This window comes from Trinickia terrae (assembly GCF_005144415.1).
GTDB lineage: Bacteria > Pseudomonadota > Gammaproteobacteria > Burkholderiales > Burkholderiaceae > Trinickia_A > Trinickia_A terrae.
The window spans coordinates 1-102210 of sequence record NZ_SWJE01000024.1 but is presented as its reverse complement, the minus strand read 5'-3'; the positions used below and the strand labels follow the sequence as shown (position 1 = coordinate 102210).

Annotated in this window: 94 protein-coding genes and 7 pseudogenes; 38 read left to right on the top strand and 63 right to left on the bottom strand. The window is 65.3% G+C overall.

What is annotated here, in order from left to right:
* Positions 1-281: 281 nt before the first annotated feature.
* From FAZ69_RS30960 to FAZ69_RS30940, 5 genes are all read right to left on the bottom strand, one after another.
* Positions 282-2174, bottom strand: coding sequence for an ABC transporter ATP-binding protein (locus FAZ69_RS30960; RefSeq protein ID WP_136898908.1), 1893 nt, complete (start codon positions 2172-2174; stop codon positions 282-284).
* A gap of 1 nt (position 2175) precedes the next feature.
* Positions 2176-3111, bottom strand: coding sequence for an ABC transporter permease (locus tag FAZ69_RS30955; RefSeq protein ID WP_136898906.1), 936 nt, complete (start codon positions 3109-3111; stop codon positions 2176-2178).
* A gap of 44 nt (positions 3112-3155) precedes the next feature.
* Complete coding sequence (locus FAZ69_RS30950) at positions 3156-4109, bottom strand: ABC transporter permease (protein ID WP_136898904.1); 954 nt, start codon at positions 4107-4109, stop codon at positions 3156-3158.
* 157 nt (positions 4110-4266) lie between these two features.
* Entirely contained in the window at positions 4267-5841 is a 1575-nt protein-coding gene (locus FAZ69_RS30945; RefSeq protein ID WP_136898902.1) for an ABC transporter substrate-binding protein, read from the bottom strand.
* Between the two features lie 905 nt (positions 5842-6746).
* The gene (locus tag FAZ69_RS30940; RefSeq protein WP_206171248.1) at positions 6747-7661 is read right to left on the bottom strand and encodes a LysR family transcriptional regulator; all 915 of its coding nucleotides are present in this window, start codon (positions 7659-7661) and stop codon (positions 6747-6749) included.
* Positions 7662-7786: 125 nt separating this feature from the next.
* On the opposite strand from FAZ69_RS30940, the gene FAZ69_RS30935 reads away from it, so the two are divergent.
* The gene (locus tag FAZ69_RS30935; RefSeq protein WP_136898898.1) at positions 7787-8881 is read left to right on the top strand and encodes a tartrate dehydrogenase; all 1095 of its coding nucleotides are present in this window, start codon (positions 7787-7789) and stop codon (positions 8879-8881) included.
* Between the two features lie 46 nt (positions 8882-8927).
* Here FAZ69_RS30935 and FAZ69_RS30930 read toward each other — a convergent pair whose 3' ends face one another.
* The 20 genes from FAZ69_RS30930 to glnT form a co-directional block, all read right to left on the bottom strand.
* A complete protein-coding gene (locus FAZ69_RS30930; protein WP_240702537.1) occupies positions 8928-10601 on the bottom strand; it encodes a methyl-accepting chemotaxis protein in 1674 nt (557 codons plus the stop codon).
* 88 nt (positions 10602-10689) lie between these two features.
* Positions 10690-11823, bottom strand: coding sequence for a porin (locus tag FAZ69_RS30925; RefSeq protein ID WP_136898894.1), 1134 nt, complete (start codon positions 11821-11823; stop codon positions 10690-10692).
* Positions 11824-11933: 110 nt separating this feature from the next.
* Positions 11934-12608, bottom strand: a complete 675-nt coding sequence (locus FAZ69_RS30920; RefSeq protein WP_136898893.1) for a GntR family transcriptional regulator — start codon at positions 12606-12608, stop codon at positions 11934-11936.
* An 18-nt stretch (positions 12609-12626) separates the two neighbouring features.
* Entirely contained in the window at positions 12627-13712 is a 1086-nt protein-coding gene (locus FAZ69_RS30915; protein ID WP_136898892.1) for an ABC transporter ATP-binding protein, read from the bottom strand.
* A 29-nt stretch (positions 13713-13741) separates the two neighbouring features.
* Positions 13742-14536: an ABC transporter permease gene (locus FAZ69_RS30910; protein WP_136898891.1), complete on the bottom strand. Its 795-nt coding sequence runs from the start codon at positions 14534-14536 to the stop codon at positions 13742-13744.
* 1 nt (position 14537) lies between these two features.
* A complete protein-coding gene (locus tag FAZ69_RS30905; RefSeq protein WP_136898890.1) occupies positions 14538-15422 on the bottom strand; it encodes an ABC transporter permease in 885 nt (294 codons plus the stop codon).
* A gap of 67 nt (positions 15423-15489) precedes the next feature.
* Positions 15490-16533, bottom strand: coding sequence for an ABC transporter substrate-binding protein (locus FAZ69_RS30900; RefSeq protein ID WP_240702536.1), 1044 nt, complete (start codon positions 16531-16533; stop codon positions 15490-15492).
* 56 nt (positions 16534-16589) lie between these two features.
* Positions 16590-16904: an NIPSNAP family protein gene (locus FAZ69_RS30895; RefSeq protein ID WP_136898922.1), complete on the bottom strand. Its 315-nt coding sequence runs from the start codon at positions 16902-16904 to the stop codon at positions 16590-16592.
* Between the two features lie 21 nt (positions 16905-16925).
* A complete protein-coding gene (locus tag FAZ69_RS30890; protein WP_136898889.1) occupies positions 16926-18413 on the bottom strand; it encodes an aldehyde dehydrogenase in 1488 nt (495 codons plus the stop codon).
* Positions 18414-18475: 62 nt separating this feature from the next.
* Positions 18476-19519 (bottom strand): LLM class flavin-dependent oxidoreductase, encoded by a 1044-nt coding sequence (locus FAZ69_RS30885; protein ID WP_136898888.1) that lies wholly within the window; start codon positions 19517-19519, stop codon positions 18476-18478.
* Between the two features lie 50 nt (positions 19520-19569).
* Positions 19570-20529: a flavin reductase gene (locus tag FAZ69_RS30880; protein WP_136898887.1), complete on the bottom strand. Its 960-nt coding sequence runs from the start codon at positions 20527-20529 to the stop codon at positions 19570-19572.
* Positions 20522-21442: an alpha/beta fold hydrolase gene (locus FAZ69_RS30875; protein ID WP_136898886.1), complete on the bottom strand. Its 921-nt coding sequence runs from the start codon at positions 21440-21442 to the stop codon at positions 20522-20524. The genes FAZ69_RS30880 and FAZ69_RS30875 overlap by 8 nt, the downstream gene beginning before the upstream one ends.
* Before the next feature lies 1 nt (position 21443).
* Positions 21444-22031 (bottom strand): amino acid synthesis family protein, encoded by a 588-nt coding sequence (locus tag FAZ69_RS30870; protein WP_136898885.1) that lies wholly within the window; start codon positions 22029-22031, stop codon positions 21444-21446.
* Between the two features lie 268 nt (positions 22032-22299).
* Complete coding sequence (locus tag FAZ69_RS30865; protein ID WP_169708821.1) at positions 22300-22986, bottom strand: GntR family transcriptional regulator; 687 nt, start codon at positions 22984-22986, stop codon at positions 22300-22302.
* A gap of 128 nt (positions 22987-23114) precedes the next feature.
* Positions 23115-24857 (bottom strand): bifunctional protein-serine/threonine kinase/phosphatase, encoded by a 1743-nt coding sequence (locus FAZ69_RS30860; protein WP_136898883.1) that lies wholly within the window; start codon positions 24855-24857, stop codon positions 23115-23117.
* A complete protein-coding gene (locus FAZ69_RS30855; protein ID WP_136898882.1) occupies positions 24854-26287 on the bottom strand; it encodes an APC family permease in 1434 nt (477 codons plus the stop codon). The genes FAZ69_RS30860 and FAZ69_RS30855 overlap by 4 nt, the downstream gene beginning before the upstream one ends.
* 749 nt (positions 26288-27036) lie before the next feature.
* A complete protein-coding gene (locus FAZ69_RS30850; RefSeq protein ID WP_136898881.1) occupies positions 27037-28398 on the bottom strand; it encodes an FMN-binding glutamate synthase family protein in 1362 nt (453 codons plus the stop codon).
* Between the two features lie 38 nt (positions 28399-28436).
* The gene (locus FAZ69_RS30845; RefSeq protein ID WP_136898880.1) at positions 28437-29126 is read right to left on the bottom strand and encodes a GltB/FmdC/FwdC-like GXGXG domain-containing protein; all 690 of its coding nucleotides are present in this window, start codon (positions 29124-29126) and stop codon (positions 28437-28439) included.
* Positions 29114-30022 (bottom strand): class II glutamine amidotransferase, encoded by a 909-nt coding sequence (locus tag FAZ69_RS30840; protein WP_136898879.1) that lies wholly within the window; start codon positions 30020-30022, stop codon positions 29114-29116. Before FAZ69_RS30840 ends, FAZ69_RS30845 begins: the two co-directional genes overlap by 13 nt.
* Positions 30023-30033: 11 nt before the next feature.
* Positions 30034-31428, bottom strand: a complete 1395-nt coding sequence (glnT, locus tag FAZ69_RS30835; protein ID WP_169708820.1) for a type III glutamate--ammonia ligase — start codon at positions 31426-31428, stop codon at positions 30034-30036.
* 137 nt (positions 31429-31565) lie between these two features.
* Here glnT and FAZ69_RS30830 point away from each other — a divergent pair, with 137 nt between their 5' ends.
* Positions 31566-32168, top strand: a complete 603-nt coding sequence (locus tag FAZ69_RS30830) for a helix-turn-helix domain-containing protein (protein ID WP_136898878.1) — start codon at positions 31566-31568, stop codon at positions 32166-32168.
* A gap of 216 nt (positions 32169-32384) precedes the next feature.
* Here FAZ69_RS30830 and hutG read toward each other — a convergent pair whose 3' ends face one another.
* Both hutG and FAZ69_RS30820 read right to left on the bottom strand, forming a co-directional pair.
* Entirely contained in the window at positions 32385-33179 is a 795-nt protein-coding gene (gene hutG / locus FAZ69_RS30825; protein ID WP_136898877.1) for an N-formylglutamate deformylase, read from the bottom strand.
* 27 nt (positions 33180-33206) lie between these two features.
* Entirely contained in the window at positions 33207-34172 is a 966-nt protein-coding gene (locus FAZ69_RS30820; protein WP_136898876.1) for a LysR family transcriptional regulator, read from the bottom strand.
* Positions 34173-34327: 155 nt separating this feature from the next.
* Between FAZ69_RS30820 and FAZ69_RS30815 the strand changes: the two genes are divergently transcribed.
* From FAZ69_RS30815 to FAZ69_RS30775, 9 genes and pseudogenes are all read left to right on the top strand, one after another.
* A complete protein-coding gene (locus tag FAZ69_RS30815; RefSeq protein ID WP_136898875.1) occupies positions 34328-35515 on the top strand; it encodes an NAD(P)/FAD-dependent oxidoreductase in 1188 nt (395 codons plus the stop codon).
* Positions 35516-35613: 98 nt separating this feature from the next.
* Positions 35614-36396: an electron transfer flavoprotein subunit beta/FixA family protein gene (locus tag FAZ69_RS30810; RefSeq protein WP_136898874.1), complete on the top strand. Its 783-nt coding sequence runs from the start codon at positions 35614-35616 to the stop codon at positions 36394-36396.
* A complete protein-coding gene (locus FAZ69_RS30805) occupies positions 36393-37331 on the top strand; it encodes an electron transfer flavoprotein subunit alpha/FixB family protein (RefSeq protein ID WP_136898873.1) in 939 nt (312 codons plus the stop codon). Before FAZ69_RS30810 ends, FAZ69_RS30805 begins: the two co-directional genes overlap by 4 nt.
* Positions 37328-37969: a HutD/Ves family protein gene (locus tag FAZ69_RS30800; RefSeq protein WP_136898872.1), complete on the top strand. Its 642-nt coding sequence runs from the start codon at positions 37328-37330 to the stop codon at positions 37967-37969. Before FAZ69_RS30805 ends, FAZ69_RS30800 begins: the two co-directional genes overlap by 4 nt.
* Before the next feature lie 3 nt (positions 37970-37972).
* A pseudogene (locus FAZ69_RS30795) lies at positions 37973-38917 on the top strand (NAD(P)/FAD-dependent oxidoreductase); the annotation flags it as partial.
* Between the two features lie 44 nt (positions 38918-38961).
* Positions 38962-39429, top strand: a pseudogene (locus tag FAZ69_RS30790) (NAD(P)/FAD-dependent oxidoreductase); the annotation flags it as partial.
* 11 nt (positions 39430-39440) lie between these two features.
* Positions 39441-40232 (top strand): annotated as a pseudogene (locus FAZ69_RS30785) (electron transfer flavoprotein-ubiquinone oxidoreductase); the annotation flags it as partial.
* Positions 40233-40408: 176 nt separating this feature from the next.
* Positions 40409-41383 (top strand): cysteine synthase A, encoded by a 975-nt coding sequence (locus tag FAZ69_RS30780; protein ID WP_136898871.1) that lies wholly within the window; start codon positions 40409-40411, stop codon positions 41381-41383.
* Positions 41384-41589: 206 nt separating this feature from the next.
* Positions 41590-42078, top strand: coding sequence for an aminoacyl-tRNA deacylase (locus FAZ69_RS30775; protein WP_136898870.1), 489 nt, complete (start codon positions 41590-41592; stop codon positions 42076-42078).
* A 68-nt stretch (positions 42079-42146) separates the two neighbouring features.
* Here FAZ69_RS30775 and FAZ69_RS30770 read toward each other — a convergent pair whose 3' ends face one another.
* The 5 genes from FAZ69_RS30770 to FAZ69_RS30750 form a co-directional block, all read right to left on the bottom strand.
* Complete coding sequence (locus FAZ69_RS30770) at positions 42147-43517, bottom strand: MFS transporter (protein ID WP_136898869.1); 1371 nt, start codon at positions 43515-43517, stop codon at positions 42147-42149.
* A gap of 223 nt (positions 43518-43740) precedes the next feature.
* Positions 43741-44334, bottom strand: a complete 594-nt coding sequence (locus FAZ69_RS30765; RefSeq protein ID WP_136898868.1) for a malonic semialdehyde reductase — start codon at positions 44332-44334, stop codon at positions 43741-43743.
* A 50-nt stretch (positions 44335-44384) separates the two neighbouring features.
* Entirely contained in the window at positions 44385-44933 is a 549-nt protein-coding gene (locus FAZ69_RS30760) for a cupin domain-containing protein (protein ID WP_136898867.1), read from the bottom strand.
* 92 nt (positions 44934-45025) lie between these two features.
* Entirely contained in the window at positions 45026-46135 is a 1110-nt protein-coding gene (locus FAZ69_RS30755; protein ID WP_136898866.1) for an alcohol dehydrogenase catalytic domain-containing protein, read from the bottom strand.
* 97 nt (positions 46136-46232) lie between these two features.
* Positions 46233-46814 carry an amino acid synthesis family protein gene (locus tag FAZ69_RS30750; RefSeq protein ID WP_136898865.1) on the bottom strand — a complete coding sequence of 194 codons (582 nt, stop codon included), beginning with the start codon at positions 46812-46814 and terminating at the stop codon, positions 46233-46235.
* Between the two features lie 128 nt (positions 46815-46942).
* Here FAZ69_RS30750 and FAZ69_RS30745 point away from each other — a divergent pair, with 128 nt between their 5' ends.
* From FAZ69_RS30745 to FAZ69_RS30725, 5 genes and pseudogenes are all read left to right on the top strand, one after another.
* A complete protein-coding gene (locus FAZ69_RS30745; protein ID WP_136898864.1) occupies positions 46943-47797 on the top strand; it encodes a fumarylacetoacetate hydrolase family protein in 855 nt (284 codons plus the stop codon).
* 88 nt (positions 47798-47885) lie between these two features.
* Positions 47886-48449 (top strand): VOC family protein, encoded by a 564-nt coding sequence (locus tag FAZ69_RS30740; RefSeq protein WP_136898863.1) that lies wholly within the window; start codon positions 47886-47888, stop codon positions 48447-48449.
* 92 nt (positions 48450-48541) lie between these two features.
* Positions 48542-48855, top strand: a pseudogene (locus tag FAZ69_RS30735) (aldehyde dehydrogenase family protein); the annotation flags it as partial.
* 39 nt (positions 48856-48894) lie between these two features.
* Positions 48895-50514, top strand: a complete 1620-nt coding sequence (locus FAZ69_RS30730; RefSeq protein WP_136898862.1) for a bifunctional 3-(3-hydroxy-phenyl)propionate/3-hydroxycinnamic acid hydroxylase — start codon at positions 48895-48897, stop codon at positions 50512-50514.
* Between the two features lie 152 nt (positions 50515-50666).
* Complete coding sequence (locus FAZ69_RS30725) at positions 50667-51368, top strand: GntR family transcriptional regulator (protein WP_136898918.1); 702 nt, start codon at positions 50667-50669, stop codon at positions 51366-51368.
* Between the two features lie 96 nt (positions 51369-51464).
* Here FAZ69_RS30725 and FAZ69_RS30720 read toward each other — a convergent pair whose 3' ends face one another.
* The 3 genes from FAZ69_RS30720 to FAZ69_RS30710 all read right to left on the bottom strand — a co-directional run bounded on the left by FAZ69_RS30720 (position 51465) and on the right by FAZ69_RS30710 (position 54031).
* The gene (locus FAZ69_RS30720; RefSeq protein WP_136898861.1) at positions 51465-52595 is read right to left on the bottom strand and encodes a porin; all 1131 of its coding nucleotides are present in this window, start codon (positions 52593-52595) and stop codon (positions 51465-51467) included.
* A 363-nt stretch (positions 52596-52958) separates the two neighbouring features.
* Entirely contained in the window at positions 52959-53189 is a 231-nt protein-coding gene (locus FAZ69_RS30715) for a hypothetical protein (RefSeq protein WP_136898860.1), read from the bottom strand.
* 209 nt (positions 53190-53398) lie between these two features.
* Positions 53399-54031 (bottom strand): LysE/ArgO family amino acid transporter, encoded by a 633-nt coding sequence (locus tag FAZ69_RS30710; protein WP_136898859.1) that lies wholly within the window; start codon positions 54029-54031, stop codon positions 53399-53401.
* A gap of 100 nt (positions 54032-54131) precedes the next feature.
* Between FAZ69_RS30710 and FAZ69_RS30705 the strand changes: the two genes are divergently transcribed.
* Positions 54132-55025, top strand: coding sequence for a LysR family transcriptional regulator ArgP (locus tag FAZ69_RS30705; protein ID WP_136898858.1), 894 nt, complete (start codon positions 54132-54134; stop codon positions 55023-55025).
* A 15-nt stretch (positions 55026-55040) separates the two neighbouring features.
* Here FAZ69_RS30705 and FAZ69_RS30700 read toward each other — a convergent pair whose 3' ends face one another.
* The 4 genes and pseudogenes from FAZ69_RS30700 to FAZ69_RS30685 form a co-directional block, all read right to left on the bottom strand.
* On the bottom strand, positions 55041-55856 hold the full coding sequence (locus tag FAZ69_RS30700) for a DUF72 domain-containing protein (RefSeq protein WP_136898857.1): 816 nt from the start codon (positions 55854-55856) through the stop codon (positions 55041-55043).
* Positions 55857-55922: 66 nt separating this feature from the next.
* Positions 55923-56720, bottom strand: coding sequence for a fumarate/nitrate reduction transcriptional regulator Fnr (gene fnr / locus FAZ69_RS30695; RefSeq protein WP_136898856.1), 798 nt, complete (start codon positions 56718-56720; stop codon positions 55923-55925).
* Positions 56721-56869: 149 nt separating this feature from the next.
* Positions 56870-57341, bottom strand: a pseudogene (locus tag FAZ69_RS30690) (universal stress protein).
* Positions 57342-57455: 114 nt separating this feature from the next.
* Positions 57456-58805, bottom strand: a complete 1350-nt coding sequence (locus FAZ69_RS30685; RefSeq protein WP_136898855.1) for an MFS transporter — start codon at positions 58803-58805, stop codon at positions 57456-57458.
* A 261-nt stretch (positions 58806-59066) separates the two neighbouring features.
* On the opposite strand from FAZ69_RS30685, the gene FAZ69_RS30680 reads away from it, so the two are divergent.
* The 4 genes and pseudogenes from FAZ69_RS30680 to FAZ69_RS30665 form a co-directional block, all read left to right on the top strand.
* Positions 59067-60005: an SMP-30/gluconolactonase/LRE family protein gene (locus FAZ69_RS30680; RefSeq protein WP_136898854.1), complete on the top strand. Its 939-nt coding sequence runs from the start codon at positions 59067-59069 to the stop codon at positions 60003-60005.
* A 5-nt stretch (positions 60006-60010) separates the two neighbouring features.
* Positions 60011-60289, top strand: a complete 279-nt coding sequence (locus FAZ69_RS30675; protein ID WP_136898916.1) for a helix-turn-helix domain-containing protein — start codon at positions 60011-60013, stop codon at positions 60287-60289.
* A 67-nt stretch (positions 60290-60356) separates the two neighbouring features.
* Positions 60357-60653: pseudogene (locus tag FAZ69_RS30670) on the top strand (AraC family ligand binding domain-containing protein); the annotation flags it as partial.
* 220 nt (positions 60654-60873) lie between these two features.
* Positions 60874-61026 (top strand): annotated as a pseudogene (locus tag FAZ69_RS30665) (DUF1427 family protein); the annotation flags it as partial.
* Between the two features lie 87 nt (positions 61027-61113).
* Here the strand turns inward: FAZ69_RS30665 and FAZ69_RS30660 are convergent.
* The gene (locus FAZ69_RS30660) at positions 61114-61716 is read right to left on the bottom strand and encodes a short chain dehydrogenase (RefSeq protein WP_136898853.1); all 603 of its coding nucleotides are present in this window, start codon (positions 61714-61716) and stop codon (positions 61114-61116) included.
* Between the two features lie 113 nt (positions 61717-61829).
* Positions 61830-62276: a DUF3005 domain-containing protein gene (locus tag FAZ69_RS30655; protein ID WP_136898852.1), complete on the bottom strand. Its 447-nt coding sequence runs from the start codon at positions 62274-62276 to the stop codon at positions 61830-61832.
* Between the two features lie 269 nt (positions 62277-62545).
* On the opposite strand from FAZ69_RS30655, the gene FAZ69_RS30650 reads away from it, so the two are divergent.
* Both FAZ69_RS30650 and epsC read left to right on the top strand, forming a co-directional pair.
* A complete protein-coding gene (locus FAZ69_RS30650) occupies positions 62546-62779 on the top strand; it encodes a hypothetical protein (RefSeq protein WP_136898851.1) in 234 nt (77 codons plus the stop codon).
* Positions 62780-62928: 149 nt separating this feature from the next.
* Positions 62929-63855 (top strand): serine O-acetyltransferase EpsC, encoded by a 927-nt coding sequence (gene epsC / locus FAZ69_RS30645; RefSeq protein ID WP_136898850.1) that lies wholly within the window; start codon positions 62929-62931, stop codon positions 63853-63855.
* A gap of 121 nt (positions 63856-63976) precedes the next feature.
* Here the strand turns inward: epsC and FAZ69_RS30640 are convergent, their stop codons facing one another.
* From FAZ69_RS30640 to FAZ69_RS30630, 3 genes are all read right to left on the bottom strand, one after another.
* Positions 63977-64465, bottom strand: coding sequence for a hypothetical protein (locus FAZ69_RS30640; protein WP_136898849.1), 489 nt, complete (start codon positions 64463-64465; stop codon positions 63977-63979).
* 182 nt (positions 64466-64647) lie between these two features.
* Positions 64648-65286, bottom strand: a complete 639-nt coding sequence (folE, locus tag FAZ69_RS30635; RefSeq protein WP_136898848.1) for a GTP cyclohydrolase I FolE — start codon at positions 65284-65286, stop codon at positions 64648-64650.
* A gap of 125 nt (positions 65287-65411) precedes the next feature.
* Positions 65412-66335 (bottom strand): LysR family transcriptional regulator, encoded by a 924-nt coding sequence (locus FAZ69_RS30630; protein ID WP_136898847.1) that lies wholly within the window; start codon positions 66333-66335, stop codon positions 65412-65414.
* Positions 66336-66457: 122 nt separating this feature from the next.
* On the opposite strand from FAZ69_RS30630, the gene pobA reads away from it, so the two are divergent.
* From pobA to pcaC, 6 genes are all read left to right on the top strand, one after another.
* A complete protein-coding gene (gene pobA / locus FAZ69_RS30625; RefSeq protein ID WP_136898846.1) occupies positions 66458-67636 on the top strand; it encodes a 4-hydroxybenzoate 3-monooxygenase in 1179 nt (392 codons plus the stop codon).
* Positions 67637-67991: 355 nt separating this feature from the next.
* Positions 67992-68693 (top strand): 3-oxoacid CoA-transferase subunit A, encoded by a 702-nt coding sequence (locus FAZ69_RS30620; RefSeq protein ID WP_136898845.1) that lies wholly within the window; start codon positions 67992-67994, stop codon positions 68691-68693.
* A gap of 19 nt (positions 68694-68712) precedes the next feature.
* Positions 68713-69372: a 3-oxoacid CoA-transferase subunit B gene (locus tag FAZ69_RS30615; RefSeq protein ID WP_136898844.1), complete on the top strand. Its 660-nt coding sequence runs from the start codon at positions 68713-68715 to the stop codon at positions 69370-69372.
* Between the two features lie 122 nt (positions 69373-69494).
* The gene (locus FAZ69_RS30610) at positions 69495-70862 is read left to right on the top strand and encodes a 3-carboxy-cis,cis-muconate cycloisomerase (protein ID WP_136898843.1); all 1368 of its coding nucleotides are present in this window, start codon (positions 69495-69497) and stop codon (positions 70860-70862) included.
* A gap of 5 nt (positions 70863-70867) precedes the next feature.
* Entirely contained in the window at positions 70868-71662 is a 795-nt protein-coding gene (pcaD, locus tag FAZ69_RS30605) for a 3-oxoadipate enol-lactonase (protein ID WP_136898842.1), read from the top strand.
* A complete protein-coding gene (gene pcaC / locus FAZ69_RS30600; RefSeq protein ID WP_136898841.1) occupies positions 71659-72060 on the top strand; it encodes a 4-carboxymuconolactone decarboxylase in 402 nt (133 codons plus the stop codon). Before pcaD ends, pcaC begins: the two co-directional genes overlap by 4 nt.
* Before the next feature lie 35 nt (positions 72061-72095).
* Here the strand turns inward: pcaC and FAZ69_RS30595 are convergent, their stop codons facing one another.
* The 3 genes from FAZ69_RS30595 to FAZ69_RS30585 form a co-directional block, all read right to left on the bottom strand.
* Positions 72096-72344 carry a hypothetical protein gene (locus FAZ69_RS30595; protein ID WP_136898840.1) on the bottom strand — a complete coding sequence of 83 codons (249 nt, stop codon included), beginning with the start codon at positions 72342-72344 and terminating at the stop codon, positions 72096-72098.
* A 159-nt stretch (positions 72345-72503) separates the two neighbouring features.
* On the bottom strand, positions 72504-73829 hold the full coding sequence (locus FAZ69_RS30590) for an MFS transporter (protein WP_206171249.1): 1326 nt from the start codon (positions 73827-73829) through the stop codon (positions 72504-72506).
* 231 nt (positions 73830-74060) lie between these two features.
* Positions 74061-74876 carry a helix-turn-helix transcriptional regulator gene (locus FAZ69_RS30585; RefSeq protein ID WP_136898838.1) on the bottom strand — a complete coding sequence of 272 codons (816 nt, stop codon included), beginning with the start codon at positions 74874-74876 and terminating at the stop codon, positions 74061-74063.
* 145 nt (positions 74877-75021) lie between these two features.
* Here FAZ69_RS30585 and FAZ69_RS30580 point away from each other — a divergent pair, with 145 nt between their 5' ends.
* Positions 75022-75846 (top strand): carbon-nitrogen hydrolase family protein, encoded by an 825-nt coding sequence (locus FAZ69_RS30580; RefSeq protein ID WP_136898837.1) that lies wholly within the window; start codon positions 75022-75024, stop codon positions 75844-75846.
* A gap of 47 nt (positions 75847-75893) precedes the next feature.
* Positions 75894-77258: an APC family permease gene (locus FAZ69_RS30575; protein ID WP_136898836.1), complete on the top strand. Its 1365-nt coding sequence runs from the start codon at positions 75894-75896 to the stop codon at positions 77256-77258.
* 148 nt (positions 77259-77406) lie between these two features.
* On the opposite strand, the gene aptA is transcribed toward FAZ69_RS30575, so the two are convergent.
* Positions 77407-78735, bottom strand: coding sequence for an omega-aminotransferase AptA (gene aptA, locus FAZ69_RS30570; RefSeq protein ID WP_136898835.1), 1329 nt, complete (start codon positions 78733-78735; stop codon positions 77407-77409).
* Positions 78736-78879: 144 nt separating this feature from the next.
* Between aptA and FAZ69_RS30565 the strand changes: the two genes are divergently transcribed.
* The gene (locus FAZ69_RS30565) at positions 78880-80283 is read left to right on the top strand and encodes an aminotransferase-like domain-containing protein (protein ID WP_136898834.1); all 1404 of its coding nucleotides are present in this window, start codon (positions 78880-78882) and stop codon (positions 80281-80283) included.
* 15 nt (positions 80284-80298) lie between these two features.
* Here the strand turns inward: FAZ69_RS30565 and FAZ69_RS30560 are convergent, their stop codons facing one another.
* Positions 80299-80913 (bottom strand): LysE family translocator, encoded by a 615-nt coding sequence (locus FAZ69_RS30560; RefSeq protein ID WP_136898833.1) that lies wholly within the window; start codon positions 80911-80913, stop codon positions 80299-80301.
* Positions 80914-81184: 271 nt separating this feature from the next.
* Here FAZ69_RS30560 and FAZ69_RS30555 point away from each other — a divergent pair, with 271 nt between their 5' ends.
* From FAZ69_RS30555 to FAZ69_RS30545, 3 genes are all read left to right on the top strand, one after another.
* The gene (locus FAZ69_RS30555; RefSeq protein ID WP_136898832.1) at positions 81185-83290 is read left to right on the top strand and encodes a putative bifunctional diguanylate cyclase/phosphodiesterase; all 2106 of its coding nucleotides are present in this window, start codon (positions 81185-81187) and stop codon (positions 83288-83290) included.
* Between the two features lie 771 nt (positions 83291-84061).
* Positions 84062-84754, top strand: a complete 693-nt coding sequence (locus tag FAZ69_RS30550; RefSeq protein WP_136898831.1) for a hypothetical protein — start codon at positions 84062-84064, stop codon at positions 84752-84754.
* Between the two features lie 4 nt (positions 84755-84758).
* Entirely contained in the window at positions 84759-85082 is a 324-nt protein-coding gene (locus FAZ69_RS30545) for a hypothetical protein (RefSeq protein WP_136898830.1), read from the top strand.
* A gap of 56 nt (positions 85083-85138) precedes the next feature.
* Here the strand turns inward: FAZ69_RS30545 and FAZ69_RS30540 are convergent, their stop codons facing one another.
* The 11 genes from FAZ69_RS30540 to FAZ69_RS30490 all read right to left on the bottom strand — a co-directional run bounded on the left by FAZ69_RS30540 (position 85139) and on the right by FAZ69_RS30490 (position 95749).
* Positions 85139-85891 (bottom strand): maleate cis-trans isomerase family protein, encoded by a 753-nt coding sequence (locus tag FAZ69_RS30540; RefSeq protein WP_136898829.1) that lies wholly within the window; start codon positions 85889-85891, stop codon positions 85139-85141.
* Between the two features lie 35 nt (positions 85892-85926).
* Positions 85927-87246, bottom strand: coding sequence for an MFS transporter (locus FAZ69_RS30535; protein WP_169708819.1), 1320 nt, complete (start codon positions 87244-87246; stop codon positions 85927-85929).
* 146 nt (positions 87247-87392) lie between these two features.
* Positions 87393-88277, bottom strand: coding sequence for a LysR family transcriptional regulator (locus tag FAZ69_RS30530; RefSeq protein ID WP_136898828.1), 885 nt, complete (start codon positions 88275-88277; stop codon positions 87393-87395).
* A 39-nt stretch (positions 88278-88316) separates the two neighbouring features.
* Positions 88317-89282: a D-2-hydroxyacid dehydrogenase family protein gene (locus tag FAZ69_RS30525; RefSeq protein ID WP_136898827.1), complete on the bottom strand. Its 966-nt coding sequence runs from the start codon at positions 89280-89282 to the stop codon at positions 88317-88319.
* Between the two features lie 41 nt (positions 89283-89323).
* Positions 89324-90445: an alkene reductase gene (locus tag FAZ69_RS30520; protein ID WP_136898826.1), complete on the bottom strand. Its 1122-nt coding sequence runs from the start codon at positions 90443-90445 to the stop codon at positions 89324-89326.
* A 28-nt stretch (positions 90446-90473) separates the two neighbouring features.
* Positions 90474-91196: a hypothetical protein gene (locus FAZ69_RS30515; protein WP_136898825.1), complete on the bottom strand. Its 723-nt coding sequence runs from the start codon at positions 91194-91196 to the stop codon at positions 90474-90476.
* 36 nt (positions 91197-91232) lie between these two features.
* On the bottom strand, positions 91233-91640 hold the full coding sequence (locus FAZ69_RS30510; protein ID WP_136898824.1) for a nuclear transport factor 2 family protein: 408 nt from the start codon (positions 91638-91640) through the stop codon (positions 91233-91235).
* A gap of 98 nt (positions 91641-91738) precedes the next feature.
* Positions 91739-92500, bottom strand: a complete 762-nt coding sequence (locus tag FAZ69_RS30505; RefSeq protein WP_136898823.1) for an SDR family oxidoreductase — start codon at positions 92498-92500, stop codon at positions 91739-91741.
* Between the two features lie 60 nt (positions 92501-92560).
* Positions 92561-93358: an alpha/beta hydrolase gene (locus FAZ69_RS30500; protein WP_136898822.1), complete on the bottom strand. Its 798-nt coding sequence runs from the start codon at positions 93356-93358 to the stop codon at positions 92561-92563.
* 143 nt (positions 93359-93501) lie between these two features.
* The gene (locus tag FAZ69_RS30495) at positions 93502-94506 is read right to left on the bottom strand and encodes a LysR family transcriptional regulator (protein ID WP_136898821.1); all 1005 of its coding nucleotides are present in this window, start codon (positions 94504-94506) and stop codon (positions 93502-93504) included.
* Between the two features lie 133 nt (positions 94507-94639).
* The gene (locus FAZ69_RS30490) at positions 94640-95749 is read right to left on the bottom strand and encodes an alkene reductase (RefSeq protein WP_136898820.1); all 1110 of its coding nucleotides are present in this window, start codon (positions 95747-95749) and stop codon (positions 94640-94642) included.
* 268 nt (positions 95750-96017) lie between these two features.
* On the opposite strand from FAZ69_RS30490, the gene FAZ69_RS30485 reads away from it, so the two are divergent.
* Together FAZ69_RS30485 and FAZ69_RS30480 are read left to right on the top strand one after the other, a co-directional pair.
* Positions 96018-96674 carry a glutathione S-transferase family protein gene (locus FAZ69_RS30485; protein ID WP_136898819.1) on the top strand — a complete coding sequence of 219 codons (657 nt, stop codon included), beginning with the start codon at positions 96018-96020 and terminating at the stop codon, positions 96672-96674.
* A gap of 200 nt (positions 96675-96874) precedes the next feature.
* Entirely contained in the window at positions 96875-97897 is a 1023-nt protein-coding gene (locus tag FAZ69_RS30480; protein ID WP_369407770.1) for a LysR family transcriptional regulator, read from the top strand.
* 870 nt (positions 97898-98767) lie between these two features.
* Here the strand turns inward: FAZ69_RS30480 and FAZ69_RS30475 are convergent.
* Positions 98768-98977, bottom strand: coding sequence for a hypothetical protein (locus FAZ69_RS30475; RefSeq protein ID WP_169708818.1), 210 nt, complete (start codon positions 98975-98977; stop codon positions 98768-98770).
* A gap of 81 nt (positions 98978-99058) precedes the next feature.
* On the bottom strand, positions 99059-99355 hold the full coding sequence (locus FAZ69_RS30470; protein ID WP_136898817.1) for a hypothetical protein: 297 nt from the start codon (positions 99353-99355) through the stop codon (positions 99059-99061).
* Between FAZ69_RS30470 and FAZ69_RS30465 the strand changes: the two genes are divergently transcribed.
* Positions 99330-101006: a hypothetical protein gene (locus tag FAZ69_RS30465; RefSeq protein ID WP_136898816.1), complete on the top strand. Its 1677-nt coding sequence runs from the start codon at positions 99330-99332 to the stop codon at positions 101004-101006. The two genes, FAZ69_RS30470 and FAZ69_RS30465, sit on opposite strands and share 26 nt — an antisense overlap.
* Before the next feature lie 113 nt (positions 101007-101119).
* Here FAZ69_RS30465 and bamA read toward each other — a convergent pair.
* Positions 101120-102210: outer membrane protein assembly factor BamA (bamA, locus tag FAZ69_RS30460; RefSeq protein WP_136898815.1), on the bottom strand; the 1091-nt coding region annotated here is incomplete at its 5' end.

Here is a 102210-nt window from a genome sequence, read left to right as displayed (position 1 = left end):
GCCGCGTGCGAACGGGACGTTCGGCGGGCGATAGCAGTAGCCCCCAGAACGCTATCGCCAACAGCACTGCGTGCCTCCGGGACAGGCCGTCCGCCCAGGACGCGCTTTTGGTTACTTTTGGCAAGGACAAAAGTGACCCCGGTCCCGGGAAGGGACGGACTATACGGAACGACGCGAAATCAAAGTTGCACGACAACCGCAAACTTGCGCCCCCTCGAATGACAGGTATTGTTAGCGAGCCTTAGCCGCTTGCCGACACGGGGCGCACACCCCGCCCACGCTCAAACCACCGTCCGCTCCCTTGCCACCGACACCTGCTGCAGCGTCACGAGATCGGCCTCCGAGCGATGGCACAGCACCTCGGCGCCGTTCGACAACTGCCGCTTCGCCGGGGCCGTGGTGTTGCACAGCCCATCGACGCGCAGCGGACAGCGCCCGAGGAACGTGCAAAGCTCCGCGTGATCGGCCTTGCCGCCGATCGGCGGCAGCTCGCCGTGGCAACGCTCGGCGGCCTCGTCGAGCCAGCCCGTGCGCAGCTCCGGCGCGGACGAGATCAAGAGGTCCGCGTACGGATGGAACGGCGGCGCGCAAAGCGCGCTGCGGTCGCCCGCCTCGACGCGATGGCCCGAATACAGCACGACGATGTCGTCGCTGATCGCGCGCATCTTGCCGATGTCGTGCGTGATGAAGAGGTAGGAGACGCCAAGCTTCTTCTGCAGGTCGGCGAGCAGGTCGAGAATCGCCGCGCCGACCACGGTATCGAGCGCCGACGTCACCTCGTCGCAGAGGATCAGGTCGGGCTCGGCGGCGAGCGCACGCGCGAGATTGATCCGCTGCTTCTGCCCGCCCGACAGCTCGCCCGAACGGCGCGAGGCGAGCGCAGCCGGCAAGCGCACGAGATCGAGCAGCTCGGCGACGCGCCGGCGCGCCTTCTCGCCCTTCATGCCGTGATAGAACGCGAGCGGCCGCGTGAGGATCTGCTCGACCGTATGGACCGGGTTCAGCGCGGTATCGGCGTTCTGGAACACGATCTGGATGCGGCGGAACTGCTCCTTGGTGCGCCGTTCGAGCCGCGCCGGCATCGGCTCGCCGTCGAGCAGCAGCTGGCCGCCCGCAACCGGCACGAGCCCCGCGATCACCTTCGCGAGCGTCGTCTTGCCCGAGCCCGATTCGCCGATCACGCCGACGGTCTTGCCGCGCTCGATCACGAGGTCGACATCGTCGAGGATGCGCGCGGCGGGCAGGCCCTTCGCGTCGATCTTGCCGTAGCCGGCGACGAGGCGCCGGACTTCGAGCAGCGGACACGCCTTGCCCGCCGCGCCGGCGGACCGCGTCGCTTCCGATTCCTCCGCTTGCCCTCGCGCGCCGCGCCGCTTCGGCGCGACCGCGGCAATCAGGCTCTGCGTATAGGGATGCTCGGGCGCGGTGAGGATCTGCCCCGTGCTGCCGATTTCGCGAATCGCGCCGTCGCTCAAGACCACGATGCGATCCGCCATCTGCGCCACCACGGCCAGATCGTGCGACACGTAGACGGCCGTCGTCCCCAGCTCCTTCACGACGCGCTTGAACGCCTGCAGCACGTCGATCTGCGTGGTGACGTCGAGCGCGGTGGTCGGCTCGTCGAGGATCACGAGCTCGGGATCGGTGATGAGCGCCATCGCCGCCAGGAGGCGCTGCAGCTGCCCGCCCGACACCTGGTGCGGATAGCGCTTGCCGATCCGCTCGGGGTCGGGCAGCGCGAGCGCGCGGAACAGCTCGACGGCCTTCGCCTGCGCGGCGGCCTTGGTCATCGTCCCGTGGATCAGCGCGCTTTCGATCACCTGGTCCATGATCGAGCGCGCGGGATTGAACGCCGCCGCCGCGCTCTGCGCGATGTAGGCGACCTTGCGCCCGCGCAGCGACGCGAGCGCGGCGGGAGACAGCGAGCGCACGTCGAGCTCGCCGACGCGGATCGAGCCGCCCGCGATGCGGCAGCCGCGCCGCGCATGGCCCATCAGCGAGAGCGCGATCGTGGTCTTGCCGGAGCCGGATTCGCCGATCAGCGCGAGGACTTCGCCGCGCGCGACGTGGAAGTCGATATCGCGGACGATGGTCGTCTCGGGGCCGCCGTCGCTGCTGCCGACCACGCGCAGGCCACGGACTTCGACTAGGTTGGCGTTGAGGTTGGTACTCATCTCAACCCTCCGTCATGCGCTTGACGCGGGCGCGCATGCCCTTGTCGCGCAGGCCGTCGATCAGCAGGTTCACGCCGACCGTCAGGATCGCGATGGCGATGGCCGGCATCAGCACGACGGACGCGCCGTCGCCGAGCCCGGCGATGTTCTCGCGCACGAGCGAGCCGAGGTCCGCATAGGGCGGCTGCACGCCGAGGCCGAGGAAGCTCAGGCTCGATAGCAGCAGCACGACGAACACGAAGCGCAGGCCGAGGTCGGCGAGCATCGGATGCAGCATGTTCGGCAGGATCTCGACGACGCAGATATAGATCGCGTTCTCGCCGCGCACCTTCGCGACCTGCACGTACTCGAGCTGGCTGATGTTGACCGCGAGCGAGCGCGCGATGCGGTAGGCGCCCGGCGTGTAGCTGATGCCCGCGGTAAGCACGAGCAGCGTCAGCGACGAGCCGAACGCCGCCACGATCATCAGCGCGAACATCTTGGTCGGAATCGAGCTGACGGCGTCGAGCACGCGGCTCATGGTTTCGTCGACGGCGCGTCCGGCCACCGCGGCGAGCAAGCCGAGGCCCGTGCCGACCAGCGCGGCGAACAAGGCCGCCGCCAGCGCGAGCAGCACCGTCAGGCGCGTGCCGTACATGATGCGGCTCAGCATGTCGCGGCCGAGGTAGTCGGAGCCGAGCGGCAGCTTCGCGGAGAACGGCGCGAACACGTCGGGCGTGACGATCTCGCCGACCGCGTGCGGCGCGAGCCAGGGGCCGAACGCCGCGACGAACAGGGCGGCGGCAACCATCGCAAGGCCGAGCCAGCCGCTTGCGGAAAGCGTCGGCCGGCGGCGGCGCGCGCGCTTGGCGAGCGGCGCCGGCTCGTTGCCGCCGGCGGGCAGCGGGGAGCCCCCCTGCGGGGCGCCGGACGGCATCGGCGAATCGGGATATGGCATGGCGGAACTCCTGTGCAATGCCGCGTCGGGGCGGTGGGTGAACTTCATGTCCGCAGCCTCGGATTGGAGAGGATCGCGCACAGGTCGGCGAGCAGCACGAGGGTCAGGTAGCCGAGGCAGAACAGCAGCGTGCAGGCCTGCACGAGCGGCAGGTCGCGGTTGCTGACCGCATCGACCATCAACCGCGCGAGCCCGGGATAGTTGTAGATCGTCTCGACGATGATCACGCCGCCGAGCAGGTACGACAGGCTCAGCGCGACGGCATTCGCGATCGGGCCGATCGCGTTCGGCAGCGCGTGCAGCAGCACGACGCGCGCCGGGCTCGCGCCCTTCAGCACCGCCATCTCGACATAAGACGAGCCCAGCTGCTCGATCACGGCGGCGCGCGTCATGCGCGCCATCTGCGCGATGATCACGCAGCACAGCGTGACGACGGGCATCGCATAGGCGCGCATGAAGTGATCGAAGCTGTCGATCTCGCCGCCGTACGAAAGCGCCGAAAGCCAGTGCAGCTTCACCGCGAAGATCAGCACGGCAAACGTCGCGATCAGGAACTCGGGCGTCGCGACGAGCGCGAGCGTGCCGAGGCTGACGATGCGGTCGAGCAGCGAGCCGCGCTTGACCGCCGCGAGGATGCCGAGCGAAATCGCGATCGGCACCGAGACGAGCGTGGTGATCGCCGCGAGCGAGAGCGAATTCGGCAGGCGGTCCTTGATCAGCTCGGAAACCGGCAGGTCGTTCGACAGCGAGTGCCCGAAGTTGCCGTGCACGAGGCCCGCGAGCCAATGCAGGTAGCGCAGGTACACGGGCTGGTCGAGGCCGAACTGCAGGCGCAGCGCGGCGAGCGTCTCGGGCGTCGCGGCCTGGCCGAGCGCCTGTTGCGCGGCGTCGCCCGGCAGCAGGTTGGTGATCGTGAAGATGATCATCGACACGATCAGCAACGTCAGCAGCGTGAGCAGAAAACGCCTCGCAATCAGGGCGACAATCGTGGAGTTCATCGCACGGGCCTCCTGGAAATATGGCGGGGGAGCAGCGGCGGACTGCGTGGTCCGCCTGCCTCGATGATGGACGGCCAAAAAACACGCGGCGCCGGCACCGGCCAAGGAGGCCGGCCGCCGCGTCAACGGCCGGCTCATCACCGGCCACCGCGTCGAATCAGGCTTCCAGCCAGACGTGCTCGGCGAACGAGAAGCCCATCATGCCGCCGGTCGGGATCGAGCCGAGGCCCTTCAGGCGCTTGTCGTAGCCGTCGAGCAGGCTGATGAAGGTCGGGATGCCGATGCCGCCCTCGTTGCTGACGAGCACCTGCATGTCGGCATACATCTGCTTGCGCTTGGCGTCGTCGGGTTCGCCGCGCGCCGCGAGCAGCAGCTGGTCGAACTTCGGGTTCTTCCAGCCCGACTCGTTCCACGGCGCATCCGACTTGAAGAACTGCGTGAACAGCACGTCGGCGCTCGGACGCGGGTTGATGCTGCCGAACCCGAGCGGATGCTTCATCCAGTGGTTCGACCAGTAGCCGTCGGGCGGCACGCGGTTCACCTGGATGTTCAGGCCGATCTTCTGGCCCGCGAGCTGCATCATCTCGGCCATCTCGATCGAGCCGTTGGCGTCGGTCGTCGCGTAGATCGGCGGCAGCGCCGTGCCGATCGCGCCCGCTTTCTGCATGTAGAACTTCGCCTTGTCGAGGTCGTACGGACGCTGCGGCAGGCCCGCGAAGTAATAGCGATGGCTCGGCGGAATCGGCTGGTCGTTGCCGACCACCGCGAAGCCGCGGAACACGGCCGTGCGGATCTGCTCGCGGTCGAACAGGTACTTCATCCCCGTCACGAAGTCGGGGTTGCCGGTGAGCGGGTTGTCGCGCCGCATGATGAGGTCGGTGTAGAGGCCCGACTTGGTTTCCTGGACCGCGTAGCCCGGCGTCGAGTTGACGCGCTGGGTCGCACGCGGGTCGACCGCGCTGATCAATTGCACGTCGCCCGAGAGCAGCGCGTTGACGCGCGCCGCGTCGTCGCCGATGCCGATCAGCTCGATCTGGTCGAGATACGGCTTGCCGGGGCGCCAGTAGCTGTCGTTGCGCACGCCGATCGTCGTCACGCCGGGCTTGAACGTCTTCACCTTGTAGGGACCGGTGCCGACGGCCGTCGTGAAGTCGGTCGTGCCGTCCTTGACGATGACGAGCTGCGGCGTCGCGAGGATCGCGGGCAGGTCGGCGTTCGGCGCGGTGAGCGTGATCGTCACTTCGTCCGGGCCGGTCGCCTTGATGTCGGCGAACTGGTCCGCCACCGACTTCAGCTTCGACGCCGTCGCCGGGTTCTTGTGGCGCAGGAGCGAGTAGGCGACGTCGGCCGGCGTCAGCGATTTGCCGTCATGGAACGTGACGCCTTTCTTCAGCTTGATGACCCACACCTTGGCGTCGGTCGAGGTGAACGAGTCGGCGAGCGCCGGCTGCGGCGTGAGGCTGCCGTCGAACTGCGCGAGGCCGCTGTAGAACATGAAGAAGCGGATGTAGTCAGCGCCGGTCGAGCCCTTGGCCGGATCGAGCGTGTCGGAGGTCGAGCTCGACTCGTAGGCGACGCGGATCTTGCCGCCCTTCTTCGGCGCATCGGCGGCGAAGGCGCTCTGCGCCGCCGTCATCAGGCCGCCACCGGAAGCCAGCATGCCTCCCGCGGCCAGGATTCGCATCATGTCGCGGCGGCTGAAACCACCTTGTTTGTTTTCGTCGTCGTTCATGGAACTGCTCCTCGTACCAGGGGAAGGAATGTGGGTCGTGTGCGTGTGGCGACCCTTCTTGGCACGCGGTCTCGCATGCAGTCCCGCCGCGGTTCGGCGACAGACGGCGCATGAAGCACGTGTGTTGATGGAAATTTAAGCACCGCAAAAATTGCGGAATGTCCCGATTCGGGGTCTCGCGCGATCGAAACGCATCGTTTTGATGGCGCTTCACAGCATGAATTGCTGTGGTGGTCCCTGGCTCGGGGGGGCTTAGGGGAATGCCCTTAGTCGTTCGGTTCGCAATGGGCCGCCTGTTCTTGCTGCTTTTGCTTGCGTACGCTGTCTCAAGCTCATATCGTGTCGGTCCGTATAGTCCGTCCCTCCCCGGGACCGGGGTCACTTTTGTCCTTGCCAAAAGTAACCAAAAGCGCGTCCTCGGCGGACTGCCTCGGCCGAAGCGCACTCAGTCCTGTTGGCGGTAGCGTTCTGGGGGCTACCGTTACCGCTCGCCGTACGTCCCGTTCGCACGCGGCACGGAATGGCTCCGCGACGAAGCAAATGGAGGACATCGGTTTGGCCACGCCCCACGTGCCTGCGATTAGAAGTAAACGCGAGCGCATGCGCCGCATCCAAGACAAGCGCCTTCGGGCTTGGCCTGACCATCAGTATTGGTTTGATTCGACTCTGCGTAATTCAGTGCCGCGTGCTAACGGGACGTACGGCGAGCGATAGCAGTAGCCCCCAGAACGCTATCGCCAACAGCACTGCGTGCCTCCGGGACAGGCCGTCCGCCCAGGACGCGCTTTTGGTTACTTTTGGCAAGGACAAAAGTGACCCCGGTCCCGGGGAGGGACAGACTATACGCACCGCCGCGAATTCAAAGTTTTCGCGAAAACCTTGGCAAAAGAAGGAACACGGCCGCGTCAGCGGTTCTGAGCAAACCCCAGCCTCGCCAACTCCACGCCGACAAAATCAACACACGCCCGCACCTTCGCCGACGACGCCAGCCGCGACGGATACACGGCCCAGACGTCGGCGGGCTGCGTCACGTCCGGCAGCACCTGCTTGAGCGCGCCGGTTTCCAGATGCTCGCGCACGTCCCAGATCGAGCGCAGCACGATGCCGCGCCCGGCGAGCGCCCAGTCGACGGCCACCTCGCCATGATTGGTCGACAAAGGCCCGGTCACCTTGATCGTCGCCGGCTCGCCGCGCACCGAGAGCCGCCAAACGCCGAGCGACTGGTCGCGCTCCTTGATGGCGATGCAGTGATGCGACGAGAGGTCGGCCAGCTGCTTCGGCGCGCCATGCCGCTCCAGGTAGGCAGGCGCCGCGCACAGCACGCGATGGTTCGGCGCGAGGTGCTTCGCGATCAGGTGCGGGGCGATCTCGTCGCCGATGCGGATGTCGAGGTCGAAGCCTTCGCCCGCTACATCGACGAGCCGGTCGAACAGATCGAGCCGCACGCGCAGTTGCGGATGAGACTGCGACAACCGCTCGAGCATCGGCGCCACCACCTTGCGGCCGAAGCCGAGGCTGCTCGAAACGCGCAACGTGCCGCGCGGCACCTGGCGCGTCGCGGAAACATCTTCGACGAGCTGGTCGACGTCGTCGAGGATCTTCTCGGCCCATGCATAGACGCGCTCGCCCGCCTCGGTGATCGCCACGCGGCGCGTCGAGCGGTGCAACAGGCGCGTGCCGAGCTGCGCCTCCAGCATGCCGACGCGCTTGCTGACATAGGCGGGCGACACGGCCAGCGCCTCGGACGCCGCGCTGAAGCTCGCGTGGCGCACCACGACGCAGAACACGCGGACGTCGTCGAGGTTCAGCGATTTATTCACGATTCGTGGACAGTGGCTTAACCGAAAGCACGATTCTAGGTGAAACAAAACGGAATAGAATCGCTCGCATTCCCTACGGCGAAGGGCTGTTGCCCGCGCTCGACGACTCTGGAGGAGGACTGGACATGCCCAGCAAGACATATCGGATCGCCGTGATTCCCGGCGACGGGATCGGCGTCGAAGTGATGCCCGAGGCGCTGCGCACGCTCGACGTGGTGAGCAAGCGCTTCGACATCGACTTCGAGTACCAGCACATCGAATGGGCGAGCTGCGACTACTACCTGAAGCACGGCAAGATGATGCCGGACGACTGGAAGCAGCAGCTCTCGAGCGTCGACGCGATCCTGTTCGGCGCGGTCGGCTGGCCCGCCACGGTGCCCGACCACATTTCGCTGTGGGGCTCGCTCCTGAAGTTCCGCCGCGAGTTCGACCAGTACATCAACCTGCGCCCCGCGCGCCTGTTCGAAGGCGTGCCCTGCCCGCTCGCGAACCGCAAGGCCGGCGACATCGATTTCATGATCGTGCGCGAGAACACCGAGGGCGAGTACTCGTCGGTGGGCGGCGTGATGTACGAAGGCACCGAGCGCGAGGTCGTGATGCAGCAGTCGATCTTTTCGCGCTTCGGCACGGAGCGCGTGCTGAAGTTCGCGTTCGACCTCGCGCAGCGCCGCGAGAAGAAGATCACCGTGGCGACCAAGAGCAACGGCATCGCGATCAGCATGCCGTGGTGGGACGCGCGCGCGGCCGAAGTCGCGGCGCTTTACCCCGAGGTCGCCGTCGACAAGCAGCACATCGACATCCTCTGCGCGCGCTTCGTGATGAGCCCGGACCGCTTCGACGTGGTGGTCGCCTCGAACCTGTTCGGCGACATCCTTTCCGATCTCGGGCCGGCCTGCACCGGCACGATCGGTCTGGCGCCGTCGGGCAATCTGAACCCCGAGCGCAAGTTCCCGTCGCTGTTCGAGCCCGTTCACGGCTCCGCGCCCGACATCGCGGGCAAGAACATCGCGAACCCGGTGGCGATGATCTGGTCGGCGGCGATGATGGTCGATTTTCTGGGTGGCAACGTGGCCGGGCCGGAGCGCGATGCGCACGACGCGATCGTCGCGGCGATCGAGGACGTGCTCAAGCACGGGCCGCATACCGGGGACCTCGGCGGGAAGGCGAGCACGACGGAAGTCGGCCGTGCGATCAGCGAGCGGCTGGCGGGCGCGTCCTAAGCGAATCGGCGACGGCGCCCTGCGGCCCGGCGTGGTCCGGGCTCGGTCAGGCGCCGCCGGTCGTCAGAACAGGCGAGCCCGGCTCCTGACCTGGAACCGACGGCATCGACAAGGAAAAGCGCGACGGGCTTTGCGGTCCAGCGGCTCGCGGCATGGCGGCATCGATGTCCGCGAGCTTGAACACGGCCACGGCGTCCTTCAGGTCGATCGCCTGTTCTTCGAGCGACCGCGCCGCCGCGGCCGCCTGCTCGACGAGCGCCGCGTTCTGCTGCGTGACCTCGTCCATCTGATTGACGGCCAGGTTGACCTGCTCGATGCCTCGGCCCTGTTCCTCCGACGCCGACGCGATCTCGGCGACGATGTCGGAGACCTGCTTGATCGCCTGCTTGACCTGCCCCATCGTCTCGCCGACGTCGCCCGCCTGCCTCGCACCTGCCTGGATCACCGCGACCGACGAGCCGATCAGCTCCTTGATCTCCTTTGCCGCCGTGGCCGACCGTTGCGCGAGGCCGCGCACCTCGCTCGCGACCACGGCGAAGCCGCGCCCCTGCTCGCCGGCTCGCGCGGCCTCGACGGCGGCGTTCAGGGCGAGGATGTTGGTCTGGAACGCAATGCCTTCGATCACGCCGGTGATCTCGGAGATCTTGTTCGAGCTGTCGTCGATCTTCCCGATCGTCTGGACCATGCCCAGCACCGCGTCGTTCCCGGCGTTGGCCAAGCCGGAGGCGCGCGCGGCGAGCGCGCTGGCCTGCCTCGCGTTGTCGGCGTTCTGCCTGACGGTCTCCGTCAGTTGCGTCATGCTGGCCGCCGTCTCTTCGAGCGACGCGGCCTGTTGTTCCGTGCGCGAGGAAAGATCGAAGTTCCCGGCCGCGATCTCGCTCGAAGCGGTGGCGATGCTGTCGGTGCCCGTCCTCACGCGCCCTACGATGCTCGAAAGGCTCTGGTTCATGGTCTTCAGGCTCTGCATCAACTGCCCGGTTTCATCCGTCGACAACGCTTCGATGCGAGCGCTCAGATCCCCCTCGGCGACGCATGTCGCCACCGTCACGGCCTGCTTCAGCGGACGGGATACGACGCGGGCAAGCCAATTGCCGGCAAGAATGGCTGCCAGCACCGCGATCAGCGACGTGGCCAGGATGGTCGCGTACATCCTCGCGCGCAGCGAATCGAGCGCCTTCCGGCTTTCCGACATCCGGCTTCTCTCGTAACCGTCCAGTTTGTCGACGGACGCGATCAGCTTCTCGGTCCCGAGGTAAGAGCCGAATCCTTCCGTCATTGCGGACAGGTCGCTCATGTTGACCGAGTACTCGTCCACTTTCTTGCGCGTTGCCACGAGAGGATCGACGACAGTCCGAAGCCACGCGTCGTACTGTTCCTGGCACTCGTCGGCGAGCCGCGCGCCCTCGGCGGTGCCGTCTATCGAGCGCAGCGCGGCCAGTCGCGTCCCGAAGTCGCCGCCGTGCTTGACGATCCACTCCTTGTGCCCGGGCTTGCCGTTCAAGTTGTTCGCGAGAACCGCCCAGACGATGTTGAGATAGTCCGCCGCCCCGTCCTTCAGCAAGAGGAGCATCTCTTCCGATGCCGCCACCTCCTTCTGCTTCTGGTCGATGGCCCGGATGCTGGAGAGGCAGATACCCGCACTGATCGCAAAGGCAATGATCACGCCGGCAAATGCAACGCCGATCTTTCCTGCGATGGATAAATTCTGGACACTCTTCACGGTGACACTCGTAGGGAAGTAAAGCTCTGTTTCGTCACAAGTGCCCGCGGCCATGACCAGCACGGACGCGGGCACCCGATCACTCCGTTTAGAACTTGTGCACGATGCCGGCCCGGAACATCAATTGGCGGTCGGTGGTGGACGCGTCGGCGATCGAAAAATCGAAGATGTCGGCATTCTTCGCCGACCCGGCGGCCAGTTGGAACGCGCCCATCGCATAGAGCGTCGTGCTCTTCGAGAGCGTGTAGCTGGTCATCAGCGAGACCTGGTGGTACTTCGGGCTGCTGTCGTTGTAGTCGACCTTGCCGTCGGTGTAGGAATAGGCCGCGCCCAGCGTCACGCTTTTCGTCACGTCGTAGGTTCCCCACACCTCGTAGTTGGCGAAGCTGACCGAGCTCGTCGTGCCATTGGCGTTGTCGAACTTCGTGTTCGTGTAGTCGATGCCGGCCAATGCCGCGCCCGCCCTGTAGCTGACGCCCACGCCGACGATCCGCTCGTTGCTCGGATTGCCGACATAGCTGAACGGCCCGCTCGCCCCGATCGCGGACCCCGTGGTGTTGCCGATGAAATCGCCGTCGGTGAACAGGCTCGCGGGATTCTTCGCGTAGAAGTACGCCGCGCCCGCATTGAACCCGCCCAGCGCGTAGCTCGCCCCGATGCTCCACATCCCCGTCGTGCCGACGCCGGAGGCATTGGAGTTCGTGAATGCGTACACGCCGCCGAAAGTCACGCCGGCCAGGGTCGGGCTCGTGTACTTGACCGCGTTGTTCACCCGGAACGAGTTGTCGGTGTTGTCGATATCGCCGCCATGGACGAACGGCCCGCCGATCTGACCGGCAGCCGTGACGGGCTGGACGTAGTCGACGACGGAATCGTACTGGCGCCCGAGCGTCACCGTGCCGAGATTGTCCTTCGAGAGTCCGACGTAGGCCTGCCTGCCGAACTCCCGTCCGCCTTGGCGCGACTGGCCGTTCTCGAGGCTGAACCCGGCTTCGAGCTTGAACAGCGCTTTCAGGCCGCCGCCGAGGTCCTCTTCGCCCTTCAATCCCCAGCGGCTGCCGTAAATGCCGTCGTAGGTGCCGTCGCGCATGCGCCAGAGCGCATGCCCGCCGCTGTTGTTGACGTAGTCGATCCCCTCGTCGATCACCCCGTACAAGGTGACCGACGACTGCGCAGCCGCCAGGTTCGGCATGATCGCCACGATCGCCACCCCCGATATCATTCGGATTACTGATTTAACTTCATAAGCCTTTCTCATTGAAATCTCCCGTTGTTGCGATTGCCGTTGTGAGTGTTGCTCCGTCCTGGAACTAATCCATTTCTTCTTTGCTTTTATTTCATCAACTGCGCCGCCGCGATCTCCGCCACGCGCCGCACGTGCGCCAGCGCGGCTGCCTGCGCGCGCTGCGGATCACGCGCCGCTATCGCTTCGAGGATGCGCGTCATTTCGGCGACGGCCTGGCGGCCTCGGTCGTCCGAGGCGATCGTCAGCGCACGCAAGCGGTTGATCCGCGCATTCAGCGTCTGCACGATCTCCCACGCCACCGTCTTGCCGCCGCCCTCGAACATCGCTTCGTAGAAACGGCCGGTCTGTTCGAGCACCGTCTGATGGTCGCGCGCGGCGAAAGCCCGCTCGATCTGCGCCACGCACTCGGCGAGCCGAGCCGTCACGGCCGCGCTTGCATGCGACGCGCACGCCATCGCCGCGTCGCCCTCGAGCAGCCCGCGAATCTCGTAGATCTGCGCGGCCGTGTCCGCATCGAGCGTCGCGACGATCGGCCCCTGGTTCGGAAGCGACGCGACGAGCCCTTCGGTCTCCAGATGCCGCAAGACCTCGCGCACCACCGTGCGGCTCACGCCGAGCTCCCCGCACAACGAGCGCTCGACGAGCCGCTCGCCCGGATGAAAATGCGCATCGACGATCGCCGCGCGCATCTTCTCCAGCGCGAGCTCGCGCAGCGTCGTGGTGGGCCGTTCGACGCGCAGCGAAGACACGAGACCGCTCATGGCCTGCTTCCTTCGTGCTCAGGCAAACAGGCGCGCGTCGCGCGCATCCCATTCGACGAGCGCCTCCATGCCGATTGCGAGGCCGCTGTCGTGGCGCGCGCCCCCCGGCATCCGGATCGAGATCTCCTGCTGCCACGGCGTCGCGACCGCGTAGTGCAGCGAGTCGCCGAGATAGGTGATGTCGCGCACCGTCACCGGCAAGCCGCCATCGCCCGTCGCGCCCTGCTGCGCGCGGATGCGCATCTGCTCGGGCCGCACCATCAGCGTGCCGTCGTCGCCGGCCGCGAGCGCCGCGTTGACGCCACCGCCGGCGACTGCCCGGCCGTTCGGGAACACGCCGTCCGCGCGGCCATCGCGGTTCGACGTGACGCGCACCGGCAGGAAGTTCGAGTTGCCGATGAAGCTCGCGACGAAGCGCGAAGCCGGGTTCGCATACAGATCCTCGCCGCTGCCGACCTGCTCGATACGCCCCTTGTCGAACACGGCGATGCGATCCGACAGGCGCAGCGCCTCCTCCTGGTCGTGCGTCACGTAGAGAATCGTCACGCCGGTCTCCTGGTGAATGCGCCGCAGCTCTAGCTGGATCTCCTCGCGCAGCTTCTTGTCGAGTGCGGACAGCGGCTCGTCCATCAGCAGCACGGGCGGATCGTAGGCGAGCGCGCGCGCGATCGCGACGCGCTGCTGCTGGCCGCCCGACAGCTGCGCGGGCATCCGGTCGCGGCACTCCGAGAGATGCACGAGCTTGAGCATCTGTTCGACCTTCGCCTTCACTTCGGCTTCCGGACGCCGCCGCACGCGCAGCGGAAACGCGACGTTCTCGCCGACGCTCAGATGCGGAAACAGCGTGTAGCGCTGGAACACCATGCCGATGTTGCGCTTGTTCGGCGGCACTTCGAGGAGCGGCTTGCCGTCGAGCAGCACGCGCCCTTCGGTCGGCGCCTGGAAGCCGGCAACGATGTAAAGCGTCGTGCTCTTGCCCGAGCCCGACGGCCCGAGGAAGGTCATGAACTCGCCCTTCTTGATGTCGAGCGAAACATGGTCGATCGCGACGACCTGGTCGTAAGTCTTGCGCAGGCGCTGGATTTGCAGGAATGCAGCAGTCATGGCTCGTCTACCTCCTCATTTACCCTGCTTTATCGGGCGCGCTTGACGAGCGCGCCCAGCAACATCAACACGACGGTCAGGCCGACCAGCAGCGACGACGCGGCCGCGATCACGGGCGTCAGGTCCTGGCGCAGCGTCGACCAGATCCGCACCGGCAGCGTCTGCAGCGTGGGGCTCGCCATGAAGATCGAGACCACCACCTCGTCCCACGAAGCGAGGAACGAGAAGATCGCCGCCGCGAACAGGCCGAGCCGGATCGCCGGCAGCGTGACGCGCAGCTTCACTTCGAGCGGCCCCGCGCCGCAGATCGACGCGGCCTCTTCGAGCGACACGTCGAAGCTTTCGAGCGAGTTGCTGATCGCGATGATCGAGAACGGCAGCGCGATGATCAGGTGGCCGATCACGAAGCCGACGAGCGTGCCGTTCAGGCCGATGCGCAGGAAGAACGCGTAGAGCGCGACGGCCAGCACGACGACGGGCAGCACCATCGGCGTCAGGAAGAACGCTTGCACCGTGCGGCGTCCGCGAAACTTGCCGCGTACCAGCGCGAGCGAGGCGAGCAAGCCAAGCCCGACCGACAGCGCCGTCACGATCACGGCGATCTTCGCGCTCGTCAGCAGCGAGTCGATCCAGCCGGAGTCGGTCAAGAGCTGCCGATACCACTCGAGCGTCCAGCCCGGCGGCGGAAAGATCAGCCACTGCGAGTCGCCGAACGAGAGCGCGACGATGAACACGATCGGCAGCAGCAGGAACAGCGCGACCGCGCCGCCGACGAAGAGCAGCATCCAGCGCAGCGCGCCGAGACGATCGAAATCGAGCAGCATGTCAGTCTCCGTAGGCGGTGCGCGCGCCGCCGCCCGTGAAGCGCAGCTGCAGCGCGTAGAGCGCGAGCGTCACCGCGAGCAGCACGAACGCCGCCGCCCCCGCGAGCCCCCAGTTCAGGAGCGACTGCACGAGTTGCGCGATCAGCTCCGCGAGCATCATGTACGACGGCCCCCCGAGCAGTGCCGGCGTGACGAAGTAGCCGAGCGCCATCACGAACACCATCAGCGCGCCCGACGCGATGCCCGGCATCGCGAGCGGCACCAGCACGCGCCAGAACGCCTGCCAGCGGCTCGCGCCGCACACGGCCGCGGCGCGCAGCGTCGACGGGTCGATGCTGCGCAGCGTCGCGTGCAGCGGCATGACGAGGAACGGCAGCATGATGTAGGTCATCCCGACCGTCACGCCGACGAGGTTGTTCACGAGCGCGAGCGGCTCGCTGATGAGACCGAGCGCCATCAGCATCCGGTTGATCGGGCCGGTCGCCTGCAACAGCACCATCCAGGCGAAGGTGCGTGCGAGCAGGTTGGTCCACATCGACAAGAGCATGATTGCGAACAGCACGCTTGAGAGCTTGCGCGGCGCGATCGCGAGCAGCCACGCGGTCGGGAAGCCGACCGCGAGCGTCACGGCCGTCACCACCGTCGCGACCAGGAACGTGTTGCCGAACACGCGCAGGTAGGTGGTCGAGCCGACGAGCTGCGCGTAGTTCTGCAGCCCGAACGCCGGTTCGATCAAGCTGCGCAGCAGCAGCGACAGCACGGGCAGCAGGAAGAAGATCGCGAGCAGCAGCAGCGCCGGCGCGAGCAGCCGGGCGCTGCGCCAGTCGCGGCGGCGGCGCACGGGCGCAGCGGTCGGCGGCACGGCGGTACGCATTACGTGGGGCATGGTCACTCCTCAATCCGGCGCGGCCGGGACATCCGGCCCGGCCGCATCAAACGGCCGGTCCGCTCCATCACTTCGACTGCCACGCGTACCAGCGCTTGCCGATCGCATCGCGGTTCTGCGCCCAGTACTTCATGTCGAGGTTGATCTGCGAGGTCTTGTACTGGTCCGGCAGCGTCTTCGCGACAGCCGGCGCCATCAGCGCGGCGGACTTCACGTTGATCGGCGCGTAGCCGGTATCCGCGGCGAACTTCGCCTGGGCCTGCGCGCTCGTCGCGGCGGCCAGGTACTTCATCGCCTCGTCGCGGTGCTTGGAGCCCTTCGGCACCACCAGCATGTCGGCGGCCGTGAGGTTCTGGTTCCACGAGATGCCGACCGGCACGCCCGTCTCCTCGAGCGCGTGCAGCCGCCCGTTCCAGAACATGCCGATCGGCGCCTCGCCCGACGCGAGCAGCTGCTGCGATTGCGCGCCGCCGCTCCACCAGACGATGTCGCTCTTGATCGTGTCGAGCTTCTTGAACGCGCGATCGAGATCGAGCGGATAGAGCTTGTCGGCCGGCACGCCGTCGGCGAGCAGCGCGATCTCCAGCACGCCCGGCGCCGACCACTTGTAGAAGGTGCGCTTGCCGGGAAATTTCTTCGTGTCGAACAGGTCGGCCCAGGTCTGCGGCTGCGCGCCCTTGAAGCTCGCCTTGTTGTAGCCGAGCACGAACGAGTAGTAGAAGCTGCCGACGGCGCCGGCCGACGCGAAGCGCGGGTCGAGCTCGTCCTTCTTCACGACCGAGTAGTCGATCGGCTCGATCAGGCCGTCCTTCTGCGCGGCGTACGCGAAGTCGCCTTCGACGTCGACCACGTCCCAGTTGACGTTGCCGCTCTCGACCATCGCCTTGAGCTTGCCGTAGTCGGTCGGCCCGTCCATCAGCACGTTGATGCCGGTGGCCTGCGTGAACGGCTGCGCCCAGTCCTTCTGCTGCGACGATTGCGTGGTGCCGCCCCAGCTCGTGAACACGATCGAGTCCGCGGCGGCGGCCGGCGCGGACGCCGCCAGCAGCAATGCACAGACGGCGAACGGAACGGCGAGCGGTGCGGCGGACTTGCTCCAATTGCGCTTCATGTAGATCTCCATGCTGACTAAGTTGACGAGCCGGCCGGCTCTTTCGTTGACGTGTGTCACTGCAGCGGCGAAAAGCGCGCCGGTCTCATGATCTTGTTATTCATCTCTTCCATCAGTGCCTGGATCTTCGGCGCGAACGCCTGCCAGGCGGGGTCTTCGGCGAGCGCGGCGCGGCGGCGCTCGCGCTCGTCGAGACTCGGGTAGGCCCAGATATGGACGATCTCGTTCAGTGGGCCGATCTCCGAATGGAAATAGCCGATCAGGTCGCCGAGGTAGCGCTTCTGCAACGCGATGCCCTCTTCCTCGACGAGCTTCAGATAGGCGGGTACGGCGCCGGTCTTGATCCGGTAGGTGCGGATTTCGTAGTACATGGGCGTGTCTCTCATCAACGCTCAGCGCATCACGAACGGGTCGGCGATCGGCTCGTCCGACGTGCGGATCCAGACCGACTTCGTGCGCGTGTAGTCGAGCACGGCATCGAGCCCGCCTTCGCGGCCGAGGCCGCTCAGGCCATAGCCGCCGAACGGCACGATCGGCGACACCGCGCGGTACGTGTTGACCCAGACGATGCCCGCGCGCAGCGAGCGCGTGAGGCGGTGCGCGCGCGTCAGGTCGCGCGTGAAGACACCGGAGGCGAGGCCGTAGCGCGTGTCGTTGGCAAGCGCGACGGCATCGGCTTCGGTATCGAATGTCACGACGCTCAGCACGGGGCCGAACAATTCCTGCTCGACGCTCGGCACGCGCGGATGCGGGCAATCGACGATCGTCGGGCGGAAGTAGAACCCTCGCGCGAACGCCTGCGGCGCCTGCCCGCCGGTGACGATGCGCCCGCCCGCCTCGACGCTCGCGCGCAGCACGCGCTCGATATGCTCGTGCTGCCGGAGCGTGGCGAGCGGCCCCATCTCGGTGGCCGGATCCTGCGGATCGCCGATGCGGATCGCCTCGGCCTTGGCGACGAGACGCGCGACGAGCGCATCGTGAATTCCGCGCTGCACGACGAGGCGCGAGCCCGCGACGCAGCTCTGGCCCGTCGCCGCGAAGATGCCGGCGACGACCGCGTTGGCCGCGCTGTCGAGATCGGCGTCGTCGAACACGAGCACGGGCGACTTGCCGCCGAGTTCGAGCGAAGTCGCCGCGAGGTTCTCCGCCGAGTTGCGCACGACGTGGCGCGCGGTCTCGGGGCCGCCGGTGAACGCGATCTTCGACACGAGCGGATGACTCGTCAGCGTGCGGCCGCAGTCGCCGCCGAAGCCGGTCACGATGTTGACGACGCCCGCCGGGAAACCGGCCTCATGCACGAGCCGCGCGAATTCGAGCAGCGGCGCGGGACCGTCTTCCGACGCCTTCAGCACGATCGTGCAGCCTGCCGCGAGCGCGGGCCCCACTTTCACCGCCGACAGGAACAGCTGCGAATTCCACGGCACGACCCCGGCGACGACGCCGACCGGCTCGCGCCGCAGCGTCACTTCCATGTCGGGCTTGTCGACGGGCAGCCACGCACCCTGGATCTTGTCGGCGACGCCCGCGTAGTAGCGGTAGTACTCGGCGACATAGCCGATCTGCGCGCGCGTCTCGCGGATGATCTTGCCGGTGTCCTGCGTTTCGAGCTCGGCGAGCCGCAGCGCGTGTTGCGCGACGAGATCCGCGAGCCGGTACAGCAGCTTGCCGCGCGCGCTCGCGGTGAGGCTCGCCCACGCAGGATCGTTCAGCGCGCGATGCGCGGCTCGCACCGCGCGGTCGACGTCGGCCGCGCCGGCCGCCGGCATCCGCGCCCAGACTTCGCCGGTGGCGGGGTTGACGCTGTCGAAGTGCTCGCTGCCGTCTTCGAATTCGCCGTCGATGTATTGCTGGAAACGCTGGACCGTATTGGTCTGGACCATGTCGGCTGCTCCAATCCGATTGCGGGGAATGCCCGGTGACGCGCTCGTCCGGTGACTTGCCGCTAGCGCTGACTGAACGCCGGCATCACTTCGGCGATGAACAGTTCGAGCGACTTGCGCTTGCGCTCGTAGCTCATGTGGCTGTCGAGCCAGAAGCTGTACTGGTCGTAGCCGAGCTCCTCGTAGCCCTTCAGGCGCGCGATCACGTCCTTCGGCTCGCCGATCACGAGGTTCTTGCGGATCGCGTCGGGCGAATACTGCGGGAACATCGCGACGTCGGCATCGGTCAGCGGCTCGATGAAGCCCTGCTCGATCGGGCGCTCGTTCTTGAACCACTTGCTGAAGTAGCGATAGAAGCGCGCGAGGTCTTCGACCGCCGCATCCACTTCGGCGGCATTCGCGCCGACGAACGTGTGCATCAGCATCATCACCTGCGGGCGCGGCACCTCGGGATGCGCAGCGCAGGCGGCGTTGAAGCGCTCCATCAGGCTCACGACTTCCGCATCGCCGGCCGCCAGCGACGTCACCTGAACGTTGCAGCCGTTCGCCACGGCGAACGCATGCGAGTTCGGATCGCGTGCGGCCAGCCAGAGCGGTGGATGCGGCTGCTGAACGGGACGCGGCACCGGCGTCGATGCAGGCCACGACCAGAACTCGCCCTGATGCGCGTAGTCGCCCGCGAACAGCTTGCGCAGCGCCGGCACCAGCTCGCGCATGCGCGCACCGGCGCTCATCGCGTCGAGGCCGGGCAGCAAACGCTCGTACTCGAACGAATAAGCCCCGCGTGCGATGCCCAGATCGAGGCGGCCGTTGCTCGCCACGTCGACCATCCCGGCTTCGCCGGCGAGCGCGATCGGATGCCAGAACGGCGCGATCACCGTGCCGGTGCCAAGGCGGATGCGCTCGGTCTTCGCGGCCAGATACGCGAGATTCACGAACGGGTTCGGCGCGATCGTGAACTCCATCGCGTGGTGCTCGCCGATCCAGGCTGTCTCGAAGCCGCCGCGCTCGGCGAGCTGCACGAGCTCGGTCATCTGGTCGAACAGCTCGCGATGCGTCGTGCTCGCGTCGTACCGCTCCATATGCAGGAACAACGAAAACTTCATGATGTTTCAGCTCCTTGTGTCCTTACGTCTCGCCAAGCCGGCCGGCGGCATCAATGCGCGAACGCCAGCGGCTGCACCGTGCCCGCTTCGCTGTCTCCGACGTAGATGCCGAACGCGTCCTCGCTGCGCTCCCGCACATAGCGTTCGAGCATCGAGCGCACAGCGTCGTCATGCAGCCCGTCCCAAGGGATCGCGTTGAGCGGCACGATGCGCACCGGGCTCGATGCATCCGCAGCGGCCTCGTCGTCGAGCACGCGACCGCGGTAATAGATCTGCACACCCGGCGTCGGCCCGCCGCTCGCTTCGAACACCGCGAACAGGAAGTCGAGATGGGCGTCGAGCTTGAGCTTCGCCAGTACGCCGCGCAGGCTGCCCGTGTCGGTTGCGGGCTCGAGGCGCGTGCCGGTCGGCAGTTGAAGCCCTTGCGGCGTATCGATCAGCACGAGGCCGCGCGGATGCTCGAGAATCGCGCCGACGCGCGCGCGCTGCCCCGCCGCCGCCAGCGCGTCCTGCGACAGGCTGAAGTTCACGTACGCGCCGCGGCAGTAGCCGAGCGGCGTCGAGCTCGTGTGCGCGAAATCGACCACGCGCCCAAGCAGGATGATGTGGTCGCCCGCGTCGAGCACCTCGTGCGTCGCGCAGTCGAAGCTCGCCGCCGCGCCGTCCATCACCGGCGCGCCCGTGACGCGCGCGCTCCAGGCGACTTGCGCGAACTTGTCGGCGGCCTTCGAGGCGAACACGCCGGACACGCTCTTCTGATCCTCCGCGAGCACGCTGACCGCAAAGTGCCGGGTCGCGGAGAACACCGCGTAGCTCGAGGCCGTCTTCGCGATGCAGACGAGGATCAAAGGCGGATCGAGCGACACCGACGTGAACGAGTTCGCCGTGAAGCCGCGCGGCGAGCCGTCGGGCTGGAGTGTCGCGACGACGGTGACGCCCGTCACGAACGCGCCGAGCGCGCGGCGGAATTCGACGGGGTCGAAAACAGGTGCGTAAGCAGGCTCATCCATGATGGGCTCCTTTCAGGAACGCCAGCAGCCGTTCGTTGACGAGGGCCGGCTCGGTCACGTTCATCATGTGGCGCTCGTTCGCGATGATCTCGGCGCGGCCGCCGGGCGCCGCCGCCGCCATCGCCCGCGACATCGCCGGGCTCGAGTTCGGGTCGTGCTCGCCGGTCAGAAAAAGCGCGGGCACGGCAAGCCGCTCCAGGCGCCCGACGTGCGCGCCGTCGGCGCTCGCGAAGAGGCGATAGGTGCGCTGGTAGCCGATCGGGTCGACCGACAGCAGCAGCGTGCGCACGGCCTGCGCCGCGCCGGTCAAGTGGCCGGGCACGGGGTCGCCGAACCAGCGCGAGAGCGTCGCGTCGATGCCGGGGATGAACGTCGCGTCGTCGAGGGTCTCCGCGCGGCTCATCACCGCTTGCCGCTGCTGAGGCGTGCGGTCGTAGACGGCGTTGAGCGCCGCGACCGAAAGCGTGCGGTTCGGGTGCGTGAGCGCAAATTCGAGCGCGACGAGCGCTCCCATCGAATGCCCGACGACATGGGCGGCCTCGACGTCGAGCGTATCGAGCAGCTGCGCCAATTGCGCCGCGTACTCGTCGAGCCGTGCGGCCGGCGACGGCAGCGCGCTGCGGCCGTGGCCGAGCATGTCGTAGACGACGACCTGGAATTCGGCGCAGAGCGCTTCGACCTGTGGCGCCCACACGCTCTGGTTCATGCCCACGCCGTGGATCAGCACGACCGTCGCGCGCTTCCCGGCATCGGCGGCACGCGCCGCGTAGACGCTGTAGCTCGTGCCCGCGGCGACGCCGCTGCGCACGGGCGGGGCGAGTGCGGCGATCTCAGTGCGCGCCGGGCCGCCCCAAGCGCCCTGAGACGCCCCCTCGGGGGGCAGCGAGCAAAGCGAGCGTGGGGGGCGTTTCATTTCAGGCTTCATTTCCCGCAAGCTCCTTCAGGTCCTGATAGCGGTCGCCGATCCGGTGATGCGGACGCCCGCCGACCGACGCGCCCAGCGCGATCACGATCTCGTCGGGCGCGGGCGCATCGGTAATCGAAAACTGCACGGTCAGGTAGTGCGAGCGCATGCCTTCGTCGTGCTTGTGCATGAGCGGGATCGAGATCGGGCAGTTCGGGCCGCCGCGCAGGTTCGTGAAGGCGAGGTAGCTCTTCGCGCCGACCGCTTCGCGGTACTTGTTGCCGAAGCGCAGCGTGTGGATCAGCGCCGACGCATGCTCGACCTCGCCCGAGGTGCCGACGATCGCCGCCTTGCCGTAGCCCTCGACGGCCTCGCCGCCGCCTGCGAGGCGCAGCACTTCGGCGGTGAGGATCTCGCCGAGCTGCGGCGCGAGCGCATGGATTTCGGGCTTCAGGTCTTCGACGAAGCCCCGGCCTGCCCAGGGATTGCGGATCACGGCGGCCGCGCCGAACAGCTTCAACGGCTGCGCCGCGTCCTTGCCGCCTTCGATGAACGTCGTCTCGGCGTACGTGACCAGCTTGCGCATCTCCAATTTCATACCCGCTCTCCTTGCGATGGGCTCGTGCCCGTTGGTGTCGCTTGTTGAGATTATGGTATGCCATCTTATTGGCCGGTCCAAGCTTTTCAATATTATGGAATACCATAATTTGACTGATGCTTTTTCAGGCACTAGGACCGGGCCAGGACGTGCAGGTTGCAGTGCAGCAACGCACGCCGGAGATGACCGCGAACGGCGATGCGGAAGCGCCAAAACAAAAGCCGCCGGATCCCGGCGGCCTTCGGTCAGAACCGGTTTCGAGAATCGCTCAGGCGCTGCCGGCTGCCTGCTCCTGCTGTTCGAGCGCATGCAGCGCGAGCTCGGACGTGCGCCGGATATGCGCCGCCGACGCCGCCGACGCAGCCTCTCCGTCGCGCCGCTCGATCGCATCGAGCAGCGCGTTCATCTCGCGGTTCGACTCGTCGCGGCGGCCGGGCACCGCGATGGTCAGGGCGCGCAGCCGGTTGATCCGCGCGTTCAGCGATTTGACGACGGCCAGCGAGACCTGCTTGCCCGCGCCGTCGAACAGCGCTTCGTAGAAACGCTCGGTGCATTCGAGCACGCGCGGCCAATCGTCCTGCTTGAACGCGTCCTCGACCGTCTTGCGGATTCCGCGCAGTTGCTTGACGAGCGCAGGCGTCGACCGCTCTGCGCACGCGCGCGCGGCGTTCGCCTCCAGCAAGCTGCGCAGCTCGTAGATTTCGCCGACCTGCGCGGGATCGAGCCGCGCGACGATCGGCCCTTGCCGCGCCACGGTCTCGACGAGCCCTTCCGTCTCAAGATGCCGCAGCACTTCGCGCACCACCGTGCGGCTCACCCCGAGCTCGTCGCACAAGGTCCGCTCGACGAGCCGGTCGCCCGGACGGAAATACCCTTGCACGATCGCGCTGCGCAGCTTGTCCAGCGTGAGTTCGCGAAGTGTCTTGGCGTTGCGGTCGATTCTGAGGTTTGACATGGGCGGCAAAAGGGGGAAGGACGATGGTCCGCACGCGGCTTCGATGCTCCAAAGCGCACGCTGGAATGCCATATTATCGTCCAACTCGCCAATCGGCCCTCAGGCCCGCGGCCCTGCCCGCTCCGCGCTCAAGTCCCGCCCACACCGCGCGCGAGCGACATCAGCAGCAGGATCAGCAGAATCAAGGCCACCGTTTTCCAGAACGTCACGGGACTGCGCTCGATCAACGGCCGCGCCGTGGCCGGCGCCGTCTCGCTGCCTCCCGCCGCGAAACGGTCGAGGTCGGCGCAGACCTCCAGCGCATCCTGGTAGCGGCGCTCCGGATCGGTCTGCATCGCCTTTTCGAGCACGAGGTCCAGCCATGCGGGAAGGTCGGGCCGGTGGTGATGCAGCGGCACGCGACCGTTGAAGCCGTACGGCGAGCGCCCGCCGCTGAAGGTGCGGTACAAGGTGACGCCGAACGCGAAGACCTCGGAGCGCGCATCGCCCTGGGCGCCCTTGATGAGCTCGGGCGCCATGTAGGCCGGCGTGCCGGGCGCGGTCAGCGGCCCCGGCGCGAGCAGGCCCGGCATGTAGGCAAAGCCCAGGTCCAGGAGCCTCACGCTGTCGTCGGGCAGCACCAGGATGTTCTCGGGCTTGATGTCGCGATGGAAGATGCCCTGGCGATTGAGCGCGTGGATCGCGCGGCCGAGTTGCCGGGCGATCGACAGCCCGCGCGTCAGGGACATCGGCGCCGGCGTCATCAGCGTTTCGAGCGGCAGGCCGTCGAGGAACGGCATCGCGACATAGAGGCGGCTCTGCCGCGCGGGATCGATCGCGCTCGGCGCGAGCACATTCTCGTCGCCGATCTTCCCGGCGAGCCACCGCTCGCGGACGAGGGACTGGCGCACATTGGCGTCCTCTTCGACGCGCGGCTTCGGGAACTTGAGCGCGAGCCGCGTTTCCGGCTCGGCGAGATCGTGGCCGATGAAGATCCGGGAGTAGCGGCCGTCACTCAGGATCGTGGTCAGCGCATAGCCGTCGATCACCTCTCCGCAGGCGGGAACGGCGAGAATCGGCAGGTCGCCGAGCACGCCTTCGAGATAGTGATAGTCAAGGACCGGAACGTTGCGCACGTCGATCACGGCCGCCGAGACGTCGTCGGTCGATCCGCGCGTGCGCGCCATCTGCACGAGGCGCTGCGCCACCGCGGCGGCCGGCGCCTGCGCCGACAGCAAGGCCCGCAGCTCGCGCGCCGGCACGCGCCGATGAAGCCCGTCGGAGCACAGCAGCAAGCGGTCGCCCGCCTGGAGCTCCCAGCTTTCGATGCGCGTCACCAGCGCGCTCTGGAGCCCGATCGCGTGAGCGACGAAAGCGCCGAACGGCACGTCCGTGACGTCGTCGCCGCCGAGCTGCGAGAGTTCGCCGCCACGCATCTGATAGAGCCGGACGTCGCCCGCGCTGATCAGCCAGGCCGCGCCGCCCCTGACCACGAGCGCCGCAAAGCACGCCGCCATCAGGCTCAGCTCCGCATCGCTGCGGCCGATCTGATGCAGCCAGCGGTGGATCGCGTTCAGCGCGCGCGATGCGGCGGCTTCGGGCGAGAGCGTGTCGGGCGGCGCGTAGTAGCCGTCGATGAAGCTGCGCACGGCGAGCTCGGCGGCCACGCGTCCGCCCCGGCCGCCGCTCATGCCGTCGGCCAGCGCGACCACGCTGCCGCGCGCCGAGCGCTGCATGAGATCGCCGAGCATGACGCCGACGTAGTCCTCGTTGCGCCCGCCGCGGCCTGCCTCCGAAACAAAAGCAATGTCGAGCTCGGGACATTCGCCGCGCTCGGGAAGCAGCGCCATGCGGGCCTGCTCGACGGCATTCGCGTGGAGAGTCTCGGTCATTTCCTGTCGAAAATCGCAGCCTCGCTCGATTCGAGGTCGTGCTCGATCTTATCGAGAACCTGCGGCGCCCGCTTCTTCAGCATCGCGAGCCAGATCAGGCCAAACGCCATGTAGGCGACGAACAGGTAGGGCAGGAGGTTGTACGGCCAATCCGGAACCGGATAGACGCTGCCGAAGAAGCCGCCGATCATCGCGACCGCGCCCAGGACGCCCACCACGACATTGGCGAGCTTGAGCTGCCCTTGCTTCTTCAGGTAGATCGGCGCGGACACCGAGATCAGGAAGTAGGCCACGATGAAGCCGAAGGTCGCGAACGTGCTCGTATAGCCGAACGTGTTCAGCGCGCCCGTGCCCAGCAGCGCGAGATTCACGACCAGCGAGAGGATCGCGGCAAAGGCCACCGCATAGTGCGGCGTCTGATGCTTCGTGTGGACCATGCCCATCGAGCGGTGCACGAACTGATAGCGGCCCATCGAGAACAGCAGGCGGCTTGCGGCGTTGATCGAGGCCAGCACGCAGGCGAACGCGCTCACCGATGCGATCAGGTAGAACAGCGGCGCCAGCGCCGGCGCGCCGAGGCCTTTGAGCAGCGTCTGAAGCGGGGCGGTATCGTTGCCGAGCTTGGCCACGTCGCCGCCGTAGGCGACGACCATCGAATAGGCGACGAACATGAAGAACGCGCCCGCCACCACCATGCTCCAGATGATCGCGCGCGGAATCGCCTTCAGCGGGTTCTTGGTCTCCTTGCCGAGCGACGCGGCGCTCTCGAAGCCGACGAACGAGAAGATGCCGAGCACCATCGCCTCCGCCATGCCCTTCGGCGTCGTGCCTTGCAGCGACAGCTGCGCATGATCGACGATGCGCTCCGGATGCTGATAGAAGACCACGAACAGCACGCCGCCGACGATCGTGATCGACGCGGCCTCGATCGCGAGGCTCAGGCGCGACGACAGCTTGATGTCGCGCGACGAGAGGAACCAGGCCAACGCGGCACTGACGACATAGATCAGCCATGTCGGCACGGCGATGCCGAACGGCGTGAACGCGTTCTGCACGAAGATCGCCTCGCCGGCGAGCACGCCCATCGCCGTGCCGGTGTACGCGGCGATCAGCCCCCATCCCGCGATGCCGCCCGCGATCGGCCCGAGCGAGCGCGAGATGAAGATGAAGAACGATCCGGCCGCGGCGAAGCGGCTCGCCAGCACGGCGATGTTGAGACTGACGAACATGAGCCCGAGCGTCGACAGCCCGTAGACGAGCCAACTGCCCGTGCCGGCGAGCGCGCAGAGCGCCACGACGTTGAGCGACGGCGTCAGCGTGGGAGAGATATTGGCCAATGACTGGCCGATCGTCTCCATGAAGCCCAGGCTCGACGATCGAAGATCGGTCGATGTCGAAGAAACCGAGGTAGGTTGCGGCATAACGCTCATGCTGGACTCTCCTGTCGTCAAAGTTAGGTGCTTGATGATTGGTTTAGGCTTGCTCTCTTTCATGCCGCGGCGTGCCGTACGCTTTGCCCCTCCCCGGGGCGGGGGTCACTTTGGTCTTGCCCAAAGTAACCAAAGGCGTGTCCTGGGCGGACGGCCTTGGCCCGTTAGCACTCAGTCCTGTTGGCGGTAGCGGTCGGGGGCAAGCGTCATCGCTCGCCGTACGTCCCGTTCGCACGCGGCACGGAATTGCGCAAAGTCGAATCAAATCAATACTGATGGTCAGGCCAGGCCAGAAGACCCTTGTCTTGCGATTCTGCTTCATGCGCTCCTGCTGACTTTCAATCATGGGTGACACAGGGCGCGGCCAAACCGACGCCTTCCGTTTGTTTCGTCGCAGGGCCGTTCCGTGCCGCGTGCGAACGGGACGTGCCGCGCGCGATAACAGTAGCCCCCAGAACGCTATCGCCAACAGCACTGCGTGCCTCCGGGACAGGCCGTCCGCCCAGGACGCGCTTTTGGTTACTTTTGGCAAGGACAAAAGTGACCCCGGTCCCGGGGAGGGACGGACTATACGGANNNNCAGTAGCCCCCAGAACGCTATCGCCAACAGCACTGCGTGCCTCCGGGACAGGCCGTCCGCCCAGGACGCGCTTTTGGTTACTTTTGGCAAGGACAAAAGTGACCCCGGTCCCGGGGAGGGACGGACTATACGGACCGCCGCGAATTCAAAGTTGCACGACAAACAAGCCTTATCTGCTCACCAGCCCCGGTATCCACGCCGTACCCGCGAGCGGCACACGCGCCATCGCCGCCGCTTCCACCGTCAGCGCCACGAGGTCTTCCGGCTCGAGGTGGTGCACGTTCTGCTTGCCGCAGGCGCGTGCGATCGTCGTCAGTTCCATGTTCAGCGTCTTCAAGTAGTTGCGTACCCGGCGTGAGCCTTCTTCCGGCTGCACACGTTGCTCGAGCACCGCGTCCTGCGTCGTCACGCCGACCGGGCACTTACCCGTATGACAGTGATGACAAAACCCCGGCGCGGTATTGAGCGCCGCATAGTCCGCGGCGGCCGGATGCAGCGCGCCATCCTTGAAATAGGTGTCGCTGTTGCAGCCAAGCGCCATCAGCACGCCCTGCCCGATCGCCACGGCATCGGCGCCGAGCGCGAGCGCCTTCGCCACGTCCGCCCCCGTGCGGATGCCGCCGGACACGATCAACTGCACCTGCCCCTTCATGTTCAAGTCCTCGAGCGCGTCGACGGCCTGCCGCACCGCGGCCAGCGTCGGAATGCCGACGTTCTCGATGAAGCACGTTTGCGTCGCCGCGGTGCCTCCTTGCATCCCGTCGATCACCACGACGTCCGCGCCCGCGTGCACCGCGAGCTTCACGTCGTTGAACGTGCGCGTCGCGCCGACCTTCACGTAGATCGGCTTTTCCCAATCGGTGATCTCGCGCAGCTCCTGGATCTTGATCGCGAGGTCGTCGGGACCGGTCCAGTCCGGATGACGGCTCGCCGAGCGCTGATCCACGCCCGCCGGCAGCGTGCGCATCGCGGCCACGCGCGGGTTCACCTTCTGTCCGAGCAGCATGCCGCCGCCGCCCGGCTTCGCGCCCTGGCCGATCACGACCTCGATCGCGTCGGCGCGGCGCACGTCGTCCGGGTTGAAGCCATAGCGCGACGGCAGGCACTGATAGACGAGCGTCTTCGACGAGCGGCGCTCCTCCTGCGTCATGCCGCCGTCGCCGGTCGTCGTCGAGGTGCCGGCCGCCGTCGCCGCGCGGCCCAACGCTTCCTTCACGTTCGCGGAGAGCGCGCCGAAGCTCATGCCGGCGATCGTGATCGGAATGTCGAGCACGACCGGTTTGCTTGCAAAACGCGTGCCAAGCACCGTCTTGGTGACGCACTTCTCGCGATAGCCCTCGAGCGGATAACGCGACAGCGACGCGCCCAGGAACAGCAGATCGTCGAAGTGCGGCACATGCCGCTTCGCGCCGAGGCCGCGGATTTCATAGAGACCGCGCTGCGCGGCCGTGTGGATGTAGTCGATCGTCTTGCGGTCGTAGCCTTGCGACTCTTCCTGCTGCAAGCGGGCGAAATGAACGGGCTTTTCCATGGGGACGTTCTCGAAAATCGGGGTGTTCAACGGGGTGTTCAATATTCCTGGTCGGCGTCGGCGTTCCAGTGATAAAGCGTGCGGGCCGAAGCGATGCGCTTGAATGCACGCGGATCGTGCGCGAGCCCCGCCGCGTCGAGCAGCGCGGCGACGGCCGACACGTCCGCATCGGTCATCGGCTCGAACTGCGCGTCCGCCCCGAGCGATTTCACTTCGCCCTTCACGTACAGCACCGCTTCATAGAGCGAGTCGCCGAGCGCATCGCCCGCGTCGCCGCAGATCACCATGCGGCCCGCCTGCGCCATGAACGCCGAGAAGCTGCCCACCGAGCCGCCGACGACGATGTCGCCGCCTTTGAGCGAAATCCCGCAGCGCAGGCCCGCGTCGCCTTCGATGACGAGCAGTCCGCCGTGTGCCGACGCGCCCGCGCCGTTCGACGCGAAGCCCTTCACGTGCACCTTGCCGCTCATCATGTTTTCGGCCACGCCGGTGCCCGCGCTGCCTTCGATGACGATGGTCGCGTGCTTGTTCATGCCGCCCGCGTAGTAGCCGGCGTGGCCCTCGATCGTGATCGCGACGTCGGCATCGACGCCGACGGCGATGTTGTGCGCGCCGTTGGGCGAGCTCACCGTGATCCGCTGCCCGTTCAGCTCGGCAGCAGCGCCGTGCAGGTACTGGTTCACTTCCCTGACCGGCGTGCGCTCAAGGTCGAATGTCACGCTTTCCATACATACATCTCCTCGGGTGCGGGTTCGAAGACCTTCGCGTTCTTGATGTCGGGCAGATGCGCGAGCGAACGGAACTCCGACGCGATCGCCACGTACTCGTCGTTCTCCGCGACCACGGCGGGCTTGCAGGCGAACGGATCGCGGATCAGCGCGAGCTCGGTCGTCGTGCCCATCAGGAAGGTGTAGAAGCCGTCGAGTTCTTCGAAGCCCTTCTGCAACGCGTCCGGCAACGTGTCGCCTTCGCGCAGGCGCCATTCGAGAAAGCGGCACGCGGCTTCGGTGTCGTTGTCGGTATCGAAGTGAATCCCCTCGGGTTCCAGCTTGCGGCGCACGCCATGCGCATTCGACAGCGAGCCGTTATGGACGAGACAGAAGTCCTCGCCCGCCGTGAACGGATGCGCGCGATCGGGCGTGACCGCCGATTCCGTCGCCATCCGCGTGTGGCCGACCAGATGCGAGCCCTTCAGGTTCGCGAAGCCGTAGCGCTGCGCGATCTGCGCGGGCAAGCCGATGTCCTTGTACAGGTCGATCGAGCGGCCCGCCGACAGCAGATAGAGCTTCGGATAGTGCTCGCGCAACCAGCTTTTCACGTTCTCGACACTGCCTTGCAGTGTCAGCACGGCATGGTTGCCTTTCGCTTCGATGCGCGCCGTGACGTCCATCGCGGCGTTCAGCGCGTCGAGCAGCTCTGCCCAAGCAAAGCGCTCGCCCGCTTCGGTGAAGCCCGAGTAGAGGCTGAGCTTGCGCTGGTGAGCATCGACGGCCTTGCCGAACACGGCGAGCCCGGCCGAGTCCGGGCCGCGCTCGGTCATGCCGATCAGCATCGGCACCATCAGCTCGCCGAGCCGTTCGCGTAGTGCCGGCGTCTTCACCAGCAGACCTACGATTCCGCACATATTGCGTCTCCTTAGAAAAATTCGAGGTAGCTCTTCAGTTCCCAATCCGATACGTGGCGCATGTATTCGAGCCATTCCATGCGCTTCAGCTTGAGGAATTCGTCCGCGACGGGGCCGAGCGCATCGCAGATCAAGCGGTCGGCTTCGAGCGCGTCGAGCGCCTGCTCGAGGTTCTGCGGCAGCACGCCGATCTGGTGCTCCCGCAACTGCTGCGGCGTCCAGTCGTAGAGGTTTTCGTTGGCGGGCTCGCCCGGCGACAGCTCGCGCTCGACGCCGTCGAGCCCGGCCGCGATCACGGCCGCCGTCGCCAGATACGGATTGCACGAGCCGTCCGGCAGGCGCAGCTCGATGCGCTCGCCCGGCATGCGCACCATCGTCGAACGGTTGTTGTCGCCGTAGCTGATATAGGCGGGCGCCCACGTCGCGCCGGTCAGAGAGCGGCCCACCACGAGCCGCTTGTACGAGTTGACGGTCGGGTTGCAGAGCGCCGCCAGCGCCGGTGCGTGGGCGAGCAGGCCGGCCGTGAACTGGTAGCCGAGCTTCGAGAGGCCCATGCCGAGCGGATCGTTTTTGTCGGCGAACAGGTTGCGCTCGCCGTCGCCGATCGACATGTGCATGTGCATCCCGTTGCCGGGACGATTGGCGAAAGGCTTCGCCATGAACGAGCAGATCATGCCGAGCTCGTTCGCGATTTCGGACGCGGCCATCTTGAAGAACACGTAGTGGTCGCACGAGGTCAGGCAATCCGTGTACGTGTAGTTGATCTCGAACTGGCCGTTCGCGTCTTCGTGGTCGATCTGATAGACGTCGATGCCCACCGCGCGCATCGATTCGGTCAGCTTTTCCAAGAACACGCGCGTGCGCGACAGGCCCTTGTAGTCGTAGCACGGCTTCGCGAGCGTGTCGCTCGGGTCGCACGGCTCGAGCATGCCCGACGCCGAACGGCGCAGCAGCGAGAACTCCGGCTCGAGCCCCGTGTAGAGCGTCCAGCCGCGCCCGGTCATCCGCGCGACCTGCTTCTTCAGCGTCACGCGCGAATCGAATGCCCACGGCTGGCCGTCGACGTGGCCATCGCACGCGATGCGGGCGAGGCCCGGTTGCCACGGCACCGGCGTCAGCGTCGACAAATCGCCGACGGCCATGAAGTCCGGCCCGTTCGGCTCGATGCCGACGCCCCAGATCGCGAAACCGGCAAAGCCCGCGCCCGCCGTCAGCACGCTCTTCAAATGCGCGACCGGCACGGACTTCGCCTTCGCCACGCCGTGAATGTCGACGAACTGCGCCAACACATATTTCACGCCCCGCTGTGTGAGCCAGGCCTGCGCGTCTTCCGCCGTGTCGAAGCGCGGAACGCTTCCGAGCTCGTCGACGGTGACCGGCAGCTTGCTCGCATCGTTCAGGTTCATTGCCACTCCTTGCAACAATTTATTGACATGCAAAAATATTTCTCACCAGGAAACCTTTTGAGCGCAAGCGTTCCCGCTCCCAAGGCTGGCAAACCATCGCGATCTGCTAACCTTGCTTCCTTTCTCCGAGGCCATCCATGCAAAACGAGGACGACGGCAAATCACCGCTCGAACGCTATCTCGGCACGACGATCCGCGAGCTGCGCCAGTCTCACGGGCTGACCATCGCGCAGGTCGCCGAGCAGGCCGGCATCAGCCGCGGGATGCTCTCGAAGATCGAGAACGCGCAAACCTCGACCGGGCTCGACGTGCTCAACCGCATCGCCATGGCGCTCGGCGTCTCGATGTCGACGCTCTTTCGCAACTTCGACGTCCCGCAAGGCGGCGCCCAGCTGGTCAAGAAAGGCGCCGGCATGGAGGTCGTCCGCAAAGGCACGCAGCGCGGCCACACCTACCATCTGCTTGCATACGACCAGGGCCCGCGCAAGCTCTTCGAGCCGTTCCTCATCACGATGGACGACGAGTCGGAACGCTTCCCCGTCTTCCAGCACTCGGGTACCGAGTTCATCCACATGCTCAAGGGCGTGATCGAGTACCGTCACGGCCAGCAGACCTACATCCTGCATCCCGGCGATACGCTCACGTTTCGAGGCGACGTCCCGCACGGCCCCGAGCGCCTGATCAAGACGCCGATCCAGTTCCTGTCGATCTTCGTCTATCCCCAGCCTGCCGCCGAGTGAGCGTCCTCGCTCCGGACACCTGTCATGCAACGTCCGTGCCATGTTTATCAATGAGAATCAAAAGTTCCTGCCAATAAACATCGACGGCACACTGCGGTCTTTCCAAATCACCCTGCCTCTCCTGCCTCTGCTTGCCCGCGGTGCGGCCCGATCGTGAATGCGGTGCACGGGCGCACTGAAACGGCAACGCGGGTTACGACGTTGCATCAGCCCGGCTTATAAAGCCGTCAAGGCGTGCAGCACGCCTTCGAGCATCCGGCGCAACACCGGCTGCACGAGCGCCGCGCGCGCCTCGTCATACGCGAACGGAGAGCGCTCGCTCATGTAGATCGACTGGCACATCTCGAGCTGAATCGCGTGAACGCCGTTGCCCGGCGAGCCGAAATGACGCGTGATATAGCCGCCCTTGAAGCGCCCGTTCGCGACCCAGGTGAACGGGCTGTCCGCCGCGGCGGCAACGGCTGCCGTCTGCAAGGCGGGCGCGGCCGTGCGGCCGTCCTGCGTGCCGAGGTTCAGGTCCGGCAGCTTGCCGTCGAACAGGCGCGGCAGCACGCTCGCAATCGAATGCGCCTCCCACAGCAGCACGTGCGCGTGACGTTCGCGCAGACGCATCAGCTCGGCATGCAGCCGGTCGTGGTAGGGCTGCCAGTAGTGCGTCACGCGCCGCTGCTTTTCCTGCGCATCAGGCTCGCAGCCGGCGCGGTACACCGGTTCGCCGCGAAACGTTTCGGCTGGACACAGGCCCGTCGTGGTCTGCCCCGGATACAGGCTCTCGTCGTTCGGCGGCCGGTTCAGGTCGACCACATAGCGCGACAGCTTCGCGCCGAGCACGGTCGCCCCCAATTCCGAGGCGAAATCGTAGAGACGATCCAGATGCCAGTCGGTATCGGCGACGGTCAGCGCCTGATTCGTGTAGAGCGGCCGCAACTCCGGCGGAATCCGGCTGCCCAGATGCGGAATCGAAATCAGCAGCGGCGCCTCGCCGCGTTGCAGGGTGTACAGATCTTCCATCGGCGGTCTCCTTGAATAACGGTGCGGTCAGCGCAATGCATCCTCGGGAAGCTGCGGCAACGCGCGAGCCAGCGCCGGCTGGATCGAGCGATCGATGACCGTCCGCGTCAACGTGACGATCTCGCTCGCGAAGTCGTCCCACTCGCCCTGCCGGTGCAGCAGGAAGAAATCGCGCCGTCCGAGCCGCCCGGACGGCAGCGGCAGTACGGCGATGTCGCCGAGATAGTGCCGCGCCTGCCACAGGCACAACGGCGTCGAGATCGCGAAGCCCAAACGGGCCGCCACGAGGCTCAGCAGCGGATCGGTCGCATCGAACTCGTAGCGGCGCGGGCTGTCGATGCCGAGATGCCGCGCGAAGCGCTCCACCTGCTGGCCGATCACCGAGCGCGCCGTGTAGCGGATCAGCGGCAGCTCCTTGTCGAGCGTGCGCCAGTCGATCTGCGGGCGGCCGGCGATATGGCTGCGCGCGACGACGGCCACGAACGCCTCGGAAAAGAGCGGGATTTCGACGATGCGCGCGTCGTTGAGCGTCGTCTGCGTGCAGACGGCGATATCGAGCTCCCGGTCGTGCAGTTGCTTCGCCAGCCCCGGCGTGAGTCCCGACCACAGCGAGATCTGCCGCGCCGAATTCGACACCGCGCGAATCAGCTCCGGCCCGACCGTCGCCGCGAACGAATCGACGCAACCGAGCCGCACCGGCAGCGTGCCCGCGTGCGACGCGTCGCCGATCCGCGTGCTCACCATCTGCGCGTGCTCGATCAGCGGCCCCGCGAGTTCCAGCAATGCGCGTCCGGCGATATTCGGCCGCGGCGGGCGGCTCTCGCGGTCGAACAGCGTCATGCCCTGATCGCGCTCGAGCGCCGACACCGCCTGACTGATCGCGCTCTGGCTCACGCCGAGCTGCTTCGCCGCGCCCGTCATCGAGCCCGTTTCGCACACGGCGACGAAAGCCTGCAGCGCGCGCAGATCGATTGGCGTTTGGGTTCGTCTCATCGTGCGTGACTCCAATTTGTCGGATGCTGCACGCCCAAAATCCGCCCGTGCTCACGATGAGCGTTTTCGGGCGCGCGTCATAAGTTTGCCTAATACAAAATTGCCTCGCGTTTCGGCTTCCTAGAATCCGCTCCATCGCCTTATCAGGGATTCCCATGAGCCACTATGACTTCATCGTGATCGGCGCCGGCGTGATCGGCGCATCGGTCGCGCACCATCTCGCCGCGTCCGGCGCGAAGAGCGTGCTGGTCCTGGAGCGCGGCACGATCGGCGCGGGCACGACGTCGCAATCGTCGGGCCTGCTGCGCACGCATTACTCGGTTCGTCAGAACGTCGAGCTGGCGCGCTCGTCGTGGTGGGCCTTCAACAACTTTGCCGAGTACGTCGGCGACGACGAAGCATCGTGCGGGCTCGTCAAATGCGGCTACATGATCTGCGCGCCGGAAGGCGACAAGCTCGAACCGCTGCGCGCGTCGCTCACCGCCCAGCAGGAGATGGGCATCGAGGTACGCCTGCTGAACCGCGGCGAAGCGCGCGAGCGCCTGCCGATCGCACAGTTCGACGACGCGGCGCTGATCGGCTTCGAGCCCGAGGCCGGCTTCGCCGACGCCTATCTCGTCGCGACCAGCTTCGCGAAGTCCGCGCGCCGCCGCGGCGTGAAGATCATGGAAGGCACGACGGTGACCGGCGTGATCCGCGAGGGACGGCGCGTGACAGGCGTCGAGACGAGCGCGGGCCGCTTCAGCTGCGGCACGCTCATCAGCACGCAAAACATCTGGACGCCGGAACTGGCTGGCTGGATCGGCGTGCCGCTGCCAGTGAAGCCCGAGCGCCATACGGTGCTCGCCCTCGAATGCGACACGGGCGCGTACACGTTCGGCATGCCCGCGTTCAAGGATCTCGGTTCGCCCGGCATGCTGTATTTCCGCAGCTACGGCGGCAGCCAGATGCTCGTGTCCGAAGGCGTGGTCGGCGAAACGCTCAATGCGCCGGAGACGGAACAGGGCGATATCTCTCTCGACTATGTCGCCGAAGTCGGCGCCCAGGTTGCCGAGCGTTTCCCCGCCTACGAGACGGCGGGGCTCGCGTCGTCGTGGACGGGCGTCTACGACGTGACGCCCGACTGGAACCCGGTGCTCGGCGGCGCCGGCGATGTCGAAGGGCTCGTCGTCGGGTTCGGGTTCTCCGGGCACGGCTTCAAGCTCTCGCCCGGCATCGGCAAGCTGCTCGCGCAGCATGCGCTCGGCCAGCCGACCGACGTGTCGCTCGCGCCGTACGCCCTCGACCGCTTCTCGACGGGCGCGCTGCTCGTCGGCAAGTACGGGTCGGGCGCGGTGTCCTGACCCGTGGAGACGAAATGAACTACCCCCACGCTCACTATCGTTCGCTGCCCCCCCGAGGGGGCGGTTGCCTCCCTCGGGGCGGCCCAGCGGGAGGCAACATGCCCCTCAACATCCTGGTTCCCGTCAAACGCGTCGTCGATCCGAACGTGCGCGTGCGAGTCGGCGCCAACGGCGCGATCGACACGAACGGCCTGAAGATGTCCCTCAATCCTTTCGACGAGTGTGCGCTGGAAAAGGCGTTGCAACTGCGGGAGGCAGGGCACGCCTCGCAGGTGACCGTCATCACCTGCGGACAGGCCAATAGTCAGGACGTGCTGCGCACGGCGCTCGCGATGGGCGCCGACAACGCGGTCCTGCTCGACACGGGCGCCGCCACCGCAACACTGGACTCGCTCGCTGTCGCACGCCTGCTGCGCGCGTATCTGTCGGCGCACGACGCATTCGGCCTCGTGCTCTGCGGCAAGCAGGCCATCGACGGCGACACGGGCGGCGTCGCCGCGATGCTCGCCGGCCTGCTCGGCTGGCCGCAGGCGCTCGACGCGAGCGCCATCGAAACCAATGGCTCCGGCTGGCGCGTGACCTGCGGCGACGACTCGGGCACGGCGGCCTGGCAGCTCGACGGCGCGGCCGTCGTCAGCGCGGACCTGCGCCTCGCGGAGCCCCGGCGCGTGACGTTGCCGAGCATCGTGAAGGCCAAGCAGAAACCGCTGGCGACGATCGATGCCGCCACACTCGGCGTCGAGCTCGCGCCGCAAAGCCGGATTGTCGAGCTGCGTGAGCCGCCCGCGCGGCAGGCGGGCGTCAAGGTCGCGGATACCGCCGCGCTGCTCGACGCGCTCGCGGCGCATCGTGTGTTCGAACCCGCAGGAGCCGTCGCATGAGAACCCTGGTACTGGCCGAATCGGATCACGGCGCGATCGGCGACGCCACGCTGCGCGTGATCGGCGCAGTCTCGCAGCGCGGCGCGCCTCTCGACGTGCTCGCGCTCGATGCCAAGACTGCGAACGCGGCTGCGCAGATCCGCGGCGTGGAGCGCGTGCTGAGCGGCAGCTTCGACAGCATGGAGACGCCGGCGCCGGAAACGCTCGCCGCGCAGTTGCACGCGGTCTGCGGCAGCTATTCGCTGATCGCCGCCGCTCACCGGCCGCTGGCTCGCGGCGCGTTTCCGCGCGCGGCCGCGCTGACCGGGAGCGCGTTCCTGGCGGACGTAACCGGCCTCGCGAACGACGGCCGCTTCGTGCGCGGCCTCTATGCGGGCAGCGTGCTCGCGACCGTGGCAAGCGAAAGCGCGCTCACGTTTGCGACGTTTCGCGCGTCGTCGTTTGCGACTGTCGAGCGTGAAGGCGGCAGCGCGTCCATCGTTACGCTCGATGCGCTACCTGCGTTCGAAAGAACGAAGCTCGTGGAACGCCAGGCGACGCAGCAGGCAGGCCACGACTTGTCGACTGCGCGCATCGTCGTGGCGGGCGGCCGCGGCCTTGCGTCGAAAGAGAACATGGCGCGGCTTGGCGCGCTAGCTGAGCGTGTCGGCGCGGCGTTGGGCGCGTCGCGCGCCGCCGTCGATGCCGGCTATGCGCCCAACGCCGCGCAAGTCGGACAGACCGGCAAAACGGTCGCGCCCGACGTCTATCTTGCGTTCGGCATCTCCGGCGCGATTCAGCATCTGGCGGGGATGAAGGACTCGAAGGTCATCGTCGCCGTCAACAAGGACCCGGACGCGCCGATCTTTTCCGTCGCGGACGTCGGGCTCGTCGGCGATCTGTTCGAGACGATGCGCGAGCTGGAAGCGCACATGGGCGCACGGAGCGCGTCATGACGGGCGTGATGCATATGGATCGGCATGGCGCGCTGGCCGGCGCGGCAAAGCCGCCGTCGCAGCAATCGATTCATTTCTTCGACTGCGCGCAGCTCGTGCCCGAAGCGTGGGCAAACGGCGGCGGCTCTACGCGCACCATCGCAAAACGCGCCGCCGGCGACGGCGGCATCGAGTGGCGTGTCAGCCTCGCCACCCTGAACGGGCCGGCAAAGTTCTCGCAGTTTCCGGGGGTCGATCGCACGTTGCTGCTGCTCGACGAAGGCGCGGTCGATCTGCATTCGCAGGATGGCGCGTGGTTCGCGCGCCCGGGACAGCCCGTGCAGTTCCCCGGCGATCTGCTGATATGGGCAAGCGTGCCCGCCCGGCCCGTCGGCGTGCTCAACGTGATGACGCGACGGGGCGCCTGGCAGGCCAGCGTCGATATGGCGTCGGACTCGCTGCGGATCTCGGCGGCTTCGACCCATCTTGTCTTGTGCGTCGCCGGGCAATGGAGCGTAGCGGGCGCGCTGTTCAACGGCGTGTCGCTCGAGCCGATGACGGGCATCTGGATCGACGGACGGCGTGAGGAAATCGACTTGCACGCGGTGGGGCCAGGCGCACGTCTCGTTTCTATCGCAATCGATCCGGTGGAGCGTTGAACGATGCAAGACGCCACGTTGATCCAGCAATACGGCCCGCGCGAGTCGATGGAGTACGACGTCGTGATCGTCGGCGGCGGCCCCGCGGGGCTCTCGGCGGCGATCCGGTTGAAGCAGCTGGCGGCCGAACACGGCGCCGAGATCGGCGTCTGCGTGCTCGAAAAGGGCTCGGAGATCGGCGCGCATATTCTGTCGGGCGCGGTGATGGACCCGCGAGCGCTGAATGAGCTGATTCCCGACTGGAAGGAAAAGGGCGCGCCTTTGAACGTCGAAGTGACCGAGGACCGCTTCCTCTTTCTCACCGAGACAGGCGCCGTCAAGACCCCGAACTGGGCGCTGCCGGACAACTTCAAGAACCACGGCAACTACGTGATCAGCCTCGCCAACGTCACGCGCTGGCTGGGACAGCAGGCCGAAGCCTTGGGCGTCGAGATCTTTCCGGGCTTTCCGGCTGCCGAGGTTTTGTATAACGACGACGGCTCGGTGAAAGGCGTCGTCACCGGCAACCTGGGCGTTGGCCGCGACGGCGAGCCCACCGAGAACTTCCAGCTCGGCATGGAGCTGCACGCCAAATACACGCTCTTCTGCGAAGGCTGCCGCGGGCACCTGGGCCGCCAGCTCAACGAGACCTTCAAGCTCAATAAGGACGCCGACCCGCAGGTCTACGGCATCGGCATCAAGGAGCTGTGGGAGGTCGATCCGGCCAAGCACCAGCCGGGCCTCGTGATCCACACCGCCGGCTGGCCGCTGGAGCAGGACACCTACGGCGGCTCGTTCCTCTACCACATCGACAACAACCAGGTGATGGTCGGCTTCGTGGTGGGCCTGGGCTACACCAATCCGTATCTGTCGCCGTTCGAGGAGTTCCAGCGCTACAAGACGCATCCCGAGATCCGCAAGGTGCTCGAAGGCGGCAAGCGCGTCTCGTACGGCGCGCGGGCGATCACGGCGGGCGGGCTGNCAATAAGGACGCCGACCCGCAGGTCTACGGCATCGGCATCAAGGAGCTGTGGGAGATCGATCCGGCCAAGCACCAGCCGGGGCTCGTGATCCACACCGCCGGCTGGCCGCTGGAGAAGGACACCTACGGCGGCTCGTTCCTCTATCACATCGACAACAACCAGGTGATGGTCGGCTTCGTGGTCGGCCTGGGCTACACGAATCCGTATCTGTCGCCGTTCGAGGAGTTCCAGCGCTACAAGACGCATCCCGAGATCCGCAAGGTGCTCGAAGACGGCAAGCGCGTCTCGTACGGCGCGCGGGCGATCACGGCGGGCGGGCTGATGTCGCTGCCGAAGTTGGTGTTTCCGGGCGGCGCGCTGGTGGGCGACGACGCGGGCTTCCTGAACGCCTCGCGCATCAAGGGCTCGCACGCGGCGATCAAGACCGGCATGCTGGCGGCCGAAGCGGCGTTCGAGGCGGTGCAGGCGGGCCGCCAGGGCGATGAGCTCGCCGCCTATCCGGCGTCNATCCCGAGATCCGCAAGGTGCTCGAAGGCGGCAAGCGCGTCTCGTACGGCGCGCGGGCGATCACGGCGGGCGGGCTGATGTCGCTGCCGAAGTTGGTGTTCCCGGGCGGCGCGCTGGTGGGCGACGACGCGGGCTTCCTGAACGCCTCGCGCATCAAGGGCAGCCATGCGGCGATCAAGACCGGCATGCTGGCGGCCGAAGCGGCGTTCGAGGCGGTGCAGGCGGGCCGCCAGGGCGATGAGCTCGCCGCCTATCCGGCGTCGTTCAAGACTTCGTGGCTTTACAGCGAGCTCCACCGCGCGCGCAACTTCAAGCAGTGGATGAGCAAGGGCCTGTACCTGGGCACGCTGATGGTGGGCATCGAGCAGAAGCTGTTGGGCGGCAACGTGCCGTGGACGCTGCACCACCAGCACTGGGACCACGAGATGCTCAAGCCCGCCTCGCAATGCAAGCCGATCGCGTATCCGAAGCCGGATGGCAAGCTGACGTTCGACCGTTTGTCCTCGGTGTTCATCTCGAACACGAACCACGAGGAGAACCAGCCGGCGCATCTGACGTTGAAGGACGCGTCAGTGCCGGTGAACGTGAACCTGCGCACCTATGCGGGGCCGGAGGGGCGCTTCTGCCCGGCGGCGGTCTACGAGTTCGTGAAGCACGACGACGGCAGCGACCGCCTGCAAATCAACGCGCAGAACTGCGTGCACTGCAAGACCTGCGATATCAAGGACCCGACGCAGAACATCGTATGGGTCACGCCCGAAGGCGGCGGCGGGCCGAATTATCCGGGCATGTGACGCAATGATGGAAATCGGCCGATGCCATCGTGAAACTTCAAACGGCCTTGGCAGGCGCCCCGGAATTGCACCATTGAGTCTTTGAATTCGGCTCCTTCATTCAGGGGCTTCGTCTCGTCTATCTTTTCAGTATGGCGGCAGCTTTTCGCCAATCACGTGAAAAGCAGGAGGCGATCATGGGCATCAAGCAGGGTTTTGTCGGCTGCGTCGGCGACACTCCGCTCATCAGGCTCGCAGCGCTCAGCAACGAGACCGGCTGCGAGATTCTCGGCAAAGCGGAGTTCATGAACCCGGGCGGCTCGGTGAAAGACCGAGCCGCGCTTTACATCATTCAGGATGCCGAGCGGCGCGGCGTGCTCAAGCCAGGCGGCACCGTGGTGGAGGGCACCGCGGGCAACACGGGCATCGGCCTCGCACATATCTGCGCGGCTCGCGGCTATCGCTGCGTGATCGTGATTCCGGATACGCAATCGCCGGCCAAGATGGAGCTGTTGCGTCTTCTCGGCGCCGAGGTGCGGCCGGTGCCGGCGGCCCCGTACAAAGATCCGAACAATTACCAGAAGATCGCCGGGCGTCTCGCGCAGGAGCTGGACAACGCGATCTGGGCCAACCAGTTCGACAACCTCGTCAACCGGCAAGCTCACTACGAGACCACGGGTCCTGAAATCTGGCGCGACACCGCGGGCACGGTCGATGCTTTTGTCTGCTCTACAGGCACGGGCGGCTCGCTGGCCGGCGTGAGCCGCTTTCTGAAGGAAAAGAACTCCGAGGTGCGGACCGTCCTCGCCGATCCGCATGGCAGCGGGCTCTACAGCTACGTGAAAACGGGCGAAATCAAGGCGGAAGGTAACTCGATCACGGAGGGTATCGGCTCCAGCCGCATTACGGCCAACCTCGAAGGGACGCCGATCGACGACGCTTGCCGCATCGACGACCAGTCATGCGTCACGATGGTGTACCGGCTGCTGCGCGAAGAAGGGCTCTATGTCGGCGGCTCGACGGGCATCAACGTGGCGGCGGCCGTTTGGCTCGCCCGGCAGATGGGACCGGGTCATACGATCGTGACGCTGCTGTGCGATCGCGGCGAACTGTATCGCGCGCGTCTTTTCAATCCGGATTGGCTGAAGGAAAAGGGGCTGGCCGCAGCCTGAGCGGCAACGAGGCGGGACTCGCGCCGATCTTCACATGCGTATCGCGCGCAAGCGAACTATTCTGAAAGATCAGCCTGGGGTTTTCTTCAGGCCTTTATCGACCGCTGCGGGCTTGGAGTAGGTGCTGAAGCACCAACTCCAAGCAACCGCAGCATGGGATCAGAGTAGGCGCTAAAGCGCCAACTCTGATCGACAGGAGGTGTGTCATGTCCATGTCCGCAACCCTCCAGGACTGCCTGCGCAACAAGGGCTCCCGGTACGAAATCCTGCGTCACCCTTATAGCCATTCCAGCATCGAAACCGCCGCGGCGGCCCACATCCCGGGCGATCGTCTCGCGAAGACCGTGCTCTTCGAAGACGAGCACGGCTATCTTGCCGCCGTGCTGCCGTCGACCTACGCCGTGAGGCTGTCCGAGCTGTGGTCGAAGACGGGACGCCGGCTCGCGCTCGCGAAGGAAGTCGATCTGCGGGAACTGTTCAAGGACTGCGAATATGGTGCGCTGCCGCCGCCTGTGTGCACCGCCTATGGCATGCAAACCTATCTCGACGAAAGCCTCACCCACCAGCCGGATGTCTACTTCGAGGCCGGCGATCACGAGGAGCTGGTTCACATGGACGCCGATCAGTTTCTGGCGTTGATGGATCAGGCCGAGCACGCCCGCTTTGGAAGGCGGATGCAGGGCATGTCGGTTTGAATGGGAGCACGGGTCCGGCGAGCCGCTGCTTCCGGTGTATCGCCGGAAGCAGCGGCAAGCATGATCGATCATGCGGCGGGGGTCGGGTGTCCGTGGTTCCCCAGCGTTCGCGCGTCATCGTATTCCTGCGAGATGTCCTGGTTGGTGTGATCGCCGAGCAGCGCGGCGGCGATCAGGCTGAGCACCGCGCACGCCAGAACATAGACCGCGATTGCATAGCCCGAGTGGTAGTAAGCAAATAGCGCGGTTGCGATCAGCGGCGCAGGACCGCCCGCGATGACCGATGCCAGCTGGTAGCCCAGGGAGGCGCCGCTGTAACGCAGGCGTCCAGTGAAGGACTCGGCGATCAAAGCGGCCTGCGGACCGTACAGCATCGCATGCGGAACCAGCGAGAGCACGATGGCCGCGAAGATCAACGCCGGCGCCTTGGTATCGACCATCGCGAAGTAGACGAAGCCGAATATGCCGACGGCGATGGAACCGATCAAATACATCCGCCGCCGCCCGATCAGATCGGACACGTGGCCAAAGAGCGGGATGGTGAAGAACTCCAGCACTGAAGCGGCCATCACCGCCATCAGCAGCATGTCGCGTGTCGCGCCCAGTGTCCTGACGCCATAGGTGAAGACGAAGGCCGTGTAAATGTAGAAGGGCGCCTGCTCGGCCATGCGGGCAAAGGCCGAGAGAAGGATGTCTTTCGGTTGGCGGCGCAATACTTCGAGCGTGGGCGCTTTCTCGATCCTGTGCTCGGCGAGAAGCCGCGCAAATAGCGGCGTTTCGAGAATATTCAAGCGGATGTAGAGGCCGACCGCGACCAGCACGATGCTCAGGAAGAACGGGACGCGCCAGCCCCACGCGAGGAAACCGTTGCCTGAGATCTGGCTCATGGCCAGCACGGCCAGGTTGGCCAGGAACAGTCCCGCCGGCACGCCGAACTGCGGCCAGGAGGCGACGAAGCCCCGATGCGCGTTGGTGCGCGCCCATTCCATCGACATCAAGACCGAGCCGCCCCATTCGCCGCCTACGCCTACACCCTGGATGAAGCGCAGCGCCGTGAGCAAGACGGCGCCCCAGATGCCGATCGTCGCATAGGCGGGGACGAAGCCGACGGCGAAGGTGGCGAGTCCCATCAGCAACAGCGTCACGATCAGTGTGGCTTTGCGTCCGATGCGATCGCCGTAGTGGCCGAAAATGGCCGCTCCGACCGGTCGCGCCACAAAGCCGACGGCGTAGATCAGAAACGCCTGCAATGTGCCGACGAGCGGGTTCGACTCGGGAAAATACAGCTTCGCGAAGACCAGGCCGGTCACGATGCTGTAGAGGAAGAAGTCATACCATTCGATCGTAGTACCAATCGTGCTGGCAAGAACGGCGCGGCGCAATTGGCGCCGGGCGTCCTCATCGGAGAGGGGCATCGCCCCTGATGGCGCGGAGGTCATTTGATATCCCTCCAGAAAAGGGACATACATGAACAGACACGTTGCGCCATGGGAGGTTCCTGCGATGGCGCCCGGTGCGACCGGCGGGAGCGCTTCACGATCGCCGGTGCGTCCAACGAATGAAGAATGGCAAGTCGCGTTCCCGGGTATCTCCGTCCCGGATTCGGCCGAGACAACCCATCCGGCCCCAAGCCGGTTGTTCACTGAGTCCGGGACAGCGCAACTAGATGACCCGGCAAGCCTCGTCGAACGCCAGTCGCGGACTGCGCGGAAACAGCCCGCGCGGATCGCCATATCCGAGGCAGCAGAGGAAATTCACGCGCAGCGGCGTGCCGTCGAAAAACAGCGTGTTCACCGCTTCGGCGTTGAACCCCGAAAGGGGGCCGCAATCGAGTCCGAGCGTGCGGGCCGCCAGGATGAAATAGCCGCCTTGCAGCGAGCTGTTGCGAAAGCCCGTTTCTTCGGCGAGTTTCGGCTGGTCGTGAAAGAGCTTGCCGCTCTCGGGCCGATGGGGAAACAGTTGAGGCAGCCGGTCGTAGAAGCGCGTGTCCTGAGCGACGATGGCGACGACTGGCGCCGTACGCACTTTCGCTACGTTGCCGGGCGATACCGCCTCGAGCAGCCTTTCGCGCGCGTGCGGCGAACGGACGAAAACGAGGCGCATCGGCGAGCAGTTCATGCTCGTGGGGCCCCATTTCGTCAGGTCGTAGAGTTCCCGAAGAACGATATCGGACACCGGCTTGTCGAGCCAGGCGTTCTGGCTGCGGGCGTCCGTGAAAAGCTGGCGTCGGGCTTCGCTGGCGAGCGGCTCTGCCATTGCAGTGTTCCTCCATGAGCATTCTGGTGTAGAGCGCGTCGTGCTTGTCCTCACCCTCGAGACGTTCGAGACGCCCCGACCATGAAGAACGCAACCGTGGCCGGCGCATCGCTCTTGTTGCGCCACGCGTGACGGGTGCCGTTTTGTACGACGACGTCGGTTGCGCGCAGCAGCGTTTCCCGCCCGTTGTCGAGATCGAGCCAGATCTCGCCGGAAAGCACGATGGCGTAGTCGACCGTATCAGTGGTGTGCATGCCGGGGTGGTCCGGCTCGAACGTTTGCGCGAGGTCGGGCATGACGGCCATGTACTCGGCGCCCGCCGCCGCCGCGTCGAACTGCGGCGTGGCGAGCTCGCAATCGGGCACGAACGTCACGATCAGCATGCCCGTTCCCCCCGCGGGCGGGATCAATCCGGGCGCTTGCGCCGTCGGATCGGAAGACGGGGACGGCAGCGAAGGCGATGGCGGCGTGGCCCAGACGTGCGCGAACGCATGTCCGGGAATCGATTGGAACGCGACGGTCCTGGGCGTCGGCCCATCGGAGAGGAAGACGGAATTCCCTTCGCTGTCGCGGCCGGTGACGAGGCGCCTGATTAACATGGCTTGTCTCCTGAAAGAGTAGGAATGGACGGCGCTGCAGCGAGCCGCCGCTGCCCGCATGCCGTCAGCGGCGGCTGCCTGCGCGGATCGAGTCACGGGCAGATCACGTAATTGCTGAAGCCGCCGTTGCGGTTTTCGGTCCCGCCGATCGCGACGTTCACATCCTCGAGCTTGTAGATGCAGTGCTCGAAGACAGAGAGATCGACCACGCCCGATTCCACCATATCAGCCATCTCCTGGCCCTGGCCCGCGGTGAACCATGCCGATCCGCTGAAGCGCTGGTCGTTGTCCATCATGTAGTGCAGGTTGATGGGAACGTCGCCGGCGATGGCGCCGATGTTGATCAGATGGCCGCCGCGGCGCAGCGTCTTCAGTGTATCCCGCAGCGTTTCGTGCGGCGCACCGGGACCGAGCGCGTCGATGACTGCATCGATGCCTTCTCCCTTCGTCACTTCCTGGGCCCATTCGGCGACCGGCCGCTCGTCGAGCGCCATCACTTCGATGCGCTCCGGCGCGATCGCCTTCACGCGCTGCAGCAGCTCCTTGTTGCGCGCCGTCCCCAGGATCTTCTTCGCGCCCATCGCGAGGCCGAACAGCGCGACGCCGATTCCCAGCGTGCCGCTGATGCCGCTGACGAGAATGGTGCTGCTCGGGCCAACCTCCGCCTTGAGCAAGGCGCGATAGGCGGTGCCCAGGTAGCCGAAGCGGGCGGCGGTCTCGTGGCTCAGGTTGTCGGGAATCTTGACGAGGCTGTATTGCGGGGCGGTCATGTACTCGCACAGGCCGCCGTACGGATAGTCGTCGAAGATCGCCTGCGAACGCTGGCTGAACCCGAAATAGCCGTTGAACGTGTAATACGGGCAGGCCGTCGTATCGCCGGAGCGGCAGGCCCGGCATCCGCCGCAATAGCGCGCCGGGTTGACGTAGACCCGGTCGCCTGGCCGGAAAGCGTGCACCTGGCTGCCGACTTCCTCGATCACGCCGGTCGCGTCCAGGCCGAAGATCGCCGGCAGCTTCGGCAGCGGCAGGTGCGGAAACCACTTTTGCCAATTGCTCAATACGTTGCCGAGGTTGGGGACGATGCCGCACGCCTTGACCTTGACCAGCACGTCGGCCGGCCGCGGCGACGGCGCCGGGATCTCCTCGATCACCATCGGCTGGCCTACTTCATGCATGCGTGCGGCCCGCATCATCTTCGTCATGTCTGTCTCCTTGTCTGTCTGTGAGTTGTCGATCTGATAGTTATTCTAAATGCATGATGTGAATTTTTGTGCGTAAAAATAAATTCGGCGGCGAAGGCTATCGCAGGCCGTCGAGGCCTTTGATCTCCGAGGCCGCAAGCCCGCCGAGCCGGGCGTGGACACGGCCGCCCGTCGCCATGCACAGGGCGAACGCGATTTCGTTGCGCCTGGGGCCATCCCAGACCGTGACCTCACAGGTGCCGTAGTGGCTGCGGACGTAGGAAGCCTGAATGTGGCCGAGCGGAACCATGAGGCGGGTGCCGACGCCGCCGATCGTCTTGGCTGACGGCACCATCGCCTTCGGTGCGCCCAGCGTCTCCCGCATCGCCCATCCGCCGGCTTCGTGCCAGACGGCGCCGTGCTCGAGCTCGCCGTCTTCGCCGACGATGGCGCCCTTTCCGTAAGCCTGGACCTGATCGGCGCCGCCCAATTGCGCTACGAGGCGCGACGAGAGTTCGGCCCCCAGCGCGCGAAGCTCGCTCATGAATGGCAGCAGATCCGGCTCGTATCGGCCCGCGTAGGGGTTGGCGACGACGGTTGTCGCCACGGCGATCCGCAACGGCTCCTGCAGGAGCGGGCCGCCTTCGTGCCAGATTTCTTCGAAGTCCAGCTTGACCTTCCTCACATTGACTAACGACATCTTGATGCTCCACGGAGAGTGTTCGGACTTGCCGTGCGCAAGGCATCCATCCCGCACGGACGCTTGCATTATATCTATTGCGATGTAATATGCACAAAAACATGTTTTGTGCTCTGTATGGAGGAAGGATGAAACTGGTCTCATATCGTCGTGATGGCAAACCGGGGTTCGGCGCCGTGGCAGGGGAGGCGGTCGTCGATTTGTCTGCGCGTTTGCCGGGTGTCGCCGATCTGGCGTCGCTCGTCGCCGACGCAGCGGCGCTGGCGCAAGCCAGGCAGATCGTGGCGGGCAGCAGCGGGGATTGCCCATTGGCGCAGGTCGAGCTCGCGCCCGTGATTCCGCGCCCGGGCAAGATCATCTGTGTCGGTATCAACTATGTCGCGCACGCGGCGGAGGCGGGGCGCACGGTCGGGGAATACCCGGTGATTTTCCAGCGCTACGCCCAGACGATGGTGGCGCATGGGGCACCACTGATCCGCCCGGCCGTGTCCGGCCATTTCGATTTCGAAGCGGAACTGGCGGTGGTCATCGGCAAGGGCGGAGCGCACATCGCGCCCGAGAACGCGATGCAGCACGTTGCCGGCTATACATGCTTCAACGATGCGAGTGTGCGCGACTGGCAATTCCATACGCATCAGTACGGCATGGGCAAGAACTTCCGCGGCACCGGCGCGCTCGGGCCGTGGCTCGTGACGGCCGACGAAATTCCCGATTACCGCGAGCTCACGGTTCAGGGGCTGCTCAATGGGGAGAGCATGCAGAAGGGCAAGCTCTCCGATCTGGCATTCGATATTCCCGCGCTGATTGCCTACGTGTCGCGCGCGCTCGATTGGCAACCCGGCGATATTTTGGCGACGGGGACGCCGAGCGGAATCGGCTTCAAGCGTCAGCCGCCTGTTTTCCTGCAGCCGGGCGATACGTTCGAGGTGGTCATCCCGGGCGTTGGGACGTTGTCCAACCCGGTCGTGAATGAAGAAGCTTGAGCAACATCGGATAAAGGAGCGCTGCGGGCCTGGAGTCAGTGCTAAAGCACTGACTCCAGGCAACCACAGCATGGGATAGGAGACAGTCATGGCAGCCCTGCCAAAGATTCAATTCACACACTGCGGGATCTTCTGCAGCGATCTGGAAATGATGGTCGACTTCTATCGCAAGTCGCTCGGTTTCGTAGTGAGCGACAAAGGCGTAGCGTCGACGGGACACCGCCTGTACTTCATGACACAGGACCCGGAGATTCACCATCAGCTCGTCCTGTTCGACGGCAAGCCGACGGATCTGCCGTTCAATCCGGTGAACCAGTTGTCCTTCCTGCTCGACTCGCTGGCCGACTTGCAGGACTATTACCGGCGCGCCAAGCGAGCCGGCGTGCAAGGCCTCGATCAGGTCGACCATGGCAACGCGTGGTCGATGTACTTCAAAGATCCCGAGGGCAATCCGCTCGAGCTGTACGTCGATAGCCCCTACTTCACCGCCCAGCCGTGCCGCGAACCATTGAATCTTGATCTTCCGGCCGAGGAGATCCTTCAGCGGACGGAAGCCATGTGCCGCCGGCGGCCGGGGTTCCTGTCGCGCGAAGACTGGATTCAGGAGATGCGTGCACGGATCGCCGCGCAGCGCACCGCGTTCGACGTTTGATCGCACATGGCGCAGGAGGATGATCGTCGATGAAGTGCGATCTGATTGGCGGGGAGTGGCGCGCGGGCGCGTCGTCTCGCCGGAACATCAATCCGTCTTTCGGGCCGGTCGCCTGTGCGATTCCGGTGAGCAGCTACGAGGAAGCGCTCGAAGTCGCCAACGACAGCGAGTTCGGGCTTTCGGCCGGCATCTGCACGACTTCGCTCAATATGCCGCGCATTTCAAGCGGCACGTGCGCTGCGGGATGGCGATGGTCAACGTGCCGACGGCGGGCGTCGACTACCACGCGCCGTTCGGCGGCACGAAGGCATCGAGCTTCGGTCCGCGCGAGCAGGGGACCTATGCCGCGGAGTTTTTTACCACCGTGAAGACCGCGTATACGAAAGCGTACGGCGAATGCGCATGAGGCTTGTCCGGCGGGATCGAATTCGAAAATGGAGGAGATGTGGACTTTGATTTGGTGATTGCGGGCATGGGGCCGGTCGGGGCCGTGGCCGCCAATTTGGCCGGCCAGCTGGGGCTGCGCACGCTGGTCGTGGATAAATCCGTGTCGATCTACGACAAGCCGCGTGCAATGGGCTTCGACCACGAGGTCATGCGAATTCTCGACAACCTGGGCATCGCAGAGAAGATCGCGCCTTACGTCATGCCGTATCGGCCCTCGGAATACCGGACTACCGATGCGCGCGTGATTCGCCGCATCGACGCGGCGCGACCGCCGTTCCTGCTCGGTTGGGCCCCCAACTACGTGTTCATGCAACCGCAGCTCGAGGGTGCGCTGCGCGAGAACGTCGGCCGCTACGCTTCGGTGACCGTCGAGCTCGGCGCCGAAGTCACGGCAGTGCTTTCCGGCGAGGATGACGCTTCGGTGAGCGTTGTCGATGCCTCGGGGGCCGAACGCACCTACCGTTGCGGGCATGTGCTCGCATGCGATGGCGGCACGAGTCCGATCCGTACGCGTCTCGGGCTCGACATGGACGACCTCGACTTCGACGAGCCGTGGCTCGTCGTCGACGTGATCCTCAAGGAGGGCTGCGGCGAGAATCTCCCGGCGACCAACGTGCAGTATTGCGAAGTGGCGCGGCCGTCCACGTTCGTGGTCGGGCCGGGGCGCGTGCGCCGCTGGGAGTTCATGATCGATCCGGACGAGACGCCGGCGGAAGTGGCGCAGCCCGAATTCGTCCGCAAGCTGTTGTCGCGCTGGCTCGCGCCCGGCGAGTACGAGCTCTGGCGCGCTTCCACCTATCGCTTTCACGCATTGCTGCTGCGCTCGTGGCGGGCCAGCAGGGTCTTTTTCCTGGGGGATGCGGCGCACATGACGCCGCCTTTTCTCGCGCAGGGCATGTGCCAAGGCATTCGCGACGCGGCCAACCTGCTATGGAAGCTCGCCATGGTCAAGCACGGCGCTGCCGCGCCGGCCTTGCTCGACACCTACCAGGCCGAACGCGCGCCGCACGTCAGGCAGACCACGCTGGTCACGAAGAGCTTGGGGAAATTGATCTGCGAGCGGGATGCTGTCGCGGCCGGCGAGCGAGACGAGCGGCTGCTCGCGGAGATGGCCGCCAATCCCAAAGGGACCGTTCGACAGTCCCTGATCCCGGGATTGAACGCAGGCTTCCTGTCCGCTTCCCGGCACGGTCCGCGGGGCATGTTGTTTCCTCAGCCCTGCGTCAAGGCGGCGAGCGGCGAAGAACGGCTGCTCGACGATTTCACGGGCATGGTGTTCAGAGTGGCGATCCGCATGGACGCCGATACGAATCTCGCAGCCGTGGCGCAAGCGATCAGGGAATGCGCCGAATTGCGGCATGTCCCGGTCAAGCTGGTCTTGATCGGGTCGGATGCGCTCGATGCCGATGCGCCGGCGTATGCCTATCAGGATGTCACCGGTGTGCTGGTCGAATGGATGAAGGGTCACGGCTGTGCAGTCGTGATCGCCCGGCCCGATCACTACGTGTACGGTGGTTGCGAGAAGGTGGAAGAGGCGGGTGCGCTTGTGCGGGAGCTTGCGTTGGCGCTTCATGCGGGCAGCCAGCTCGATTGCGAGGCTCACGCCGACGGGACGTGACCACGTTTCGCGAATTGGCGCTTCGCAAAGCAACCGGTCGCGGCGCGCAGCGGCGTTTCCGCGCACCGGTTGCCGAATCATTCGATTCTTGCATGGAATCCATCTTTGCGCATAAAATTGGCGCGTTGACAATCCGTCCCGGTACCCATGCCATGGACTCCACGCCTGCCTCGAACAACAGCAATAGCCCGCTCATCGATGTCGCCTTCGCGCGGATGAAGACCTCGATCATCCGTTGCGAACTCGCGCCGGGAACCCGCCTGAAAGTCGAAAGCCTCTCCAAAGCCTACGGGCTCAGCAGCTCACCGATTCGCGAGGCGCTGAACCGGCTGGCGCAGGACGGCATCGTGAAAGCCACGGAAAATCGCGGCTTCTGGGTCGCCCCCATCACGGCCGACGACTTCAAGGACATTACACGCCTGCGCGTGCTGCTCGAGCACGAAGCGCTGATGGATTCGATCGAGCACGGCGGCGAGGACTGGGAAGTCGCGGTCCTGACCGCGTTTCACCGCTTGAGCCTTGCCGAGAAGAAGCTCGGTCCCGGCCCGGTCGCGCTGGACGACGACTGGTCGGAGCGGCACCGGGCCTACCATATGGCGTTGTTATCCGCCACGCCGAGTGCGTTGCTGTCGAGCATGGCCGGTTCGCTGTTCGATCGTGCCGAGCGCTATCGCCGCTATTCGGCGCTGCATCGGACACAGGAGCGCCACAAGGGCAGCGAGCATGAGGCCTTGATGAAAGCGGCCATCGGCCGGGAAAAAGAAAAGGCGGGCCGCCTGCTGCGCAAACATATCGAAGGGACGTTGTCGCGCGTGGTCTCCGCGCTCGAGCAGCAGCTCGCCGCCGTTCAATGATTCTCCGCCGCGGCCGGCGGCGGTGAGGTTCTCACGCCGCAGGTGCGCCCCGCATGCCACGCTCGACGTGAGCTTGCGCCCACGTCGAGCCGCCTCTCAGAACATCGTTTGCATGCCGATCCGCCCGATGAGCTGCGAGCGTCCGCTCGAAGCATCGAACGTCCCGTTGATGACGGCGTTTGCACCGGCGTTGGTCAGCTGATAGACAGATTCCAGATACACCGAGGTCCGCTTCGAAAGCGTGTATCTGGCCACAGCCGTCAACTGGTGAGCGTGGTTGCTGTCGACCGCCGCATTGCCCCACATATACGTATAGGCCAGGCTCGCGGAAACAGCCGGAGTGAACTGATAGAGGGCGCCGGCTTCTGCCGCATTCACGGCGGCACCATTCATCGTATTGCGCGTGTTGGTGAAGAGGGCGGTCAACAATAGCTTGTCGCCGTGGTATCGCGCGCCCAGGCCGAAGTTGCGGATGCTGTCGCCCAGCAGGGACGCATAGCGGACGTCGGTATAGGCGGCGCCGAAGGCGTAAGGCCCGAAGCTATAGCTGGTTCCGAAGCTATAGGCGCTGTTCTGCCGGAAATCGCCGGCCGTTCCGCCGAACGCGTACATGCCCCCTAACCGGAAGCCGCCGATGAGCGGACTCGTGTACTTCATCGCGTTGTTCAAGGGGGTATCGCCGTTCATGCGGTCGAAGTCATACGCCTCGTCGGGCGGTGAGCCCGGGACGCCGAGCTTGCCGAACGGGCCGTCGCGAAACGCATAGAACCCTCCGCCGTACATGGCCATGTCCGCGCCGACGTCGCGGAAGAGCGTATCGACCATGAAGTCGTATTGTCGGCCGAGCGTGAGTTGCCCGTACCGGTCGTTCTCCAGGCCGAGCCACGCATTGCGCGCGAAGAACCCGGTCCCTGTTCCGCTGCCGTTGGTGGCATTCGCGACGATATTGCCCTGGAGCGTGAACTGGGAAATCAACTGGAAGATGGCGTGCGTGCCATTGCCCAAGTCTTCGCTTCCCTTGAAGCCCAGCAGATCCGGGAAGGCGATGCCGTCGTCCAGTTTCCACGCGGCATGGCCGCTCTCGTTGCTGACGTAGGAAACCCCGGCATCAAGCAGCCCCCATAGTGTGACGCTGCTTTGCGCATGGGCTCCCGGAATGGCCCCGAGCGTTGCAGCAGCAATCGCGAACACGGTCAAAGCACTTCTCTTCACCTTCTCCTCCTCCATGGAATGGACCGCCCGAGCATGCCGTCGTCGAGCGCGTGCATGCCGTCGATCTCTATGTTTGAAAACAATTTATATGCACAAAAAAATTAATGTGCACAAATTGTAGCGAGAGGAGCGGTGAGGGTGACTCGGTGTTTACGCTTCCTTGCGGAGCAGCATGTGCTGACTGGCGTCGTCGATGGTGTCCTAGCGCAGCTTGCGCGTGTCGAAGATCGGGCGTGCGGGCGAAGCACGACAGCCCGCAGAAAGCGGGCTGTTGCGACGATCATTGAAGGGCGAATGGACCGTGGAGCGTCTGCTTGAACGGGGAGCTTCGTTCAGGCTTGAAAGGCGGAATCGGCGGCGCAGCGTCGGCGCGACGCGCTATTGGGACGCGGACACCCTGGCCACGGTGACCGGTTGGGATGAACGGATGACGGCGCCTGCCGCCTGATCGTGTTGGCTGGCACCGTGCGTGACGGCGCCTTCGGCCTGGTCATGCTGGCCGGCGCCGTGCGTAGTGACGCTTTCTTTCAGGATCGCGCACATGACGATCAGCAGCACGATTGCGATCGTGCACAGGATGCCGTAGCCGAGGATTCTCAAGTACCCCATTCTGTCCTCTACTCATATGTTCGTTCGGACAAGGACGATTCAGGCGGCATTTAGCTAGCATGCCTGTCCGATGCGAAGCAGAAAATGCCGCGTTGCAGGTATATACCATGTGCGCGTGACATGCAAATGCAGCTTCGCGCGAGCCGGGGCGGCGAGCAGAAAAGACGGGGAACGAGACGTGGCGCAGCCGAGCGCCGCGCGACAGAAACTCAGCGCAATTGCGCCGCGGCGAGCAGCAGCACCATGCTGCCGATTGCGCCGTCGAGCACGCGCCAGGCGCTCGCGCGGCGGAACAAGGGCGCGAGCAGGCGTGCGCCGTAGCCGAGACCGACGAACCACAGCGGGCTGATCGACATCGCGCCGAGCGCGAACGCCATGCGCGCGCCTTCGGGCTCGCGGGCGCCGGCCGTGCCGATCAGCAGGAACACGTCGAGGTACACGTGCGGATTGAGCCATGTGAACGCGAGCGTCATCAGGATCACCGGCCACGCGCGTTGCGCGGCGGGCGCGCCTGCTTTTCCATCCGCTTGCGCACCGGCATCCATCACGGCATGCCCCGGACGCAACGCGCGGCGCAGTGCGCCGATGCCGAACCACGCGAGATAGGCGAGGCCCGCATACAACACCGCGTGAATGAAGAGCGGATACCGTTCGGCCAGCACGGACGCACCGCCCACCCCCGCCGCGATCAGCACGAGATCCGACAGCGTGCACAACAGCACGATCTTGCCAACGTGCGAGCGCATGATGCCCTGGCGCAGCACGAAGGCGTTTTGTGCGCCGATGGTGACGATGAGCGACGCGCACAGCGCCGCGCCGTGTGAATAAGCGGTCCAGTTCATTGGGAGGATCCGGGTGGACGGGAGGAGCGAACGGGGCTAGTCTGCGTGTTTTGTGTACATAAGAAAAGCTAACAAAGCTAATGCCAATTAAGGAACGCTAATGCTTGACTATGCCTTGCTCGACGCGCTGGCCGCCGTCATCCGCTACGGTTCGTTCGACCGCGCCGCGAGCGCGCTGAACGTTACGCCGTCCGCGATCTCGCAGCGCGTGAAGCTGCTCGAGGAGCGCGTCGGCAGCGTGCTCGTGAAGCGCGGCCAGCCTTGCGTCGCGACCACGTCGGGCGCGCTGCTGTGCCGCCATACGGAGCGCGTGAAGCTGCTCGAGGCGGAGCTGACGGGGCAGGTGCCGTCGCTGCCGGGGCTGCTCGCCGAGTCTTGGCCGACGCTGCGTGTCGCGGTCAACGACGACAGCGTCGGCACGTGGTTCGTCGACGCCGTCGCGCCGTTCTGCGTCGAACGGCAGACGTTGCTCGATCTCGTCATCGACGACCAGGACCATACCGCGCAGCGGATTCGTGACGGCAGCGTGCAGGGCGCGGTCACGACCCAGGCCGAGCCGGTGCAGGGCTGCCGCTCGACGCGCCTCGGCCGGATGCGCTATCTGGCCATCGCGTCGCCGTCGTACTTTGCGCGCTACTTCGCGGACGGCGTCAACCGCGATTCGCTGCGGCGCGCACCGTGCGTCGTGTTCAACCCGAAGGACGCGTTGCAGACGCGCTTCATGCGGCGTATCACGCGCGCGGAAGTCGATCCGCCGCTGCATTGGATTCCGCATGTCGGCGGTTTCCTGCGCGCGGCGATGAGCGGGATGGGGTGGGGGATGTGCCCGGTGCCGATGATCGCCGCGCATCTCGAGGCGGGCGAGTTGGTCGACATCGCGCCGGGCAAGTATCTCGATGTCGACCTGTATTGGCAGAGCTGGCGGCTTTCGATCGGCTGGCTCGACGATTTCGGCTCGGAGCTGAAGAAACGGGCGGGGGCGTTTCTCGACTGAGGCGTGCGCGGCCGGCTACTCGGCTTGCGAAAGCCGCTCGATGATCGCCATCCCCGCAGCCGGATTGCGCACCTTGAAGCCGCTGATCACATAGAGATAGACATCGCGCTTGCTCGCCTTGCGGGGCGCACCGGCCACGGTTTCGAGCCCGTCCGGCGAGCCGCCTGCCGCCCACTGCCGCGCGCGCTCCGCCCAGAGATCGAGCGCTGCGCCGGAATAGCCCTGCGCTTCGGTTTCGGCGGTGCCCATGATGCGCGCATAGACAAACGGCGCGGTGAGATCGGCGATCTGCGGATACTGCGAATCACCGGCGATGACGACGGCCACCTCGTGACGCCGGGCGAGCGCGATGAAATCGGGATGCTTGAAGCTGTCGTGACGCACTTCCACCGCATGCCGCACCGATTGGCCTTCGACCTCCCGCGGCAACAGCTCGAGAAAGGCCGCGAAATCGTCGGCGTCGAATTGCTTGGTCGTGGCGAACTGCCAGTTGATCGGCCCGAGCTTTTGCTTGAGCCGCATGACGCCGCTTGCGAAGAACCGCTCGATCGATTCGCCGGCTTCGGCAAGCACGCGGCGATGCGTGGCGAAACGCGGCGCCTTGAGTGAGAAGACGAAATTCTCAGGCGTCTCGTCGTGCCACTTGGCGAAGCTGTCGGGGCGCTGCGAGCCGTAGAAGGTGCCGTTGATCTCGATCGATGTGAGCTGGCGGCTTGCGTATTCGAGTTCGCGCTTTTGCGTGAGATCCGGCGGGTAGAACGTGCCGCGCCAGGGTTCGTAGGTCCAGCCGCCGATGCCGACGCGAATGTCGTGCTTTTTGCGAGGTGCCATGGTTGATCCGTTTGTCCAGGGGGAGCCAAACGGGTCAACTCTAGCAAATGGAATGACGGCCCGGATTTACATATTGCGGAGCGCGGGGAAATCCGTAATCCGGATCAGCTTGCCTTCCAATTCGATAACGCCGCGCTTCTGGAAGCGCGACAGCATGCGGCTCACGGTTTCGAGCGTCATGCCGAGATAGCTGCCCATTTCCTCGCGCGTCATGCGCAGGTGGAATTCGCTCGGCGAATAGCCGCGCCGGGCGTGGCGTTCCGAAACATCGAGCAGGAAGGTGGCGACGCGTTCCTCAGCGTTCAGCGAGCCGAGCAGCATCATCTGCGACGTTTCGCGGACGATCTGCTCGCCCATCAGCTTGTGCAGGCGATGCTGCATCGCGCTGGTTTCGCGGCAGAGGGTTTTGAGGGCGTCGTAGGGAATGATGCAGACAGAGCTGTCTTCCAGTGCCACGGCGTTGCAGGTGTGGGTGTCTTCGCTGATGCCGTCGAGGCCCAGCGCTTCGCCGGCGAGATGGATGCCGGTGACCTGCTCGCGGCCGTCGCGATGCGTGAGCACCGTCTTCAGCGACCCGGAGCGCACTGCGTAGATATTGCTGAACGGCTCGCCCGAGCGGTACAGCGTGGAGCCGCGCTTGACGGTTTGCGCCGTGCAGATGAGCGCTTCGAGCTTCGGCATTTCGTCGGCCGCGAGGCCTTGCGGCATGCACAGGTGGCGCATCGCGCAGCTCGAGCAGTGGGCGGCCTGGCGCAGGGCGGTGGCCGGGCGGGCGCTCGTGCGGTTGAGCGGAATGAGCTTGCCGGCCGGGGTGCGTAACGGAGCTGCGGGGGCGGATGAGGGGGTGACGGTAGGGGTAAGCATGATAGGTGGAAACGATGTCGTATGCGATGAAGATATTGTCCCACCTCAAACCGCGCGCATTTTGTGACATAACGCCGCGCCAGACTGATACGGATGCTTGCGCGGCGTCATGACACAGAAAGCGAGATGCGTATATAGGGCGCGAGTACTTATTCCAATTCGCGCGGCGGCACTCCGGTGGGAATCAGCAGTACCGGCAACGCGGATTGACGCACACAGTGCTCGGCGATGCTGCCCATGACCAGCCGATGGACGCCGCGGCGTCCGTGCGTGCCCATTACGAGCAGGTCGGCTTCGAACGTGGCGGCGGCCTGCAGGACGCGCACCGCGACGTCCTCGATCGTGCTGGCCTCGCCTGTCGTCACGTCGCCGTCGACGCCCGCGTCGCGGATCGCCTGGGAGAACTCCTCAGCGAGGGCGGCGGCTTCCTCGCTGAGCTTGCCGCGCAGCGCCGACGGATCGTAGCTGGGCACGTGGTAATACAGCGCCGGGTCTTCGATCGCGTGGAACGCGCGCAGCGCGGCCCGGTTCGACTTGGCGAGATCGAGCGCCCGCCGTGGCGAACGCGCGGCGGGACGTACTGCTGCCGTCAATGGCAACGAGAATGCGTTTGTACGCCATGGCTCCCGATGGTTGAGTGGCGAATCCGCCGCGCTCGATTGCTGAAGGCGGCAATTTTGGGGAAAGCTTAAACGAATAGTATGAGGATTGGGTTCGCCACGTTGCCAGCGGGATTTATCGACCGGTTCCGATTCCCAGCGCCGCCCCGGTATTCCGCCGCGCGGTGCGCATGATCAACAGCGCCGCGCACGACAGCACGCCTGCAACGGCGATGGTCGCGAACACGCCTGAAAACGTGAAATGACGGCGCGTCAGCTCGGCGACGAGGAACGAGCCCGCAATTCCGCCGAAGCGCCCGACCCCGAGCATCCAGGCCACCCCCGTGCCGCGTCCCTCGGTCGGATAGAACGCGGCGGCAAGGGCGGGCATCGACGACTGCGCGGTATTCATCAGCACGCCGGCAAGGAACACGATGACGACGAGCGCGCCGACGTTGCCGGCTGCCTGCCCGATGCAGTACACGCTCACGGCGGTGAGCGCATAGCACGCGGCGATGATGCGATTGGCGTTGAAGCGGTCCATCAGCACGCCGCTCAGCACGGCGCCGATGCCTCCGAGCGGAAACAGCGCCGAGATCAGCGTTGCGGTCCGCGGGCTCAGCCCGGCATCTTTCAGCAAGAGCGGCATCCAGTTGATCGACGCGTAGAAAATCACGAGACCCATGAAGTAGGCGATCCACAGCATCACCGAGCCCACGATGTAAGGACCCGAGAGCACGACGCCAAGCCCCTTGCCGCCCGTTTGCAGCGCGGTCTCGGTCATGGCGAAGGAGCCCGCGTTCGCGGCGTCGCGCGAGATCCGCGAGAGCGTCGCGCGAATCCGCTCGACAGGGCGACCGTTCGCCACCATGAAGCGCACCGATTCAGGCATTTTGGCCAGCACCAGGATGCCGAGCAGCAGCGGCGTGGCGCCGCCGAGCATCAGCACGCTGCGCCAGCCGAAATGCGGAATCAGCCACGCTGCGAGAAAGCCGCCGCACGCCGCGCCTAGCGGAAAGCCGCAGAACATCAGGTTGATCGTCGTCGCGCGGCGGCGATCCGGGCAAAACTCGCCCATCATCGTGACCGCATTCGGCATGGCCGCACCGAGACCGACGCCCGTGATGAAACGCAGGACCGTCAGCTCGCCGACGCTCGATGAAAACGCCGAGGCGAGGCAGGCAACGCCGAACAGAACCACCGCGCCGAGCAATAGCAGCCGGCGTCCGAGGCGGTCGGACAACGGCCCCGACCCGAGCGCCCCGCACGCGAGGCCGAACAACGCGGCGCTGAGCACCGGAGCGAGATCGGGCTTGGTCAGATGCCATTCGTTGAGCAAGGACGGCGCGATGAAGCCGATCGCCGCCGTGTCGAAACCGTCCAGCAGGACGATGACGAAACACATGAAGAAGATGAGCCACTGAAAGCCGCCGAACGGCTGCTCATTGATGAAAGACTGGATGTCGATAACGGATTGGCGGTTCATCGCCGGTCTCCTCTGTCAGAAATTTGTCGTGCGCCGCTCATGGAGGGGCGGTGATTGTCCCGGCATGCGCCGGGTGCGGGCTGCTTTATTTAATTATCGTAAATGGGTCGCATCGACCGAAACAACACAGGATTCTAGATAGCGTCTATCGAAATTGCGAATAGTGGGGATCGGCAGCGAACCCATGATCGGCCCCCTGCATTCGACGGCAGGCAGTCAACGTGCGAAGATCGACGCCTGCAACTCACGACAAGACCTGCCATGACAGACACCCCCCGCCGTTATCCCGACCCCGCCGTCCGAGCGCTCGATCCGCGCTTCAATTCATTGCGTCTCGCCCTGGCATCGGTCGAATGCCTGTATCAAGGCACGCGGTGGTCGGAGGGGCCCGTGTGGTTCGGCGATGGGCGTTACTTGCTGTGGAGCGACATCCCGAACAACCGGATGCTGCGCTGGGACGAAGCGACCGGCGCGGTCAGCGAATTCCGCAAGCCGTCGAACAACGCGAACGGCAATACGCGCGACCGCGAGGGGCGCCTCGTGACTTGCGAGCACCTGACGCGCCGCGTGACGCGCACCGAGTACGACGGCTCGATCACCGTGCTCGCCGACCACTACCAGGGCAAGCGCCTGAACTCGCCGAACGACGTGATCGTGAAATCGGACGGCTCGATCTGGTTCAGCGATCCGGCCTTCGGCATCAACGGCTTCTATGAAGGGGAAAAGCAGGAATCCGAATTGACTCCGTGCGTCTATCGCATCGACGGGCACACGGGTGAACTGTCGATCGTCGCCGACGATTTCGCGGGGCCCAACGGGCTCGCGTTTTCGCCCGACGAATCGATCCTCTACATCGTCGAATCGCGCTCCGAGCCGCGCACGATCCGCGCATTCGACGTATCGCCGGACGGCAAGTCCATCAAGAACGGACGCGTGCTGATCGACGCCGGACCCGGCACCCCGGACGGGTTTTGCGTCGATATCCACGGCAACCTCTGGTGCGGCTGGGGCATGGGCACCGACGAGCTCGACGGCGTGCGCGTCTTCACGCCGGAGGGCGACGCGATCGGCCATATCGCGCTGCCCGAGCGCTGTGCGAACCTCTGTTTCGGCGGACGCCATCGCAACCGTCTCTTCATGGCGGCGAGCCACGGGCTCTATTCGCTGTTCGTCAACACACAAGGCGTCAAGGGCGGGTGAGCAGGATGACGAGCGGCAGCCACGACGACAGCGGCGAACTCGACCCCGGCATGGCCGCGCTGCTGGCGCAATTGCACGAGGCATCGCGGGCCGCGGGCGCGAAGGCGTGGTCGCTCGCGAAGCTGAGCAAGCGCTCGGCGTTGCCGATGAGCACGCTGCGCCGCTTGCTCGTGCAGCTTCAGGCGGCCGGCCTTGTCAAGATGACCATCGACGACGACGGCACGGGCAGCGCCGTGCTGACGGACGAAGGCCGTCATCTCTGCGCCGCTTTGTTCGGCGGATGATGTGACGCTGGGAAATACCCACGTTCCCAAGCCTGTGATTAGTGTGAACAGGCCATAGGCCCCCGCCATGCCCAAAGCCGCGCCCCCCGACCTTCACGATGCCCCAGGACGGGGGCGCGCGCTCGCCCGGCGCTATCCGTGCGGGCTGCATATCGAGCCGCACTCGCACGATTGGACGCAGGTGCTCTACGCGATGTTCGGCGTGATGTGGGTCGAGACCGGACGGGAAGCGCTGCTCGTGCCGCCGCAGCGGGCCGTCTGGCTGCCGGCGGGCACGGTGCATTCGATCCGCATGATGAGCGCCGTCGAGATGCGCAACGTCTACCTGCGTGCGCCGTATGTCCGGCACCTGAGCCGGCAATGCGAGGTCTTCGAGATCAACGGCCTGTTGCGCGAGCTGATCACGACGATCGCGGAGCACGAGCAGGAACGCGGCCAGGGCTATCTCGACGCCGCTTACCGGATGGTCGTCCTGGAGCTCGAGCACGCACCGCGTGGAGTTCGACCTGATCGACTTTTACCACAACGAAACGCAGCTCTTCGGCGCGGACAGCGCGAAGCTCGGCGTCGCCGAATCTGCGCGCCTGATTTCGCTGGCGCTCGGCTTGCTGGTGGGCGCGATCTATGGCTTGTTCGGCGTGCGCTCGCCCGCCCCGCCGACCGTCGCGCTCGTCGGCCTGTTCGGCGTGCTGGGCGGCGAGCAATTGATTCCGCTCGCGCGGACGCTGCTGGAGCGCGTCGCGGGGTGACGCCGGCACGGCGCCGCCGGGCACGCGAGCATGCCCGCCCGCGCACCCGGCATCGTTCATACGATGTCCGAACGATCAGTAGCCGACGTGATACACGCGCCCCGTCTGCGCACCTTCGACGCTGCGGCAATACGCCTGCGCCGCGCGTTGTGCCGTGACCGGCTCGAAGCCGCGGAAATACGAGCCGTACACGCCCATCGATTCCGCGAGTACCGTCGGGCTCACGAGATTGATCCGCAGACCGCGCGGCAACTCGATCGCAGCGCCGCGCACGAAGCCTTCGAGCGCGAGATTGACCGTCGTCGCGTTGACGCCTTCGCGGATCGGCTCGTACCCCACAATGCCGCTCGTGAGCGTAAACGACCCGCCGTCGTTCACGTGATGCTGCGCGGCGAGCACGACGTTCACCTGCCCCATGAGCTTGTCGCGCAGGCCGATCCAGAACTGATCGGCGGTCATCTCCTGGAACGGCCCGAAGTGGAGCTTGCCGATGGTGGTCACGACGGCGTCGACTTTGCCGACTTCGTGAAACAGCCGCTCGACGCTCGGCAGATTCGTCACGTCGACGTGATAGTCGCCGTGCGTCGCGCCGACTTCGATCACTTGATGGCGGGTCTTGAGTTCGGCCGAAACGGCGCGCCCGAGCGTGCCGCTGGCGCCAATCACAACGATCTTCATATGCGAGTCCCGAAGGCGAATGGTTGAAGGCTTCGATTATCGGCACAACCCGCGCGGCGAAAAACCCGCGTAGGGGACCAGGTCCTGAAACCAGCGGTTTCGAATCGGGGCGCTCAAGGCGACGGCATGTTCTTCGCGCAAATCTCGAAGACGCGCGTGGCGCGCAGGTGCCGCAGCTCCCATTCCCAATCGATGTCGTTCGGCGCCCGGCGCATGCGGCCGTGAATCTGCAAGTAGGGGATTTGCGTCAGCTGCACGCCCTTGTCGATCACGGCGTAGCCGGGCTTGAGCGCGAGCAGCACCTTGCTGCCGCCGACGCGGCTGTCGAAGCCCGCGAAGCCGTCGTTTGCCTCGGGCACGCTGTTGTCGAGCGTCGCGTCGGAGCACGTCACTTCGTCGGGGGAGATCGGCTCGCCGTTCGCGAGCCGCATGGCTTCGCGATTCTTGCCGTCGGTATCGACGGTGCTGTCGTGCGTCGCGTCGTTGCTCAACTCGGCGCTGCGCGGGCGCCGCATTGCCGGACCGAGCGGGCCGGCCGTGCTGTCGGTTGTCGCGTTCATGACGATTCCCCTGCAAAAGCAATCAATGAATGCGCTGCAAAAGCCGTTCCGCCGCTCAGTGACGAGGGTTCGCGCACTGGAACTTTCAAGAATGGTTAGGGTGCGATTTTTTTTCGTAGAACACGAACTTCGTACAGAGTATGATCCTCTCCTCGGAGTCCGCACGCCATCATTACATGGTCGCCCTGCGTGCCTTTCGGAGCGCGGCGAACCCACCAATTGTGCGTGCGGCTCGAATAATCCAGCAGGGCACTCAGGGCAGGTGACTCATGCATTTCGACGCTGCATTCACGCATCGCGGCTACTTGTTGAACTGCGCGCCGGCGCGCTCGGGCGACGGCACCTACCAACCGTATGTCGTGATCTCGCGTTCGAGCGACGGGGAGCTCGTTGCCAACCGTTTTTTCCCGAATGAGCTCCGTTTCACCGACGAAGCCTCCGCGATTGCGCATGCGCGCGACTGGGCCGTGCGCTGGATCGATGCGAGCAGCATGACGGTCTGAAAGCCTCTGCCGCGGTGCGTGTGTGCGCGCGATGCCGTTGAACCCGGCAGCATGTGCGTGCGGCCCTCGAGCGCGAATGAGGCGAAAAAGCGGTAATCTTTGGGGACATTTCACTCATCGGCCGCGAACCGCGCGGTGGCCGCTTCATCATGTCGAATTCGTCGTCCCACAACTGGGGCCTTGAGCAGATCGTCGCCGAATTGCGCGCGTCGCGCGAACAACTGCATCGCACGCGCCATCCGCGCGGCATCCGCGAATTGCCGTCTCGCGATGCGATCTGCGGCATCGTCACCGGCCTGCGCGCCGCGCTGTTTCCCACCCACTACGGCGCCCCCGACCTGACCGACGAGAGTGTCGACTATTACGTCGGGCACACGCTCGAAAGCGCGTTGCGGCTGCTCGCCGAGCAGATCCGCCGCGCACTGCGTTTCCTGCCCGAGCATGCCGACACGCCTCCCGACGAATTGAAAGCGAAGGCGTTTGCCATCGCGTGCGAATTCGGCGCGCAGTTGCCGAAGATTCGCGAGCTGCTCGTCAGCGATATTCAAGCGGCCTATGCAGGCGATCCGGCCGCGCAGCACATCACCGAAATCCTGCTCTGCTATCCCGGCGTGCTGGCGATGACGCATCACCGGCTCGCGCATGCGCTGCACCGGCTCGGCGTGCCGCTGCTCGCGCGTTTCATCAACGAGATCGCGCACTCGGCGACCGGCATCGACATCCACCCCGGTGCGCAAATTGGCCCGAGCTTCTTCATCGACCACGGCACGGGGGTCGTGATTGGCGAGACGGCGATCATCGGCGAGCGCGTGCGTCTCTACCAGGCGGTGACGCTTGGCGCGAAGAGCTTCCCGGCGGACGGCGACGGCGCGCTCGTGAAGGGCAACGCGCGGCACCCGGTGGTCGAGGACGACGTTGTGATCTACGCGGGCGCGACGATTCTCGGGCGCGTGACGATCGGGCGCGGCTCGGTGATCGGCGGCAACGTCTGGCTCACGCACAGCGTGCCGCCAGGCAGCAGTGTGTCGCAAGGCAAGATCCGCGAAGGCGATCGCCGCGACGAAGCGAAGCCCTGACGCGGGCTTGAATCTCCCGCCGCCCCCCCCTCCAGAAGCGCCCGCCGACCGCAGGCGGGCGCACGTCCTGACCCGCCCTTCCCTCGCTGCTTCGCCGGTCAGCCCGGCATTTAAGATCCCACTACGACCGTAGGCGGATCTGTAATTTTTGAAATGAAACGGTAGCCTGGTTGTAAAAACATGGCGATTCGTTGCAATGCCTATCGCGAATAGCCGGGCATTTGCCGAAGTCAATGTCAACCGTCTGATCAAAGCCCGGTTTCAGCACCGACATGTCCACCATCTCAACGACATCCAACCCTGCCAACTCTGCTGCCGGAGCGACCGCCGCCGCCGGCAGCGCTGTCAAGCAAGCCGCGCAATCGCTCATCAGCGGTTCGGCGAACTCGAGCATGGACGTCAATTCGCTGGTGACCGCGGCCGTCATCAACGGTGCGGACGGCGCGCACCTCGTGTTGAATTCGTCGTCGACGGGTCTTGAGAACGGCATCGCGGTGACGTCGGATTCGGCCGACCTGCGGAAGCTGAAGGTCACGACCACTGCATCGACGGCGACGGCCACGACCACGACGCCCGCCACGACCACCATCTCGGGCGCATCGCTGGACAAGCATCTGAGCTCGTTCCTGAAGACGGGCGGCATCATCGATGCGCGCACCAACGCGATCAATACGGACCAGCAAGCGGCCACCGATCAGCGGACGAAGCTTTCCGAGTACGCGGACAAGCTGACGAAGGGGTGCAACGCGCGGTTCGGCGGCGTATTTGCTTATACGGCGCCCGGTTGCTGGCTCAGGTATTCGGCACGTTGTACGCCGTGCTGTTCGAGACGATCGACAAGAACTCGCGCCGCGTCGAAGGGTCGGTGCGGAACGTGCCGAGCATGCGCGAGGTCACCATCTCGACGCCCGGCTTGTGCACGCCGCGCGTCGACATGCATTGATGCGCGGCTTCGAGAATTACGCCGACGCCCTTCGGCTGCAGGATCTCGTTGAGCGTATCGGCGATCTGCGCGGTCATCTTTTCCTGGATCTGCAGGCGCTTCGCGAATGCATCGACGAGCCGCGCGAGCTTCGAAATGCCGACCACGCGATGCTCCGGCAGATACGCCACATGCGCGCGGCCGATGATCGGCACCATATGGTGTTCGCAATAGCTTTCGAAGCGGATGTCCTTCAGCACGATCATTTCGTCGTAGCCGTCCACTTCGGAGAAGGTGCGCGCGAGGATTTCGCGCGGGTCCTGCGCGTAGCCCGAGAAAAATTCCTCATAGGAGCGCACGACGCGCGAGGGCGTCTCCAGCAGTCCTTCACGGTTGGGATCGTCGCCGGCCCAGCGCAACAGCACGCGGACGGCGGCTTCCGCTTCTTCGCGTGTCGGCCGGCTCGTGGCTTCGCTTTGGTCTTGGTCTGCTCCAGATCCCTTCGTCATCCTTGGCTCCTTAGCGCCTACTCTGGTCCCATGCGTCGCTGGCTCACGCGAAGCGGCCGGACGCCCCGCCAGCCAGCATGCGTTCCGCATTGTTCCATGTTTTTTGGCGGACTGCCGGGCGCCGCTTATTTGGGCCATTCGTCGGCGGCGTCGTTGAACAGCTCCGAGACGACGCCGCGCAGCCACGACAGGCGCGGATCGTTGTGATACTTGCGATGCCAGTGCTGCTTGAGATCGAAGTGCGGCAGCGGCAGCGGCGGCTCGACGAGCGTGATCGACGCATGCTCGGCGACGTAGGCGAAGCCGATCGCGTGCGGCACGGTCGCGATCAGGTCGGTGCGCGCGAGGATGAACGGCAGGCTCATGAAGTGCGGCGTCTCGAGCACGGCGCGGCGGCGGATGCGCTTTTTCTCCAGGTACTTCTCGAGCACTTCCTGGCTGCGCCCTTCGGCGCGCACCACCGCATGCCCGCATGCGAGGAACTGGTTGAGCGTGAGCGGCGCGCCCGCGAGCGGATGGCCGCTGCGCATCAGGCAGATGAAGCGGTGCGTGAATAGCCGCTGCTGGAAGAAATTGCTGCCCGCGAGATCGGGGAAATAGCCGATCGCAAGATCGACGTCGCCCGCTTCCAGGCCGCGCTCGACGTGCGCGGGCGGCAGCGACACCGAGCGCAGGCTGGCATGCGGCGCGCGCTCGGCGAAGAGCTGCAGGAGACGCGGCAGGAACACGATTTCGCCGACATCGGAGAGCGCGATCGAGAAGGTGCGCGTGGTCGTGGCCGGGTCGAACTCCTGCGCTTCGAGCACGCCCCGCTCGATGTGGCCGAGCGCTTCGCGCGCGGCGGGGATCAGGGAGAGCGCGCGCGGCGTCGGCTCCATGCCGCGCGAGGTACGCACGAACAGCGGATCGCCGAAGTATTCGCGCAGCCGCCCGAGCGCCGTCGAGACCCGCGGCTGGCTCACGCCGAGCAGCTCGGCGGCGCGGCTCACGTTGCGCGTGTCTTCCATTGCCACCAAATAAGGGATCAAATTCAAGTCGAGTTCATGCATCGCGGACCACGCCACCTTTATCGCTATCTCGTATACAAGATATCCGCTAAATCGCGTTGCCGAATATTGGGGAAAGCGCCGACAATCGTTTCACTAATCGAACCAATGTTCAGGAGACGAACATGCGCACTCAAGTCGCCATCATCGGCGCGGGGCCCGCTGGCCTGTTGCTTTCCCATCTGCTTCGTTTGCAAGGCGTCGATTCGGTGATCGTCGAGGCCCGCTCGCGCGAGTATTGCGAGAACCGCATCCGCGCCGGCGTGCTCGAGCAGGGCACGGTCGATACGCTCAACGAAGCCGGGCTCGGTGCGCGGATGCAGCGCGAAGGCCTCGTGCATCACGGCATCGAATTGCTGTTCGAGCGCCAGTTGCACCGCATCGACATGACGGCGCTGACGGGCGGCCGGTCGATCACCGTCTATAGCCAGCACGAGGTCGTGCGCGATCTGATCGCGGCGGGGCTCGAGCACGAGCAGCCGCTCTATTTCGAGGCGGAGGAGGTGTCGCTGCACGATCTGCAAAGCGATGCGCCGCACGTGCGCTTCAAGCATCACGGCACGGAGCACCGGATCGATTGCGATTACGTCGCGGGTTGCGACGGCTTTCACGGCATCTCGCGCCAGTCGATTCCGGCCGACGTGCTGCGCACCTACGAGCGCGTCTATCCGTTCGCGTGGCTCGGCATCCTCGCCGATGCGGCGCCCTCCAAGGACGAACTCGTCTATGCCCATCACGAGCGCGGCTTCGCGCTCTTCAGCATGCGCTCGCCGACGGTCACGCGCCTCTATCTGCAATGCGAGCCCGACGAAGACCTCGCGCAATGGCCCGACGAGCGCATCTGGTCGGAGTTGCGCACGCGCTTTGCGAACACAAGCGGCTGGTCGCCGAACGAAGGGCGGATCACGCAGAAGAGCGTCACGCCGATGCGCAGCTTCGTCACCGAGCCGATGCAGTACGGACGCCTGTTCCTCGCGGGCGACGCCGCGCATATCGTGCCGCCGACCGGCGCGAAGGGGATGAATCTCGCGGTGGCGGACGTGCGCGTGCTGTCGAAGGCGCTGGCGGCGCGCTACCGCGACGCGCGGACCGATCTGCTGGACGGCTACTCGCAGACTTGTCTCGAACGCATCTGGCGCTCGGAGCACTTCTCGTACTTCATGACCAACATGCTGCATCCGTCGCAGGACGACACGCCGTTCGGCAACCGCCTGAAGATGTCGGAGCTCAAGTACGTGACGAGCTCGCACGCGGCGGCGCAGTCGCTCGCGGAGAACTACGTCGGGCTGCCGTTCGCCGACTAGCCGCGTGGGCGAACCATGCTGACGGCTGCCGCCCGGCCGCTCGCCTTTGCGCGGCCGGTTCGGGAGCCTGCGGGGCGGACCGCCTTGACAAGCGATCTGCCCCGCCTCTATGATGCGCTGAAACGTTCGCTAATCGAATCAATGTTCGAAATACGAACATAACGCAGCCGCCGCCACCCCGGGCGAAGGTTGACGGAGACGCCGGGCGCGCACGCGCCCCTTCACCCGGCCGGCGTCACGCCGCATCATCCGCTGTAGGGCTGGAGTAAGTGCTCTGCATGGGGCCGAAGTAAGTGCTGAAGCACTAACTCCGGCCGACAGCTGAAGCGTCAACTCTCATCGACAGGAAGACAGCATGGTTAACAAGATTTTCGAATCTCTCCAGTCGGCGGTGGCCGACATACACGACGGAGCGACGATCATGATCGGCGGCTTCGGCACGGCCGGGATGCCGTCCGAGCTGATCGACGCGCTGATCGAGCAGGGCGCGCGCGACCTGACCATCGTGAACAACAACGCGGGCAACGGCGACACGGGCCTGGCTGCGCTCCTGAAGACCAAGCGCGTGCGCAAGATCATCTGCTCGTTCCCGCGCCAGTCCGATTCCTATGTGTTCGACGCGCTTTATCGCGCGGGCGAGATCGAGCTGGAGCTCGTGCCGCAGGGCAACCTCGCGGAGCGCATCCGTGCAGCGGGCGCGGGGATCGGCGGCTTCTTCACGCCGACCGGCTACGGCACGAAGCTGGCCGAAGGCAAGGAAACGCGCTTGATCGACGGCCGGCACTACGTGCTCGAAGCGCCGCTGCACGCGGACTTCGCGCTCATCAAGGCGTACAAGGGCGACCGCTGGGGCAACCTCGTCTATCGCAAGACGGCGCGCAATTTCGGCCCGATCATGGCGAGCGCCGCGAAGACGGCGATCGTGCAGGTGTCGGAAGTCGTGCCGCTCGGCGCGCTCGATCCGGAAACGATCGTGACGCCCGGCATCTTCGTGCAGCGCGTGATCGAAGTGCCGCAAGCCGTGCACCGTGACGCCCACGCCGAACAAGCCGCTTGAGCCTAGAGGAGATCCGAACATGAAACGACTGACCCGCGATGAAATGGCCAAGCGCGTCGCGCAGGACATCCCTGAAGGCGCTTACGTGAACCTCGGCATTGGCGTGCCGACGCTGGTGGCGAACCACCTCGCCGCCGACCGCGAAATCTTCCTGCACAGCGAAAACGGCCTGCTCGGCATGGGCCCGGCGCCCGCGCCCGGCGAGGAGGACGACGAGCTGATCAACGCCGGCAAGCAGCACGTGACGCTGCTCACGGGCGGCGCCTACTTCCACCACTCCGATTCGTTCGCGATGATGCGCGGCGGCCATCTGGATTTCTGCGTGCTCGGTGCGTTCCAGGTCTCCGGGAAGGGCGACCTCGCGAACTGGCATACGGGCGCGCCCGATGCGATCCCCGCCGTCGGCGGCGCGATGGACCTGGCGATCGGCGCGAAGCAGGTGTACGTGATGATGGAGCACCTGACAAAGCAGGGCGAAAGCAAGCTCGTCGCCGAATGCTCGTATCCGGTGACGGGCGTGGGCTGTGTCAACCGCATCTACACCGACCTCGCCGTGCTCGACGTGACCGCCGAAGGCCTCGCCGTGCGCGAGATCTTCTCCGACGTCTCGTTCGACGAGTTGCAGAAGCTCACGGGCATTCCGCTCGTCGACGCGACGCAGGCGGCGGCTTCGGCCTGATCCAAGCCGGGCGCGTCGCAGACGCACAGAAGAAGCGGCTTCGCGAGACAATGGCAGCTTGATCGTCTTGCGCGCCGCTTGCCGCCGCGCGCTTTTCGCGGCCCTCATCCACGAACCCCTTCATGCTCGAAGCCAGCGCACGCCTTACCAGCCTGATCTGCGGAACGCAGCCGATGAACGACGTCTGGTCGCCGCGCGCCACCTTGCAGCGGATGCTCGACGTCGAAGCGGCGCTCGCGCGCGCGTCGGCGGCGCATGGCGTGATTCCGTCGGCGGTGGTCGGCGCGATCGAAACCGCCTGTCATGCGGACAGGCTCGACGCCGATGCGCTCACGCGCGACGCGGCGCTCGGCGGCAACCTCGCGATTCCGCTCGTCAAGCAGCTGACGGCGCGCGTCAAGGACCTCGATGGCGAGGCCTCGAAATACGTCCACTGGGGCGCGACGAGCCAGGACATTATCGATACGGCCACGGTGCTGCAGCTGCGCGACACGTTCGCGCTGCTCGACGCCGATCTGCGCGTCGCGTGCGATGCGCTCGCCGCGCTGGCGAGGCAGCATCGCGCGACGCCGTTGATCGGCCGCACGTGGCTTCAGCAAGCCTTGCCGATGACGCTCGGGCTCAAGTTCGCGCAGTGGCTCGACGCGCTGTTGCGTCACCGCGCGCGCCTTGCCGAAGTGCGCGCGCGCGTGCTGGTGCTGCAGTTCGGCGGCGCGGCCGGCACGCTCGCCAGCCTGCGCGATGCGGCGCCTGCGGTGGCGGCGTCGCTGGCGAAGGAATTGGATCTCGCGCTGCCCGCCGTGCCGTGGCACACGCAGCGCGACCGGATCGCCGAAACGGCGTCGCTGTTCGGCATGCTGATCGGTACGCTTGGCAAGATCGCACGCGATATCTCGCTGCAGATGCAGACTGAAATCGGCGAGCTCGCGGAACCCGCGGCGCCCGGCAAGGGCGGCTCGTCGACGATGCCGCACAAGCGCAATCCCGTGGGCTGCGCGGCCGTGCTGACCGCGGCGGCGCGCGCGCCCGGCCTCGTTGCGACGGTGCTCGCCGGCATGGTCCAGGAGCACGAGCGCGCGCTTGGCGGCTGGCAGGCCGAATGGGACGCGTTGCCCGATCTCGCGCGCCTCGCCGGCGGCGCGCTCGCGCAGACGGCTCAGATCCTCGCGGGACTGAACGTCGATGTCGTGATGCTTGCGCTCAATCTCGGCGTCACGCACGGTCTCATTCTCGGCGAGGCCGTGATGCTCGCGCTCGGCGACAAGATCGGCCGGCTCGACGCGCACAAGCTCGTCGAGCATGCGTCGAAGACGGCCGCGCAAACGGGGCAGACGCTCTTCGACGTGCTCGCCGCCGATGCTGCCGTCACCACTCATCTCTCCGTCGCCCGCTTGCGGGAATTGCTCGATCCGGCGCAGTACGTCGGGCAGGCGCATGCGTATGTCGACGCCGTTCTCACGCTGCACGCTGCTGCAGCCGACAAGGAGTAGCCGCAATGCCTTACGCCAATGTCAATGGCATCCATCTTCACTATCGCGTCGATGGCGCGCAGCGCGCCGACGCCCCGTGGCTCGTGCTGTCGAACTCGCTTGGCGCGGACCTGTCGATGTGGGCCGCGCAGGTCGAAGCGTTCTCGAAGCACTTCAATCTGCTGCGCTACGACACACGCGGGCACGGCCAATCCGGCGCGCCGAAGGGGCCCTACACGATCGAGCAATTGACGGGCGACGTGCTCGGCTTGCTCGATACGCTCAAGATCGAACGCGCCAATTTCTGCGGCATCTCGATGGGCGGACTGACGGGGATCGCGCTTGCGGCGCGCCATCCCGAGCGCTTGAACCGTGTCGTGCTGTCGAATACGGCGGCTCGCATCGGCTCTCCGGAAATCTGGGTGCCGCGCGCGAAACGCTCGCGCGAAGAGGGGATGCGCGCGCTCGCCGATGCGGTGCTGCCGCGCTGGTTCAGCGCGAAGTTCATCGAGGGCGAGCCGCTCGTGTTCGCCGCGATTCGCGACGTGTTCGTGCACACCGATAACGAAGGTTATGCGTCGAACTGCGAGGCCATCGATGCCGCCGACCTGCGCGGCGAACTCGCGGGCATCAAGGTCCCGTCGCTGGTGATCACGGGCACGCACGACGTCTCGACGACGGCGGAACAAGGCCGCGCGCTCGCGAGCGGCATCCCCGGCGCGCGCTATGCCGAGCTCGACGCCTTCCACATTTCCAATATCGAACGAGCCGGTGAATTTACGCAGACCGTCCTCGACTTTCTGACGACGGAGCCGCAATGAATGACGAAGAACGCTACGAAGCCGGAATGAAGGTGCGCCGCGCGGTGCTCGGCGACGCGCACGTGGACCGCTCGCTCGCGAACCGTACGCCGTTGACCGAGGAGTTTCAGAATTTCATTTCGCGCTATGCATGGGGCGAGGTCTGGACGCGCGAAGGTTTGCCGCGCCATACGCGCAGCCTGCTGACGATTGCGATGATGGTGGCACTGAATCGCAGCGAAGAACTGGCGCTGCATCTGCGCGCGGCGAAGAACAACGGCGTGACGCGCGACGAAATCAAGGAAGTGCTGCTGCAGACGGCAATTTACTGCGGCGTGCCGGCGGCGAATTCGGCGTTTCACCTGGCGGACAAGATTTTCCGCGAGGAAGACACCAGCGGTCGGGCCGAGGCCAAGTAAGTCAGCGTCAAGCGAAAGAGGGGCTGCGGCCCCTCTTATTCTTCCGCGTCGTGGTCGGCGACGAAGCGCATCAGAAACGCGCGAATCGCGGCTTCTGCGGCGCGATGATCGGCGCAGCTTTTCGAGCCGGCATCGGCTTCGTCGCCGAAGAGCGTCGGTGGCGCGCTGTACACGCCGACCTCGAATCCTTCACGCAGCACGCGGATCTCGTGCGTCGTCTCCGAGTATTCGGCCACCCAGTGAATGCCTTCGATATGGGTGCCGGTTCTGATGGGTGTTTTCATCGGGGTTCCCCACGCAACGCGCGCGGCTGCGGCGCTCGTTTCAAGCGTACGCCGAACGGTTGCGTTTCGCACCTGCGAAAGCGCGAAACGCCAGACGAAACCCCAGCCAAGCGTCACCGGACCCTGACCGTCACCGGGAAAACCCCGCGGCGCACTCCCTCAATGATTGATCGACTCGAGCGCGCGTCCACGCGTGGACGGCCCGAGCAGGATCATGCAGATCGCCACCACCATCGACGCGCCGATGAACACCGCCACCCCCGGCACGCCGTAGTTGTGCAGCAGGACGCCGATCGCGAGGCCGGCGAACGCGGCTGCGATCCGGCTCCACGAGTAGACGAAGCCGACCGCGCGCGCCCGCACGCGCGTCGGATACAGTTCGGCCTGATAGCCGTGGTACGCGTACGACATGATGTTCGACGCGAGCGTGAACAGCACGCCGAGGATGATGAGGATCGTCGGATCGGACGCCTGCGAGAACAGCGCGATCACGACGCCCATCACGAACAGGGCCGTGCAGATCTGCGTCTTGCGCTCGAACTTGTCGGCGAACCACGTGCCCAGAAGCGGACCGAACGGGTTCGCGATGGCGATGACGAACGCGTAGCCGAGGCTTGCCGTCACATGGACGCCGCGATGGATCAGGAGCGTCGGCACCCAGGCGGCGAAGCCGTAGAAGCCGATCACCTGCGCCATGTTGAAGATCGACAGGATGATGGTGCGCTTCAGGTAGAGCGGGCCGAAGATCTCCGCGAACGAGCCGCGTCCTTCTTTTTCCTCGGCGGCGACCTGCGCCGGCGGCAGCGTGATGCCTTTTTCCCTGGCGACGCGGCTCTCGATATCGGCGATGATGCGCTCCGCCTCGTCGATCTTGCCGCGGCGCGCGAGCCAGCGCGGGCTTTCCGGCACGCGGCGGCGGATGAACCACACGGCGAGCGCCCCCACCGATCCGATCAGGATCACCACGCGCCAATACTCGAGCCCGAACGGTTGGGTGCCCTTCAGCGCCCACGCGAGGAACGCGATCACGGGCACGATCGAAAACGTGATGAACTGGTTCACGGCGTAAGCGCGGCCGCGCTCGGCGCTCGGAATCAGCTCGGAGATATAGGAATCGATCGTGACGAGCTCGACGCCGATGCCGATGCCCGCGACGATGCGCCAGATGTTGATCCACATGCCGCTGGTCTGGAACGCCATGATGATCGTGCAGACCATGTACCAGACGAGCGACCACGTGAAGATGAAGCGGCGCCCGAAGCGGTCGGCGACCGAGCCGAAGATCAGCGCGCCGATCCAGAGCCCCGCGAAGGTCGAGAACACGAAGGTGCCGAAGCCGGCCACCGCGAGCGTCGAGAGCGAGCCGAAGATGCCTAGCGACTGGGGCTTGAAGAGCCCCGATTCGACCATGCCGGGCGCGACGTAGCCCGTGAAGAACAGGTCGTAGAACTCGAATACGCCGCCGAGCGAGATCAGGATCACCATCGTCCAGACGGTGCGCGACGGGGGCAGGCGGTCGAACCGCGCTGCGATTTCAGCCGACTTCTGGTGGGACATCGTTGCCTCTTGGTCTTGGTGAGCTGTTGGGCGGTCTCCTGGACTGACTAATTTCGCACATAGTTAATGCGTTGAACAATGCGTGCGAATACCAACTCGTCTACGAACACATGCGAATCGCGCGGACGGGATGCTGAATGTCAATCGTAAGGGGATGTCTCACGCACCCTTCTGCGCCGGATCGTAAAAGAGCGCAAACAGCTCCGACTGCGAACTCACGCCGAGCTTCGCATAGACATGCTTCTTGTGCGCACGCACGGTCTCGAAAGAGATTTCGAGCTTTTCCGCAATCGCGCGCGTCGAGAAGCCGCTCAGGCTGAGCCTCACCACTTCCACTTCGCGCGCCGTCAGCGGCGTGTGGCCGCTTTGCCGGGCGACGCGCTCGAAGTGCTCCGCAAAACCCGCTTCGTCCGGCTTCGCACCGGCGGCATCGCCGCGCGAGTCCGCCAACGCTTCGTATGGCAGGCGCTGCCTCATCAGCGCAATCACCCACGGCGCGATGAGCGCGAGCGACGCGAAATCGCGCTCGCTGTAGCGGCGCGTCGCGCCAAGCGAGAACGCGAGCGTGCGGCGCGCGTCGATCGCATAGTTGAATTGCACTTCGTCGCCGACGATGTTGTTCTTGAAGTAGCGCTGGTAGTAGTCGGTCATCCGGAAGTTGTCGGGCGCGACCGACGCCAGCGTGACGAGCCCCGACGCAGGCCGCTCGCAAGCCGTCACATAGAACGGATCGAGTTGATACAGCGCGGCCAGGTAGGCCTGGAACATCTGGTCGACGGTGCCGTCCGGCATGGGCGATTCCGCGAAGACGAGCGGCGCGCGATCGCGCGAGAACAGCAGCGCGACCCAGTTGTCGAACGCGACGAAGCGCTCGAGCACGCGAGTGAGGCGAGTCCAGAATCCGGGGCCGTCGAGCGCGTCGATCAAGGTGCCGATATGGTGATGGAACGCCATGTCCTGCCAGTCGAGTTCCATGCATGCTCCGTTGAGGGTACTCCAGGTGGGTAATTTCGCGACCCGGACAAGGTGGTGATAATAGCCCGCACGTTCCCGGCGGCGCGTCCAGGCCATTCAACTCGCCAACCAGGCGCGCCGATTCAGCCACACTGGAGAGAAACAGATGCAAATCGAACTCGCGCAGATTCCGCTCGTCGACGGCGGCCTCCCCGTCAACCTCGCGCGCGTGCTCGACGTGATCGCACAGCGGCGCGACGGCACGGATCTCATCGCGTTCCCCGAAGCGACGCTCACGGGTTTTCCGACGCGCGACAACGTGCGCGATCTGGCCGAGCCGCTCGACGGCCCGTCGCTCGCCGCGGTGCGCAACGCCGCGCGCGAAGCGCGCGTGGCCGTGGCCGTCGGGCTTGCCGAGCGCGACGCGGGCCGCTTCTACAACACGACGGTGCTGATCGACGAGCGCGGCGACATCGCACTCCGTTATCGCAAGACGCACCTGTGGGCATCCGACGTCGGCGTGTTCGACGCGGGCGACCGCTTCGCGGTGTGCGAATTCAAGGGCATGACCGTCGGCATCCTGATCTGCTACGACATCGAGTTTCCCGAGACGGCGCGCGCCGTGGCGTCGCTCGGCGCCGACCTGCTGATCGTGACGAACGGCAACATGGACCCGTTCGGCCCCGTGCATCGCCGCGCCATCGTGGCGCGCGCGATGGAGAACCAGATGTTCGCGGCGCTCGTGAACCGCATCGGCAGCGGCGACGAAGGGCTGACGTTCCCGGGCGAATCGGCGCTCGTGAGCCCGTTCGGCGACGTGGTCTGCGAAGCGCCCGCCAAGGAGAGCGTGCTGCTCGCGAACCTCGACGCCAAGCTGCTCGCCGGCAGCCGCGAACATTACAGCTACTTGCACGACGCCCGTATCGGTTTGAACCTGTCCGCGGACAGTGATGCGCGGGGCGGTCGTGCGCTGATGATTCCGTCCCGCTAGACGGATCACGAACTCTCAATTCCACAAAGAAATCCGGAGACACACCCATGACCGCATCATCGAACGCGCGACAAGCGCCGCCCGCCGCCGGGCACGAGACCCGGCTGAAACGCACGCTCGGCTTGCCGTCCGTGCTGTTGTTCGGCCTCGCCTACATGGCGCCGCTGATCGTCTACGGCACCTATGGCGTGCTCGCCGGGGCGAGCCACGACACGGCCGCGCTCGCGTACCTGATCGCGCTCGTCGCGATCGTCTTCACCGCGCTCAGCTATGGCAAGCTCGCGCGGATGTTTCCGGTGGCGGGATCGGCCTATACGTACACGCGTAAAACGTTCAATCCGCATCTCGGCTTCATGATCGGCTGGGCGACGCTGCTCGACTATTTTTTCCTGCCGATGGTGATCTGGCTGATCGGCGCGGCGTATCTGGGCGCTGCGTTTCCGCACGTGCCGGCCTGGATATGGATCGTCGCGTTCATCGTGTCGACGAGCGTGCTGAACATCCTCGGCATCGAGTTGGCGGCCCGCTTCAACATTGCGCTCATGATCGTCCAGTTCGCGATCGGGGCGCTTTTCGTCGTGCTGTGCTGCCACTATGCGTCAGCGGCCGGCAGCCCGGGCGGGCTCCTCTCGGCGGAGCCGTTTTTCAAGCCGCATGTGCCGCTCGCGGCGACGATGGCGGGCGCGGCTATCGCGGCATATTCGTATCTCGGCTTCGACGCGGTGTCGACGCTCACCGAGGAAGCGGTCGCTCCCGAAAAGACGATTCCGCGCGCGATCGTGCTGATCGCCCTGATAGGCGGCGCGATCTTCGTGATCGCTGCTTATACGCTGCAGCTCGCGCATCCAGGCGCCGAGTTCAAGGACCCCGATTCGGCGGCCTTCGAGATTGCGAAGAAAGTCGGCGGCGACATCTTCGTGTCGGTGTTCCTGGGCGGGTTGATTCTGGCGCAGTTCGCGTCCGGCATCTCGGCGCAGGCGAGCGTCGGGCGTTTGCTCTATGCGATGGGACGCGACGAAGTGCTGCCCAAGCGCATCTTCGGTTTCGTGCATCCGCGCTTCCAGACGCCGGCCATCAACATCGCGATTGCCGGTGTGGTGGGGCTCCTGGCATTGAAGCTCGATGTGGCGACGTCGACCTCGTTCATCAACTTCGGTGCGTTCCTTGCGTTCACGGCGGTGAACCTCTGCGTGATGCGGCAGTATTTCATCGGCAACGCAGGCAAGCGCGGCTTCGGCTTCGTCGGCGGGGTGATCTTTCCGTTCGTCGGCGCGATCACCGATATCTGGCTGCTGTGCAGTCTCGACAAGGATGCGCTCGTGCTGGGCGCGATCTGGTTCGTTGCAGGGCTTCTTTATCTGGGGTGGGTGACGCGCGGCTTCAGGCGCGCGCCGCCGGAAGTGGCGATTTGACGGGCGCGCCGTGCCGAGCCCGGCTCGATCGTCAGCGAAATGGCCTGCGCCGTGCCGCGCGTGCGCTGTTCGCGCGCGTTGAGGAAAGTTTGGACTGGAAACGGACTTCGATGGAGCGCCCGAACCGGACGCGGGCGCCCCGTCGGCTTTACTTCACGCTCGCGAGCACGTCCTTCACCGTGCCGAAGATGCGCCCGATCTGCTCTTCATCGACGATCAGCGGCGGCGAGAACGCCAGGATGTCGCCGGTGTAGCGCACGAGCACGCCCGCTTCGAAGCACTTGACGAACGCCTCGTACGCGCGCGCGCCAGGCGCGCCGTCGCGCGATTCCAGCTCGATGCCCGCCACCAGGCCCAGATTGCGCACGTCCTTCACGTGCGGCGCGCCGCGCAGCGCGTGCGCAGCGGCCTCGAATGCAGGAGCCAGGCCGTGCGCCCGCTCGAAGAGCGCTTCCTTGCGATACAGGTCGAGCGTCGCGATGGCCGCCGCGGTCGCCGCCGGGTGCGCCGAGTACGTGTAGCCATGGAACAGCTCGATCGCGCCGGGCGCGCCGCTATTCACGACCGTGTCGTGCACGTTGCGGTGGGCCGCCACCGCGCCCATTGGAATCGCCGCGTTGTTGATCGCCTTGGCCATCGTGATCAGGTCGGGCGTGACGCCGAAATACTCGCTCGCCGTCGCCTTGCCGAGGCGGCCAAAGCCCGTGATGACCTCGTCGAAGATCAGCAGGATGCCGTGCTTCGTGCAGATCTCGCGCAGCTTCTGCAGATAGCCTTGCGGCGGAATCAGCACGCCGGTCGAGCCCGCCACCGGCTCGACGATGACGGCGGCGATCGTCGAGGCGTCGTGCAGCGTGACGATGCGCTCGAGCTCGTCGGCGAGATGGGCGCCCCAGGCGGGCTGTCCCTTCGAGTAGGCGTTGTGCTCGAGGTCGTGCGTGTGCGGCAGATGATCGACGTTGCCGAGCAGCGAACCCGAGAACGTCTTGCGGTTCGGCGAGATGCCGCCGACCGAGATGCCGCCGAAGCCCACGCCGTGATAGCCGCGCTCGCGTCCGATCAGCCGCGTGCGCTGCGCTTCGCCGCGCGCGCGGTGATAGGCGAGCGCGATCTTGAGCGCGGTGTCGACCGATTCGGAGCCCGAGTTCGTGAAGAAGATCCGGTCGAGCCCTTCCGGCATGATTTCGGCGACTTTCGACGCCGCCTCGAACGCGAGCGGGTGGCCCATCTGGAAGGTCGGCGCGAAGTCGAGTGTGGCGAGCTGCTGCTGCACGGCGGCGACGATCTCGTCGCGGCAGTGACCGGCGTTCACGCACCAGAGGCCCGCGCAGGCGTCGAGGATTTCGCGGCCGTCGGTCGAGCGGTAGTACATGCCCTTCGCCGATTCCAGAAGCCGCGGCGCGGCCTTGAACTGGCGGTTCGCGGTAAACGGCATCCAGAAGTTCGACAGGTCGTCGATCACGGGGCGAGAGGTCATGAGGGTTCTCCGGTTCTCAGTCAAAGTGGTAGCGGAACTCTAGCGCCCGCTGTTTAATGGCGGCATAAACAGTTGGTCGACTGATCTGCTAACTGTATTGGTAAATTACCGCCAACCGTATTGGCAGATGGCCAACTTTCAACCATGATCGAATTGAATCTCGAGCGCGACCGCAGCCGGGCGCCGACGCTCGTCGAGCAGCTGGTACGGGGCTTCGCGCAGGCGATCGAAGGGCAATCGCTGCGCGCGGGGGCGCTGCTGCCGTCGGTGCGGCAACTCGCGCAGACGCACGCGCTCAGCACCTTCACGGTGACCGAGGCGTACAACCGTCTTGTTTCGATGGGGCTCGTGGTGGCGCGGCGCGGCTCGGGCTACCGGGTCGCGCCGCGCGGGCCGGCTGCGCGCGCGGCAGCGCTCGACTGGCAGCCGCCGAGCCTGACCGCGACGTGGCTCGTATCCGACGTGTTCGCCGACCACTCGATGCCGATCAAGGCCGGCTGCGGGACGCTGCCGAACGAGTGGATCAACGAGGGCGGTCTGCACCACGCGCTGCGAGCGCTCGCGCGCGTGCCGGCCGCGCGGCTCGCCGACTACGGGCATCCGTTCGGCTTCGCGCCGCTGCGCGAGCGCGTGGCGGAGCAACTGGACCGTCATGGCTTGCCGGTCGAGGTCTCGAACGTGCTGCTCACGCAGGGCGCGACCCAGGCGCTCGATCTGATCGTGCGCACGCTGTTGCGCGCGGGCGATGCGGTGATCGTCGAAGACCCGGGCTATTGCAACCTGCTGCAGATCCTCAAGCTCGCGGGGCTGGCCGTGCACGGCGTGCCGCGCACCGCGAGCGGCGTCGACGCCGACGCGCTCGAGGCGCTTGTCGCCGAGCACCGGCCGAAGGCGATCTTTGTCAACCCGACGCTGCAGAACCCGACCGGCGCGACCTTCAGCATGGCGTCGGCGTTCCGTCTGCTGCAGATCGCGGAGCGGCACGGCCTGTGGGTGATCGAGGACGACGTGAGCCGCGAGCTCGGCAACCCGGGCGCGCCGATGCTGGCCGCGATGGAGGGCCTGCGGCGCGCGCTCTACGTGGGCGGCTTTTCGAAGACGATCACGCCCGGCCTGCGCTGCGGCTATGTCGTCGCCGAGCGCGACGTGCTGCGCGAGCTGGCGCGCACGAAGATGGCGGTGGGGCTGACGTCGTCGGAGACGATCGAGCGCATCGTCGACAAGGTGATCGTCGAAGGGCGCTACGCGCGGCATGTCGAGTCCGTCAACGAGCGGCTGAAGGAAGCGCACATCGCCGTCGAGGAGCGGATGGACGCGCTCGGGCTGGAGGTGTTTCACCGGCCGCGCGCGGGGCTGTTCCTGTGGGCGCGGCTGCCGATCGAGGCGGCGCGCGCGGGGGAGGTGGTGACGGCGGCGTTGGACGACGGGATTTGGCTTGCGCCGGGCTCGTACTTCAGGCCCGACGATGCGCCAAGCGCGTGGTTCCGGTTCAACGTGCCGTATTCACGCGACGAGGCGTTGTGGAGCTTCGTGCGGCGCATCGTCTGACGCGCCGCGCTGCCGTCACGCGAGGAAATGCTGGACAGCCGGGTACAGCGAGAGCACGAGCAAGAGCGCCATCGTCACGTTGAAGATGCGCAGCCGCTGCCGGTTCGACAGGAAGCCTCGCAGCGCCTGGCCGCCGGCCGCCCACAGGCTGATGCAGGGAAAGCCGATCACGACGAACACGGTGCTCATCAGCACGGCGTTGAAGCCAAAGTTGTCGGAGAGGCGCACCGTGGTCGCGGCGGTGAGCACCATCATCCAGGCCTTCGGGTTGATCCACTGGAACGCGACGGCCTGGAAGAACGTCATCGGACGCGGCTCGCCACGGCGCAACTGCACTTGGTCCGAGGTGCCGATTTTCCAGGCGAGATAGAGCAGGTAGGCGACGCTTGCCGCCTCGAGCACCGTGTACAGCACGGGGAACAGGCGGAACGCCTCGCCGAGGCCGAAGCCCACCGCGAGCATCAGGACAGCCACGCCCGTGCTGATCCCGCACATGTGCGGCAACGTGCGGCGATAGCCGAAGTTGACGCCCGAGGCGAGCAGCATCGTGTTGTTCGGGCCGGGCGTGATCGTGGTGACGAGCGCGAACAGGATGCCGGCGGGCAGGGCGCTCAGGAGAGTGAGAGGCATGGCGGAAGGTCCGGTCGATTGAACTGTCGGGGTAGTTTATCGAGCGAGACCGGTACAGAACCGGTACAGATTGCTTGATGATTTCCTGTACGGATGCGGCGGCGCAAAGGATTTCCTGACTCGAAATGAAGCGAACGCCTACTCGAACCGCGCTTTAGTTGGCCCGGAACCGGTCCGTTAACGTAGATGTGGTGACAGCCCCGCACAGCATGATGCGCATTCTCCCGGTCTGCCCTTCGCATCGAACCTCCAACGATCTGTCAGGAAGACCGTGACGAGATACAGACTGCTATCGACGATCAAGAGCAGGATCATTTTCGCGCTTGGCATAGGCGCCGTGACCACGATCACGATCGGACTGTTCGGCACGTTCAGCGTCTCGCGGATGAGCACCGACGTGCATGGAATGTATTCCGAGAACACGGTGCAGCTCGCCAAGCTGTCGAACGTCACGATCGCCCTGCTCAACAGCCGCGCTACGCTCAGGCGCCTGCAGGCCACGCGGCTTGCCGCGGACGTCGAGAGGTTTGCCCCGGGCATTCGCGCCGATCTCGACATGGCCGACCGGGAATGGGCCTCGTATTACCCGGCCGATGTGCACGACGGCCGCGAACGGGAACTCGCCGGCCGGCTCGACGCGCTCATTGCACAGAACCGGCGCTATGCGGACCAGGCCGTTGCGGCGTTCACCGCGAGCAATTTCGACGCGGCCGCGGCCGCGCTCAACGGCGGGGCCGAGGTTGCCGCGGCGTTGACCTGGGTGTTGCGCGAGGACGTGGCGCTGCGCCTCCAGCAGGCCAAGGCCGCTTCGGACGAAAGCACGTCGACCGCAAGCCGCATCAGCGCGATTTCCGTGGTGCTGGTCGTCGTCAACCTGCTGATCGCCGCGGCGGTATCGGTGGCGATACTGCGCTCGATCCTCGGCCCGCTGAAGCGGGCGGTGGGCATGGCGAACAATATCGCATCGGGCAAGCTGGAGAATCGGCTCACCGTCGACTCGCGCGATGAAATCGGCCAGTTGTTCGCCGCGATGAAGAAGATGGAGCGGCAACTGCGCCAGATGATCTATCACGATCCGCTGACGTCCTTGCCCAACCGGGTCTTGTTCAACGAACGCCTGAAGCAGACGGTCGCCGGGCCGGCGGATCCCGACGCATTGCTTGGCGTGATGATGATCGACATGGACCGGTTCAAGGGCGTCAACGACACCATGGGACACGCGGCCGGCGACGAACTGCTGAGCGAGGCGGCCGAGCGGCTCACGGTCTGCATCCGGCCGGGCGATACCGTGGCCCGTCTTGGCGGCGACGAATTCGCCGTGCTGCTCCCGAACGTACAGGACCGTCGGATTCTCGACGACATTGCGAGGCGCATCATCGCCCGGTTCGACGAGCGCTTCGCGTTGAACGGGAGGGAGGTGTTCGTCACGTGCAGCATCGGCATTTCGCTGTATCCGGTCGACAGCATCGAACCGGACGACCTGTTGAAATACGCAGATTCGGCGATGTATCTCGCCAAGCGTTCCGGCCGCCGCGGCTTCCGCTACTACTCGAAGGAACTGACTGAGGATGCCGCGAAGCGCCTCGCGCTGGAGTCGGAGCTGCGGCGCGCCGTCGAGCGTGGGGAACTCGAATTGCACTACCAGCCCAAGGTCTCGTTCCCGCACCACGAGGTGGTGGGCTCGGAAGCCTTGCTCAGGTGGCGCCGTGCCGGCGTCGGACTGGTTCCGCCGAACGATTTCATCCCGGTTGCCGAGGAAACGGGCCTGATCGTGGATATGGGCAATTGGGTATTGCGCGAGGCCTGCCGCGCGGCAGCCGAATGGAACGCCGGGGGCGAGGCTCTCCACAAGGTATCGGTCAACCTGTCGGCACGGCAGTTCGAGTCCCACGACCTGGTCTCGGTGGTGGGCGCGATCCTCGACGAAACCGGCTGCCGCCCCGAATGGCTGGAGCTCGAAATCACGGAAAGCCTGCTGCTGGAGGAGGACGGCGCGATTTTGACCACGCTGTCGGCGTTCCGGGCGATGGGACTGTCGATTGCGATCGACGATTTCGGCACGGGCTACTCGTCGCTCAGCTATCTGGCGCGCTTTCCGATCGACACCTTGAAGATCGATAAATCGTTCGTCCAGAAGGCGGCGACCGATCGGCGCCATGCGGAGCTCGTCAAGGCCATTCTGTCGATTGCGCGGTGCCTGGGGCAGGAGGTCGTCGCGGAAGGCGTCGAGACCGCGGAGCAGGCGGTCTTTCTGCGGCAGAACGGTTGCCAGGTGGCGCAGGGGTTCCTGTTCAGCAGGCCGTTGCCGAAGCCCGACATGGCCTCGCTGCCGAGGCGTTTCGCGCCGGCTGAACCATCGGAACTGGCATCGCGGTAGGCCATCTGTTCGGGACGCGGCGTCTGTCCGATGTTGTTGCACAGGTTGTGAGGCAACCCTTTTTCGAGCAGGCGAGCGAGCGTTTCGGCGTCACCGCCGCGAGCCAGATCGAACACTTCGTTTGCGAACGCGAGCGTCGCGTCCTCCAGTTCGGCGGCGCCGGTTTGCTTCGTGAGGTTTTCCATGGCGACTCTCCTTGAAAGCGTGTGGTCAGTCCAGATCGCCAGACGCTGGGGAGGTGTTGCCGGGCACGGGTCAATCGTGCCAACCGCACGTCAAATGCGGCCATGCGGGGCCATGGAAAGTTTTCGAAAGCCTTTCGGCAGAAAGGGTCAGAGAACCTCGAGCGGATTGGAGATGCGCCCGGTTGCTTCGCTTTTCCGAATCGCGCTTCGCGCCCAGCCGCCCGCCGCGAAGTTACCGCCGCATCATGAGCGGCACCGGGCGTCGTTTTGCCGACGCTCTTCACAAGCGATAGGAGCGCGTATGCTGCCGGGCATAAGCAAAGTCACCGGATCGAATTGGGCCGAGCATGAAGCCGGTACGAACCATGACACGCGGGCGCCGACGCATCGGTCTGCAACGCCGGAATCATCTCCTTCCGTCGATCCCCTCCTTCAGGCGTTGAGGGAGGGCGGTGTTTCTGCTCGCCCTAAGATATCCACGTCCGACTCGCTAGAGACGAAGGACACGTCCACGCCCAACACCGCACCCCGGGCGAGAACCCGCCCTCGCATTACCTTGGGCGCTTTGCAAACGATCAGATCATCGATGCTCCCCGCCACCGCTAAAAAAACAGCGGGCAATACGGTGGTCGATCAGGTGCAGGTTGGCTCGGTAGGCAAGCGCACGCAAGAAGCCGTTGACGAGACGAACGTTCAAGCCTCGTCAAGCAAGGCGGCCAAGGTTGGCATGGACGTCGCGGTAGCGCCTGAAAAGACACCGCTGACGGCTCAGTCGCTCCGCGCACAGCTCGATGAACAGCAGCCGGACGTGTCGAGGGCGGGTGGAGTTCCGAGTGGCTTTGCAAATTCGGAAGCCTTCTCCAATTTCGGGAATGCCGTGCGCACTGGCCTTGAGAGTGCTGGCTATCGCGATGTCGAGCCGATACTTCAAGGCAGTGCCGTAACCGGCAAGAACTTCAAAACAGGCCAGTCCTTTGACGTCGGTCGCGATAGCGATTTCGATATTGGGCTTGCGAGCCCATCGTTGCTAAAGCGGGCTGAGGCGTTGGGCATAAAATTACGTTCAGGGAAAACGCGTACCGGGCCGCTTATGGCAAGAGACTTGCACCGGTTGGGCCTGAAGGACTTGGTCACGCAGCTAACAGAACAGTCTAAGAGGGATGTCCATTTTATGATCTACAACTCGCCAGCTAATGCTAAAGAGAGAGCGCCAAGTGTCACGCTGCCTAATGCTAAAAAGAGAGCGCCAAGTGTCACGCTGCCTAATTTAAAGGACTGATCGTATGACAATCTATGATCTTTACGGCTTCTCATCGGCCGATATCGACAAGGCCAAAAGTATTCTGGAGACCGCACTCGGTATTCGGTTCGTGGCTCATAGCGGCTCTTATCATGGGGATCGCTATTTCATATTTGGCGATGACGAGGGTGAGCATTTTGTTTTGAAGCAGAATGTGGACCCATTCGATGACGAGCCTGCGGAGATGGACTATCCCGAGCATCCGATCTTGCTCTATGTAAATGACACGTCGCGTTCGGTGGATTTGCAAAAGATCATTGCCAAAAAGGCCGAAGGATTTGTTTTGCTGAGGCATGAAGAGCTTTAATCGGCAATGACGGCCTTGGCCCGCATGGGGTCAAGGCCGCCAGTCAACAACGGTGATCAGTAACGGCCCGACAGCAGATACCCCGCGTTCGGCACTTGCGCCTTCAGTCCCAGCGTTTTGAGCATGCGATAGACAGTCGAGGTCGCGGCGGACAGAACCGGCTTGCCGAGGCGGTCTTCGACGGCCTGGATCGCGGGCAGCGAGGGCATCTGCACGCATGCCGAGAGCACGACGGCGTCAGCCTTGCCGATATCGAGCCGGTCCGCGTGACCGATCAGGTTCATCGGATCGAGCCGGCCGACAGCGAGGTTGTCCGACACTTCCAGGCTGATCGAGTCCGTCACTTCGATGTCCTCGCTCTGGATATAGTCGATGACCTGCTGCGTGAGCGGCTTCATGTACGGCGTGATGATCGCGACGCGCTTGAACCCCATCGTCTTCACGCCTTCGACCAATGCGCCGGCCGAGCTGACGATCGGCGTGGGCGCGCCGTTGCTTTCGACGGTCTTTCTCAGGCGCGATTCCGACACGCGGTGATAGCCGGGACCCTGGCACATGATCGCGACGAGGCACGCATAGGCGAGCACGTCGCAGCGCGCGTCGCTGAGTTCGAGCGCGCAGCGGTCGCTATCCACGTCCATCTTCTTCAGTTCCTCGGGCGTGACGTGCATCATGCGCATGCGCGCGGAGTGGAACGTGAAGCGCTCGTCCGGGAACAGATCGTGGCGCGCGGTCAGCATGGCCGGAATTTCGGTTTCCATCGTCGTATTGGAACTGGGCACGATCTGGCCGATTCGGTAGGTCTTCATGGTCTGGCTCGTAAGAGTTGAAAATGAGTTGGAAATCAGTTTCCGCTGGTGAGTTGAACGCCCTGCGTTTCCCGAAGCGTGAACACGAGAATCGCGGCGGTGACGTACGCAATGGATGCGATGCAATAGGTCATCGTGAATCCGATGAGCGGAATCAGCGCAGGCACGAGCTTGATGCCGGCAATCGCGCCGACGCGCCCGAAGTTGAAGCAGAAGCCAGCGGCCGTCGAACGGATGCTGGTGGGGAAGAGTTCCGCGTACCACGCCCCGAAGCCGCTGAAATAACCGGTGAAAAATCCGAGCAGCGCCGACAGCATGCCGATCGCGACGATGTTCCTCGCGTTGAATTCGAGCTTGCCGTGAGTCAGCGGAATCATCGTCGCGCCATAGGCGAACAGGGGGACCGCCATCGCGATGCCGATGAAGAATCCCGCGAACGCCGCGCGCCGGCCGAAGCGCTCGGCCAGCGAGCCGAACGCGAGATAGCCGAGCGTCGCGCCGATGCCCGTCCAGACGAGAAACACAGGAGCCTGGTCGATGCGTACGTGCAGGATGCTTTGCAGGTAGGTGGGCGTGAACGTCGTGATGATCCAGTAGCCGTACATGCCGAGAATCGAGATCGACAGGGCGAGCAGCGTCGTGCGACGGTATTGCGGCTGGAAGATCTGCAGCAGGTTGCCTTTGCTGCCATTGCGCTTCAGGAACTCGCGGTTCGCGAGCCACACGGGCGATTCCTTCACGAAGACGAGGATGAAGATCGCCGTGCAGTACGCCGGCACGGCCGAGAGCATGAAGAGCCGGCGCCACGAGCCGGGGTTCGACGCATCGAGCAGCGTCCAGGCGAAGATCGCGGCCAGCAGGCTGCCGGCGGACCAGCCCGTCTGCATCACGGCGATCGCCTTCGCGCGTCCGGACGGCGGCCAGATTTCGCTGACGAGCGCCACGGCGGCCGACCACAATCCGCCCACGCCGATCCCTACCGCGAAGCGATAGACATTGAGTTCCGCGATGCTGTGTGCAAATCCGCACAGCAGCGTGCCCGTGCCGTACGTGAGGACCGAAAGCAGCAACGTGCGCTTGCGGCCGATCTTGTCGGAGAGGTTGCCGAGGAAGAAGCCGCCGATGCCCGTCGCGAGGAGGAACCACGCGACCGTCGACACGACGTCGGCAAGCGAGGCCGAAAACGTATGCGAGACGGCGAGAATGACGAACCCGAACACGGTCGCGTCGAGTGCGTCGAAGAGCCACGCGCCCCATGAACCGCCGAGCGTCACGTAGCGCTGCCGGTGCGGCATTTGATCGGAAGAGGCGGCGTGGGCCGCCCGTGCTGTCTCCACTGCTCCAGTGCTGTTCATTTGTCGTCCCTTGGTGAATCATCGGGTGGCGCTACGCATGTGCGCCGAGTGTCTTCATGCTAGGAAGATGGCCTTGCGCCGTACAGCAGCGAATGGCTATCCCGCCATCGCGAACCGTTATGGCAGGCGGGCAGACGCCGAACGTGTCAGTGACTGTCGAGAAGGTGCTCGAAGAAGAGGCGCGCAACGGGCGAAAGCGCATCCGCGCGGCGCACGCACACGACGAGTTCGCGCGTCGCCCATGCCTCGTCGAGCTTGAGCGTGCGCGTGCCTGGCAAGCGGTACAGCTCCGCGTTGCCCGCGGGCAAGATGCCGACGCCCATGCCGGCCTGCACCATCCTGCACAGCGCGTCGTACGACGACACTTCGACCTTGGCCCGCAGCGTCTTTCCCGCCTGGCTCGCCTCCGTTTGCATCTGGAAGCGCAGATGCGTGCCCGCGCGCAACACGACGTGTTCATGGTCGAGCGTTTCCGCGAACGTGACGTGCCGGCGATCCGCCAACGGATGAGCGAACGGGACGAGAACTTTCAACTCGTCGGTGCGAAACGGATGGACCTCGATGTCGGCGCTATGGGGCAGCCGAGTGAAGACGCCGATCTCCGCGACGTTTTCCGCAACGCTTTCGGTAATCGCGAGGCTGTCGCGTTCGAGCAGCGAGATGTTGACGTCCGGATAGCGCTCGCTGAAGGATTTGACGATGGGCGGCATGAAGGTCGAGATTGCCGAGATGTTGACGAGCACTCGCACGGATCCTCGCAAACCGTCCGAATACGCTTTCATCTGCAGGACGATATTGCGCATGTCGTCCAGCACGTCGCGCGCGAGTATCGACAGATTGACGCCGGCCGCCGTCGGCGCAATCCCCTTGTTGGTCCGCGTGACGAGCGGCGTGCCGAAGAGTTCTTCGAGTTCCTTGAGGCGCTTGCTGACGGCGGGCGCGGCGATATGTTCGAGCTCGGCCGCGCCCGCGATCGTGCCTTCTTCCACGACGCGCACGAAAAGCCTGAGCGAAACGGGATCGAGCTTCAATGCGCGCTCCTGGCCGCTTCGCGCAGGCTTCGCCGCACCTCATGCATGGGCGGGCCGTTGCGTCTCATCGAGCCATTCGACGATGTTGCGCACGGTATCGCCGTAGAACGTCTCGTACATCTCGCGCGTCACATAGCCGATATGCGGCGTGGCGAGCACGTTGTCGAGCGAACGCAGCGGGTGCGTCAGGTCGAGTGGCTCGGTATCGTAGACGTCGACGGCGGCGCCCGCGATCTGCCCGCTCTTCAGAGCGGCGAGGAGCGCAGTCGCATCGACGATCGGGCCGCGCGACGTATTGACGATGCGGCTCGTGGGCTTCATCCTGGCCAGCTCCGCGGCGCCGACCAAGCCTTGTGTCCGTTCGCTCAGGCGGACGTGGATCGACAGAAAGTCGGAAGCCGAGAACAGCGTGTCTTTGTCGACGAGTTGCACGCCTTTCGATTCGGCGCGCTCGGCCGTCAGGTTCTGGCTCCAGGCAATCACATTCATCCTGAACGCGCGGCCGATCACGCCGACCGCCGAACCGATATGGCCGAGCCCGAGAAGCCCCAGGGTTTTGCCCGCCAGTTGCGTCCCGAGCGTGCGCTGCCAGCCGCCTTCACGCAGGGATCGATTTTCGACGGCGATATTGCGGGCCATGGCCAGAATCATCGCCCACGCGAATTCGATGGTCGGCGTTGACGAGTATCCTGTGTGCACGATTTTCACGTTGCGCTCGGCCGCCGCGTCCGCGTCGATCGACGCGTTGCCTGTGCCTGTCGAGGCGATCAGCTTGAGATTGGGCAGGCCCTCGATGATCGTGCGCGTGAGCGGCGTGCGTTCGCGCATCACGCACAGCACGTCGAACGGCTTCAGGCGTTCGATGACCTGCTCGGGGTGCGCAACGTGATCGTTGAAAATCGTGATTTCCGCGCGATTTTTCAACGGCGACCAGTCCGCCAGGTCTAGCGCGACGTTCTGGTAGTCGTCGAGGATGGCGATACGGACAAGGGATGGGCTAGGCATGTGTCACCTTCTTCAAGATTGAAGCGAATCTCGTTCATACGTCATGCCGGCAGGGCCTGAAACGCGGGATAGTCGGTGTAGCCCGCGGCCGTCGGGCCATACACCTTCGGCCAATCGACTTCGGCAAGCGGTGCGTCGATGGCGAAGCGCTCGGGCAGGTCGGGATTGGCGATGAACGTGCGCCCGAAGGCGACCATGTCGACTAGCCCGGCTTCGATCAGCCGATTGCCGCGCGTGCGATCCATATCGACGTTGGCAATGATGTTGCCGCGGTAGAGATCGCGGAAATGGCGGAACATGCCGTCGCCGGCCAGTGCGGCGAGAGGCGTCGCGGACAGGTCCGCCATCGCGCCCATCAGCAGCAGATGAGAGAGATCGAAATCGTTGAGCCGGCCGATGACGTATTCGGATGTGGCAAGGGTTTCATCCGTGGAAACGAACGCCCCCGTTTCGGACGTCGCGGGCCCCGTCTTGATCCCCGTTCGATGCGCCCCGGCCGCCTCGGCCACCGTTTCCAGGACCTCGAACAGAAAGCGTGCGCGGTTCTCAATCGAGCCGCCGTATTCGTCCGTGCGCAGATTGGTGCGCACGTTGAGGAACTGGTTGAACAGGTAGTGATAGCCGCCCTGGATCTGGACGCCGTCGAAGCCGGCCGCGATCGCGTTGCGCGCTGCGCGGCCAAAATCGGCGACCGTGCGGCGGATTTCATCCTTCGCCATCGGACGCGGGACCACGGTGTCCTTGCGGCCGGCAGCGGTGATGCTCTGCTGCTCGGGGTTGACCGCCGAAGCGGACGGCGGCTCCTTGCCGGCATGAAAATCCGGGTGCCCCAGCGAACCGGTATGCCAGAGTTGCGCGACGATCCGGCCGCCCGCGCGGTGCACGGCTTCCGTCACCGCGCTCCAGCCGCGCACCTGGGCCTCGCTCCACAATCCGGGCACGTCCGCCCAGCCGACTGCCTCGGGGCTCACGAAAACGCCTTCGCTGATGATCAGCCCCGCCGAGGCGCGCTGCGCATAGTAGTCGGCGTGCACGCCGGTCGGGGCAAGCTCGGGGTTCGCCGAGCGCATGCGCGTGAGCGGCGCCATGACGATGCGGTTCGGCAAGTCGAGGTTCCCCAGTTGAATCGGCTCGAGCAAGGGCTGGTTGCTTTTGATGTTCATGGATTTCCCAAGTAAGTCCGGCGCAGGCTCATTCGGTTTGGAAATCGATCTCGCGAAAGTCGATCGACACCAGCAACGGCTCGTCGACCTTTCGCCTCGCTTCGTCGTAAGCAAAGACCCGCCGCGACATCGGCACCATGACGCCGCGCACGTTGCGGTAGTCCGATGCGTAGTTGGCGCCTTGCGCTCCGCCCATCACGTCCACCGTGTAGTCGTGGCGGCGCAGCAGTCCGTCTTCACCGAAGTAGGAAATCTGCTCGCGACTGTGACTGGCGATCGAATCCGGGAACGTGACCTTCAGACGCCGCCAGACTTCGCCGTTCTCGTGCCATTCGGGCAGCTCTTCCGTGCGGAAACCGGGGTAGGTGTAGAGAAACGGTATGGTCAGATAGGTCCAGAGTGCGTAGCCGGTGAAGTACAGCGCGTGCAGGCGATCCCATTCGGTCTGCTGGGTGTGGCCTTGATACGACTCTCTCGGTGCGCGCCGTTCCACGGCGGCCTGGTTGTTCAGCGAGCCGTAGCGCACGGCGTCCGGCGTGAACGTGCCTTGCCAGCCGGCCGTCGGCGACGTGATCTCGACATGCTGGCGCCGCAGGCTTGCAGTCAGCTCGATGCCCTGGAACATATCGGGCTGGCCTTTGAGGTGCCATACGGCGCCGCCGATGTCGAGCGCGGCCGTTGCGGTGTCGAACTTCGTCCAGTTGTCGATCCCGCCATGCGCCTGTACAACTTCTTCGAGCAATGTGCTCATTGCGTCCTCCTTGTATGGGGCGGTATGGCGCGAGCGTTACTGCTCGTTGGCGAACGTGCCGCCGAACATCGGCAGGCCGCTGGCCGATTCCGCTTGCGTTGCCTCGTCCTGCAGCACGTCCCAGTGTTCGGCCAGCTTGCCGTTCTCGATGCGCACGACATCGGCGGCGATCCATGCCCGCGGCCGTCCGTGTCCGGAGAAACGGCCATGGGCGATCACGTAGTCGCCTTCCGCGACGATCAGCTGGTTCTCGTAGCGCAGCGCGGCGGGCAAGGTGCGGATCAGGTTGAACAGGCCGTCGCGTCCCGGCGCGATGTGCGCGCTGTGCTGGATGTAGTTGTCGGACCAGAAGCGCTCGGCGGCGGCATAGTCGCGCTGATTGAACAGCGTGTCGAAAGCCTCGAGAACGAGGGCCTTGTTCTGTTCAGGGGTGGTTTTGCTCATGTCGATCTCGCTATCGATGAAAGGGGGCATGATGTTGTTTGCGCCGGCTTCGTGCGTGTGCTGTCGCGCGCCGCCGACGCGCGGCGCGCGTGCGGCTCTCATTCGACGGGAATCGGGTTGTCGACGATGAACTGGTTGAACTGTTCGACGAACGCATGCTCGTTGGGCCCCGCGTTGTCGCGCAGCGGCTTGGCCGCGTCGACGACGACCTCGGTCGTGGCGGTTTCCAGCAGCTTCATCGTTTCGGCGATGAACGCATCGAGCGGCATGGCGCGCGCGTCGCCGCTCTTGTGGATGAGGTCCGTGTCGACCCAGGGCGGCGCGATTTCTAGTACGCGCACGCTCGTATTGCGCAGCACGAAGCGTTGCGACAGCGTGTACGAGTGGATCGCGGCCTTGGTGGCCGAGTACAGTGCGGTTGCCGCGAGCGGCACGTAGGCGAGCACCGAGCTGTTGTTGATGATGGTCGACTCGGGCTGGCGCTTCAGATGCTCGACGAAGGCAGCGCTCACGCGCACGGGGCCGAGCAGGTTCGTGTTGACGAGATGGACGGCCTGAGCGTCGTCGAGCGCGCCGCCGGCATCGTCGAACGGCATGATGCCGGCGTTGTTGATCACGACGTTCAACGCCGGATAGCGTTCGATCAATTGCGCGGCGACCTCGCGAATCTGCGCGGCGTTGCCGATGTCGAGCTCGACGGTATCGATGTTGGGATTCTGCTTCGTGATCTCGTCGAGCAGCGCCTTGCGCCGTCCCGCGACGATGACTTTGTTGCCGCGCTTGTCGAGGGCTTCCGCCAGCGCGCGGCCGATGCCAGACGTGCCGCCGGTGATGAACACGGTATTTCCGGTGATCTTCATGATAAGGGTTCCTTACTGGGTTGAGTGGACTTCAGGTTTGATGCGACGGGGGCGCGGCCGTTATCCGTCCGCCAGATGACGCTGGAGAAATCCGCTTGCGGCCAAGAGGGCGGGCATGTGCGTCGCGATGCCGGTGCGCGTCGTGTTGGCGTAGCGCGCGCATTCCGTGGGCACGCCCGCGGTGATCAGCGATGCGGCGTAGTGTTCGGCTTCGCCATGCAGCGGGTCGTTCTCCACGCTGGCAATGAAGGCCGCCGGCAAGTGCGCGAGACGGCGCGACTCGAGCGGCGCGGCGTAGGGATGAACGCGCTGCGTGAACGTGGGCAGGTACGCGCAGTAGCTGGCCGCCAGGGCGTCGAGCCTGGGCCCTCTTTGAGCCGGATCACGGCCGACGCGCGTCATGCTGGGGTCGAGCAGCGGAGCGAGCAGAACCTGGGCGCGGATGCCGGTCTCGCCGCGATCGCGGGCGACGGCGGCGAGGCAGGTCGCGATGTTGCCGCCGGCGTCGTGGCCCGCAACGGCCATCTGCCGCTTGTCGGCGCGAAGGCCGCTGGCTTCCGAGTGCGCCCACAGCAGCGCGCGATGTGCGTCTTCCACGGCGTTCGGAAACGGGAACGCAGGCGCGAGCGAGTAGCCGACAGAGACCACCCAGGCGCCAACGTTCAGCGCTAGCGCCTCGCATGCAGGATTCGTCTCGTCGAGCGTGCCGGCGGTGAACAGGCCGCCGTGGAAGTACAGGATGATCGAGAGCCGGCGCTCCCGTGCCCGCGGCCTGAAGCTGCGCACGACGATGGGTTGGCTATAGCCGTTGATGCGAGCGTCTTCGACCAGCAGATTCGGATGCGAAACAGTAGACATGCCAGGCAACGCGCCGCGTTCTCACTTGAAGGAACATGGCTGCATTCTGGTCTGCGGCGGCTGGCCGATAAATCCCGCGTTCGAGTCATCACTGTTCTCGCGACGAGAACAATGCTTCCTACGCTCCCGCGGGCGTGGCTCGCCTACGCGATCGGTTCCGCTTCGTCGCCCGCAACGTCGATGGCGTCGGCATCCTGGGCATCGATGCTCGTCGGGCGGCACCGCGCATCGGCTTCGGGTGTGCTGGACATCAGCGGGTGATGGCGAATGAGATCGGCGATCCAGTCGACGAATGCGCGCACCGTTGCGGAAAGATGGCGGTTGTGCGGATAGACGACGGAAATGGGCAGCGTCGGCGGCTTCCATTGCGGAAGAATCTCGACCAGTGCGCCCGATTCGAGGTAGGGCAGCGCCATGAAGCGGGAGCCCTGGACGATGCCGAGGCCGTTCAGCGCGCTGAGCAGGTAGGCTTCGGCGTCGTTCACGGCGACGGAGCCTTGCATCCTCATCTCGACGACTTCGCCGTCCTTTTCGAACATGAGCGGCATGATCCGGCCCGCGCGGCCCCAGTAGTAGTTCACCGCGCGGTGATTGGCGAGCTCGTCCAGCGTTCGCGGGGTGCCTGCCTTGCGCAGATACGCCGGGCTCGCGACGGTGACGCCCTGATAGACGCCGACGCGCCGCGCCACGAGCGTCGAATCCTGCAAGGTGCCGATGCGCACCACGCAGTCGATGCCCTCCTGCACGAGCTCCAGGGGCTTGTCCCCGAGACCGAGCATCAAATCGATGTCGGGATAGCGCTCGTGAAAGCCGCCGAGCGCCGGCATGACGATGAGGCGCCCGAATGCGCCCGGCATGTCCACGCGCAGCTTGCCGCGCGGCGCGCGTTCCTTGCCGAGGAACGAGCTCTCGATGTCGTCGATGTCGGCCAGGACGCGCACGGATCGCTCGTAGTACGCGGCGCCGTCCGGCGTGAGGTTGAGGCTGCGCGTCGTGCGCTGCAGCAGACGCGTTCTCAGGTGCGCTTCGAGGCCCTGGACGATCACGGTCACGCGCGCGCGCGGCATGTCCAGCGTCTCGGCCGCGCGCGTGAAGCTCTTCGTCTCCACCACGCGCGCGAATACTCTCATGGCCAGTGCGATATCCATTGCCGAAAACCTCGTCGGAATTTGCCCGTCATACCCAGCGCGCAGTCTAAACCGCGGCGGCGGATGCCGCCACACGCGTGCGCGACGGCATCACCCTGTCATCGGGCCGGGCATCTTCCGGCGGCATCCGGTCTCATGCCGCGACGGGCTCCTCATCGTAGGACGGATAGTCCGTGTAGCCCGCCTCGGTGCCGCCGAAGAACGTCTCGCGGTCATACGGGTTGAGCGGCAGATCGCGGCGCAGACGTTCGGGGAGGTCCGGGTTCGCGATGAAGTGCCGGCCGAACGCGACCAGGTCGGCGTCGCCGGACTGCAGGATCGCTTCGGCGCTTGCGCCATTGAAACCGCCCGCTGCGATGATGGGGCCGTGGAAGTGCGCGCGGAGCCGCCTGGCGGCGACCGGGTTCTGGTCGCGCGCCTGATTCTCTTCGTTGCCGGCGATGCGCGGCTCGATGAGATGCAGGTAGGCGATGCCGAGCTTGTCCAGATCCGCGGCCACATGGGCGAACAAGGCCTCCGGGTCGCTATCGGACATGTCGCCGAACGAGCCGCTCGGGCCCAGGCGGACCGCGACCTTGTCCGCGCCCCACACCGAGATGACGGCGCGCGTGACGTCCAGCAGGAGGCGGGCGCGATTGGCGATCGGGCCGCCGTATTCGTCGGTGCGCTGGTTGCTGCCGTCCTGCAGGAACTGGTCGAGCAGGTAGCCGTTCGCAGCGTGGAGCTCCACGCCGTCGAAGCCTGCCTTCATGCCGCGTTCGGCCGCGGCGCGAAAGCTTTCGACGATGCCGGCGAGCTCCGCCGTCTCCAGTGCGCGATTCGGCGTGTTGGGCGTCCAGCCGGCTTCCGTGTACGCGAGCCCGCCGTGCGGCACTTCGGATGGCCCTACGGGCCGGCCGCCGCCGGGCTGGAGCTGGGCGTTCGACTGGCGGCCCGCGTGGTACAGCTGCAGGAAGATCTTGCCGCCCCTGGCGTGCACGGCGCCGGTCACCGTCTTCCAGCCTGCGATCTGGCTGTCGTCGTAGAGACCGGGGGCGCCGAGATAGCCGTTGCCGTTCGGTGCGGCGATGGTGGCTTCGCCGATCAGGAGGGCGCCGGGCGAGGTGCGCTGCGCGTAGTACTCGGCCATGAGCGGGCCGGGGCGCGCGCCGCTTTCGGCGCGCATGCGGGTGAGGGGCGCAAGAACGACGCGATGCGCCAATTCATATGAACCGACCGCAACTTTCGAAAAGAGCTTGGACATTTTCGATCTCGACAATGGGCAATTCGACAAGGAACAGGATGGAAACGGCTGGGACGCACCGGCGGCCGGCCGCGCTCGACGCCAATGTAGAGGTTGGCTGGCGCAAGAAAAACGGCTCGGCCGTCGTGTCACTGCGGACCCGCATGTCCGCAATCGGCCGGCGCCTCTCGTCAGTCGAGGCCGAGGCGCACCCGTCCACAAATCCGGCATCAGGTGGCTTAAACTCGGCTTTCCCCGCAGTCCGACGAGCACCACTGGAGGCTTTCCGATGAAACTCGTGGGTCCTTGGTTGTCCGGCTACACGCGCCGCGTAGGCACTACGCTGAAGCTCCTGAATCTTCCGTTCGAACATCTGCCGTATCACGCGTACCAGCAGCGGGAACGCGTGAAGGCGTTCAGCCCGATGATGCGGGTGCCCGCGCTGGAGCTGGACGACGGCCAGGTCCTCATCGACAGCAGCGCGATCGTCGACTATCTCGACAGCCTCGTGCCGCCCGAGCAACGGCTGATGCCCGCCGGCGGCCCGGAGCGCGTGCGTGCGCTGCAGCTCGCGGGCTACGCCATGGCCTGCTACGACAAGCTGGCCCGCTATTGCGACGAGCTGATGCTGCGCCCCGAGGCTTACCGATTGGCGCATCTGCAGGCCGGCTACGAGGAGCAGCTGCTGATCGGGCTCGGCGTGCTGAATGCGGCGCACGCTCAGCCGTGGTTTCTCGGCCCTCGAATTTCGCAGGCCGACGTCATGGCGGTCATCGCATTCCAGAGCGCCGCGGTGGTGTTGCCGCACGCGGTCAACAACGAAGCGTTTCCGCAATTGGCGGCGCTCGCGCATCACGCCATGCAATTGCCGGCATTCTCTTCGACGCTTCCCGATCTGAGTGACCTGCAAGCCTCGGGGCTTTTCGGCGCCGACGCCAACGCGTAGCGGTGCCCGTTCCCGCCGGCGATGGATTCGTTCGCCATTGTTTGGCTGGGGAGAACGAACATGTCTCTTCTCGCGCATTGATCGCCTGCAAAGCCGTTCCGATAATTCAAGCCATCCGGAGAGGGAGCGCAGTGGTTCGGACTGCTGCGTGGATGGCCCTTATCCGGCGAATTGAACTTCACCAAAGCGAAGAAGCGGACATGGAATTCGATTTCGAACAGATCGATGCGAGGCAGCGCTACAAGCTGCCCGGCAGCTCGGTTACGCCGCGTCCGATCGCATCGGTATCGACGCTCGGCGAGAGCGGGCGGCCGGGCGGTGCGATGGACCGCATGAGCGGCATCGCCATCTTCTCGCGTGCGGCGGAAACGCTGAGCTTTGCGGAAGCGGGGCGGCAACTCGGGATTTCGGCGTCGGCGGTCGGCAAGGCCGTCGCTCGGCTGGAAGCGCGCCTCGGCCTTCGGCTTTTTCACCGGAGCACGCGCAGCGTGCGGCTCACGCCCGAAGGCGAGCTCTTTCTGGCGCGCTGCCAGCGCATCCTCAACGAGATCGTCGAGGCGGAATCCGAACTGGCTGTCTCGCGCGCGGCGCCCACGGGCCGCCTGCGCGTAAGCGTTCCGCGGGTCGGCATGCTGCTGATGCCCGTGCTGGCTGCGTTCATGCGCCAGTATCCCGAGGTGCAGCTCGACATCGACATCAGCGACCGTATCGTGGACGTCATCGAGGACGGCTTCGACGTGGTCTTGCGCACCGGAGAGGCGGTCGACTCGCAACTCACCACGCGCGTGCTCGGCCACTATTCGCTTGTGATCGTGGCCTCGCCCGCGTACCTCGCGGAGCGTGGCGTGCCGGCTGAGCCCGAGGATCTCGCCACGCATGCCTGTCTGCAGCATCGCTTTTCGCGAACCGGCCGCTTGCGGCGCTGGTCGTTCGTGCGCGGCGGCGCGACATTCGAGGTCGAGCTGCCAACGACTGCGATCGCGAGCGCGGTAGAGCCGCTCATCGCATTGGCCGAACAGGGGCTGGGCCTAGCCAGCGTGCCGGACTTCGCGGTGCGCGCGCAACTGGCCGACGGCTCGCTCGTGACCGTGCTGCGAGACTTCACGGCCGACCGCGTCCCCTTTCGCGCGCTCTGGCCCTCGGGGCGCATGATGCCGCCGAAGGCGCGGGTGTTCGTCGATTTCCTGAGCCGTCATCTCTTTCCGAGTGAAAGCAAAAATTAAGGAAGCGCCGATGGCGGGTCGGGTCCCGAGCCGGGGAGGCGGCCGGAGCGGCTGCAATTGCGACGGGCCTTCCCAGCAGCGCCGTGTATTCGGGTCGAATTCAAAATGCGCGCAATATTATTAATTAATCGTGCAAGTTCTGCGCGCCGGAGCTTGCATTTCTCGCAAGCTCCGGCGGGGCATTAAAATTCCCTGGCCGATCCGGCAGCTATATTGGCGAATTGACGCTAATTGGGGATTAAGTGAATTCTTGATTGGGGGTAATCCATAAATGATTCTCTTGGAATAGTCATACGCTATCCTAATAAACAGAAAAGCTGCGCAATGCTCCCCATCGATGGGGGAGTATCAATCCAATGGCGTTCGAAGTAGCGGATTTCCACAAATATCCCGATGATCTAAGCATTTACCCTCGGTGCCAAATCATCTATTTCACGCTCTTAAATTACAATTTATTTCTATTTATTTTTCTTTGAGCTGAAAAAAATTGCCTTTAGCATACGCCGGGCCTAATTCCTCAGATTCAACGCCGAAAGAGGGTCATGTCGTGTGTCTATCCGCATATTTTAATCTTCGCATATCCGCCAAATCACGTTGGCGTATTAATACTAGAGAATTTCTTGCCGGGGCGTTATTCGCGTTGGTTTTGAGCATCGGTGGCCTCTGGGCCTCGAGCGCTCACGCCCAAAGCACGCTCGTCGTCAATGGGGTCACTTATACGCAGTGTGCACAAGAGAACCAGTTCTGCTCGTTCACCGGGACCGCGTACGTCGTCTTCGGCACGAGCACCTCGTACAACGTCAACGGGCCGTTCACGAACGGCGTGAGCTGCACGAACGGCGTCGTTTCTTCGACCGACCCGGCCTATGGCTATGCGAAGAGCTGCTGGTACGGCAGCCCGTCGTCGAGCAGCACGAGCTCGGGCTCCAGCTCCAGTTCCGGTTCCAGCGGGAGCGCCGGCACATCCACGTCGTCGTCGACCTCGTGGACCAAATGCGCGTCCGAGAACGGCTTCTGCTCGTTCACGGGGACGAAGAATGTCCTCTTCGGCGCCAGCACGACCGCCAATAACGTGACCAAGAGCTTCACCAACGGAGTGGCTTGCACGAATGCGGCATTCGGCGGCGACCCGGCCTACGGCACGAGCAAGAGCTGCTGGATTCAGTCGTCCAGCGGCACGGGCACGACCTCCGGCACGACCTCGGGTTCCGGCTCGACGTCGAGCTCGGGCACGGGTTCGACCTCCGGTTCGACATCGGGCTCGAGCACAGGCACGAGCTCAGGCTCGACCTCGGGTTCGGGCTCGAGTTCGTCGTCGGGCGCTTCGTCGAGCTCGAGCGGCGCCATCACCTGCGCTTCGCCCACCGCGTCCTCGGGCGGCAGCACCAATGGCGCGATCACTGCCGACACGCCCAGCTCGGATGGCACGCGCATGTTCGCGGCAGGCAGCACGTTCAATCTCGCGTTCGTCACCAACGCGCCGGCGTCCGATTCCGTCACGTGGTCGATCCAGGATCATGTCGGCAACATCAAGGGCAGCGGCACGTTCAACGTCGCGAGCGGCGCGCAGACCAACACGCTCTCGTGCAAGTCCACGGTCGCCGGCTACTTCGCCGTGACGGGGACGCTGGCCCACGCTGGCGGCACCCTGCCGCAAGCGGGCACCCGCCCGACCGGCATCGCCACGTTCGGCATCCTGCCCAACGTGTCGGGCGCGGTGCCGGCCGTGAGCTACGCGCATCAGGAACAGCACCGCTTCGGGATGCAGGGCTTCAACAGCAACGCTGCCGCCTTGTCTGATCTCGGCGTGTCGCAAACGATCGACGACCGCGAGCTCTCCACCATGGAGCCCAACGGCCCGAACACGTGGACGCCGTCGCTCTCCGACCTCAACTCGTCCTACACGAACGGCAAGATCATGCGGCTCGTGCGTCTCGACGGCATTCCGGCCTGGGCCAGCCCCACCGGCGGCTACGAGGACGACACGAACGCGCCGACGGATCTCTCCTACTACCAGAGCTACATGTCGCGCGTCGGCACCGATACGGAGGCGATCCGCAAGGCCTACTTCCCGAGCCAGCAGAGCAACTACTACCAGGTGACCTGGGAGCCGCAGTGGGCGGATTCGCAAGCGAACTTCGTCTCGATGTATGCGGCGGTCTACAAAGGCTTGCACTCGACGGACCCGAACGCCGTCGTGATGGGCACGGGCAACCCGTTCCCGGCCAACTGCCAGACCCAGTGCACGAGCGGCTATCTGCAAACCTACGCCGCGCTGGGGCTGGGCCAGTACATCGACGGCATCACGACGCACGGCTACTACAACGCCGGCACGTACCCGGCGCATCCGCCCGAGCTGTACGACACGGACCCGAACCCGGCGAACGTCGCCAATGCGCTCGACAAGCAGATGCAGCAGCTGCGCTCGGAGATGCAGTCGATCAAGCCGAACATGAAGCTCTGGTCCACCGAGCTCGGCATCAGCTACGACTCCGGCGCCGCTTACGGCCCGAACTACCCGTCGTCCAACCAGCTCTACGCACAGGCTGCCGTTGCCGCGCGCGCGCATCTGATCATCCTCGGCGAGGGCGCGCAGGTGACGTACTTCTTCTATGGGCCGGACTTCCCGGGTGAAGTCGGGTACGGCACATTCTTCGACCTCGTCGATTCGCAAGGGGGGTACGGCGCAACGAACCTGAGCCCGAAGCCCGAAGCGATGGCGTTCGCCGCGATGACGCGCATCGTCGACGGCACGCAGACGCTCGGCCGCCTGAACGGCTTGCCCTCGATGGTGTATGGCTACGCGTTCCAGCAACTCAGCGGCAACACGGTCATCACGGCCTTGTGGACGCATAACAATGCGCAGTGGCCCACCTCGTCCGGCAGCTACAGCCCGACCTACAGCACGAACTACGCGCTGACCGTCGATGCCAGCGGCGCGAGCGGCAACGTGACCGTGCTCGACATGATGGGCAACGCGAGCACCGTGCCGTACTCGAACGGCGTGGTCAACCTGAAGCTGACGGAGGCGCCGATCTACGTCGTGTCTTCGAACGCGAGCGTGATCAAGGGGAATGTCACGGTGCCGGTGGGCTACACCGGGCAGTGAACGTTGTTGCTACGAACGTAGCGACGGATCGCTGAAGTCGAACCTGCCGGGCGCCGAAAGGGCCCGGCAGGTTTTTTTGTTTGCCCTGAGGAACATGGCCAGCTGAGAAGAAATCAGAACGACGTGCCGATCTGGAATTGGAACACCTGGTATTTGTCGCCGCTATGGCGAACCACCGGAAAGCCCACCGACAGTTTCAGCGGCCCGATCGGCGAGATCCATTCCAGGCCCGCGCCATAGCTGTAGCGCAGGCCATTCGCTCCGGTGCTGCTGCCCTCGTCGCCCCAGACATTGCCGCCGTCGACGAACGTGAAGACGCGCAGGGTGCGATCCCAGCCGGTGCCGGGCAGGGGGAAGGTCATTTCGATGTTGGCCACGACCATCTTCGAACCGCCGATCGGATCACTCGTCGACGAATCGCGCGGGCCGAGCGAGCCCGACTCGTAGCCGCGCACCGAGCCGATCCCGCCCGCGAAGTAATTCTTGAAGATCGGATAGGCTTTGCCGGCGAAGCCGTGTCCATAGCCGCCCTGCAGGTTGAGACCGAGAATGAAGCCCTTCGCGAACGCGTGGTAATACTGCGCCTGCAGATCGGACTTGTAGTATTCCGTCTCGCCCGCAGGCGTTCCCACCTCGCCGTTGGCCTGCAGGTAGTAGCCGTTGCTCGGCACCAGCGCGCTGTCGCGCGCGTCGCGCGACCAGCCCGTGGTCAGCGGCACGTTGTTGACGACGTGGCCGAATTCGGCAACATAGTCCTTGTAGCTCTGCGGGGTCGACGAATCGGTGTGGATCCGGTCCTGCTCGAGGCCGGCGCCGAAATACACCATGTCGCCTTCCGAGAACGGGATGCCGAATTTCATGTCGGCGCCCATGCTGATGATTCGGAAGCTCGAATCGGAGTAGTAGTAGAGCGGATACGAGGTCCGGTAGTAGGCGTCGGTGATCCGCTTGATGCCGTCCACCGTGAAGTACGGGTCGGTTTGCGTCACCGACAGCGTGCGATAGGTCGACGCCGTATTGACGTTGACCGAGACGCTCGTGCCCGAGCCGAATACGTTGTCCTGCGACACGCCCGCCGAGAGCACCACCTTGTCCGTCGAGGAGAAGCCCGCGCCCAGCGTGATCGCGCCCGTCGGCTTCTCGGCGACCTTCACATCGACGTCCACCTGGTCCTGCGAGCCTTCGACCGGCACCGTCGTCACGT

Coding starts and splice junctions, on each gene's coding strand:
- FAZ69_RS30885 (WP_136898888.1), bottom strand. CDS start 19,519: ATGAAGTTTTCGTTGTTCCTGCATATGGAGCGGTACGACGCGAGCACG.
- FAZ69_RS30515 (WP_136898825.1), bottom strand. CDS start 91,196: ATGAGCACATTGCTCGAAGAAGTTGTACAGGCGCATGGCGGGATCGAC.
- FAZ69_RS30780 (WP_136898871.1), top strand. CDS start 40,409: ATGGGCATCAAGCAGGGTTTTGTCGGCTGCGTCGGCGACACTCCGCTC.
- FAZ69_RS30810 (WP_136898874.1), top strand. CDS start 35,614: ATGCCCCTCAACATCCTGGTTCCCGTCAAACGCGTCGTCGATCCGAAC.
- FAZ69_RS30550 (WP_136898831.1), top strand. CDS start 84,062: ATGCTCCCCGCCACCGCTAAAAAAACAGCGGGCAATACGGTGGTCGAT.
- FAZ69_RS30945 (WP_136898902.1), bottom strand. CDS start 5,841: ATGAACGACGACGAAAACAAACAAGGTGGTTTCAGCCGCCGCGACATG.
- FAZ69_RS30595 (WP_136898840.1), bottom strand. CDS start 72,344: ATGAAAACACCCATCAGAACCGGCACCCATATCGAAGGCATTCACTGG.
- FAZ69_RS30540 (WP_136898829.1), bottom strand. CDS start 85,891: ATGAAGACCTACCGAATCGGCCAGATCGTGCCCAGTTCCAATACGACG.
- FAZ69_RS30700 (WP_136898857.1), bottom strand. CDS start 55,856: ATGGCACCTCGCAAAAAGCACGACATTCGCGTCGGCATCGGCGGCTGG.
- FAZ69_RS30510 (WP_136898824.1), bottom strand. CDS start 91,640: ATGAGCAAAACCACCCCTGAACAGAACAAGGCCCTCGTTCTCGAGGCT.
- FAZ69_RS30880 (WP_136898887.1), bottom strand. CDS start 20,529: ATGGATGAGCCTGCTTACGCACCTGTTTTCGACCCCGTCGAATTCCGC.
- FAZ69_RS30575 (WP_136898836.1), top strand. CDS start 75,894: ATGACCGCATCATCGAACGCGCGACAAGCGCCGCCCGCCGCCGGGCAC.
- hutG (WP_136898877.1), bottom strand. CDS start 33,179: ATGGAAGATCTGTACACCCTGCAACGCGGCGAGGCGCCGCTGCTGATT.
- FAZ69_RS30675 (WP_136898916.1), top strand. CDS start 60,011: ATGACGAGCGGCAGCCACGACGACAGCGGCGAACTCGACCCCGGCATG.
- FAZ69_RS30855 (WP_136898882.1), bottom strand. CDS start 26,287: ATGAGCGTTATGCCGCAACCTACCTCGGTTTCTTCGACATCGACCGAT.
- FAZ69_RS30705 (WP_136898858.1), top strand. CDS start 54,132: ATGCTTGACTATGCCTTGCTCGACGCGCTGGCCGCCGTCATCCGCTAC.
- FAZ69_RS30875 (WP_136898886.1), bottom strand. CDS start 21,442: ATGAAACGCCCCCCACGCTCGCTTTGCTCGCTGCCCCCCGAGGGGGCG.
- folE (WP_136898848.1), bottom strand. CDS start 65,286: ATGACGAAGGGATCTGGAGCAGACCAAGACCAAAGCGAAGCCACGAGC.
- FAZ69_RS30485 (WP_136898819.1), top strand. CDS start 96,018: ATGAAACTCGTGGGTCCTTGGTTGTCCGGCTACACGCGCCGCGTAGGC.
- FAZ69_RS30495 (WP_136898821.1), bottom strand. CDS start 94,506: ATGGATATCGCACTGGCCATGAGAGTATTCGCGCGCGTGGTGGAGACG.
- FAZ69_RS30520 (WP_136898826.1), bottom strand. CDS start 90,445: ATGAACATCAAAAGCAACCAGCCCTTGCTCGAGCCGATTCAACTGGGG.
- pcaD (WP_136898842.1), top strand. CDS start 70,868: ATGCCTTACGCCAATGTCAATGGCATCCATCTTCACTATCGCGTCGAT.
- FAZ69_RS30765 (WP_136898868.1), bottom strand. CDS start 44,334: ATGGCAGAGCCGCTCGCCAGCGAAGCCCGACGCCAGCTTTTCACGGAC.
- FAZ69_RS30720 (WP_136898861.1), bottom strand. CDS start 52,595: ATGGAGGAGGAGAAGGTGAAGAGAAGTGCTTTGACCGTGTTCGCGATT.
- FAZ69_RS30580 (WP_136898837.1), top strand. CDS start 75,022: ATGCAAATCGAACTCGCGCAGATTCCGCTCGTCGACGGCGGCCTCCCC.
- FAZ69_RS30650 (WP_136898851.1), top strand. CDS start 62,546: ATGCATTTCGACGCTGCATTCACGCATCGCGGCTACTTGTTGAACTGC.
- FAZ69_RS30915 (WP_136898892.1), bottom strand. CDS start 13,712: ATGACTGCTGCATTCCTGCAAATCCAGCGCCTGCGCAAGACTTACGAC.
- FAZ69_RS30465 (WP_136898816.1), top strand. CDS start 99,330: ATGTTCGCGGCAGGCAGCACGTTCAATCTCGCGTTCGTCACCAACGCG.
- FAZ69_RS30960 (WP_136898908.1), bottom strand. CDS start 2,174: ATGAGTACCAACCTCAACGCCAACCTAGTCGAAGTCCGTGGCCTGCGC.
- FAZ69_RS30565 (WP_136898834.1), top strand. CDS start 78,880: ATGATCGAATTGAATCTCGAGCGCGACCGCAGCCGGGCGCCGACGCTC.
- FAZ69_RS30535 (WP_169708819.1), bottom strand. CDS start 87,246: ATGAACAGCACTGGAGCAGTGGAGACAGCACGGGCGGCCCACGCCGCC.
- FAZ69_RS30830 (WP_136898878.1), top strand. CDS start 31,566: ATGCAAAACGAGGACGACGGCAAATCACCGCTCGAACGCTATCTCGGC.
- glnT (WP_169708820.1), bottom strand. CDS start 31,428: ATGAACCTGAACGATGCGAGCAAGCTGCCGGTCACCGTCGACGAGCTC.
- FAZ69_RS30505 (WP_136898823.1), bottom strand. CDS start 92,500: ATGAAGATCACCGGAAATACCGTGTTCATCACCGGCGGCACGTCTGGC.
- FAZ69_RS30805 (WP_136898873.1), top strand. CDS start 36,393: ATGAGAACCCTGGTACTGGCCGAATCGGATCACGGCGCGATCGGCGAC.
- FAZ69_RS30935 (WP_136898898.1), top strand. CDS start 7,787: ATGCCCAGCAAGACATATCGGATCGCCGTGATTCCCGGCGACGGGATC.
- FAZ69_RS30845 (WP_136898880.1), bottom strand. CDS start 29,126: ATGGAAAGCGTGACATTCGACCTTGAGCGCACGCCGGTCAGGGAAGTG.
- FAZ69_RS30950 (WP_136898904.1), bottom strand. CDS start 4,109: ATGAACTCCACGATTGTCGCCCTGATTGCGAGGCGTTTTCTGCTCACG.
- FAZ69_RS30850 (WP_136898881.1), bottom strand. CDS start 28,398: ATGGAAAAGCCCGTTCATTTCGCCCGCTTGCAGCAGGAAGAGTCGCAA.
- FAZ69_RS30955 (WP_136898906.1), bottom strand. CDS start 3,111: ATGCCATATCCCGATTCGCCGATGCCGTCCGGCGCCCCGCAGGGGGGC.
- FAZ69_RS30800 (WP_136898872.1), top strand. CDS start 37,328: ATGACGGGCGTGATGCATATGGATCGGCATGGCGCGCTGGCCGGCGCG.
- FAZ69_RS30630 (WP_136898847.1), bottom strand. CDS start 66,335: ATGCATGAACTCGACTTGAATTTGATCCCTTATTTGGTGGCAATGGAA.
- FAZ69_RS30560 (WP_136898833.1), bottom strand. CDS start 80,913: ATGCCTCTCACTCTCCTGAGCGCCCTGCCCGCCGGCATCCTGTTCGCG.
- FAZ69_RS30870 (WP_136898885.1), bottom strand. CDS start 22,031: ATGAAATTGGAGATGCGCAAGCTGGTCACGTACGCCGAGACGACGTTC.
- FAZ69_RS30620 (WP_136898845.1), top strand. CDS start 67,992: ATGGTTAACAAGATTTTCGAATCTCTCCAGTCGGCGGTGGCCGACATA.
- aptA (WP_136898835.1), bottom strand. CDS start 78,735: ATGACCTCTCGCCCCGTGATCGACGACCTGTCGAACTTCTGGATGCCG.
- FAZ69_RS30890 (WP_136898889.1), bottom strand. CDS start 18,413: ATGGTCCAGACCAATACGGTCCAGCGTTTCCAGCAATACATCGACGGC.
- FAZ69_RS30740 (WP_136898863.1), top strand. CDS start 47,886: ATGGCAGCCCTGCCAAAGATTCAATTCACACACTGCGGGATCTTCTGC.
- FAZ69_RS30660 (WP_136898853.1), bottom strand. CDS start 61,716: ATGAAGATCGTTGTGATTGGCGCCAGCGGCACGCTCGGGCGCGCCGTT.
- FAZ69_RS30585 (WP_136898838.1), bottom strand. CDS start 74,876: ATGGAACTCGACTGGCAGGACATGGCGTTCCATCACCATATCGGCACC.
- FAZ69_RS30655 (WP_136898852.1), bottom strand. CDS start 62,276: ATGAACGCGACAACCGACAGCACGGCCGGCCCGCTCGGTCCGGCAATG.
- FAZ69_RS30770 (WP_136898869.1), bottom strand. CDS start 43,517: ATGACCTCCGCGCCATCAGGGGCGATGCCCCTCTCCGATGAGGACGCC.
- FAZ69_RS30715 (WP_136898860.1), bottom strand. CDS start 53,189: ATGGGGTACTTGAGAATCCTCGGCTACGGCATCCTGTGCACGATCGCA.
- FAZ69_RS30745 (WP_136898864.1), top strand. CDS start 46,943: ATGAAACTGGTCTCATATCGTCGTGATGGCAAACCGGGGTTCGGCGCC.
- FAZ69_RS30685 (WP_136898855.1), bottom strand. CDS start 58,805: ATGAACCGCCAATCCGTTATCGACATCCAGTCTTTCATCAATGAGCAG.
- FAZ69_RS30755 (WP_136898866.1), bottom strand. CDS start 46,135: ATGACGAAGATGATGCGGGCCGCACGCATGCATGAAGTAGGCCAGCCG.
- FAZ69_RS30895 (WP_136898922.1), bottom strand. CDS start 16,904: ATGTACTACGAAATCCGCACCTACCGGATCAAGACCGGCGCCGTACCC.
- FAZ69_RS30545 (WP_136898830.1), top strand. CDS start 84,759: ATGACAATCTATGATCTTTACGGCTTCTCATCGGCCGATATCGACAAG.
- FAZ69_RS30490 (WP_136898820.1), bottom strand. CDS start 95,749: ATGTCCAAGCTCTTTTCGAAAGTTGCGGTCGGTTCATATGAATTGGCG.
- fnr (WP_136898856.1), bottom strand. CDS start 56,720: ATGCTTACCCCTACCGTCACCCCCTCATCCGCCCCCGCAGCTCCGTTA.
- FAZ69_RS30900 (WP_240702536.1), bottom strand. CDS start 16,533: ATGAAGCGCAATTGGAGCAAGTCCGCCGCACCGCTCGCCGTTCCGTTC.
- FAZ69_RS30905 (WP_136898890.1), bottom strand. CDS start 15,422: ATGCCCCACGTAATGCGTACCGCCGTGCCGCCGACCGCTGCGCCCGTG.
- FAZ69_RS30710 (WP_136898859.1), bottom strand. CDS start 54,031: ATGAACTGGACCGCTTATTCACACGGCGCGGCGCTGTGCGCGTCGCTC.
- FAZ69_RS30610 (WP_136898843.1), top strand. CDS start 69,495: ATGCTCGAAGCCAGCGCACGCCTTACCAGCCTGATCTGCGGAACGCAG.
- FAZ69_RS30525 (WP_136898827.1), bottom strand. CDS start 89,282: ATGCCTAGCCCATCCCTTGTCCGTATCGCCATCCTCGACGACTACCAG.
- FAZ69_RS30725 (WP_136898918.1), top strand. CDS start 50,667: ATGGACTCCACGCCTGCCTCGAACAACAGCAATAGCCCGCTCATCGAT.
- FAZ69_RS30910 (WP_136898891.1), bottom strand. CDS start 14,536: ATGCTGCTCGATTTCGATCGTCTCGGCGCGCTGCGCTGGATGCTGCTC.
- FAZ69_RS30590 (WP_206171249.1), bottom strand. CDS start 73,829: ATGGTGATCCTGATCTCGCTCGGCGGCGTATTCGAGTTCTACGACCTG.
- FAZ69_RS30820 (WP_136898876.1), bottom strand. CDS start 34,172: ATGAGACGAACCCAAACGCCAATCGATCTGCGCGCGCTGCAGGCTTTC.
- FAZ69_RS30860 (WP_136898883.1), bottom strand. CDS start 24,857: ATGACCGAGACTCTCCACGCGAATGCCGTCGAGCAGGCCCGCATGGCG.
- FAZ69_RS30840 (WP_136898879.1), bottom strand. CDS start 30,022: ATGTGCGGAATCGTAGGTCTGCTGGTGAAGACGCCGGCACTACGCGAA.
- FAZ69_RS30920 (WP_136898893.1), bottom strand. CDS start 12,608: ATGAGCGGTCTCGTGTCTTCGCTGCGCGTCGAACGGCCCACCACGACG.
- FAZ69_RS30925 (WP_136898894.1), bottom strand. CDS start 11,823: ATGATATCGGGGGTGGCGATCGTGGCGATCATGCCGAACCTGGCGGCT.
- FAZ69_RS30865 (WP_169708821.1), bottom strand. CDS start 22,986: ATGTCAAACCTCAGAATCGACCGCAACGCCAAGACACTTCGCGAACTC.
- pobA (WP_136898846.1), top strand. CDS start 66,458: ATGCGCACTCAAGTCGCCATCATCGGCGCGGGGCCCGCTGGCCTGTTG.
- FAZ69_RS30815 (WP_136898875.1), top strand. CDS start 34,328: ATGAGCCACTATGACTTCATCGTGATCGGCGCCGGCGTGATCGGCGCA.
- FAZ69_RS30750 (WP_136898865.1), bottom strand. CDS start 46,814: ATGTCGTTAGTCAATGTGAGGAAGGTCAAGCTGGACTTCGAAGAAATC.
- epsC (WP_136898850.1), top strand. CDS start 62,929: ATGTCGAATTCGTCGTCCCACAACTGGGGCCTTGAGCAGATCGTCGCC.
- FAZ69_RS30480 (WP_369407770.1), top strand. CDS start 96,875: ATGGAATTCGATTTCGAACAGATCGATGCGAGGCAGCGCTACAAGCTG.
- FAZ69_RS30680 (WP_136898854.1), top strand. CDS start 59,067: ATGACAGACACCCCCCGCCGTTATCCCGACCCCGCCGTCCGAGCGCTC.
- FAZ69_RS30760 (WP_136898867.1), bottom strand. CDS start 44,933: ATGTTAATCAGGCGCCTCGTCACCGGCCGCGACAGCGAAGGGAATTCC.
- FAZ69_RS30615 (WP_136898844.1), top strand. CDS start 68,713: ATGAAACGACTGACCCGCGATGAAATGGCCAAGCGCGTCGCGCAGGAC.
- pcaC (WP_136898841.1), top strand. CDS start 71,659: ATGAATGACGAAGAACGCTACGAAGCCGGAATGAAGGTGCGCCGCGCG.
- FAZ69_RS30500 (WP_136898822.1), bottom strand. CDS start 93,358: ATGTCTACTGTTTCGCATCCGAATCTGCTGGTCGAAGACGCTCGCATC.
- FAZ69_RS30775 (WP_136898870.1), top strand. CDS start 41,590: ATGTCCATGTCCGCAACCCTCCAGGACTGCCTGCGCAACAAGGGCTCC.